This is a genomic window from Pseudomonas fragi, from assembly GCF_002269505.1.
GTDB classification, from domain to species: Bacteria; Pseudomonadota; Gammaproteobacteria; order Pseudomonadales; family Pseudomonadaceae; genus Aquipseudomonas; species Aquipseudomonas fragi_D.
The window spans coordinates 57,672-173,014 of sequence record NZ_NQKQ01000001.1 but is presented as its reverse complement, the minus strand read 5'-3'; the positions used below and the strand labels follow the sequence as shown (position 1 = coordinate 173,014).

Genomic DNA, 115,343 nt, shown 5'->3' with positions numbered 1-115,343 from the left:
CCACGGCTGGCGGCGTTGCTACCGGTTCGGGCGTTGGCCCGATGTTCCTGGACTACATCCTGGGCATCACCAAGGCTTACACCACTCGCGTGGGTTCGGGTCCTTTCCCGACTGAGCTGTTCGACGAAGTCGGCGCTCACCTGGCCAAGCAAGGTCACGAGTTCGGTGCTACTACCGGCCGTGCCCGTCGTTGCGGCTGGTTTGACGCCGTTATCCTGCGTCGCGCTATCGATGTGAACAGCATCTCGGGCATCTGCCTGACCAAGCTGGACGTACTCGACGGTCTGGAAACCATCAACATCTGCGTTGGCTACAAAGACGCAAACGGTGTTGACGTTGCTCCGACCGACGCTGACAGCTACGTAGGCCTGCAGCCTGTGTACGAAGAAGTACCGGGCTGGACTGAATCGACCGTGGGTGCCAAAACCCTGGAAGAGCTGCCAGCCAACGCTCGCGCTTACATCACGCGTGTAGAAGAGCTGATCGGCGCACCGATCGACATCATTTCGACTGGCCCGGACCGCAACGAGACCATCGTTCTGCGTCACCCGTTCGCTTAAGTCGCTGTTGATGTAAAGCAAAAGGCCCTTCGGGGCCTTTTGTTGTTTCTGCCTGTTGTGCGGCACGACCCTTGCTGTGAAAACCGTCAATAAGGGTGCTATCAAAATAATGGCACCCAAGTGGAGGGTTTTCTGTGTCTGCCGTTCTCTCACTGTTACAAAGCCGTCTGCTGCGGCCTGTATTCGTTACCCTCGGTATCGCTCTTTTGGTGCAGGTTCTGGTGGCTGTTGCACTGACGCGGAGCACGGTGACGGCGTTGGAGTCTGATCTGGATGCGCGTCTGGGGGCCGACAGCCAAAAGCTCACGGCGGAGCTTGAGCAGGCCGGGCGTGACGTTAAAAGCAGCCTTGAATCGTTGTCAGCCAGCACGCGCCAGCGTCTCACTGCGGGCCTGGAGCCGCGGTTGAAAGACGAGCAACTGCAGCTCAAGCAAGCGCTGGAGAAGAACCTGCAGGATTCGGCCAACGATATGGCGCAACTGCTGGCAGCTGTAGCGCCGCGTGCCATGTGGGATAACGATGTGCCCACGTTGTCCGATTTCGCCCGTCGCGCTCAGCGTAATCCCAATGTGTTGTTCGTAGTGTATGACGACGCCACGGGGCAGCATCTGACCCGCTATCTCAATCGTGACAACTCGATCAACCAGGCGCTTTTGGCCAAGGGCAATGGCGAGCGGGCGCTGGATAAAGTCCTCGATGCGGCCCGTCATGATCCGTCGGTGTACTACCTCGAAGCTTCTATCAACCCCAATGGGGTCGAGATCGGCAAAGTCTTGATGGGGGTTTCCACGGCATCGGTTGAACAGGATCTGGCGGCCCTCGACCAGCGTTTCTCGGCCTTGATAGCCAGCAGTGGTCAGTTGGTCGGCGAAAGCCTGCAAGGCGCTGCGAGCGACAGCTCGGCGGCATTGGGGGCGCGGCTGGAGTCGGCGCAGGCAGCGGCGGCGCAGATGCAGGCCAATACCGCGCATACCGTGCGTGAGGCGGCGGACACCCTGCGCTGGCGCATTGGCATGGGGCTGGCGATTGTCGGCCTGGGCGTGTTGCTGTTACTGGCCGTGGTACTGGGGCGGCGGGTGGTCAACAAGTTGCTGTTGCTGATTGCCGCGCTGGATGACCTGGCCGCAGGTGAAGGCGATTTGACCAAGCGCGTAGGCCTTAACAGCAAGGATGAAATCGGCGACATGGCTGCGGCGGTCAACCGCTTTGTCGACAAGTTGCAGCCCATCGTGCGTGAGGCCGGTGATGTGGCGCAGCGCACCGGGGTGGAGATCGGTGTGATGACCTTGCGCAATGCCGGGGCCGATGCTGCCGCGCAGTTGCAGCGTGATGAAGTTGCCCAGAGCCTGCATGCACTGTCGACCATGGCGGATGCGGCGCAGTCGGAAAGCCAGGCGATGCAGGCAGCGCTCAGGCAGGTGGTCGATATTCGTCAGGCCACCGATGAAAACACCCGCACCTCGGCCAAGGTCGGGGGGCTGATCGAGGCGCTGGCCGGGCAGGTGGGCGAGGGAGCCAAGGTGATTGAGCGCCTGGCGCAGCAAAGCGAACAGATCGAAGTGGTCCTGACGGTGATTCACGGCATCGCCGAGCAAACCAATCTGCTGGCACTGAACGCGGCCATTGAAGCCGCGCGAGCGGGGGAGACTGGTCGAGGTTTTGCCGTTGTGGCTGATGAGGTGCGGGCACTGGCCAGCAAAACCCAAAGCTCCACCGGCGATATTCAGGCGCATATTGTGGCGTTGCAGCAGGGGGCCAAGGAAGCCGTGGCGGCCATTGGTCTGGCAGGGCGTCAGGCCGATGAGGGGCTGGCAGTGCTGCGCGGCAGCGTACAGTTGCAGAAGACTGTGCAGGCATCGGTCGAGCAGGTGCATAGCGCGATTGGTGATGCGACCAAGGCCGCCGAGCATCAGGCGCAGGGTGCGTATGCCGTGCGTGGGCGGGTTGAAGTGATCCATGCCCAGGCCGAACGTGCGGCCGAAGCGGTGACCCAGACCACGGCCAGCGGCAAGGTGCTGGACGGGTTGGCGGCGCAGCTCAAGGCGAGCCTGGGGCAGTTCAGGGCGTAGAGAAGCGGGGCTGCCCCTGTGGGAGCGGGCTTGCTCGCGATGCGGGCAACGCGGTGTATCTGCATGACCGCGTCGATGCCATCGCGGGCAAGCCCGCTCCCACAAGGACGGGCCTGAGGGTCAACGGCTCAAATACATCCTGGTGGTGAGCAAGTACACGGGTAGCCCGGACACCAGAATCAACAACGCTGCATAAGGCGCCGCCGCCGCAAACTCGATATTCGAAGTGTGGGACCAAACCTGCGTCGCCAAGGTGTTCAGCCCGGTGGGGCTGAGCAGCAAGGTGGCGGTCAGTTCCTTCATCGCATCCAGAAACACCAGGGCAAATGCGGCCCCCAGCGCCGGAAAGATGATCGGCAGGGTCACCCGGCAAAAGGCCGAAAACGAGGTGGCGCCCAGGGTGCGTGCGGCTTCTTCCAGTTGTGGGGCCGCCTTGTTCAGGGCTGTGCGGATGGGGGCCTGCGCCAGTGGCAAAAACAGCAGCGCATAAGCAATCAGCAACAGCGCGGACGTTTGGTACAGCGCCGGCACGAAGTGCAGGGCGAAATACACCAGCGCCAGGGCAATCACCAGTCCCGGCAGGGCGTGCAGCAGGTACGGCAAGCGTTCCGCCCAGATGGCCAGCGGGCCTTTGTAGCGCACCACCAGCAATCCGACCGGTACAGCCAGCACCAGGCACAGCGCTGCACCGCCCAGCGCCAGAGACAGCGACGAGAACAGTGCCTCGCCAATCTCGGCCAGAGGGAATGCTGCCGAGCTGCCCTTGACCAGCCAGTACACCAGCATGCCCAGCGGAATGCCGCTGCCAATCACGGCCAGCGCCAGGCAATACAGTTGCCCCGGCACCGACCACTTGCCCAGGCTTACTTGTTCCGCGTGCCGTGCGGCACCCTGGCCAATACGAATATGCCGGCCTTTGCCGCGTACCTTGAGTTCCAGCCACAACAGGCTCAGGCACATCACCAGCAGCACCGCAGACAGCATCGCCGCATTGGCATTGCTGAACTCCAGCTCGAATTGCTGATAAATCGCGGTGGTGAAGGTTTGCAGGCCGATGATCGACAGCGCCCCGAACTCCACCAGCATATGCAGGGCGATCAGTAACGAACCGGCCAGCAGCGAAGGCCAGAGCAGTGGCAGGGTGATGTTGAAAAACACCCCCCAGCGATTCTGCCCCAGAGTGCGGGCCGACTCTTCCAGGGCCGGGTCGAGGTTGCGCAGGGTTGCCGCGACCGGCAGAAAGATCAGCGGGTACTTGGACAAGCTCATCACCAGAATGGCCCCGCCCAGACCCTCGAAACTGGCGCTGAGTGATACCCAGGTGAAGCTGCTGACAAACGCCGGCACGGCAAATGGCAGGCACAGGATCACGCCCCACAAGCGCCGCCCTGCCAGATTGCTGCGCTCCAGCAACCAGGCCAGGGACAGGCCGACCAGCGCACAGGTCAGCGTGACGCCGACCATCAGCAGCAAGGTGTTGCGCATCAGGCCGAAGACATAAGGCCGCCACAACAGGTGCAGGGCTTCAGACCACCCGGCTTGCCAGGCTTTGGTGCCGACATACAACAGCGGCAACAGGCTCAGGCCCACCAGTAGCAGCACGGGCAGCAACAGCCAGATCGAAGGCTTCTTGCGGGTGGGCGTAAAGCGTGCAGGTTGAGCGGCCGACAGCATCAGAGCAGGCCTACATCACGTTCAAGGTCCAGCGCCTCTTCGGCGTTGCCCAGGTCGGCCGGAGTCACTTTAGGTGGTTGCAGCTCTTCAAATGGCTTCAGGCCACGTTCCGACACCATGCCTTTGCGCATCGGGTATTCAGCAGTGGTGTTGGTGATAACCCGCTGACCTTCTTCACTGGCCATGTAAGCCAGCAGTTGCTGGGCTTCCTTGGGGTGCTTGCTGGCCTTGATCACACCGGCGCTGGACACGGTGATCAAACCGCCGGCATCGCCATCGGTGAAGTAATACAGCTTGGAATCCAGCTGGCCCTTTTCGCGCTGCAAGGCAAACCAGTAGTAGTTGTTGACCAGTACGGCAGCCACTTCACCGTTTTCTACCGCTTTGAGTGCGACCATGTTGTTGGTGTAAGTCTTGCCGAACGCACGCAGGCCGGTCAGCCATTCTTCGGCAGCTTCACGCCCGTGCAGCTTGATGATGGCCACGGCCTGTTCCTGGAATGCACCGCTGGTGGGTACAAAACCGATCTTGCCTTGCCATTGCGGGTCGGCGAAATCCAGCACCGACTTGGGCAATTGGTCTTCGCTGATCTTTTTCGGGTTGAACGCCACAACGCGGGTACGCGCCGTTACACCGATCCAGGTGCCATTGGCGGCCACATACTCTTTGGGCAGGGCTTGCAGCGTGCTGTCATCGGCTTTGGCCAGAAAGCCCTGTTCGCCCAGGCTGTTCAGGGGCGGGGACTCTTCGGCGTAGAACACGTCGGCCGGCGAACGGTCGCCTTCTTCCATGATCTGGCTGGCCAGCTGGTTGCTGCTGCCTTTGCGCACGTTGACGTGGATGCCGGTCTTGGCCTCAAAGGCCTTGGCGAGGTTGTCACCGACTTCCTTGTGCTGGCCGTTGTACAGGGTCAGCGTCACAGGATCGGCAGCGTAGGCGGCGGGAGTGATCAGGGTCAGGCCAAGAGTTGCGATGGACAAACTGCGCAGTAGAAATGTCGCAAGCTGGGTATTTCGGAGCATCATTCGCTGGTTTCCTCGCTTGGGTACTACAAAACTTGTAACAATAATAAACGATATCGTTTCTCAAGTGCGCTTGCCCCAGCGTCCAATTGCACCAGTGCGACGAAATGTGATGTCGGCGGCCTGTTCTGCTTTTGTGGTGTTCATAAAATCGGCGGCTGGCGTGGGGCAGTGTGGGAGCGGGCTTGCCCGCGATGGTATCGACGTAGTTATCCCGGTAAACCGCAGTGCCTGCATCGCAGGCAAGCTACACAAAGCAAGGCGCTGCCTACAGCGTGTCGAGAAAGCTGCGCAGGGCCCGCAGTTCGTCCTTGTCCATGTTCAGCGCCTTGAGCCGGTCGCTGGTGCGCGGGAACAACGGGTCGTTGACCTGTTGCGCGCTGGGGCGGGGGCGAGGCATGCCCATGTTGTAGAACGCCAGCGTGCCTTCCATGTTCACAAACAGGCCGTTGTGCATCCATGGTGCGGTTTTCATCACCAGGCGCAATGACGGCGTACGAAATGCCCCCACGTCTTCTGGTTTGCGCGTTACTTCGTAGCGGCCGAGGTCTTCATATTTACGCCCGTAGTAACTCAGGCCGACGTTATGAAACTGCTCGTCGCTCAGTGCCGGGCCGAAGTGGCAGTTCATGCAGCGTGCCTTGGTGCGAAACAGATGCAGACCGTAGAGCTGCTCATCGCTCATGCGTTGCGGGCGCCCGCGCAACAGTTGCTCGAAGGCGGTGTTGCGCGTGGCGCTGACCAGTGTGCGCTGAAAGGTGGCCAGGGCCTGGGCGGTTTGCTGTGTGGTGATCGGGCCTGGCCCGAAAACCTGGGCAAACTCCTCGCGGTAGGCGCTATCGGTATTGAGCCGTTGCAGCAGTTGCGGGATGTCGAAGGCCATTTCCACCGGGTCGACGATGGGGTGCATGGCCTGTTGTTCGAGGTTGCCGCCGCGACCGTCCCAGAACAGCGCCGGGCTGTAGCCGCTCATTACCAGGCTGGGGGCATTGCGCCGACCGCTTTGGCGATCATGGCCGAAAGAGACACGGCGGCCATCGGCAAATGCCATGTCGGCTTCATGGCACGAGGCGCAGGCGATTTGCCCGGAGCGTGAGAGCTTGGGGTCGTTGAATAGCTTTTTGCCCAGCCCGGCCTTGGCCTCGCTGAACGTGTTTTCCGGTGGTGCGGGGGCATGGGCGGGCAGGGCGGCCATTTCCTGCCATTGCACATCGGCATCTACTTGGGGTGCAGGCCATTGGGCGACGGGCTGGCGGTACTGTTGGGCGATACAGGTCGTGTAGTCGGCGGCCTGCTCATCACAGGCGTTGGCACTCAGGGCCAGGCCGCCCAGGGTCAGGCCAAGGAACAGGGTCTTCAAAATTTATACCCCACTTCCAGCATGAATTGGCGACCGACTTCATAGTTGAGCACGCCGTTAGTGTCGGTGGAGCTGACGATGGTTTTGTCCAGCAGGTTGCTCACGTCGAGGTTGACGAACACGGCCTGGTCCTTGGCGGTGGGCATTTCCCAGGCAACCCGGGTGTCCCAGGTCAGTGCCCCGGAAAACGGCGTTTCTTCCCAGACATAGACGTTGCTGCCTTCGTGCTCGACCTTCTTGTTGGTGGAGGCAATGCGTCGGTAACCGTCCCGGTAACGCAGGAAGTTGGTCCAGGTCAGGTGCAGGGGCTCGACTTCTGTCACTGTGGTCAGGCGCGCGGTCCAGGGGCGGTTGTAGTTACTGGCAGGCATGTCGGAGTACTTCATGAACTTGCCGTCGTACTGGATCGTCGGGTCTTCCACGTAGATGGCGCCGATGCTGGCGCTGTAGCTGGACAGCCCGGTGTTGTTGATCTTGCTCCAGTCCATCGCGAACTGTGCGGTGGTGCGGGTACTGCCCAGGTTAAAGGGTTGCAGGGGGGTGATGCTGAGGGTGTAGATGTCGGCGTCGCTTTTGCCGCCGTTGTAGTAGGTGTAGTAGTTGGCAGCCAGGGTCGAGGTGTCTTCGGAGGGCTCGCCGATTTGCGCGCCCCAGGCGCGGCTGACCTGATCGCGGCCCTTGCGGTTGACGTATTTGACGGCGAATTCGGTGTTCCATTGCACATGGCTCAGGCCCAGGGTCAGTTCGTCGTCGTAAGGCACCTTGAGCTGGTTGAACTTGCTGTCGTTAGGGGTGTGCTTGCTCAGTTCCCAGGCGGACGTCTGGGTCTTGCGGGTGTGTTCGGTGCTCATGGAGGCAATGCCGTCGCGCAGGCGATAGGCATAGAGGTTGCGTCCGTAGTAGCGGTTGGCACCGGCGGTAAGGCGGGTCTTGCCGTCGCCAAAAATGTCCAGCTCTGTGGCCAGGCGCGGGGCGAAGGTGATCTGGTTCATGTAGTTGTCGCCGTCCACCCGGATGCCGGGCCTGACGGTGAGGCGCTTGTAGTGCATCTCGTCTTGCAGGTACAGCGCCCAAGAGCGTGTGTCGAAAGCAATTTTGCCTTGGGTGACGGTCATCTTGTTGGCGTACTGGCCAGGCCAGCCATTGATGGTTGGCGCCATTGAACACAGCGGGTCATTGCCGGTGCAGGACGTGGTCTTGTCCACCGCATAGCTGCTGTAGGGCGTACCGCGCTCATAGCTGGCCGAGTTTTGCGACAGCTCCAGGCCAGTTTGCAGCGAATGATCCACGCCCAGCCATTTGAAGCTGTTCCAGTCGGCCTTGAGTTTGTAAGCCAGGGTTTTTTGGGTTTCTTCGATATCGCCAAAACCGCCTTCGGTGGCGAATGCCGAGGTGCTCCAGTCGCGACTGGCCGAAGTTCGCCAGAGGATCATGTAGTCGCGGTCGGAATAGCGTGAGGTGTTCAGCTCGCTCCAGCTCAGGTTCTGCTCTACCCGGGCCAAGGGTGCGTTCCATACCAGGCGCGTACTGATACTGTCGCCACCGGCATCCATGTCGCGCCCGGATACCAGTGAGTTGGGGCCGTAAGTGCGGGCGGTTTCCGGTGCGTGGGTCAGGGTGGTGTCGAGCTTCCAGTCGTCGTTGATCTGCCAGGTGGCCTTGAGGAAATAGTTGTCGATGCGCCGCGATTGTTCTTCGGTCGCCATTGCCGTTTCGGTCTGGTTGGACACGGAAAACAGGCGGGTCGGCATGGTGGACTCTTTACGCGAGAAGGTGCCGAGCAATCCGAAGTTATCGGTCAGATGGCCTTCGAGGGTGGCGCGGGTGATGACTTTTTCGAAGTCAGGCTGGTAGCTGTTGCCAAAGCCGGCCTTGAAGTTTTCCAGGTCCGGGTCGTCTTTGTTCAAGTGATAGCGCGTCCACTCGGAGCGGGTCATTTGTACCGACACCTTACCGTGCAGTTCCTTGCTGGGGTCGCGGGTATTGGCTTCGACTACACCGCCATTGAAGCCGCCAAATTCCACCGGTACGTTGCTGTCGTAGACCTTGATGTTTTCCAGCAGGTCGGTGTCGAGTGCCAGGCCCTGGCTGCGGCCCGGTATTTCATCGAAGTCGTCGTTGCTGTTGCCCGGGTCCAGGTCGTTGTTCATGCTCATGCCGTCAACGATAAACAGGTTCTGCCAGGGCCGTGCGCCGTTGATGCTGATATCGGCGGGGGCAATTTCCCCCGGGTTTTTGCTGCTCAGCTGGCTGTTGTCGAACTGCACATTGGGGTTGGTGCGCAGCAGGCTGGTGATGTCGCCGTTGCCCGATGGCAGGTTTTCGATCATTTGCCGGTCGATTACCTGTTCGCCCTGAAATATCGGCTCCATGGCGGTGATGGGTGTGCTTTTGATCAGCAGCACATCGTTTGCGGCAGGCGGCAGAATCGAGGCGCTGTCGGCGGAGGTGATTTCCCATTGCATGCCACTGTCGCGCAGCAGGCGTGCCAGGGCTTTCTCGGCGCTCATGGGGCCATCCACAGGCGAGCTGTTCAGGCCGTTGAGCAATGTGCTTTCCGCGCTGACCTGCCAGCCCGACTGTTGGGAAAACGCAATCAGGGCGCTGGCCAAAGGCTGGGCCGGGATCTGGAAGTGCAGTTGTTGATGGCTGATTTGCGTGTCGGCTACCGGGCTGGCAGCGATAGCCAGTGAGGGCAGGCCGAGCAGCAGGGCCAGGGACAACGATCGATAGCGAGCAACACTGACACAACGCAAACGCGAAGAAGGCATGGGGTGACCTACGAAATGAAACGCCATAGTCACTAATGCGAATCTTTATCAGTGACGTTCGTAGGTAAAGACTCCCGGGCCTTCAGGATTTCCAGAAATAAATGAAAATAGTTTCGTCAGCGCAAGCCCTGTGCTGTGGGAGCGGGCTTGCTCGCGATGCTGGCACCGCGGTTTCTCTCGGTGAGCGCGTTGATGCTATCGCGAGCAAGCCCGCTCCCACAGGGAGGCTCAGGGTTTGCTCGAGACGATCAGGGTGTAGGGCACATTGTCCTGCAGGCGCCCGCCCAGAGGGGCAATGGCGGTTTGCAGTGCGCGCTTGGGGTCGCGCAGGTTCAGAGCCGCGGTGATGCGACGTTGCCCCAGCGCCTTGTCGGTCAGCAGAATCAGGCCCGGCTGATAGCGGCGCAGCTGCGTGATCACGTCATCGATCGATTGATCGACCGCCACCAGCTGCCAGCGACGCCAGGGTGCGATTTGCTCCTGGGGCAATTGCACGATGCGCGTGCGCTGGCCGTTCGCAGTGAAGTGCAGTTGGTCGCCATGGCCCAGCAGGTGCGTGGCCGAAACCGATGCTTGCGGTGTTTGCACCGCAACCGTGCCGCTCTCGACGCTGACGTCGACACCGTTGTCGTCCAGATTGACCGCAAACGCGGTACCGGTCACCCGAACCCGTACGTCACCGGCGTTGACGTAGAAGGCGCGGTTGGCATCGTGGGTCACCGAGAAAAATGCCTGACCGCGCAATAGCGTGACTTCTCGCTGTTCAGGGTTGAACTGCACATCGGCAAGGGTATTGCTGTCTAGAAGCATCTGACTGCCATCGCTGAGCGCGACGGTGCGGTGTTCGGCGGTGGGGCTGCGGTAGTCGGCTTGCATCGCTTGCCAGTCGGGGCCCCACATCAGCAGGGCGCTGGCGGCTACGGCGGCACCGACCAGTGCGCGCTTGCGCCGGCTCAGGCGGGTGGGAGGGCGTAAAGCCGTCGGCATCGGTGCTGGCTCTGTAGCAACCGGCAGGCTCAAGGCTTCGCCGCTCAAGCTCCAGACTTTCAGGGCCTTGCGATAGGCCGCGTCATGCTCGGGGGCGCTGGCCCGCCAGTGGTTCAGGCGCGCATTGAGTTCGGGGTCGTCCGGGTTCTCCTGGATCAGCAGCAGCCAGTCCAGTGCGGTTTCCCATATCGGGTTCGGGGGCGGTCGATCAGTCATCACTCAGTTGTTCCGCGCAGTAGGTCAGGGCGTCGCGGACCAATTGGTGGGCCAGGCTCACGGATATTCCAAGTTGCGTGCCGATTTGTTGAAACGTCAGGCCTTGCAGGCGATGCAGTACAAATGCCTGGCGCGTGCGTTCCGGCAAGCGCGACAAAGCATGTTGCAATTTGCGCAGTTCGTCCAGATGCAGAGCCTGTTGTTCGGGCGATGGCGTGTTGGAGGTGTGCTCGTCCAGTGATTCGCCGTGGGTGGTGTGGCGGTTTTCCAGGCTTGCCCGGCGATTGAGGTCAAAGGCCAGGTTGCGCACGATGCGATACAGATAGCCGACTGGTTGGGTCAGCGGGATGAGACTGTCCGCGCCCTGGCTGAAACGTAGCCAGGCGTCTTGAACCACATCTTCAGCCTTGGCCCGGCAGCCCACGATAGGGGCGGCGTAGTCGACCAGGGCGATGCGATGTGTCAGGTAGAGCTGGAGCCTGTCATTGGTGTCGGGCACGGGTATCCAGGAGGATGAGCCAGGGATCTGAAGTTGACCGGATATTAATGCGGATGAGATAGATTATCAAATACGACCTTTGGGCCGCAGATAAAAGGTATCGGGGAGGGCAGGAAGGAATCCCGGAAACTAAAAAGCCCGCTTTCGCGGGCTTTTTGAGTGGTTTTACAGGGTGAACCTGTAAACCTGAATTGGTGCCCAGAAGAAGACTCGAACTTCCACGACCTTGCGGTCACCAGCACCTGAAGCTGGCGTGTCTACCAATTTCACCATCTGGGCAGTATCAGCAACGTTGCCGCTGTTGATGTGGCGCATAATACGGAGAGCTTTTCGATCTGTAAACCCCTGTTTTAATTTTATTAAATCAGGGGCTTAGCTGACCTGGAATGCAAAAACCCGCTTTCGCGGGTTTTTGTGTGAGGCTGAAGAGTGTACTACTCTGCAATCTCGAATTGGTGCCCAGAAGAAGACTCGAACTTCCACGACCTTGCGATCACCAGCACCTGAAGCTGGCGTGTCTACCAATTTCACCATCTGGGCAGCATCTTCAACGCTGTTGCCGTTGTTGATGGCGCGCATCTTACGGACGAACCTTTGACCTGTAAAGCGTTGTGTTTAAAAATAGTGAAAATATTTCGCGAACGGTTGGTCGACAGCGGCAAAGCGCGTCAGAAAGGACTATTAAGGCCCGGTGAGTGCCTGAAATTTCCCGTTTCAATACGCGTATGCCAAACTAACCCGCATATAGACAAGGTGAAAACTATCTAATGGCCGATTGGCAGACCCTCGATCCCGAGGCCGCACGTGAAGCGGAAAAATACGAAAACCCTATCCCTAGCCGCGAACTGATCCTTCAGCACCTGGCCGAGCGTGGCTCGCCTGCTGCTCGTGAACAGTTGGTGGAAGAGTTCGGTCTGACTACAGAAGACCAAATCGAGGCCTTGCGCCGTCGCCTGCGTGCGATGGAGCGTGATGCCCAGCTGATTTACACCCGCCGTGGCACTTACGCGCCGGTGGACAAGCTCGACCTGATTCTCGGTCGCATCAGTGGTCACCGCGATGGCTTCGGCTTTCTGATCCCGGATGACGGCAGCGACGACCTGTTCATGAGCCCGGCGCAAATGCGTCTGGTGTTTGATGGTGATCGCGCGCTGGCCCGTGTTTCGGGGCTGGACCGCCGTGGTCGTCGCGAAGGCGTGATCGTCGAAGTGGTCTCTCGTGCTCACGAAACCATCGTGGGTCGCTACTTTGAAGAAGGCGGCATTGGCTTCGTAGTGGCCGACAACCCGAAGATCCAGCAGGAAGTGCTGGTGACCCCGGGTCGCAACGCTGGCGCAAAAGTCGGACAGTTCGTCGAAGTGAAGATCACTCACTGGCCGACGCCACGTTTCCAGCCGCAAGGCGATGTACTGGAGGTTGTAGGCAACTACATGGCTCCAGGCATGGAAATCGATATTGCCCTGCGTACTTACGACATTCCCCATGTCTGGCCGGAAGCTGTCCTTAAGGAAGCAAGCCGTCTGAAGCCGGAAGTCGAAGAAAAAGACAAAGAGAAGCGCATCGACCTGCGTCATCTGCCGTTCGTTACCATTGACGGCGAAGATGCCCGCGACTTCGATGACGCCGTATTCTGCGAAGCCAAGCCTGGCAAGCTGCGTCTGTTCTCAGGCGGCTGGAAGTTGTACGTGGCGATTGCCGACGTTTCCAGCTACGTGAAAATCGGTTCGGCCCTGGATGCCGAAGCCCAGGTTCGCGGCAACTCGGTTTACTTCCCTGAGCGCGTGATCCCGATGCTGCCTGAGCAGCTGTCCAACGGTCTGTGCTCCCTGAACCCGAAAGTCGACCGTTTGGCCATGGTTTGTGAGATGACCATCTCCAAAACCGGCGAAATGACCGACTACCAGTTCTACGAGGCGGTGATCCACTCCCAGGCACGTCTGACCTACAACAAGGTCAGCACTATTCTGGAGCAGCCGAAAACCAGCGAAGCCAAGCAGCTGCGCAGCGAATATGCTGATGTAGTGCCGCACCTCAAGCAGCTTTACTCGCTGTACAAGGTGCTGCTGACCGCTCGTCATACCCGTGGCGCGATTGATTTTGAGACCCAGGAAACCCGGATCATCTTCGGTTCCGATCGCAAAATCGCCGACATTCGCCCAACCACCCGTAACGATGCGCACAAGCTGATCGAAGAGTGCATGCTGGCGGCCAACGTGGCCACCGCCGAGTTCCTCAAGAAGCACGAGATTCCTGCGCTGTATCGTGTTCACGATGGTCCGCCGCCGGAGCGTCTGGAAAAACTGCGTGCGTTCCTCGGTGAGCTGGGTCTGAGCCTGCACAAGGGCAAAGACGGTCCGTCGCCGAAGGATTACCAGGCATTGCTGGCCAGCATCAAGGATCGTCCGGACTTCCATCTGATCCAGACCGTAATGCTGCGTTCGCTGAGCCAGGCGGTGTACAGCTCTGATAACCAGGGCCACTTCGGCCTGAATTATGAAGCCTACACCCACTTCACCTCGCCGATTCGCCGCTACCCGGACCTGTTGACGCACCGTGCGATCCGTAGCGTGATCCATTCCAAAATGGATACCCCGCACGTTCGCCGTGCTGGCGCGATGACCATTCCGAAAGCGCGGATTTATCCGTACGACGAAGCGATCCTTGAGCAGCTCGGTGAGCAGTGCTCGATGAGTGAGCGCCGTGCCGACGAAGCCACCCGCGACGTGACCAACTGGCTCAAGTGCGAGTTCATGAAGGATCGTGTAGGCGAGTCGTTCCCGGGTGTTGTGACGGCAGTGACCGGTTTTGGCCTGTTTGTGGAGCTGACCGATATCTATGTTGAAGGTCTGGTTCACGTAACTGCCTTGCCGGGCGATTACTACCACTTTGATCCTGTGCATCACCGCCTGGCGGGCGAGCGCACCGGTCGCAGCTTCCGCTTGGGCGATACCGTTGAAGTGCGGGTCATGCGCGTCGATCTCGACGAGCGCAAGATCGACTTCGAAATGGCGGAAAAAACCCTCAGTGCGCCGATTGGTCGTAAAAATCGCACTGCTGATGCGCCGAAAGCCAAAAATGCTGGCAAGTCGGGCACCAAGCCTACTGAAAAGCCGGTTGAGCCTGCCCCGGCAGCGCGCCGCAGTGCGCCAGCCAAGGCGGTGAAAAAGTCGTCCGATGAGACTTACCGTCCTGGGGACGCGGCGGCCAATAACGCCGAGCTGCGCAAAAGCCGTGAATTGAAACAGGCGCTGTTGGCCGAATCGAAAAGCGGCGGTCGGACATCGGAGCCGGGAAAGTCGAGTAGGGGGGCGCCTGCAAAAGATGCGGGCAAGCCTTCCAAGCCGAGCAAACATCGTAAAGGCCCGCCAAAATCGGGCACCGCTCCAGCCGCCAAAAGCGGCGGGGCGCGCAAACCTAAGGCCAAGTCATGAGTCTGGAAAAAATCTACGGCGTGCATGCCGTAGAAGCATTGCTGCGTCACCATCCCAAGCGCGTCAAGCAGGTATGGCTGGCAGAAGGCCGCAGTGATCCGCGGGTACAAACGCTGATCGAACTGGCCAACGAAAACCGTGTGGCGGTTGGCCAGGCCGAGCGTCGTGAAATGGACGTCTGGGTAGAAGGCGTGCACCAGGGTGTGGTGGCGGACGTTAGTCCGAGCCAGGTCTGGGGCGAAGCCATGCTCGACGAGCTGCTCGATCGCACCGAAGGTGCACCGTTGCTGCTGGTGCTGGACGGCGTGACCGATCCTCACAACCTGGGTGCTTGCTTGCGTTCGGCGGATGCCGCCGGTGCGCTGGCTGTAATCGTGCCGAAGGACAAGTCTGCAACATTGACGCCGACTGTACGAAAAGTAGCCTGTGGCGCAGCGGAAGTTATTCCGTTGGTGGCTGTGACTAACCTGGCGCGCACCCTGGAAAAGCTCCAGCAGCGCGGCTTGTGGGTTGTCGGCACGGCCGGTGAAGCGGAAGTCAGCATTTATGATCAGGACCTGACCGGTCCAACCATCCTGATCATGGGTGCAGAAGGCAAGGGCATGCGTCGTCTGACCCGTGAGCATTGCGACTACCTGGTTAACCTGCCGATGGCTGGCAGTGTCAGCAGTCTGAACGTTTCGGTAGCGACAGGCGTTTGTCTGTTCGAAGCTCAGCGTCAGCGTAGCGTCAAGGCCAAGACGTCTTCGAAGAAGAAGTAAGCAACACCCCTGTGGGAGCCAGCCTGCTGGCGAAGGTATCGACACGGTCTGTCTGGCAGGTCGCGTTGCCTACTTCGCCAGCAGGCTGGCTCCCACAGTTGTATTTGTGTGTGAGTGGTCGGGATTGTTCAAATAATCACCAATTGCCTTGCGCGCCCGTTGTCCCTTCTCTACAATTGCGCCCCTTGCCGTCATGGCGGGCGCATATGTGCCTCTCTAGGCAAGACACACAAGTGTCATTCACTCCTTGTCTGACCGCTTTTTAGTTAGCGGCAGGCTACAACCCGTAAGGAGCATTCATGCGTCATTACGAAATCATCTTTTTGGTCCACCCGGATCAAAGCGAACAAGTCGGCGGCATGGTAGAGCGTTACACCAAGCTGATCGAAGAAGACGGCGGCAAAATCCACCGTCTGGAAGATTGGGGCCGTCGTCAACTGGCCTACGCAATCAACAATGTTCACAAGGCTCACTACGTGATGCTGAACGTTGAGTGCACTGGCAAAGCCCTGGCTGAGCTGGAAGACAACTTCCGTTACAACGATGCTGTGATCCGTAACCTGGTCATCCGTCGCGACGAAGCCGTAACTGGCCAGTCCGAGATGCTCAAGGCTGAAGAGAACCGCAGTGAGCGCCGTGAGCGTCGTGACCGTCCTGAGCATTCTGACAGCGCCGATGGCGATGACAGCGATAACAGCGACGCCAGCGATAACGCTGACGAGTAATCCACGGACCTTTTGAGGAGCCAATTACATGGCACGTTTCTTCCGTCGTCGTAAATTCTGCCGCTTCACCGCAGAAGAAGTGAAAGAGATCGATTACAAGGATCTCAACACTCTGAAAGCTTACGTATCCGAGACCGGCAAAATTGTTCCAAGCCGCATCACCGGTACTAAAGCTCGTTATCAGCGTCAGCTGGCCACCGCTATCAAGCGCGCCCGCTTCCTGGCCCTGCTGGCCTACACCGACAGCCACGGCCGCTGAGACCGGGCAGTCGACAAGTAGTAAAGGATTGAAAGCATGCGCGCCTTAGCTGAGTTCATCATGCGAGGCCGTGTGCAGGCCACGTTAATCGTGGCCGGATGTGCGGCATTGCCGTTCTTGTTCTGGTTGAGTGCTGCTGCAGGGTGCCTTGTGCTTCTGCGGCGCGGTCCGAGAGATGCGTTGAGCATCCTCTCATGGGCGTTACTGCCGGCCTTGGTCTGGTGGTTTATCGGGGAACCTCGCACCCTTATGGTGCTGCTGGGAACCCTGGGGCTGGCGTTGATGTTACGCGCCGGTCAGTCCTGGAATCGCGTGCTGCTGGTCAGCGTAGCGTTGGGTGTGGTGTATGGCGTGATCTTGGGTACGGTTTTCCGCGAACCCATTGGTGCGATGGCGCAGGAGTTGGAAAAACTTCTGCCGCAGGTCCTCAATGGTCTCTACGACAAGTTGTCCGACGTAGAGCGAGCGCGCCTTGGAGCACTGATTGCACCCGTCCTTACCGGTTTGATTGCAGCTTTGATGCAGGTCGTCAGCGTGCTTAGCCTGATGCTTGGGCGTTACTGGCAGGCGTTGTTGTATAATCCGGGTGGTTTTGCCAGCGAATTTCGCAGCATCCGCCTACCGCTGGGACCAGCGCTCGTATTGCTGGCGTGCATGCTTGTAGGGCCGAACTTCGGTCCCGAAATGGCCATGCTTACGCCGTTGTGCAGCGTAGCGTTGTTCTTCGCCGGGCTGGCCCTGATTCACGGGCTGGTGGCGCAAAAGCGACTGGCCAAGTTTTGGCTGGTGGGGTTGTACGTCACGCTGTTGCTGTTTATGCAGCTGATCTATCCGTTGCTCGTGGTTTTGGCCATTGTCGACAGCCTGATTGATTTTCGCGGACGTCTGGCGCCCAAAGGCACCGATAAAGACTCTGCGGACGGTGAAGGTTAAAAGTTAAGAGGATTTTCACATGCAACTGATCCTTCTGGAAAAAGTCGCGAACCTGGGCAACCTGGGCGACAAAGTAAATGTTAAGGCCGGTTACGGTCGTAACTACCTGCTGCCGTACGGCAAAGCTACCGCTGCAACCGCTGCCAACCTGGCTGCGTTTGAAGAGCGTCGTGCTGAGCTGGAACAAGCTGCTGCAGACAAAAAAGCTTCGGCTGAAACACGCGCTGCCCAACTGGCTGAGCTGGAAGTGACTATCACTGCCACCGCTGGCGACGAAGGCAAGCTGTTCGGCTCGATCGGCACTCACGACATCGCTGATGCACTGACCGCCTCGGGCGTTGAAGTTGCTAAAAGCGAAGTTCGTCTGCCGAACGGCACTATCCGCAACGTTGGCGAATTCGACGTGGCTGTGCACCTGCACGCCGAAGTTGAAGCAACCGTACGCGTTGTTGTGGTAGCTGCTTAAGCAGTCTTAACTGACTGGCACCTTGTGTGCTGGACGGTTAACATCGGGCACGATCCTGTTTACAGGTCGTGCCCTTTGTCTTTCTGCAGTTTCTGATTTTTCATACCTATTCCAAGTGGCCATGAACGATATCTCCGCTCCTGAGCAATACGATCTACAAACCGCAGCCCTGAAGGTGCCTCCGCACTCCATCGAGGCCGAACAGGCTGTGCTCGGTGGTTTGATGCTGGATAACAACGCCTGGGAACGCGTGCTGGATCAGGTCTCGGACGGTGATTTCTATCGACATGACCATCGCCTGATCTTCCGCGCCATTGCCAAATTGGCGGACCAGAACTCGCCGATCGACGTCGTGACCCTTGCCGAGCAATTGGACAAGGAAGGTCAGACGTCGCAAGTGGGTGGTCTGGGTTACCTCGGTGAGCTGGCAAAAAACACGCCGTCGGTCGCCAACATCAAGGCCTATGCGCAGATCGTTCGCGAGCGCGCGACCTTGCGCCAGTTGATCGGCATCAGCACCGAGATCGCCGACAGTGCCTTCAACCCTGAAGGCCGCAATGCTGCCGAAATTCTCGACGAGGCCGAGCGCCAGATCTTCGCGATTGCCGAGGCCCGGCCAAAAACCGGCGGCCCGGTGAGCGTCAACGATCTGTTGACCAAAGCCATCGACCGTATCGACACGCTGTTCAATACCGACAACGCCATCACCGGCCTGTCCACCGGCTACACCGACCTGGACGGCATGACCAGCGGCCTGCAGCCTGCCGACCTGATCATCGTGGCGGGTCGTCCATCGATGGGTAAAACCACCTTTGCGATGAACCTCGTTGAAAACGCAGTGTTGCGCAGCGAAAAAGCGGTACTGGTTTACTCCCTCGAGATGCCAGGTGAATCGCTGATCATGCGTATGCTGTCGTCGCTTGGGCGTATCGACCAGACCAAGGTCCGGGCCGGTCGCCTTGAAGACGACGATTGGCCGCGCCTGACGTCGGCGGTCAACCTGCTCAACGACCGCAAGCTGTTTATCGACGATACGGCTGGCATCAGCCCATCGGAAATGCGCGCCCGTACCCGACGACTGGTACGTGAGCACGGCGATATCGGCCTGATCATGATCGACTACCTGCAATTGATGCAGATCCCGGGTTCGGGCGGTGACAACCGGACCAATGAAATTTCCGAAATCTCCCGATCCCTCAAGGCGCTGGCCAAGGAATTCAACTGCCCGGTAGTGGCGTTGTCGCAGCTCAACCGCTCCCTTGAGCAGCGCCCCAACAAGCGCCCGATCAACTCCGACTTGCGTGAGTCCGGAGCCATCGAGCAGGATGCCGACGTCATCATGTTCGTGTATCGCGACGAGGTGTACCACCCCGAGACCGAGCACAAAGGTATTGCCGAGATCATCATCGGCAAGCAGCGTAACGGCCCTATCGGGACGACGCGCCTGGCGTTTATCGGTAAATACACGCGCTTTGAAAACCTGGCGCCGGGCAGCTACAACTTCGACGACGATTAACCTGTCCGGCTTCTGTGGGAGTTGGCCTGCCAGCGATAGAATTGACGCGGTCAATCAGATAGACCGCGCCGCCTGAATCGCGAGCAAGCTCGCTCCCACAGACAATATGCCTGTACCCATCAATTCCGACCATCGCCGTCGGAATTGGTCATTTTTTGTGCTATATTCCGCGCCCGCGAATTTCTTAGTAAATGCCGCGCCCCCTTTTTTGCACTCAACACCGGTCATCGACATGCAATCAGCCAAGCCTCTATTTGACTATCCGAAGTACTGGGCCGAATGTTTCGGCCCAGCACCATTCCTGCCAATGAGCAGGGAGGAGATGGATCAGCTTGGCTGGGATTCATGCGACATCATCATCGTGACCGGTGATGCCTATGTCGATCATCCTTCGTTCGGCATGGCCATCATTGGTCGTTTGCTGGAGTCCCAGGGTTTCCGTGTGGGCATCATTGCGCAGCCGAACTGGCAGTCCAAAGACGACTTCATGAAGCTGGGCGAGCCAAACCTGTTCTTCGGCGTTGCCGCCGGCAACATGGACTCGATGATCAACCGCTACACCGCCGACAAAAAGATCCGTTCCGATGACGCCTACACCCCTGGTGGCATGGCTGGAAAACGTCCGGATCGCGCCAGCCTGGTGTACAGCCAGCGTTGTAAAGAAGCCTACAAGAATGTGCCGATTGTCCTCGGCGGCATCGAAGCGTCCCTGCGCCGTATCGCGCATTACGATTACTGGCAGGACCGTGTCCGCAACTCGATCCTGATCGACGCCTGCGCCGACATCCTGCTGTACGGCAACGCCGAGCGCGCCATTGTTGAAGTGGCCCAGCGTCTGTCCTACGGCCACAAGATTGAAGACATTACCGATGTGCGCGGTACCGCGTTCATTCGCCGCGATACGCCTAAAGACTGGTATGAAGTCGATTCAACCCGTATTGACCGTCCGGGCAAGGTCGACAAGATCATCAACCCGTACGTCAACACCCAGGACACCCAGGCCTGCGCCATCGAGCAGGAAAAGGGCCCGGTTGAAGATCCGAACGAAGCCAAGGTCGTGCAAATCCTGGCCAGCCCGCGCATGACCCGCGACAAGACGGTTATCCGCTTGCCTTCCGTCGAGAAAGTGCGTGGGGATGCAGTGCTTTATGCCCACGCCAACCGCGTGTTGCACCTTGAAACCAACCCGGGCAACGCCCGTGCGCTGGTGCAAAAGCACGGCGAAGTGGATGTGTGGTTCAACCCGCCACCGATCCCTATGACCACTGAAGAAATGGACTACGTGTTTGGCATGCCTTACGCACGTATTCCCCATCCTGCGTACGGCAAGGAAAAAATCCCGGCCTACGACATGATCCGCTTCTCGGTGAACATCATGCGTGGCTGCTTTGGTGGTTGCACCTTCTGCTCGATTACCGAGCACGAAGGCCGCATCATCCAGAACCGCTCCGAAGAGTCGATCATTCGCGAAATCGAAGAGATCCGCGACAAGGTTCCGGGTTTCACCGGCGTTATTTCCGACCTCGGCGGCCCGACTGCGAACATGTATCGCATTGCCTGCAAAACGCCGGAAATCGAATCCGCGTGCCGCAAGCCGTCCTGCGTATTCCCGGGCATCTGCCCGAACCTGAACACTGACCACTCGTCGCTGATTCAGCTGTACCGCAGTGCGCGTGCCTTGCCGGGCGTGAAGAAAATCCTGATCGCTTCCGGTCTGCGCTACGACCTTGCCGTCGAGTCCCCGGAATACGTGAAGGAACTGGTAACCCACCACGTAGGTGGTTACCTGAAGATCGCCCCGGAACACACCGAGGAAGGTCCGCTCAACCAGATGATGAAGCCGGGCATTGGCAGCTATGACAAGTTCAAGCGCATGTTCGAGAAGTACACCAAGGAAGCAGGCAAAGAGCAGTACCTGATCCCGTACTTCATTGCGGCCCACCCGGGCACCAAAGATGAAGACATGATGAACCTGGCGATCTGGCTCAAGACCAACGGTTTCCGTGCCGACCAGGTGCAGGCGTTCTACCCGTCGCCGATGGCCACCGCCACCGCGATGTACCACTCGGGCAAGAACCCGCTGCGCAAGGTCACGTACAAGAGCGATTCGGTGACCATCGTCAAAAGCGAAGAGCAGCGCCGTCTACACAAGGCGTTCCTGCGCTACCACGACCCGAAAGGCTGGCCGATGCTGCGTGAGGCGCTGACCCGCATGGGCCGTGCCGACCTCATCGGTTCAGGCAAGGATCAACTGATCCCGTTGCATCAGCCTGCAACCGACAGCTACCAGAGTGCGCGTCGCAAAAACTCGACACCTGCCGGCAGCCACAAGGTGGCTGGTGAGAAGACCACCAAGATCCTTACCCAGCACACCGGCCTGCCGCCGCGTGCCAGTGATGGTGGTAACCCGTGGGACAAGCGTGAACAGGCCAAGGCTGCTGCGTTTGCCCGCAACAAGCAGGCCGCCAAGGAGCGCCAGGAAGCAGCCAAGGGCGGCAAGAGCCAGCGTCCGGCCCGCAAGCCGGTAGTGCCGCGCTAAATAAATCACGGCATTGTGGGAGCGGGCTTGCTCGCGATGGGATCACCGCGGTCAATCTGATACACCGCGCTGTTTGCATCGCGAGCAAGCCCGCTCCCACAAGATACCAACGCCAGCCTTCGGGCTGGCGTTGTGCTTTCTGCGCGCTGAGAAGCCTGCCACGGGTTTGTAGGCTGTTTGCTGTCGCGCGGTAAGGGAATGAGGTTTGGAGCGTCTGAGGGCGTTCAGGCTAACTGCGAGGATCAGCAGGCGGGCTGCTGATCCTGATCACAGATCCTGTGGGCCGGGTTGTGGATAACCGGGCCGAGGGGGTCAAGCGGTTGGTGCTTTGTCTTCCGGTGCGCCGGTATCTTCTGCGGCGCCTTCATTTTCGCTGTCGACTTCGTGTTCCAGTTCGGTGTCTACGATGCCACCTTCAGCAGCCGCTTTCTTGCGGGCAGCTTTTTCCTCTTTCTTCTGCTCTTTAGCCAAGTCTCTTTGACGCTTAGCGAAGTTATAGTTTGGTTTGGCCATGGGCGATCCTCTTGGGGTCGAAGGTGAGGTTGAGCGGCGCGTATTCTGCCCTGTATTAGTGCTTAGCCGTTAGCTGGGTTTTTGCAAGGTTGCACTTTGCGCTAAAAACACGACTCTACACCCACGCAAAAGCCGGTTGTGGATTAAATCTGGTTACTTATTCCCCCAAAATTCAAAACGATGACCTAAGGTTATAAGCCTGAAAGCCATTTTTCGGACGGATTGTTTCGATCGTGGCGATAGATCATGACGTAGATCATATGAATCGATACAATTTTCAGGCAATCTGTATACAGATTTTTGCTTTCCATACCCTGCCTTGGAGATAGACCATGTTTGCCAAAGTTGTTGCGGTATCCCTTTTGACCCTCGCCAGCGGCCATTTGCTGGCGGCTGAGTGTGCTGTGACTGTCGATTCGACTGACCAGATGTCTTACAACACCAAAGAGATCGTCATCGACAAATCCTGCAAGACCTTCACAGTTAACCTGACGCACTCCGGCAACCTGCCGAAAAACGTCATGGGCCATAACTGGGTGTTGAGCAAAAAGGCAGACATGCAGGCAGTTTCCACCGACGGTATCGCTGCCGGCCTGGATAAAAACTACCTCAAGGACGGTGACGAGCGCGTTATCGCCCACACCAAAGTGATCGGCGCCGGTGAGAAAGACTCGGTGACCTTCGACGTGGCCAAGCTGAAAGCGGGCGAAGAATATGAATTCTTCTGCACCTTCCCGGGCCACAACTCGATGATGAAAGGCGCTGTGGTTCTTAAATAAGACCGCGCAAGCTGACCAGCAGCCCTGACCTTGTGTCAGGGCTGTTTGCGTTCAGGGTCAGGCTTTTGAGTCGGTCATCTTGAAAATGCCCTGGGCGTTGCTGCTGTCGAAGTTCAGGTCGATGCGGCCGGTGTCGGGGTCGGCCTTGCGCTGGATAAACTCCACAAACGAACCCGGCACCGCGTGCTCGCGGTACACCCCCGCGCTATCGACCAGGCCGCGGCTGACTGTGCAGGCGCGATAGGCGGTCTGCATCACGCGGCCGGAAGCCGACACTTCGATGCTGTCTTTCATCGGGCGTTGCAGATCACGCTGTTGTGCGACGCATGCTTCGAGGTCGGCAACCCGGTCGGTCAGGTGGTTGAAACTGTTGCCCTCTGTGGCGATCCAGGCCATCTCGGCACTTTCAGCGAGCAGGCAGTGGTAGTCCGCTTCCTGTACCACGCCATGTTGCCGGCCGAATGCCCGGTACAGCGCTGGCAGCAGGGTCTGCGCCTGGCTCAGGCTGCAATGGCGGGTGAGGCTCAGAGTCTTGAGGATACTGTGGTGTTGGGCCGACAACGGGTCAAGGCTGGAACCGACCACGCGGCTGACGGCCTGTTGAAAGGCCTCGCTGAAGCGGCCGGGGTGCAGTTCCGAGACAAAGAACTGGGCGATGTCCTCAGGCAAGTCCATTTGCCGGTAGCCCCAGCCGGTCATGTTCAGCTTGGTCAGGGGGTAGGTTCGTACATCGGTAAAGCCCAGCGGCTCAAGCAAGCGGGAAAATGCCTGACGACCGCGTGGTAGTTCGCCGTTTACGGGCCAGTCGACCGTGCGGATGGCGCCGTGGTCAAACACCACCTTGCGCCCATTCTGTGCCTGTTCTTCGACATAGCGCCGACCTTCAGGTACGGCTTCCACCAGCTTGTGCAGCAGGCACAGGTTCAGGGCTTCGGCGAGCCACACCCTGTGCACCGCCTGCTCATGCCAGTTGAAGCGCAGCAGCCCTTCGGGCACTTCGACATGCTCGCGCAACCAGGCAGATGCCGGTTGGCCGAGCAATGAACCGACAAGGGAGAACAAACCATCGAAAGAAGACATGGGGCAGGGCTCTGGCGACGAAATAGACGTCTATCAAAGCCTTTGGCCGTTGTGGCCACAAGCGAAAAAAATTGCAGGGTTCATTCCGTTTTTTCCGGGTAGGAAAAAGCCCCTCACCACGCCTCTCCCGGAGGGAGAGGGGACGGATTGATGGTGTTCTTGAAACCGCGTGCGGTCTGCTCCCTCTCCCTCCGGGAGAGGGTTGGGGTGAGGGTCAAGGTATCCACAGGCTCAAGGGGCGAACGGCATCTCACGCTTGTGATGGGTTTTTTCGTACGTACTGCTGATGATCCTGAACGCTTCTTCGCTCACCGGCTCGCCATGCAAAAAGGCATCGATCTCGGCATAGGTCACGCCGTGAGACGCTTCGTCCGGCTTGCCCGGTTCCAGGTCTTCGAGGTCGGCAGTCGGGACTTTTTCCACCAGCGATTCCGGGGCTCCAAAATGCCGAGCAATGGCCCGTACCTGATTTTTCACCAGCCCGCTGAGCGGTGCCAGGTCGCAGGAGCCGTCGCCGAATTTGGTGAAGAAGCCCATCACCGCCTCGGCGGCATGGTCAGTGCCTATCACCAGGCCACCAGTCGCTCCGGCGATGGTGTATTGGGCCACCATACGCATCCGCGCCTTGGTGTTGCCCAGTACAAAGTCCACGGTGGCGGCAGGCCTACCTTCAAACGCAGTCACTTCAGCCGCAAGGGCCTTGACCGCCGGGCCGATGTTTACGGTTTGGCGCTCGTCCGGATTGATAAAGTCGACCGCAGCCGTGGCGTCGGCTTCGTCATGCTGCACGCCGTAAGGCAGGCGCACGGCAATAAAGCGATAGGCCTGGTCGCCGGTTTGCTCGCGCAATTGCTGCACGGCACGTTGTGCCATCAGGCCTGCGGTCAGTGAGTCGACCCCGCCGCTGATGCCCAGTACCAGGGTCTTGAGCCTGGCATTGTGCAGGCAGCACTGAATGAAGGTGATGCGCCGGGCGACCTCGGCCTCAAGGGCTGCGATGTCTTTGAATGGCGGCTGGACCTTGAGGTCTGCAGCAATCTGACGCTGTACGGCCTGCATGATTCACTCCTTGTGGGACTGTTCAGGAACTTGGAAAACGTGGCGCAAGTAGGCGGCGAAATTAGGGTCGGAGCAATGGGTCTTGCCCGGCTCATCGGAAATCTTGGCCACTGGCGAGCCATTACAGGCGGTCATTTTAAGCACGATGCTCATTGGCTCAACCCCCGGAATGTCGCAGGTCAGGTTAGTCCCGATACCGAAGCTGACGTTGATCCTGCCGCGCAGCGCCCGGAAAATCTCCAGGGCCCGGGGCAGGGTCAGGCTGTCGGAGAACACCAGGGTCTTGCTCATCGGGTCAATGCCCAGCTTGTGGTAATGGGCTATGCATTTTTCGGCCCATACCACCGGGTCGCCCGAGTCGTGGCGCAAGCCGTCGAAGAGCTTGGCAAAGTACAGGTCGAAATCTTTCAGGAAGGCATCGGTGGTGATGCAGTCCGTCAGGGCAATCCCCAGCAGGCCACGGTATTCGCGTACCCAGCAGTCAAGCGCAGCGCTCTGGCTGTCGATCAGTCGGGGGCCCAGTTGCTGGTGCGCCATGATCCATTCGTGGGCCATGGTGCCCAGCGGTTTCATGTCCAGTTCACGGGACAAGTTGACGTTGCTGGTGCCGACAAAACGCCCGGGGAAGTCATGCTTGAGCACACTGACGACTTCTTCCTGCACACGGTATGAAAAGCGTCGGCGGGTGCCGAAATCAGCGACTTGCAGCTCGGACAATTCGTCGGCACTGGCATTGGCCTGCAACCAGTCGAACTTGCGATACAGCTGCTCCCGGGCCTGGGACAGTACTGTGCCTGCATAGCGCGAACGGTTGCGCACTTCGCTGACAATCGCCAGCAATGGCACTTCAAACAAGATCACATGCAGCCACGGCCCGCGCAGGCGAATAACCAGCTCGCCATTTTCGATGCCGGTGTGTACGTAGCGCATATTGAAGCGAAACAGCCCCAAAAAGCGTATGAAATCGGGCTTCATAAACGTAATGCGTTCCAGAAAACCCAACTGGTCCTGAGTCATGCTCAGTTCGCACAGGCGTTCGATCTGGTGGCGAATTTCGTTCAGGTACGGGCGCAAATCCTCGCTGTTGCGGCAGCGGAATTCCCACTCGACTTCGACGTTGGGGTAGTTGTGCAGCACCGCCTGCATCATGGTCAATTTGTAGAAGTCGGTGTCGAGCAGGTTCTGCACGATGCGATCGGCAAACACACTCTCGCTCATAGCGGCAATCTCCATGCTGCCCGTGCCGGAAAGCCACGGCGTTCAGCTTTTTCAATGAATGGCGCTAGTGGCGCATATCCGCAGGCGGTTTTGCCAGCGGTTTTTGTGATTCGGCACTGTTTGTGCCTCGCGGGAGCGCATCCAGCTGCTCCATTATCCAGCTCACGAATGCCTTTACCTTGGGCACGCCAGCCGAATGTTCAGGGTACGCCAGGTAATAGGCATCGCGACTCGGCATCGGCTGCTGCCAGGCAATGACCAGCTTGCCGTCAGCCAGCTCTTCCTCCACCAGAAATTTCGGCAGCAAGGCGACACCGCAGCCCACCTGCGCCGCGCGGATGCACATGTAAAAGGTGTCAAAACGCGGCCCGTGATAGCTGTGGTCGGTGCGAAAGCCCTGGCACTCAAACCATTCGTGCCAGGCCTGTGGCCGCGAAGCGTTCTGCAGCAACACCAGGCCTGTGAGTTGGGTCGGGTCGGTCAGTGGTGCAACTGGCAGGCTCGACGGCGCGCACACGGCGACAAGCTCTTCGCCAAACAACTTCAGGCTTTCGGTGCCGGGCCGTGAGCCCTGACCGAAGTAAAACGCCAGGTCGCTGCGCCCTTGCAGCAGGTCGTCGCCTTGCTGCTCGTTGCACAGGTCCAGATGGATATGCGGATGGCGTATGCCCCAACCCTTGAGGCGCGGCACCAGCCAGCGGGCGCCAAACGTGGAAGGAGTGGAGACCCGCAGCACTTCCGTTTCGCCGCCATAGGAGCGCAGGGTGTGGGTCGACATCTCGACCTGGGTCAGGATTTTTCGGACTTCTACCAGATACAGATCGCCCGCTGGCGTCAGTTGCAAGCGACGCCGTACCCGGCGAAACAGCAAGTGCTGCAACAGCTCCTCAAGCTGCGCAACCTGTTTGCTGACGGCGCTCTGGGTCAGGTTCAGCTCTTCGGCGGCGCGGGTGAAGCTCAGGTGACGGGTCACGGCTTCAAAACACTGCAACGCCGTGATCGAAGGTAAATGGCGCTTGTTGAGCATAAAAGGCCCCGGATTCTTGTTGTAAGGCAACGTTACCAGCGCAGCATGAATTTTCGGAATGATATCTCGCTTAAAGGTCGTTTGTTGCCGCGATGCGGGCCAGCTACAACTAAAGACCTGTGAATCATTTTTCAGCTCAAGGAGTGCCTTCAATGGTTGCCGCATTACTGGATCGTCTTGGTGTGAACCCCGCGCTTTATCAGCAGGGCACGCAGCCGGTGTACACGCCGATTGATGGCAGCCAGATTGGCGCCGTGCACTGGGAAGGTGCCGCCGAGGCCGAGCAGCACGTGACCCGTGCCGAGCACGCCTTCGAGGCCTGGCGCAAAGTGCCTGCCCCGCGTCGTGGGGAACTGGTGCGCCAGTTCGGCGATTTGCTGCGTGAGTACAAGGCCGATCTGGGCGAGCTGGTGTCATGGGAGGCGGGCAAGATCACCCAGGAAGGGTTGGGCGAAGTGCAGGAAATGATCGATATTTGCGACTTTGCTGTCGGCCTGTCGCGTCAGCTCTATGGTTTGACCATTGCCTCGGAACGTCCGGGCCACCATATGCGGGAAACCTGGCACCCGCTGGGGGTGGTGGGCGTGATCAGCGCCTTCAATTTTCCGGTAGCGGTTTGGGCATGGAATACCACCCTGGCGCTGGTGTGTGGCAACGCGGTGATCTGGAAACCGTCCGAAAAAACCCCGCTGACTGCGCTGGCTTGCCAGGCTTTGTTTGACCGGGTCCTGCACTCATTTGCCGACGCGCCCAAGTATTTGGCCCAAGTGGTGATTGGTGGCCGTGAAGCCGGCGAGGCCCTGGTGGATGACCCGCGCGTAGCGCTGATCAGCGCCACCGGCAGCACACGCATGGGCCGCGAAGTGGCGCCCAAGATCGCCGCGCGCTTTGCCCGCAGCATTCTGGAGCTGGGCGGCAACAACGCGATGATCCTGGCGCCAAGCGCCGATCTGGACATGGCCGTACGCGCCATCCTGTTCAGTGCCGTGGGTACTGCGGGCCAGCGTTGCACCAGCCTGCGCCGCCTGATCGCCCATGAATCGGTCAAGGACGAAATCGTCACCCGGCTCAAGGCCGCCTATTCCAAAGTGCGTATTGGCCACCCGCTCGAAGGTAACCTGGTGGGGCCGCTGATCGACAAGAACAGCTTTGAAAACATGCGCGACGCCCTGGAGCAGGCCCTGAGCGAGGGCGGGCGTGTGTTCGGTGGCGAACGCCAATTGGCCGGCCAGTACCCCGGCGCTTACTACGTGGCCCCGGCCATTGTTGAGATGCCCGAGCAGAGCGACGTGGTGTGCAGCGAGACCTTCGCACCGATTTTGTATGTGGTCGGTTACAGCGACTTTGCCGAGGCCTTGCGCCTGAACAACGCCGTACCCCAGGGCCTGTCGTCGTGCATCTTCACCACCGACGTGCGCGAGGCAGAGCAATTTATGTCTGCCACGGGCAGTGACTGCGGCATCGCCAACGTCAATATCGGCCCCAGCGGTGCGGAAATCGGCGGCGCGTTTGGCGGTGAGAAAGAAACGGGCGGTGGTCGCGAGTCGGGGTCAGATGCATGGCGTGGGTATATGCGCCGCCAGACCAATACCGTGAATTACTCGCTGGAGCTGCCGCTGGCGCAGGGGATTACGTTCGATTGAGGTGATACAAGCCCTCACCCCAACCCTCTCACGGAGGGAGAGGGGGTTGATCTGCTTTTGCCTTTAGTCTCCTCTCCCTCAGGGAGAGGGCCAGGGTGGGGGGCTTTTGATTCTGGTTGGGTTTCATTTCTGGAGCTTGGCAATGCCTTTACAAGAACAATGTCTGTGGGAAACCCTCACCCCCCAACGCCCCCAAGCGCCAACCTTTAAAGGCGAATTGAGCGTCGACGTATGTGTGATCGGTGCTGGCATCACCGGTTTGTCTGCGGCTATCCATTTGCTCGAACAGGGCAAAAGCGTCTGCGTGCTCGAAGCCCACCGAACCGGGCATGGTGGCTCCGGGCGTAACGTAGGATTGGTCAATGCCGGTATGTGGATACCGCCCGATGACATCGAAGCCGGTTTCGGCGAGGCGGTCGGTAGCCAGTTGAACCGCATGCTTGGCGCCGCCCCCGCGCTGGTGTTCAGCTTGATCGACAAATACCGTATTGACTGCCAGTTGCGTCGCGAAGGCACGCTGCATATGGCCCACAACGCCCGTGGCGAAGCCGATCTGCGCAGCCGTGAAGCCCAATGGAAGCGTCGAGGAGCGCCTGTGGAGCTGCTCACTGGCGCTGCCTGCGAAGCCGCCACCGGCACCAGCAAAATTGCTGCAGCCTTGCTTGATCGCCGCGCCGGTACCCTCAACCCGATGGCCTATACCTCGGGGCTGGCCAAGGCGGCCAGTGGCCTGGGCGGACAGTTGTTTGATCACTCGCCGGTGACCGGGCTTGAACGTCAGGGCCCACGCTGGTCAGTGCAAACTGCCCACGGCGCGGTCAGTGCCGAGCAGGTGGTGCTGGCGTCCAATGCCTACACAGAAGGCGAATGGACTGACTTGCGACGTAACTTTTTCCCTGGCTACTACTACCAGGTCGCCTCCAGACCTCTGACTGACGCTACCGCAGAGCGCATCCTGCCCGGTGGCCAAGGGTCGTGGGATACCCGCCAGGTTTTGAGCAGCATCCGCCGCGATGCCGACGGCCGTTTACTGCTCGGCAGCCTGGGCAACGGCAATCAAAAGCCTGCGTGGTTTCTCAAGGCCTGGGCCGACCGCGTGCAGCAGCACTACTTTCCCTATCTCAAGGGGGTGGAGTGGGAATGTACCTGGACCGGCTGCATCGCGTTTACTCCCGATCACCTGATGCGATTATTTGAACCGGCGCCCGGTTTGGTGGCAGTCACCGGCTACAACGGGCGCGGCGTGACCACGGGCAGCGTAGTGGGCAAGGCCTTTGCCGATTATTTGTGCAGTGGAGATGCCAAGGCCCTGCCGATTCCTTTTGCACCGATGCGCCCGCTATCTGGCACGGGGTTGCGCAGTTGTTTATACGAAGCGGGCTTTTCGCTGTATCACGCTGGTCAATGTTTAAGAATTGTGATCTGACGCGGTTTTTTCTCGAGCGGCGCTGCGTTTGGCCACGCAGCGGCTAGCCTTTAGTGGTGCGGCCTGTAGCAGTCACGCACCGAGAGTGTGCAGTTCGGTGACGCAGCCGGTTACAGGATGGTTGCACGGTGCAGGGCAACCCGGTTGCAACGTTTGTTGCAGTCGGTGGCGCCTGTCATAAATAAACGGTTTTACCTTCCTCGGTTTAGACGGTTGCACGCCCAATAAAAATGGGTTCGAAACAGTCGACATAACAACAATAGAACGACTTTTTTAAGAATAAAAAGCCAATGGCACGCGGCTTGCTCAGCGCTTTAGGTGAAGTCGAAGTGCCATCTAATAAAACCTCAGGAGCACCACCTCATGTCGCAGACGTTCTACAAGAAAGGTTTTCTGGCCCTCGCCGTGGCAACTGCGTTGGGCGTTTCTACGTTTGTTCAGGCTGATCTGAAAATCGGTGTAGCGGGCCCGATGACGGGTGCCAACGCGGCATTTGGCGAGCAGTACATGAAGGGGGCGCAGGCGGCTGCGGATGCAATCAACAAGGCGGGCGGGATCAACGGCGAGAAGATCAAGCTGGTTGCCGGCGACGATGCCTGCGAACCCAAGCAGGCCGTAGCCGTGGCCAACCGCTTGGTCGATCAGGACAAAGTAATCGGTGTAGTCGGTCACTTCTGCTCCTCGAATACGATTCCTGCCTCCGAGGTGTATGCCGATGCAGGTGTGATCATGATTACGCCGGGCTCGACCAACCCGCAGGTCACTGAGCGCGGGCTGGATGCGGTGTTCCGTATGTGCGGACGAGATGACCAGCAAGGCATCGTTGCAGGCGACTACATTGTCGACGTGCTCAAGGGCAAGAAAGTAGCGGTCATCAACGACAAGGACACCTACGGTAAAGGTCTGGCCGATGCCACCAGTGCACAGCTGACCAAGCGCGGCGTGAAACCCATCCTGGAAGAAGGCCTGACCCGGGGTGAAAAAGACTTCAGCGCGCTGGTTACAAAAATCCGCGGTGCCGGTGCTGATGTCGTGTACTTCGGCGGTCTGCACCCAGAGGCCGGTCCTCTGGTCCGCCAACTGCGTGAAGCGGGTCTCAAGGATGTGAAATTCATGTCGGACGATGGCGTCGTGACCGACGAACTGGTGGCCACTGCCGGTGGCCCGCAGTATGTCGATGGCGTGTACATGACCTTTGGCGCCGACCCGCGCCTGCTACCGGACAGCAAGGCGGTAGTTGAAGAGTTCCGCAAAGCGGGCACCGAACCTGAAGGCTACACCCTGTATGCCTACGCTTCGATCCAGGCCCTGGCTGACGCCTTTAATGGCGCCAAATCCAACAAAGGCGAAGACGCCGCCAAGTGGCTCAAGGCCAATCCGGTTAAAACCGTGATGGGTGAAAAAAACTGGGACGGTAAAGGCGACCTGAAAGTCTCTGACTACGTGGTTTATCAGTGGGACAAAGACGGCAAATATCACCAGCTGGAAAAACAGAAGTGAGATGAATCACTCACCTGGTGTCAGCTTCGGCGGGCAACAGGTGGGAGTGTATTTGCATCACCTGTCTTCTTTTCCAGGAGCCGCACACACCCTGCCATCCAAGCTGTCCTCTGACGGCGTGGATGGCTTGCGTCTGCGCAAAGGCTCCAGTGCGTGAGATTGCGTTATGGATGGTATTTTCCTACAGCAACTGCTGAACGGCCTGACCCTTGGGTCTGTGTACGGCCTGATCGCCATCGGCTACACAATGGTCTACGGCATCATCGGCATGATCAACTTCGCCCACGGCGAGGTGTACATGATCTCTGCTTACCTCGCGGCGATCAGTCTGGCTCTGTTGGCATACTTCGGTATTGAATCCTTTCCGCTACTGATGTTGGGTACCTTGATTTTCACCGTTGTGGTGACTGGCGTGTATGGCTGGGTCATCGAGCGCGTGGCTTACAAACCTCTGCGAAACTCCACACGGCTGGCGCCGCTGATCAGCGCCATCGGTATTTCCCTGATCCTGCAAAACTACGTGCAAATTGCCCAGGGCTCACGCCAACAAGGGGTTCCAACCCTGCTGAGCGGTTCCTGGCGCGTGGATATTGGCACCGGTTTTGTGCAACTCACCTACACCAAGGTCTTCATTCTGATAGCGGCCTTTGTGGGGATGGGCCTGCTGACCTACATCATCAAGTACACCAAGCTGGGCCGCATGTGCCGCGCCACCCAGCAAGACCGCAAGATGGCCTCGATCCTGGGGATTAACACCGATCGGGTGATCTCCTACGTGTTTGTGATAGGTGCTGCCATGGCCGCGCTGGCCGGTGTGCTGATCACCATGAATTACGGCACGTTCGACTTTTATGCCGGCTTCATTATCGGCATCAAGGCGTTCACCGCTGCCGTGCTCGGCGGGATTGGATCATTGCCTGGCGCCATGCTCGGCGGGATCATCCTGGGTATTTCCGAGTCACTTTTTGCCGGGTTGGTTAACTCGGATTACAAGGACGTGTTCAGTTTCTCACTGCTGGTGCTGATTCTGATTTTCCGTCCCCAAGGCCTGCTGGGTCGTCCTCTCGTGGCGAAGGTGTAAGTATGTCTGCAGCCATTAATAAACCGATTGATATCAAAAAAAGCGTGGTCGATTCGATCCTGGCCGGGTTGATTTCATTGATTGTGTTCGGGCCGATCGTGGGGGTTGTGCTCGACGGCTATAGCTTTAACCTGCAGCCAGCGCGTGTTGGCTGGCTGGTGGCAATTGTGATGGTGGGGCGGTTTGTCTTGAGCCTGTTCCTGCAAACGTCCAAAGGTTTGAGGATCCTTCAGAGCTTTGAGTCCAGCGGTTCTGGTGTGCACGTGCTGCCACCCGATTACAAATCGCGGCTGCGCTGGATTGTGCCGCTGCTGATCGTGATTGCCATTGTGTTCCCGTTTTTTGCCAACAAATACATCCTGACCGTGGTCATCCTCGGCCTGATCTACGTGCTGCTCGGCCTTGGGCTGAACATCGTGGTCGGGTTGGCGGGCTTGCTTGATCTGGGGTACGTGGCCTTCTACGCCATTGGTGCTTATGGCCTGGCGCTGGGTTATCAGTACCTGGGGCTGGGCTTCTGGTCGGTGCTGCCGCTGGCGGCCATTGCGGCGGCGATGGCGGGGTGCATTCTCGGGTTTCCGGTATTGAGAATGCATGGGGATTACCTGGCCATCGTGACCCTGGGCTTTGGTGAAATCATTCGTCTGATCCTCAATAACTGGCTGTCGTTTACCGGTGGGCCCAACGGTATGCCGGTGCCTTCACCGACGTTTTTCGGGCTGGAATTTGGCCGCGTCGCCAAAGAGGGCGGGGTGCCGTTCCACCAGTTTTTCGGACTGGACTACAACCCCAATATCAAATTCCTGTTTATCTACATCGTGCTGTTTTTGGTGGTGCTGCTGGTGCTGTACATCAAACACCGCCTGACCCGCATGCCGATCGGCCGCGCCTGGGAAGCGCTGCGCGAGGACGAAATCGCCTGCCGCTCAATGGGGCTCAATCACGTTCTGGTCAAGCTCTCTGCGTTCACCATCGGTGCTTCCACTGCAGGCCTGGCCGGGGTGTTCTTTGCCAGCTACCAGGGTTTTGTAAACCCGTCCTCGTTTACCTTCTTCGAGTCGGCCTTGATCTTGGCCATTGTGGTGCTCGGCGGCATGGGCTCGACGGTGGGTGTGGTGATCGCTGCGTTCGTACTGACCGTGGCACCTGAACTGCTGCGCAGCTTTGCCGAATACCGGGTGCTGCTGTTTGGTGTATTGATGGTGTTGATGATGATCTGGCGACCGCGAGGCCTGATCCGCATCAGCCGTGTAGGGGTTACACCACGCAAGGGGGTTGCGCCATGAACGAACCCACTCTGAATGACGACGTTGTGCTCTCGGTCGATAAACTGATGATGCACTTTGGCGGGATCAAGGCCCTGAGCGATGTCAGCCTCAAGGTCAAACGCAACTCGATCTTTGCCCTGATCGGCCCCAACGGTGCCGGCAAAACCACAGTGTTCAACTGCCTGACCGGGTTCTACAAGGCCAGCGGCGGCAAGATCGAACTCAATGCCCGAGGCACACGCACCAACGTCATCAAGTTGTTGGGCGAGCCGTTCAGGTTGACTGACTTTGTATCGCCCAAGGCGTTCGCCAGTCGTCTGTACTACAAAATGTTCGGCGGTACACATCTGGTCAACCGCTCAGGTCTGGCTCGCACCTTTCAGAATATCCGCCTGTTCAAGGAAATGTCGGTACTGGAGAACCTGCTGGTGGCCCAGCATATGTGGGTCAATCGCAACATGCTCGCCGGCATTCTCAACACCAAGGGCTATCGCAAGGCTGAAAGCGATGCGCTGGACCACGCTTTCTACTGGCTGGAGGTGGTTGACCTGGTGGACTGTGCCAACCGCCTGGCCGGTGAGTTGTCCTACGGCCAGCAGCGACGCCTGGAGATTGCCCGGGCCATGTGTACGCGACCGCAAATCATCTGCCTCGACGAACCGGCGGCGGGCCTCAACCCGCAGGAAACCGAAGCGCTGAGCGGGATGATCCGCCTGCTGCGCGACGAACACGACCTGACTGTGGTGCTGATCGAGCACGACATGGGCATGGTCATGAGCATTTCCGATCACATCGTGGTGCTCGACCACGGCAACGTGATTGCCGAAGGCGGGCCTGAGGCCATCCGCAACGACCCCAAAGTGATCGCGGCCTACCTTGGCGCAGACGAAGAGGAGCTGATATGACGGGCACGATCCTCGAACTCAAGGAACTGGATGTTCACTACGGGCCGATTCAGGCCCTGAAAAAAGTCTCGATGCATATCGAAGAGGGTGAAACCGTCAGCCTGATCGGCTCCAACGGCGCGGGCAAGTCCACACTGTTGATGTCGATCTTCGGCCAGCCCCGGGCCAGCGGCGGGCAAATCATCTACCAGGGCGTGGACATTACCCACAAGTCCTCGCACTACATCGCCTCCAATGGCATAGCCCAGTCGCCTGAAGGTCGCCGCGTGTTTCCGGACATGTCGGTGGAAGAAAACCTGCTGATGGGCACCATCCCCATTGGCGACAAGCATGCCGGCGAAGACATGCAGCGCATGTTCGAGTTGTTCCCAAGGCTCAAGGAACGGCGCAATCAGCGGGCCATGACCATGTCGGGCGGTGAGCAGCAAATGCTCGCCATTGCCCGCGCATTGATGAGCCGCCCCAAGCTGCTGTTGCTGGATGAACCGAGTCTGGGGCTGGCGCCGATTGTGGTGAAGCAGATTTTTGCCACCCTGCGTGAACTGGCTGGCACGGGTATGACCATCTTTCTGGTGGAGCAAAACGCCAACCACGCCCTGCGCTTGTCAGATCGAGCCTACGTTATGGTCAATGGTGAAATCCGCCTGACCGGCACCGGTAAGGAACTGCTGAGTAACGAGGAGGTGCGTAACGCTTATTTGGGCGGGCATTAACAGGCATTTCACACTTCTCTGTGGGAGCGGGCTTGCCCGCGATGGTATCGCTGCGGTTTTTCTGAAGTACCGCGTCGATGCCATCGCGAGTAAGCCCGCTCCCGCATGTCTTTTGTCGGACAATTTCCTTCCCGCACAACCTCCGCCCCAGATTGTGGAAAACAATATTTCAGCACTGTGAAACCGCGACATAAAGCCGCTGTAATTCCCTGTTTTGTCATCATTTTGACTTGTCCCCGTTTGCTGTGGAGGTGGCTGTGGGTAACGTGGGAGTAGTTGGCTGTAGCCCTTTATTTACGGGCTGTCCAGCGTGTTGGTTATTTTTCGATCAGTGGTTTTAGCTTGCCTGACCCGAAGATTTGTCAACAGGTTTGTTCGGTTATTAAGAGCCGCTGGAAATAATGACTAACCTGTGGATAAGTCTGTGGTTAAACTCTGGAAAGAATGCCCCAGGCGGCGTAATTACTGGCTTCTGCCTATCTGCCAGGTTTCCCAAGGTTGCACCTTTTTGGGGCGCCTGCATGTGGGGTGTGCCGCGGTCAAGTTAAAAACACTGTGGTGTGGCTTCAACCCCTTGTAGCTCGTGGCTTTGAACACTTTCGACTTACACCCAAAGACTGTGGACGGGCCTGTGGATAAGGTGAGTGCATATGGCTCAAGCCCTTATGTGTCGTGGCTTGCAGGCGATTGGTTGTTTTTTGTACAGGTCTGTTGTTGAAAACACCGCAGGTTGCTGCTGAACGCGAGGCGGGGCATTCTGCTCAACGTCCAATTCAACGGCGGCCGATGCCCGCCAGCCAAGGAGAACACGATGACTTCCACCCTGTTTATTACGGGCGCGACTTCCGGATTTGGTGAAGCATGTGCGCGCAAGTTTGCACAGGCAGGCTGGAAACTGGTGCTGACGGGTCGACGCGAAGATCGTTTGAAAGCACTGTGCGAAGAGTTGTCCAAGCAGACTGAAGTACAGGGTCTGGTGGTGGACGTGCGCGATCGTGCGGCAATGGAAGCGGCGATTGCCGGTTTGCCGCCTTCGTTCAGCAAGCTGCGTGGCCTGATCAACAATGCTGGCCTGGCGCTTGGCACTGATCCAGCGCCCAAGTGCGACCTCGACGACTGGGAAACCATGGTCGATACCAATATCAAAGGCCTGCTCTATACCACCCGTCTGCTGTTGCCACGGCTGATTGCCTACGGCCGCGGTGCCGGGATCGTTAACCTGGGTTCCATCGCGGGTAGTTATCCATACCCGGGCAGCCATGTGTATGGCGGTACCAAGGCATTTGTAAAACAGTTCTCCCTGAACCTGCGCTGCGACTTGCAGGGCACCGGGGTGCGCGTCAGCAACGTTGAGCCGGGCCTGTGCGAGAGCGAGTTCTCGATGGTGCGCTTTGGTGGCGACAAGGCCCGTTACGATGCGACCTACCAGGGTGCTGAGCCGATTCAGCCCCAGGACATCGCCGAGACCATTTTCTGGGTGCTCAACACCCCGGCCCACATCAACATCAACCGCCTTGAGCTGATGCCTGTCACGCAGTCCTGGAGCGGTTTTGCCATCGAACGTCACGCCAAAGAATAAATCCGGGGCAGGGGCGCGCACTGGCGCCTATTCTGATAAGGCAGTCCTGATGATCCGGATCGGAAGGTCATGAGCAAAAAAGCGTCCACCGTGTTTGATGTGCAACCGATAGTCAGCGCGCTGGGCTGTGGCAATGCGGTGCTGGGTGAGCTTCTGGCGAGAAAGGCTCTCAAGAAGCACCCGCGCAACCCCGAGGTGCTGCATTTGTGCGGCGTGGCCTGTCTGATGAAGGGCAAGGCCGAGCAAGCGCAGCAATTGATCCTCAGCGCGTTGATGCTGCGCAGAACAGATGGCGCCTACTGGCTAAATCTCGCCTTGGCCCGGCAGCAACTGGGCAACGAGGATGATGCCGGGACGGCCTTTCGTCAGTGCCTGTTGTTGCAGCCTGATAACCCTCAGGCTGCCAATAACCTGGGCAATATTTTGAAGCTCCAGGCACGTTTCGCTGAAGCCGAAGCGCTTTATCGGCAGGCCATTGATAAAAACCCCGCTTACAGCCTCGCTTACCTGAGCTTGGGCAACTTGCTGTGTGATCTGCGTAGAAGCGAAGAGGCTATCCAGATTTTGCAGCAGGCGGTCGCCCGGTTCCCGAACTCCGCGCCCATCGGAGGGGCGCTGGGCCAGGCGCTGGAGAACCGCAAGCGCTTTGTCGAAGCTGCCCGGGAGTACAAACGGGCACACCAGTGGAATGGTCTACAGCGCATGCTGCGCACCCTCTGCGACTGGAGTGAACTTGCGACGGTGGATGAGGCCTTGTTGAAGCGTTTCAACCAGGACTCACAGTATCACCCCAGCCCCTGGGGGCTTATTTTGCTGCCTGGTCTGAGTCCACGCCTGCATCTTGAAGCCGGGCGCCGCTATGCCGAGCACTTCTGGGGCAAGTATCTGACGCGCACTCCCCTGGCGCAGGAGCCCGTACAAGAGGGGCGGCTGCGCATCGGTTACTTGTCCTGCGACTTTTACGATCACGCTACCCTGCATCTGCTGATGGGCGTGCTGGAGCGCCATGACCCTGCGCGGGTGGATGTACAGTTGTTCGATATCAGTCCCGTGCGGGATGACGTCTACACGTGTCGGCTGGCCGCCACGGGGCTGCCCCGACATGATCTGAGCGAGCTGAGCGACGAGGGCGCCGCACAGCTGATTGCCGGGCAGCGTCTGCATATACTGGTCGACCTCAAAGGCTTCACCACCGGTGCGCGACTGGGTATCAGTGCCCGTCGCCCCGCCCCGGTCATTGTCAGTTGGCTGGGCTACCCGGGCAGTCTGGGGCATCCAGGGTTGGCTGATTACCTGTTGGGAGACCCGGTAGTAACGCCGCCAGAGCATGCCGGCCATTACAGCGAGACTCTGGCGTTATTGCCCGACTGCTACCAACCCAATGATCGTCATCGTGCCCAAGGCAAACTGGATAGCCGCCGTGATGCGGGCTTGCCGGAAACCGGTCTGGTGTTTTGCAGCTTTAACCAGTTACTCAAACTAAACCCGCGGCAACTGGATCTCTGGTGCCGGCTTTTGAGGGAGGTGCCTGGCAGTTTGCTTTGGTTGCTCGATCCCGAAGATGACAGTGCCCGCACCAACGTCATTGCCGAAGTCCAGCGCCGAAGCATATCCGCTGAACGCCTGATCTTTGCTCCACGGCTCAGACAGGACCTGCATCTGGCGCGCCTTGGCTTGGCCGATATTGCGCTGGACAGCTTCCCCTGTACTTCCCACACCACGGCCAGCGATGTCCTTTGGGCCGGAGTACCATTGCTGACCCGGTCAGGTGAGACATTTGCCAGCCGGGTTGCCGCCAGTTTGTTGCACACCCATGGCTTTGATGACCTGGTGGCGGTCGATGACGAGGATTACGTTGCAAAAGTGCGGACACTGGCCAGTTCGCCTGAGCGCCGTGCAGAGTTGCGCCAGCGACTGGAACGGGCCCGGTTGAGTTCGCCACTGTTCGACACCGTAGCGTTCACCCGAAACCTGGAAGCTCTGTTTGACGCTATATGGCGCCATCACCAGCATGCCCCCGACAACCGTGAACCTGTCAAGGCAGCGGTTTTCCCCAGCGAACCCCCGGCCAAGGAGTAAACTCACCCCTGGCAGCCCACCTGCGACCTCCTGAGGGGGTCGCTTTCAATGGGGCTGAAAAGGAGTTTTTGTGAGTAACCGTGGTGAGCAGCAACTGCTCAAACAATCGACCGTTCTAATGTTCGCGGTAGCCATTGCCGGCATCGTGACGGGTTTTATTTCGGGTTCCGAATCCATCATGTTCGATGGTTTTTTCTCTTTGATCGCGACTTTCATCAAAGTGCTGATGCTGATCACGGCGCAGTTGATCGCCAAGGAAAGCAACCAGCGCTTCCAGTTCGGTTTCTGGCACCTTGAGCCGATGGTGCTGCTGATTGAAGGCAGCTTCCTGTTGTTGATTGCGATCTACGCCTTTCTCAATGGCGTGTTCGGCATCATCAATGGTGGGCGCGATATCGAATTGGGGCTGGTGATCGTCTACGCAGCGGTGTTTACCGTTGTTGAATTTGCCTACTACTTCTGGGTAAGGCGCAAGAACCGCAAGCTCAAATCAACCTTGATCCAGTTCGACAACGTCAGCTGGCTGGTGGACGCCATGTTGTCGGTGGGGCTGTTGATAAGTTTCATCACGGCGTTGCTGTTGAAGCAGCAGGGTTATGCACAGTGGGCGGCTTATGTTGACCCGGCGATCCTGATTTTGCTGGCCCTGAGCATGCTTGCTCCGGCATTCAAGATTCTCAAACCGGCCTTGCGTGATGTGCTCGGGATAGTCCCGGATGCGCTGGATGACAAGGTGCGTGATGTGCTGGAAGAAATGTCGGCGCGGCATGGTTTTGAAGGGTACAAAACCTATGTGCAAAAGCACGGGCGGGCACGTTTTATCGAGATTCATATCGTGTTGCCGGCGGGTTATCCACTGAGCAGCGTGAAGACCCTTGATGCGCTGCGCGAAGAGATCTCTGGGTTGCTGGGTGCAGCGGACAGTGCGCGTTGGTTGACCATCAGCTTTACCGGTGATCGTAAGTGGATTGCGTAACTCAAGGCCAGTGACTTTTTGTGGGAGCGGGCTTGCTCGCGATTCAGGCGCCGCGGTTCTACAGGCGAACCGCGCTGATACCATCGCGAGCAAGCCCGCTCCCACAGGAGGAGGTGTCAGTTATTGAAGTACTGCGCCAACCCGCTGTAGCACGTCGCCAGGTGATAAGGCGTGGTCGACGGCATATCTTCGCGGCTGACTTTGCCCGCACCATCACGGCATTCATACCAGCCACCGGCATGCAAAAAGCGCTGCTGCAACGCCAGCAATTGGCGTTGCACTTGCGCCTGGCTGTTCGGGCGCAAGGTCAGGGCACGCAAGTATTCAGCTTGGGCCCAGATGCGCTGGGTGCCATCGCGCAGGCTGCCATCGGCGGCCAGCATGCCGCACACCGCACCGCTTTGCGGGTCTACGCCCACCTGCTCGGCAAACCCGAACGCCCGCTCCAGTGAACCGTGCAACGGCGTCTGGCGCAGCAGTGGCGAAGACTCCAGCAAAAAGAACCATTCGAACTGATGCCCCGGTTCAAACCAGTTATCCACAGCTCCAAGCGGTTTTTCCAGCATGACGTTATGCACAGGCTCGATAAAGCGCTGCTGCATACCCTCGGCCAGGGCCAGCAAGGCCGCCTGCACCGGCGCATCGTCACGTACCGACAAAGTAGCCAGGAACGCCTCGGCCAAGTGCATCAACGGGTTTTGCAGCGGGCCGCTACCCAGGGACGACCAATTGCGCTCCAGGCTGGCTTCATACAAGCCGTTGCCATCACTGAAACGGTCAGCCACCACTTCCAGCGCGCCATTGAGCGCCGAGGCCACCAGTGGCTCGCGCACTTTGGCCCAGTAATGGGCGCAGGCAAAGATGATGAAGGCGTGGGTGTAGAGGTCTTTGCGTTGATCCAGCGGCGCGCCATCGGGGCCGATGCTGTAGAACCAGCCACCGTGTTCGGCGTCATGAAAGTGCTGGTGCAGCGAGCGGAACAGTTCAGCGGCGCGTTCGGCGGCGCCGGGGAACGCCGGGTCGTCGATCAGGCTGGCGAACAGGTAAAGCTGACGCGCGCAGGCCATTGCCCGGTAGCGCTGGGGTGGTAGTGGTTGATGCGCGGGGCTCAAGGCCTCATAGGGCAGCGCCAGTTCGGCATTCCAGCCGGGGCCTTGCCAGAGGGGCACGATGACCTGGCGAAAATGCTGCTGTACTGCCGCAAATTGGGCGGTCAGTTCAAGCGGGAAGTCGGAGCTGGCTACATCAGGCATCGGTGGGTGTCGTCACGGCTGGGGCGATTGCGCGACATGATACACCCACAGATGATTGATCGTTACTGGACCAGCAGCCCCTGCTTTTCAATAAACGCCACGATGGTGTCCAGGCCATGTCCGGTCTTCTGGTTGCTGAACACAAAGGATTTTTCACCGCGCATGCGTTTGGTGTCGCTGTCCATTAGTTCCAGCGATGCGCCCACCAGTGGCGCAAGGTCGATTTTGTTGATCACCAGCAGATCTGATTTGCAGATCCCCGGTCCGCCCTTGCGCGGTAACTTGTCCCCGGCGGACACGTCGATCACGTAGATCGTCAGGTCGGACAGCTCCGGGCTGAAAGTGGCCGACAAGTTATCCCCACCCGATTCCACCAGAATCAGGTCCAGCCCCGGAAAACGACGGTTCAACTGGTCCACCGCTTCCAGGTTGATCGAGGCATCTTCGCGAATCGCCGTGTGCGGGCAGCCGCCGGTTTCCACGCCAATGATCCGCTCCGGTGCCAGTGCTTCGTTGCGCACCAGAAAATCGGCATCTTCACGGGTGTAAATATCGTTGGTGACGACGGCCAGGTTGTACTTTTCCCGCAGCGCCAGGCACAGGGCCAGGGTGAGCGCAGTTTTGCCGGAGCCCACCGGGCCACCGATGCCAACACGCAAAGGCTGTGTGTTCATTGCTTACTCCTAGGAACGAAACAGGCGGCTGTACTGGCGCTCGTGGGCCATGCTCGCCAAAGACAGGCCGAAAGCGGCACTGCCAATGTGGGATAAGTTAAGGGTGCTGGCATGTTGCTGGGCCTGCTGCAAGGCGGGCGATAACTCGCTGGTCATGCGTTGGGCCGCTTGCTGGCCCAGGGGCAGGGTTTTCATCAGCACTGCCAATTGGTTTTCCAGCCAGCTCCAGAGCCAGGCGGCCAGTGCGTCCTGCGGGTCGATGCCCCAGGCGCGGGCGGCCAATGCCCAGCCCAGCGCCAGATGGGGCTCGAATTGTTGTGCGAGAAACAGGCGAGCGGGCTCGTCCAGTTCCGGTAAGCCGGTGAGCAACTGTTGCAGGGAGTAGCCCATTTGCCGGCTTTCCTGATGCAGCTCGCGGGTTTCACGGCTGGCGCGATGTTCGTCACACAACCGCTGCAAGGCGTTCCAGTCCTGATCCGCGGCGGCCTGACAGTGGGCGAGCAACAAGGGCGCTTCGAAACGAGCGAGGTTGAGCAGCAGTTGATCGCGAATCCAGCGCGCAGCCGTGGCCGGGTCAGCCACGCGACCATTGTCGACAGCCATCTCCAGCCCTTGTGAGTAGCTGTAGCCGCCAATGGGCAGCTGCGGGCTGGCCAGGCGCAACAGCGCCCAGGCCGGATTCACAAGCGCACACCAAATTGATGCAGCTTCGGGGCGTAGTTGAAGTCTTCCTCGCCTGCGCGCGAGTGATGATGGCCACCGCCATAGGCACCGTGCTCGGGCTGAAATGGCGCTTCGATGGCCTCGGTGAATGCGCCCAGTTGCTCCAGCATGGCCTTGAGCACGTAGTCATCGAGCAGGCGCAACCAGCCATCACCCACTTGCAGGGCCACGTGGCGGTTACCCAGGTGATAGGCCGCGCGGGTCAGCTCAAAGGCGTTGCAACAGGTGACATGCAGGAGCTTTTCGGGGCTGGCGCAGACCCGCACGATACGTCCGTCCTGGGCTTGCAGGCATTCGCCGTCATGCAAGGGGGGCTGGCCGCGTTCAAGGAACAGGCCGACGTCTTCGCCGCTGCTGCTGAAACAACGCAGGCGGCTTTTGCTCCGTGCTTCGAAGTTCAGGTGTAACTCGGCGCTCCACACGGGGTGGGACTGGACTCTGCGATGAATCACCAGCATCGGAAGGCTTCCTGCAATGGACATTACTCCAACCACAGCAAGGGGCTTGCCAACCTGATTGGAGGCCGCAAATTTAGGCCCAAAAAGGGTGCAAGAAGATGAAAACGTTCTAAATAAGTGCGCAATCAGCACTATGGTGCACCAACGAGGTGCGCCCTGGATTACTCGGTACTGCCCAGGCCTTTCCAGTGCTTGAGCCCGATAAAGATAAAGCGTAGTTGCTGACTGATCTTGGCCTGGGGCTGCAGATGATCGGGCAGCGAGTCTGCAGGCGGATCAATCACGTCGGGCAGGGCGGCAAACACGCTTTTGACCACCAGGTCGGCGATCACGGTCAGGCCGGCATGGTCCAGGTGCTGCAATTTTGGCTTGGAGCCAAGATCTGCCGCCAGATCCGAGGTGATGTCTTCGCGTAGCGCGCCAATAGCCTGTCGCACTGGTTGCGAGCCGCCGTATTGCTCGCGGGCCAGAAACAGGAACTGCGAGCGGTTGGCTTCTACCACGTCGAGAAAGATACGCACCGAAGCGTTGATCACACCGCCCATGAACAGTTCGTTATGCCGCACCAGGCGAATGGTTTCGCGAAAGGTCTGGCCGACTTCACTGACCAGGGCCAGGCCCAGCTGGTCCATGTCGCTGAAGTGGCGATAAAACCCGGTTGGCACGATGCCTGCGGTTTTTGCGACTTCGCGCAGGCTCAGGCTGCCAAAGCCGCGACCCGATTCCATCAAGTGGCGGGCAGCATCCATCAGCGCAAGGCGGGTTTGTTGTTTCTGTTCGGCGCGAGGCAGCATCGGGGCTGGTATTCCAGACAAGTACAGCGGCGCACTCTAGCAAATCGGCTTTGATGACGTCGAACGGTGTACTGCACAAATGTGGGGGCAGGCTTGCTCGCGATGCAGACGACGCGGTCTATCGGGCTATCGGCGGGGATCCTTTCGCGAGCAAGCCCGCTCCCACACAAGCCAATGGCTTAGCTCGCATGCTTGTTGCGCTCGGCCAGACGATCAGCGCCACCTTCGGCGACAAACTGGCTGCCCTGGGTGCGGTCGTAGCCATCTTCGGCATAGCTGTTTTGCTGGTCCAGGGTACGTTGCGCGCCGTCTTCGACAACCGGGTTGAGCGGCTGGCTCAAGGTGCTCGATGCGGGTTGCACCATCGGGGTCGGCTCTTCATCGGCAGGCATGGCGAAGGCGTTGAAAGCCATAAGGGAAAGGGAAAGACCAAACAGTACTGGGCGTTTCATGGTGTGTGCTCCGTAGCAATGCAACTAGGTAGGTGTGGTGGCAATGCTACGCTTGGCTGCCGGATATCAAAGTTCATACGGCCAATGGTGATAATCAACAGAATTGATTGTTCAGGCCGGGAGGCTCTAGGCTGAGGCTCTTGAAATTTTTTATACGAAAGCCGTACCGGGGTTAAACCTTCCGGCGTCTTTGCCAGTCGTACATTTATGGCGTCGTAACTGGGACGTTCTGTGGAATTCAAGGAGCCGTGACATGACGCGCACCCGTAAGACCCTTGCTTGGGCTGGCGGTATTTTCGTTCTGCTGGTGGCCGTGCTGGTGGTGATCCTCGCTACCTTCGACTGGAACCGCATCAAGCCGACCATCAACACGCAGGTGTCCGAGATTCTCCATCGCCCGTTTGCCATTAATGGTGATCTGGCCGTGCGCTGGCAGCGTGAAGAGGACGAGGGCGGCTGGCGGGCCTGGGTGCCGTGGCCCCATGTGATTGCTCATGACCTGACCCTGGGCAACCCGGAGTGGTCCAAGACGCCGCAAATGGCCAGCCTGAAAAAGGTCGAGCTGCGCCTGTCGCCGCTGGCCCTGCTGACCCGGACCGTGGACATTCCGCGCATCAACCTGACCGAACCCAGCGCCAGTCTTGAGCGACTGGCCGATGGCCGGGCGAACTGGACCTTTACTTTCGACCCCAAGGACCCGAACGCCGAGCCTTCGGCCTGGACGGTGGACATCGGTGCCATCGGTTTCGACAAGGGCCATGTGACCCTCAATGACCAGACCCTGAAAACCCAATTGGACGTGCTGATCGATTCGCTGGGCAAACCCATCCCGTTCAGCGAGATCGTCGGCGAAGTAGACGCGAAAAAGGCCCTGGAGAAAGGCAGCAAGCCTCAGGACTACGCCTTCGCCCTCAAGGTCAAAGGTCAGTACCACGGTCAGAAACTCAACGGCAGCGGCAAAATTGGCGGCCTGCTGGCATTGCAGGACGCCACCCGGCCTTTCCCGTTGCAAGCCAAGGTCAGCATTGCCGACAGCCATGTCGAGCTCGCCGGGACCTTGACCGATCCGCTCAATCTGGGCGCTCTGGACCTGCGCCTAAAGCTGTCCGGCACCAGCTTGAGCAACCTTTATCCGTTGACTGGCGTGACCTTGCCGGATTCGCCGCCGTACTCCACTGATGGCCATCTGACCGCCAAACTGCGTGAAGCCAGTGGCGCGACCTTCAGCTATGAAAACTTTAACGGCAAAATCGGCAGCAGTGACATTCACGGCGACCTCAAATACGTGGCCAGCCAGCCGCGGCCCAAATTGAGCGGCAAGCTTGTGTCCAACCAGTTGCTGATGGCTGACCTGGCGCCCTTGATCGGTGCTGATTCCAACACCCAGCAAAAGGCCCGAGGCGGCGAGAGCAAGCAGCCCGCGGGCAAAGTGCTGCCGGTGGAAGAGTTCCGTACCGAGCGCTGGCGCGACATGGACGCCGATGTCGAACTCACCGGCAAGCGTATCGTGCAGAGCGCCGAGCTGCCGTTCACCGACCTCTACACCCATGTGGTGCTCAATGATGGCGAACTGAGCCTGGAGCCGCTGCGCTTTGGCGTGGCAGGCGGCAAGCTGGATGCGCAGATTCGTCTCAACGGCCGGGCTGCACCCTTGAAAGGCAGCGCCAAACTGACGGCGCGCAACTTCAAGCTCAAGCAACTGTTCCCGACGTTTGAACCGATGAAAACCAGCTTTGGTGAACTCAACGGCGATGCCACGATTGCAGGCACTGGCAATTCGGTCGCCAAGTTGCTGGGTACCGCCAATGGTGATTTGAAGATGATCATCAATGACGGCGCTATCAGCCGCAGCTTGATGGAAATTGCCGGTTTGAACGTAGGCAACTACGTTGTGGGCAAAATTTTTGGCGATGAAGACGTCAAGATCAACTGTGCGGCGGCAGATCTGGGGATCAAGAACGGGCTGGCCAGCACCCGCTTGTTTGTATTCGATACCGAGAACGCGATTATCTACGTCGACGGAACGGTCAACCTGGCCACCGAACAGCTTGATCTGAAAATCACGCCTGAGTCCAAGGGCCTGCGCCTGTTTTCGCTGCGTTCGCCGCTGTACGTGCGCGGTACCTTTGCCAACCCGTCAGCGGGTGTTCAAGCCGTGCCGCTGTTGTTGCGCGGCGCCGGCATGGTGGCGCTGGGTGTGATTGCAGGGCCGGCGGCAGGGCTGCTGGCGTTGGTTGCGCCGAGCGGTGGCGAACCCAACCAGTGCGCACCGCTGCTGCAACAAATGCAGCAGGGCAAAGTGCCTAAGACGGTGAAGTAGATCAAAAGCCCCTCACCCTAGCCCTCTCCCTGCGAAGGCTTGAGCCGGACATCGAAAGTGGACAGGGAGAGGGCTGGGCTAAGGGCTAAATCACGCCGCCCGCAACGGCGTAGTCCAGCGCTCCGACAGAATCACCCCGCCCAGAGTCAGCGCCCCGCCAATCAGGTGGTAGGCATGTAACTGCTCTTTGAGCACCACAGCTGCGATCAGCGCAGTAATCAACGGCAGCAGGTTGAAAAACAGCGTGGTACGGCTCGGGCCCAGCGTGGCCACGGCTTTCATCCAGGCCAGCGGTGCGATCATCGACGCCAGCACACAGGCGTAAAGCACCAGCCCGATGTTATGCACCGTTGGCCCGACCTTTGGTGAAGCCAGATACAGCGGAAACAACACCACAATCGCCACCAGCACCTGCATGTACAGCATCTGCAGCGGTGGCAGGCGCAATTGCCACTTTTTCAGCAAGGTGCTGTAAATCGCATAAGCCAGGGTGGCGACCAACATCATGGCGTCACCCAGGTTCAGGCCGTGATCGAGCAAGGCCGTAAGGCTGCCGCTGGAGACCACCACCAGCACCCCGACAAACGACAGGATGGCGCCCACCAGGGCTCCTGCGGTCAGGCGTTGGCCCAGGCTGATAATCGACATGGTCAGTACCATCAGCGGCATCAATGACAGGATGATGCCCATGTTGGTCGCCGAGGTGCGCGCGGCTGCGTAGTAGGCCAGGCTTTGATAGACCGCCATGCCCAGCACGCCCAGGATGAAAATCTTGCCCAGGTTGGGGCGGATAACTGACCAGTTGGCCATCACCGGCTTGAGCATGAAGGGGGTAAACAGCAGGCCTGCCAGCAGCCAGCGATAAAAGCCGATCTCGGACGGGAAGATTGCTCCTACCGCCAATTTGTTGATTACGGTATTGCCGGCCCAGATAAAAATGGCCAGTAGCGGGTAAGCGTATTGCATCAGTGACAACCACAGGGTTAATGAGCCGCGATTATCCGCCTGTCTGTCTGCAAGCCTATACTTCGATCCAGCCAACCTCACTCCGAATCCAGACAGCATGCGCAAGAATCTGATCAGCGTTCCCGAATTTGATGGCTTGCCGGCGCCGGTTTACTTTCGCTATGCCGAGATCGAAGCCCACAGCCATGCCGTCCCCCATACACATGCCTGGGGGTCGCTGGACTACGTGGCTCACGGCGTGATGCGCTTTGAAGTCGGTGGGCAGCGTTTTATGTCCCCGCCACAGTACGCACTCTGGGTGCCGCCCAACACCGAGCACAGTGCCTACAACGCCCAGGCGATTGTTTACCGTTCGGTGTATCTGGATGCCGTGCACTGTCAGCATTTGCCGAGCACTCCGGTCACCCTGGCCATCAGCGATATTTTGAAGGCGATCCTCAGCGACTTTGCCCGCCGCGATATCAATATCCCGCGCAGCGAAGCGGATATCAGGCTGGCCCAGGTGCTGGTCGATCAGTTGCGCCAGGCACCGGTGCATCAGTGCTTCTTGCCTTATGCCAGCCATCCGGGCCTGCTGCTGGTGCTGGAAGCGCTGCAACAGGCCCCGGGTGATAACCGCCCGTTGGGGCAGTGGGCGCAACAGGTGCATGTCAGCGAACGTACATTGGCGCGGCTATTTGTGCGGGAGCTGGGCATGAGCTTTGGCGAGTGGCGCCAGCGCCTGCGGTTTCTGGCGGCGATCGAGGCGCTGGAGTCGGCGCGCAGCGTGCAGGAAGTGGGCTTCGACCTGGGTTACAGCACCTCTTCGGCGTTTATCGCAATGTTCCAGCGTCAGGCTGGATGTACCCCGGAGCAGTATCGCCGGCAGGCGCGGGTGCTGTAACAAAGTTTGTCTACACTTCAGGGAACCGCGCGCCCGTTGGTGCGCAAACAAGGAGAAAACTCCATGAAGATGCTGCGTGTTCCTCTGCTGATGATCGGTCTGCTCCTGTGTTCCCAGGGCTTTGCGGCCACGGCCCAACAGAACAAAATGACCACCTGCAACGCCGACGCCAGTGCCAAGACCCTCAAGGGCGATGAGCGCAAAGCTTTTATGAGTACCTGCCTCAAGGCTAAACCGGCTACCCAGCAGGACAAGATGAAAACCTGCAATGCCACCGCCGGCACCCAGGCCCTCAAGGGCGATGCGCGCAAAGCCTTTATGAGCGATTGCCTGAAGAAAAAATGATCTGTAGTCGCTGAGGAGCGAAGCGAGGCTGCGATCGGCGACGTAGTCGTCGTAAATACTGCCACCCGGTTCTTCAGTTATACCGAGCCCTGCGGGTTTACGAGGACGATGTCCTCGACCGCAGCCTCGCTTCGCTCCTCAGCGGCTACAAGTCGGGGTATTCCCCCCGCCAGTCACAAATTCTAGTGCTTGCAGCTGAAGGCTGGCAGACTGTTTGTCCTTTCACGCTGTCAGTTTTGAGGCTGTATGCCATCGTTTTCTCAGCGTCACATCGTATTGGCCAGCTACATCATTATTGCTGGCGGCCTGCTATTGGTTTTCCCGTTGCGTTTGTTGCCCAGCCTGCTGGCCGGGTTGTTGGTGTTCGAACTGGTCAATATGCTCACCCCGCAACTGCAACGCCTGATTGCCGGGCGCCGTGCGCGCTGGCTGGCGGTGGCCTTGCTGGGCACGGTGATTGTCAGCGTGTTGGCGCTGATCTTTGCCGGAGCCATCAGTTTTTTACTGCACGAGGCGGAAAACCCCGGCGCTTCGCTGAATAAATTCATGGTGGTGGTCGACCGGGCGCGCGGGCAGTTACCGCCGTTTCTGGACAGCTACCTGCCGGCCAGCGCCGCCGAGTTTCGGATCGCTATCGGCGAGTGGATGAACAAACACCTCAGCGACCTGCAACTGGTGGGCAAAGATGCCGCCCATATGTTCGTGACCCTGCTGATCGGCATGGTGCTGGGCGCGATCATTGCCTTGCAGCGCATCCCTGATATCAGCCGGCGCAAGCCGCTGTCGGCGGCACTGTTCGAGCGTCTGCACCTGCTGGTCCAGGCCTTTCGCAATATCGTCTTTGCGCAAATCAAGATCGCGCTGCTCAACACGGCGTTTACCGGGATCTTTCTGGCTGTGGTCCTGCCGCTGCTGGGCGTGCATCTGCCGCTGACCAAGACCCTGATCGTGCTGACCTTTTTACTGGGCTTGCTACCGGTAATCGGCAACCTGATTTCCAACACCCTGATTACTATCGTCGGCTTGTCGCTGTCGATCTGGGTGGCGATAGGGGCGCTGGGTTACCTGATTGTTATCCACAAGCTGGAATACTTCCTCAATGCCAAGATCGTCGGCGGGCAAATCAGTGCCAAATCGTGGGAGCTGCTTCTGGCGATGCTGGTATTTGAAGCAGCCTTCGGCCTGCCGGGCGTGGTGGCAGGGCCGATCTACTATGCGTATTTGAAGAGTGAACTGAAGCAGGTGGGGTTGGTGTAGGCGCTCCAACGCACGTTGTAGTCGCTGCCGCAGGCTGCGAAGGGTTGCTTGGCAACCCGTTTCTCGAAAACCTGGCGGACCTCTTTCGCAGCCTGCGGCAGCGACTACAGGGTTTGGTATCAGCCGTAACGCTTTTTAGCCTCAATCGCCAAACCGCTGCCGATGCTGCCGAAGATATTGCCTTCCACATGCTGCGCATTCGGCAACATGGCCGAGACGCTCTGGCGCAAGGCCGGAATCCCGCTTGAACCACCGGTGAAGAACACCGTATCCACCTGCTCGACACCCACGCCGGCATTGCCCAGCAATTGCGTCACGCTGTTGCGGATGCGCTCCAGCTGGTTGTCGATCGACTCTTCAAACATCGCCCGGCTCAGGTCCACGCTCAAACCCGCTTCAACGCGGTCCAGCAGCAAGTGACGGCTGTCGTTGTGGGTCAGCTCGATCTTGGTCTGTTCGATTTCCATCGCCAGCCAGTGACCGGCACGCTGCTCGATCAGTTTGAACAGGCGGTCGATACCGCCGGTGTCCTCAATGTCGTAGCGCATGCTGCCCAGCGACAGCTGGGATTTTTGCGAGTACACCGAGTTGATGGTGTGCCAGGTCGCCAGGTTCATGTGATGGCTGGTCGGCATATAGGCGCCGCTTTTCATGCGGCCGCCGTAGCCGAACAATGGCATTACGCCTTGCAGGCTTAGCTGTTTGTCGAAATCGGTACCGCCAACGTGCACGCCGCCGGTGGCCAGGATGTCGTCCTGACGGTTGTCCAGACCACGGCGCTCGGGTGACAGGCGCACCAGCGAGAAGTCGGATGTACCACCGCCGATATCGACAATCAGCACCAGCTCTTCGCGCTCGATGGTGGACTCGTAGTCGAATGCTGCCGCGATCGGCTCGTACTGGAAAGACACTTCCTTGAAGCCGATGGCGCGCGCCACGTCGGTCAGGGTGTTTTCGGCTTCCTGGTCGGCCAGGGGGTCGTCATCGACGAAAAACACCGGGCGGCCCAGTACCACTTCCTCAAATTCACGACCGGCGGTCGCCTCGGCGCGTTTTTTCAGCTGGGCGATAAACAGCCCCAGCAAGTCCTTGAACGGCATGGCCGTGCCCAGAACGCTGGTGTCGTGTTTGATCAGCTTGGAACCCAGCAGGCTCTTGAGCGAGCGCATCAGGCGGCCTTCGTAGCCTTCCAGGTACTCATGCAGCGCCAGACGGCCATACACCGGGCGGCGTTCTTCCATATTGAAGAACACCACTGAGGGCAGGGTGATCTTGTCGTCCTCCAGCGCAATGAGGGTTTCCACGCCTGGACGCAGCCAGCCGACGGTGGAGTTGGACGTGCCGAAGTCGATACCGCAGGCACGTGCTGGAGAGGCGCTTTTCATGTCTTTCGTGTTCCGGTTAAAAAACGGCCGCGCAGTGTATGCCAGACCGCCACAGAATCGAAGCACGACTAATCGTTAAATCGCAGGTTTTAATCCACTTGAAAGACTATCCTTCATCCCCAAACTTCCAGTCATTGGCTTGGTAGTTGGCAGGCGATTGTGTGAAGCCCGTAGGCTGCCGATAAACTTTTGCAGCGCTGTTCTTGAGATCGGTCAAACGACAGGCCGGCCAACCGGAGCATTCTGGTTGGTCGCAGCAGCGCCATATTGATAACGGATGGTGATCCTTACATGGACTTCAAAGACTATTACAAGATCCTGGGTGTCGAGCCCACGGCGGACGACAAGGCGATCAAGACCGCCTATCGCAAGCTGGCGCGCAAATATCACCCGGATGTAAGCAAGGAAAAGGACGCCGAGGCTAAGTTCAAGGACGTCAATGAAGCGTATGAAGCACTGAAAAGTGCCGATAAACGCGCTGAATACGATGAAATTCGTAAATACGGCCAGCATGGCCAGCCGTTCCAGGGCCCGCCGGGGTGGCAGGGTCATTCCAGTGGTGGCTTCGAGGATTCGGGCGATTTCTCGGACTTCTTCAGCTCGATCTTCGGTTCGCGCGGTGGTGGCTTTGGTGGGCAATCAGGCCGCAGTGCGGGTCGTCGTGGGCAGGATGTTGAAATGGAATTGCCGATTTTTCTTGAAGAAACCCTGTCGGGCGAGTCGAAGCCGATCAGCTTCCAGATTGGCGGCGTCAGCAAGACCCTGAACGTGAAGATCCCGGCCGGCGTGACCGATGGCGAGCGTATCCGCCTCAAAGGCCAGGGTGGCCCGGGCGTGGGTGGCGGGGCCAATGGTGATCTGTACCTGATTATCCGTTTTGCACCGCATCCGAAGTTTGACGTGGAAGGTCACGACCTGGTCATCACCGTGCCGCTGGCACCGTGGGAAGCTGCGTTGGGTACCAAGGTGGCGATCCCGACCCTGACCAGCAAGGTGATGATGACCATCCGCCCTGACAGCCAGAGCGGTCAGCGCATGCGTATCAAGGGCCACGGCCTGGTCGACAAGAAAGGCCAGCGTGGTGATTTGTATGCCCAATTGAAAGTGGTCATGCCGACCCATGGCGATGAAGCCACCAAAGCACTGTGGCAAGAACTCGCCGACAAAGCGGCATTTGATCCGAGAGCCCAATGGAGTAACTGATCATGAGCAGCACCCTGATCGTTCAGCTGGACATGGAAAGGTTCTGCGAAGAGGCCAATATCCCGGCCACTTACGTGATAGAGATTGTCGAACACGGAATTATCGAACCTCAGGGCCGCACGCCTGACGTGTGGCGTTTTGAAGACTACGAACTGGTTATCGCCAGGCGCGCGGCCAAGCTGCGTGATGATCTGCAGATGGAGTGGGAGGGCGTGGCGCTGGCGCTGGACCTGCTTGAAGAAGTGCAGCAGTTGCGGGCCGAAAACCAGCGCCTGAAGCAGAAGTTGGGGCGGTTTGTGACGCAATAAGGTCAGAACAGCCCTCACCCCGACCCTCTCCCGTAGGGAGAGGGAGCTGACTTGTGGCGTTACGCAAATCTGCTTTTGCCTTTAGTCCCCTCTCCCTCTGGGAGAGGGCTAGGGTGAGGGGCTGTTTCTGGGCAACACCACGGTAAACGTCGTGCCCTCGGCTTCGGTCGAGGTCACGTCAATGCTGCCTTCATGGGCGTCCACCACTTCCTTGATGATAAACAGGCCAAGCCCCAGGCTGGTCGAGGTGCCCGGCTGGCTGATGTCTTCGCTCGGGCTGCGTACCAGCGGGTCGAACAGGGTACCCAGGGCGTCTTCGGCAATGGGCATGCCCTGGTTGTGCACGCACAAGGTCACCCGGTCGGCGTCACCTGTCAGGTTAAGTGTCACCGTGCCCCGGCGGGCACCATGTTGCAGTGCATTGCCAATCAGATTTTGCAGCATCTGCCCCAGACGGCGCGGGTCCCAATGGCCCTGTACATCGCCTTCGATATGCAGCACAGGTACGCAATCCGGTTGTCCGGCGCAGGCTTCATCCAGCGCCGCCTGGCAGGCCTGGGCCATGTCCATCGGCTCGGGCTCGATTGGCAGGCTGGTGCCCAGGCGGCTGCGCACGAACTCCAGCAGGTCATTGACCATTGCGCCCATGTGCCGCGTGCCATTTTTGATGGCCAGCAGGTAAGGCCGCGCCACAGGGTCGAGGCTGGCTTTGCGTTCGAGCATTTCACTGGACATGCTCACCGCCTGCAACGGCGCCCGCAGGTCATGACCCAGGATGGCAAGGAAGATGTCGCGTGAGCGGTTGACCTGTTCGGCATAGGCCGCTGTGGACTCGGCCAGCGCCTGATCAATCGCTTCGTTGAAGCGGATCATGTCTTGCAGATGCTCGTGGGCAGGGGTCTGGATGCTGGCGACCCACAGGCGGATCACGCAGGCGCGCAAGTGACGGAACTCCGAGGTCATCTGCACCAGGTCGAAACCTACGGTATGGCGCAATTCGCCGTGGCTGGCAGCGGCTTCATCCAGTGCCGGGCTCGTCTCGGGGCCTTCACCTTCGGCCTTGGCCTGCTGCTCGCGGGCGGTCTGGGCGGTGTTCATGTCCCGCGATGCCGCCAACAGGATTTCCCGGGCATGATCGCGCAACGCCACGCTGTTCATGGATTCGGCCGCCGGAGTGATGGTTTCGGCAAACTGCTCCCATTCATCGACGATACGATCAACATTGAGCACGATGAATTCAGATAGGCCCATGGCCACGAACCTTGCTGCAAGAGCGGCTGTATTGAAAGTTGACGCATCTTAACGTCAATTACAGCTTTTCAATACAGCCGCCAATCTCTTGCAAACACGAGGCATCAGAACAAAAAGTAGCGCTGTGCCATCGGTAATACGTCAGCGGGCTCACACCACAGCAACACGCCATCGGCCTTGACCTGATAGGTCTGCGGGTCGACTTCGATCGCGGGCAGGTAGCCGTTGTGGATCAGGTCCTTTTTTTGTACATCCCGGCAGCCCTTGACCACCGCGATCTGCTTTTGCAAACCCAGCGCAGCGGGGACGCCCGCGTCAAAAGCGGCCTGGCTGATAAAGGTCAGGCAGGTGGCATGGCGCGAGCCGCCGTAGCTGGCAAACATGGGCCGGTAGTGAACCGGTTGCGGCGTCGGGATCGAGGCATTGGCATCGCCCATCAAGCTTGAGGCAATAGCCCCGCCCTTGATGATAAGGGTCGGTTTGACGCCGAAGAACGCCGGGCGCCACAGCACCAGGTCGGCCCATTTGCCGACTTCGATCGAGCCCACTTCATGGCTTACGCCGTGGGTGATCGCCGGGTTGATGGTGTATTTGGCGATATAGCGCTTGGCGCGGAAGTTGTCGTTGCCCGGTGCATCTTCAGGCAGCGGGCCGCGCTGTTTTTTCATCTTGTCGGCAGTTTGCCATGTGCGCGTGATCACTTCGCCAACCCGGCCCATGGCCTGGCTGTCGGAGCTGATCATGGAGAACGCGCCCAGGTCATGGAGGATGTCTTCGGCGGCGATGGTTTCGCGGCGGATGCGGCTTTCGGCGAAAGCCACGTCTTCGGCAATGCTCGGGTCAAGGTGATGGCAGACCATCAGCATGTCGAGGTGTTCGTCGATGGTGTTGCGGGTAAAGGGCCGCGTTGGGTTGGTGGAGCTGGGCAGCACGTTGGTCAGGCCGCAGGCCTTGATGATGTCCGGCGCATGCCCGCCACCGGCACCCTCGGTGTGATAGGTGTGGATGGTGCGGCCCTTGAAGGCGGCGAGGGTGGTCTCGACAAAGCCCGACTCATTCAGCGTGTCGCTGTGAATCGCCACTTGCACGTCATACAGGTCGGCCACGGTCAGGCAGTTGTCGATGGACGCCGGGGTGGTGCCCCAGTCTTCATGCAGCTTGAGGCCGATGGCCCCGGCTTCGACCTGTTCGATCAACGGTTGCGGCAGGCTGGCGTTGCCCTTGCCGGTAAAGCCCATGTTCATCGGGAATGAATCGGCGGCCTGGAGCATGCGTGCCATATGCCACGGCCCTGAAGTGCAGGTGGTGGCATTGGTACCGGTGGCCGGACCGGTGCCGCCGCCGATCATGGTGGTCACGCCGCTGTTGAGCGCTTCTTCGATCTGCTGCGGGCAGATGAAGTGGATATGGGTGTCGATGCCACCTGCGGTGAGGATCATGCCTTCGCCGGCGATCACTTCGGTGCTGGCGCCGATGGCGATGGTGACGTTGGGCTGGATATCCGGGTTACCGGCTTTGCCGATGGCGTGGATGCGACCGTTCTTGAGGCCCACATCGGCCTTGACGATGCCCCAGTGATCGATGATCAGTGCGTTGGTGATCAGGGTGTCGACCACCTCGCTGGCGAGCAGCTGACTTTGGCCCATACCGTCACGAATCACCTTGCCACCACCGAACTTCACTTCTTCGCCGTAGGTGGTGAAGTCGTGCTCAACTTCGATCCACAGCTCGGTGTCAGCCAAACGAACCTTGTCGCCTACGGTGGGGCCGAACATGTCGGCGTAAGCCTGACGGGAGATTTTCATGGTCGGTTCCTGTATGTGATTCACTTTGTAGTCGCTGCCGAAGGCTGCGAGCAGATGTGTAAGGGGTTCGGGAAAACGGGTTGCGGTGCAACCCTTCGCAGCCTGCGGCAGCGACTACAGGGTGGCGTTGTCCAGATCCCCCATCACCCGCCCCGCAAAGCCGAACACCCGGCGCAATCCGGCCAGTTCCACCAGCTCCACTTCCCGGGTCTGGCCCGGCTCGAAGCGCACCGCAGTGCCTGCCGGGATATTCAGGCGCATGCCGCGGCTGTCGCCCCGGTCAAACATCAGGGCGTCGTTGGTTTCAAAAAAGTGATAATGCGAGCCGACCTGGATCGGGCGGTCGCCACGATTGGCTACGCTCAGGCTCAGGGTGCGGCGGCCTACGTTCAATTCGATTTCGCCCGACTCAATGCGGTATTCGCCCGGGATCATTGTGGCTCACTCAGGGTTTTGAAGTAGATGGCCGTGGGGCTGTAGTGGCCGTCGGGGCTCTGGCAGTAGTTGGGCAGCTCGCCCACGCGGGTGTAGCCCAGGGCACTGTAGAAGTTCTCGGCGGGGGAGCCGGCTTCGGTGTCCAGATGCAGCAAGCCGCGCTTGAGTTCGCGAGCACCCTGTTCCAGCGCATGGATCAACACCTGGCCCAGGCCGCGGCGGCGTACCTCATTGAGTACCAGCAGCTTTTGCACTTCGGCACGGTTCAGGCCGTTGGCCTTCTGACACAGCGCCAGTTGCACGCTGGCCAGTACGCGCTGGTCTTCAACCAGCACCCACAGCAGCAGGTTGCCTTGTTCGAGCTGCGCGTGAACCTCGTTGAAGTAACGGCTGGCCTGAGGCTGGTCCAGATCGTTCATAAAGCCCACCGATGCGCCGTGCCCGACCGCATCGAGCAGCAACACAATCAAGTCATCGCGGTATTGGGCAAAGCTCTGCGCCGTAACGCGTATCACCTGTTCGGCGTTCATTGTGCGGGCTCCTTGGGCGGCAGGGCGCCGGGGTTGAGCATCAGTTGCATAAACGTCAGGTCTAGCCAGCGGCCGAACTTGATGCCCACTTGCGGCATGCGCCCGCTGGTGACGAAACCCAGTTGCTTGTGGATATGGATCGAGGCCGCATTGGCGCCTTCGATCGCGGCGACCATCACGTGCTTGTCGCAGGCGCGGGCGCGCTTGATCAGTTCGCTCAGCAATTGCGGGCCCAGGCGTTTGCCCCGTTGCTCGGGGTGCACGTACACCGAGTGCTCGACGGTATGGCGAAAACCCTCGAACGGGCGCCAGTCGCCAAACGAGGCATAGCCCAGGGCGATATTGGCTTCGTCGACGATCACCAGGATCGGATAGCCCTGGGCCTGGCGGGCGTCAAACCACTGCTGGCGGTTATCCAGATCAACGGTGTTTTCGTTCCAGATGGCCAGCGTATTGAGCACCGCATCGTTGTAGATATCGCGAATCGCCGGCAGATCCGCCGCGACTGCATCACGAATGACATAAGACATGCTCGGCCTCAGGCGATGGGTTGGTGGACGGTGACCAGCTTGGTGCCATCCGGGAAAGTGGCTTCGACCTGGATGTCCGGGATCATTTCCGGGATGCCCTCCATCACCTGGTCGCGGGTCAGCAGGGTGGTGCCGTAGTGCATCAGCTCGGCGACTGTGCGGCCATCGCGGGCGCCTTCCAGCAGCGCGGCAGAGATGTAGGCGATGGTTTCCGGGTAGTTGAGCGTCACGCCGCGGGCCAACCGACGCTCGGCCAGCAGGCCGGCGGTGAAGATCAGCATCTTGTCTTTTTCGCGTGGAGTCAGGTCCATGGTCGGGTCCGTGTTCGGCAGTTAAAAATGAGTCGGGCCTTGGCCCTCACCCTGACCCTCTCCCAGAGGGCGAGGGCGAGGGCGAGGGCGAGGGCCAGGGTGAGGGGCTCTTCAGGTACTCCAGATGCGTGGCGCCAACGCCTCGCGCCCCAGCAATGCCGGGCGCAGCAAGCGCCATAAATCAATCAGCCAGGCCCGTGCCTGCAAGGCTTCACCGGCCAGGCAACGGGCTACCAGTAAACCCGGTAATTGAGTCAAATCACCGCGCACCGGGTTGGCCAGCGATCGGCAGCGTTCAAGCAGTTCGGCACTGATCTCACCGGTCACCAGCAGCGTGGCGAACACCGGGTTGCCGTCCAGGCCGATCGGCGAATCCAGCAGCCCGTCGCCGCCTGCAATGCGCTGGCGTTCATGCCAGAGCAACCGGCCATCGCGGCGGATATCCAGGCGTGACTGAAAATGCCCGTGCTCAAAACGCTCGCCGCTGGCCAGCCGCCCCAGCGCCACCATGTCCCAGTAAAACAGCCGGGCATCGCCCTCAAGTTCAATTCGGGTAGTGAGTTCGGCTTGGGCCGCGCTGAATACGATGGTCTCTTGCGGCAGCCATTCCAGGGTCGCGCCTGCGCCGACCTTCAGCGTCACTGACTGATAGGCCGGGCCTGCCGCGCGATACCACTTGGCGGCACCGGGGCTGGTCAATTGCGCCCAGGCATCAGGCCCGACGCTGGCGCTGATGTTCAACTGGTCACCACCGGCAATCCCCCCCGGCGGGTGGACGATAATGTGCTGGCATACCTCGGGGCCTTCGGCATACAGGTGCTTTTGCACCCGTAGCGGGCCGACATGGCGGCGCAAGGTCGGGCGCGTGCTGTCGCCAAAACGGCCATAACCCAGCTCCAGCTCGGCGAGCCAGCTGGGCGTGAACAGTGCGGTATTGGCCGGCAGGTTCATATGTAGGACTTCTTTGTAAGAAAAAGCGCCAGGAGGAGGACAGATTAAATCGTCACCAGCCCGCGCACACCTTCTGATTGCATATTTTCGCCGCGGCCCTGCTGCACGATTTCGCCACGGGACATCACCAGATACTGGTCGGCCAGTTCTTCGGCAAAGTCATAAAACTGCTCCACCAGCAAAATCGCCATGTCACCACGGGCGGCGAGCATTTTGATCACCGCGCCGATCTCCTTGATCACCGAGGGCTGGATACCTTCGGTGGGCTCGTCGAGGATCAGCAGGCGCGGGCGACTGGCCAGGGCGCGGCCGATGGCCAGTTGTTGCTGCTGGCCACCGGACAAATCACCGCCACGCCGATGCTTCATTTGCAGCAGCACCGGGAACAGCTCGTAGATAAACGCCGGCACCTCTTTGGCCTCGGAGCCGGGGAAGCGCGACAGGCCCATCAGCAGGTTTTCTTCCACCGTCAGGCGCCCGAAAATCTCCCGGCCCTGGGGCACATAGGCGATCCCGGCGTGTACCCGCTGATGGGGCTTGAGTGTGGTGATGGGGTGGCCTTCCCACTGCACGCTGCCTTCCTTGACCGGCAACAAGCCCATCAGGCATTTGAGCAGCGTGGTCTTGCCCACGCCATTGCGGCCTAGCAGGCAGGTGACTTCGCCCACTTTGACCTCGAACGACAGGCCGCGCAGGATATGGCTGCCGCCGTAGTACTGATGCAGTTTTTCGACGTTAAGCATGTTCAGATTCTCCCCATGCCCCTGTGGGAGCGGGCTTGCTCGCGATGGCATCACCGCGGATTGACTGACAGATCGCATCGCCTGAATCGCGGGCAAGCCCGCTCCCACCCGAGGCAGGCTTTCAGCGACCCAGGTAGACCTCGATCACCCGCTCATCCGCCTGCACCTGCTCCAGCGAGCCCTCGGCCAACACGCTGCCCTGGTGCAGTACGGTGACGTGGTCGGCAATCGAGCCGACAAAGCCCATGTCATGCTCCACCACCATCAGCGAGTGTTTGCCCGCCAGGCTTTTGAACAGTTCGGCGGTGAACTCGGTTTCAGCATCGGTCATGCCTGCCACCGGCTCGTCGAGTAACAGCAGTTGCGGGTCTTGCATCAACAGCATGCCGATTTCCAGAAACTGCTTCTGACCGTGGGACAACAGCCCCGCAGGCCGGTGCGCCGAGCTGCTCAGGCGGATGGTGTGCAGCACTTCACCGATGCGGTCCTTTTGCTCGCCAGTCAGTTTCGCGCGCAGGCTGGCCCACACCGACTTGTCGGTCTTTTGCGCCAGTTCCAGGTTCTCGAACACGCTCAGGGCCTCGAACACCGTGGGTTTCTGGAACTTGCGGCCAATCCCGGCCTGGGCAATCTGCACTTCGCTCATCTGACGCAGGTCGAGGGTTTCGCCAAACCAGGCCTGGCCTTCACTGGGCCGGGTCTTGCCGGTGATCACGTCCATCATGGTGGTCTTGCCCGCACCATTGGGGCCGATGATGCAGCGCAGTTCACCGACGCCGATATACAGGTTGAGGTTGTTCAGGGCCTTGAAGCCATCGAAGCTGACGCTGATGTCTTCCAGGGTCAGGATGGTGCCGTGGCGGGTGTTCAGGCCCGGTTCAACGCGCTGGCCAAAGCTGATGGCGTCACGGCTGCTGCCCGCGTCTTTGTTGGGGTCGAGTATAGGTTCGAGCATGACATTCCTCATTGGTCGGCCTTTTTCTTTAACAGGCCGATCACGCCTTTGGGCAGGTACAGGGTCACGATGATGAACAGCGCGCCCAGGAAGAACAGCCAGTACTCGGGGAACGCCACGGTGAACCAGCTCTTCATGCCGTTGACCACGCCTGCGCCCAGCAGCGGGCCGATCAGGGTGCCGCGCCCGCCCAGGGCAACCCACACGGCGGCTTCAATGGAGTTGGTCGGTGACATTTCGCCGGGGTTGATGATGCCGACTTGCGGCACATACAAGGCACCGGCCAGGCCGCACAGCACAGCGCTCAGCACCCAGACGAACAGTTTGAAGCCGCGAGGGTCGTAGCCGCAGAACATCAGGCGGTTTTCCGCATCGCGCAGCGCGGTCAGTACTCGGCCGAACTTGCTGCGCGCCAGCCGCCAGCCAAGAAACAGGCTGGCCACCAGCAGCAACACGGTGGCAAAAAACAGCGCGGCGCGGGTGCCCGGTTCGGTAATGCCAAAGCCCAGGATGCTGCGAAAGTTGGTGAAGCCGTTATTGCCGCCAAAACCCGTTTCATTGCGGAAAAACAGCAGCATCCCGGCGAAGGTCAGGGCCTGGGTCATGATCGAAAAATACACGCCCTTGATCCGCGAGCGAAAGGCGAAAAAGCCGAACACCAGCGCCAGCAGACCTGGAGCCAGCACCACCAGGCACATGGCCCACCAGAAATGCTCGGTGCCGATCCAGTACCACGGCAATTCGGTCCACGACAAAAAGGTCATAAAGGCCGGCAGCTCGTCGCCCGAGGCCTGACGCATCAGGTACATGCCCATGGCATAACCGCCCAGGGCGAAGAACAGGCCGTGACCCAGGGACAACAGCCCGGCGTAGCCCCAGACCAGATCCAGGGCCAGGGCGACAATGGCGTAGCAGAGGATCTTGCCCACCAGCGTCAGGGTGTAGGCCGAGACCTGCAACGGGTTGTCAGCGGGCAGCAGCGACAGCAGTGGCAGGGCCAGCAATACCAGTAGCACCAGAGCGCCCGCCAGGGTAGTGAGCGTGGGCCCGGCCTTTTGTGCAGCAGTGACCATCAGAGGCTGATTCATCAGTCGATCACCCGTCCTTTAAGCGCGAAGAGCCCCTGGGGGCGCTTCTGGATAAACAGAATGATCAGTCCCAGAATCAGGATTTTGCCCAGTACGGCACCGATCTGCGGTTCAAGAATCTTGTTGGCGATGCCCAGGCCAAAGGCCGCGTAAACAGTGCCTGCCAGTTGCCCGACACCGCCCAGCACCACCACCAGAAACGAGTCGATGATGTAGCCCTGGCCCAGGTCCGGGCCGACGTTGCCGACCTGGCTCAGGGCCACGCCGCCGAGCCCGGCAATCCCCGAGCCGAGGCCGAAAGCGAGCATGTCCACGCGCCCGGTGGGCACGCCGCAGCAGGCGGCCATGTTGCGGTTCTGGGTGACGGCGCGCACGTTGAGGCCCAGGCGGGTCTTGTTCAGCAGCAGCCAGGTGAGCACCACCACGGCCAGGGCGAAAACGATGATCACCAGACGGTTGTACGGCAACACCAGGTTGGGCAGGACTTGCAGCCCGCCCGACAGCCATGCCGGGTTGGCCACTTCGACGTTTTGCGCACCGAACATGACGCGTACCAGCTGGATCAGGATCAGGCTGATGCCCCAGGTGGCCAACAGGGTTTCCAAGGGACGGCCGTAGAGGTGACGAATGATCGTGCGCTCCAGCACCATACCCACGCCTGCGGTGACGAAGAACGCCACGGGCAGGGCCAGCAGCGGGTAGAACTCGATGGCGCCGGGGGCGAAGCGCTGGAACAGCAACTGCACACAGTAAGTGCAATAGGCACCCAGCATCAGCATTTCGCCGTGGGCCATATTGATCACGCCCAGCAGGCCGAAGGTGATGGCCAGCCCAAGGGCTGCCAGCAGCAGGATCGAACCCAGGGACAAGCCGCTGAACGCCTGCCCCAGCAGGTCGCCGATCAGCAGTTTGCGTTTGACTTGCGTCAGGCTGGTTTCGGCGGCGGTGTGCACCGTGGCATCGGTTTCGACGCCCGGTTGCAGCAGGTTTTCGAGGCGGGTGCGGGCCAGCGGTTCGCCGGTTTCACCGAGCAGGCGCACGGCGGCCAGACGCACTGCCGGGTCGGGGTCGACCAATTGCAGATTGGCCAGCGCCAGGCTCAGGGCCGTGTGCACATCGCTGTCGGTTTCCGTGGCCAGTTGCTGGTCGAGAAATTTGAGTTGTGCCGGTTTGGCGTTTTTTTGCAGTTGTTGTGCGGCGTTTAAACGCAATTTTGGATCAGTCGCCAGTAATTGATGACTGGCTAGCGCTGTATCGATCAAACCGCGCAGGCGGTTGTTCAGACGCAGGGTTTTAACCTGGCCGTCTACGGTGACCTGGCCCTGCTGCAGGCTGTTGATCAGTTCAATACGGGCTGGCGCAGGTTGTGCGGCCCAGCTTTCCAGCAGTTGGGCTTGCTGTGAATTGTTGGCAGCGGCGAAATCGCTGGCGTCGTCGGCGTGGGCGGCCAGGGGCAGCAACAGCAGTAGCGCGAGGATAACGCGGTAAAGGGCAGTGGGCATGGTGGGTGTCCCTGTTTGGCAGGTGGTGAGGCTTCAGGGCGCTGGCCCTCACCCCAGCCCTCTCCCGGAGGGAGAGGGCGCTGATCGGTGGCGTTAAGCAGACCTGCTTTTGCTTTTAGTCCCCTCTCCCTCCGGGAGAGGGCTAGGGTGAGGGGCTTTTAACGGCCTCAGTTACTCTTCACCGCGTAATCCGGCTTCTTGTCGTTGCCCGGGATGTAAGGGCTCCACGGCTGGGCGCGGATCGGCCCTTCGGTCTGCCATACCACGCTGAACTGACCGTCGGGCTGGATCTCGCCGATCATCACCGGCTTGTGCAGGTGGTGGTTGGTCTTGTCCATGGTCAGGGTGTAGCCCGACGGCGCGGCAAAGGTCTGCCCGGCCAGCGCTTCGCGAACCTTGTCGACATCAGTGGACTTGGCTTTTTCCGCCGCCTGCGCCCACATATGAATGCCGACGTAGGTGGCTTCCATCGGGTCGTTGGTCACGGCCTTGTCGGCGCCCGGCAGGTTGTGGGCCTTGGCGTAGGCCTTCCAGTCGGCGACGAATTTGGTGTTGACCGGGTTCTCGACCGACTGGAAGTAGTTCCACGCCGCCAGGTTGCCCACCAGCGGTTTGGTATCGATGCCGCGCAGCTCTTCTTCACCGACCGAGAACGCGATCACCGGCACGTCGGTGGCTTTCAGGCCCTGGTTGGCCAGTTCTTTATAGAAGGGCACGTTGGAGTCGCCGTTGACCGTGGAAATCACCGCGGTCTTGCCGCCCGCCGAGAACTTTTTGATGTTGGCCACGATGGTCTGGTAATCGCTGTGGCCAAACGGGGTGTAGACCTCTTCGATGTCCTTGTCGGCCACACCCTTGGAATGCAGGAACGCACGCAGGATTTTGTTGGTGGTGCGCGGGTACACGTAGTCGGTGCCCAGCAGCACGAAGCGTTTGGCGCTGCCGCCGTCTTCGCTCATCAGGTATTCCACCGCCGGAATGGCCTGCTGATTAGGCGCGGCACCGGTGTAGAAGACGTTGGGCGACATCTCTTCACCCTCGTATTGCACCGGGTAGAACAGCAAGCCGTTGAGCTCTTCGAACACCGGCAACACCGATTTGCGTGACACCGAGGTCCAGCAACCGAACACCACGGCGACCTTGTCCTGGGTCAGCAACTGGCGGCCTTTTTCGGCAAACAGCGGCCAGTTGGAAGCCGGGTCCACCACCACCGCTTCAAGCATCTTGCCGTTGACGCCACCCTTGGCGTTGATCTCGTCAATGGTCATCAGCGCCATGTCTTTGAGCGAGGTTTCGGAGATCGCCATGGTCCCGGACAGCGAATGCAGAATACCCACCTTGATGGTTTCTGCCGCTTGTACCGTCCAGGTCATGCCCATGGCGGCAATGGAGGCAGAGAGGGTGAAAGCCTTGAGCAAGCTACGACGCTTCATGGTGCGATCTCCGGAAACTTGATTTTTATCAGTGGCAGATACGAACGATGAAGGGGCTTTTGCAAGGGCTGTGCCGAGAGTGCGCAAAGGCTCTGTGTCGTGGCTTTGCGCGAATAACTGGCATTTTGATGCCCCACTTTGGAGCCGAAATGAGGGCGCCGTGCATTGCGCGCTCCGTCGTGGTGCCTGTAGATGATGGGGAGGGTGGAGTGTGGCTGGCCCATCGGCGGATTAGCGACCACCGGGGCGTGCTATACGGCGGGGCAGTGCTGAAAAACAATCTGGAGCAGTTTTTTGCCCCGCGCCCGGTCACGGGGCATAGCACTCCATGGCGCCTGGAGTGGTTGCCAGTTTTGGCGGTAACTGGTTAACCGTCAGGATCAGCGTTTACGCATCAATCCGATAAAAAACAGCCCGCCAATCGCCGCCGTTGCCACGCCTATGGGCAGGTCTTCGGGGGCGATCAGGGTGCGGGCGGCCACGTCGACCCAGACCAGAAACACACTGCCCAGCAAGGCTGAGACCGGCAGCAGGCGCCGATGCTCCGCGCCCACCAGGCGGCGGGCGATGTGGGGAATCATCAGGCCGACAAAACCAATCGAACCGCTGATGGCCACCAGTACACCGGTCATCAGCGAAGCAATCAGAAACACCCGCAAGCGCACGTTGCGTGCATTCAAACCCAAGGTCACGGCTGTTTGTTCACCGGCCATCAACGCGTTCAACGGGCGGGCCATGCCCAGCAGCAACACCAGCCCCAACAGCACGCTGGCGCTGGGGATGGCCAGCAGTTCCCAGCGTGCCAGCCCCAGGCCGCCCAGCATCCAGAACAACACGGCAGAGCTGGCACGGTGGTCGCCCAGAAACAGCAGGGTATTGGCCACGGCCATCATCACAAATGACACGGCAACCCCGCATAGCAGCAGGCGGTCGCTGTCGAGCCGACCGTGGCGGCTGGCGATGGCCAGCACCAGTACCATGCTCAGTAGCGCGCCGATAAAGGCGGCAATGGGCAAGGTCAGCAGGCCGACGATTTCACCCACATGCAGCACCACAATCACTGCGCCCAAAGTGGCGCCGCTGGTCACGCCCAACAGGTGCGGATCTGCCAGCGGGTTGCGGGTCACGGCCTGCAGCACCGCGCCGATCAGGGCCAGCCCCGCGCCCACCAACGCCCCCAGCAGCATGCGCGGGACGCGGATCAGCCATACGATATGTTCCTGGCCCGCGCTCCAGTTCTTGTCACCGATACCAAATAGCTTGTTCAGCAAAATCTGCCACACCACGTCCACCGGCACCCGCGCCGGGCCAAAACCCAGCGACACCACGCACGACACCAGCAGCAGCGCGCCAAGGGCAATCAGCAACAGGGCATAGCGGCGAGCGATCATTGTGGGTGAAAGCCTTTGGCCAGGGTTTCGATGGCGAGCACGTTGTCGATGCCCGGGGTGGCTTGCACGTAAGGGATAACGATAAAGCGCTGGTTACGGATAGCGTCTACCGATTGCAGGGCCGGGCTGGTTTCCAGGAAGCGTTGTTTTTGCTCGGCGCTCACTTCGCTGTAGTCGACGATCACTATCACTTCGGGGTTGCGCTCGACCACGGTTTCCCAATTGATGCGGGTCCAGCTGGCGTCGATATCGCTGAGTATGTCGTTGCCGCCGGCGGCTTCGATCAGGGCGTGGGGGATGCCCAGCTTGCCCGAGGTCATGGCCCGGTCTTCACCGCTGTCATACAGAAATACCCGGGGTTTGGAGGCGGGCAGGGTCTTTTGTACGTTGGCAATTTTTGCCTGCATGTGTGCGATCAACGCATTGGCGCGATCCTGCACGTCGAAGATCTTTCCCAGGTTACGCAGGTCGTTGTAGGTGTCTTCCATGCTGGCGGGCGGGCGTTTCATAACAAACGCACAGGACTCGGTCAGCTCATACACATTGATGCCCAGCGGCGTCAGGGTTTGCGGCGTGAGATCACCGCCCACGCGCATGCCGTAATCCCAGCCAGCGAAGAAGAAGTCGACGTTGGCGTTGAGCAGGGTTTCCACTGACGGGTACTTGCTTGCCAGCTCCGGTAGGCCATCCAGGATGACCTTCATTTGCGGGGTGACGGCCTTCCAGCCGCTGATTCCGCTGTAGCCGGCCATGTGTGGTTTGAGGCCCAGGGCGAGCATCATCTGGGTCATGTTGATGTCATGGCTGACCGCGTGTTTTGGCGCTTCATTGAAGGTCACGGTGCGGTTGCAGCTCTGCACGGTCAGGGGGTATTTCGTGGCTTGGGCAAGGGCCAGGGGCGAGCCGAGCACAACGCTCAGGCACAGCGCGAAACGAATCAGATTCATGGTTGGGTTATCCAGGTAATGCGTGGGTAGCCGGACAGCGGATGGTCGTCGATCAGGGCTGCCACGCCAAATACATCGCGCAGCAATTCGACGGTCAGCACTTCGCGGGGCGTGCCGCTGGCGATGATCTTGCCGTGGTCGATCACATACAGGCGGTCGCAAAAGGCGGCGGCCAGATTGAGGTCGTGGATGCTGGCCAGGGTGCCGATGTTCAGGCGCTTGACCAGTTGCAGCAGTTCCAGCTGATAACGCGGGTCGAGGTGGTTGGTCGGCTCGTCGAGGATCAGCAGTTCGGGCTGCTGGGTCAGGGCGCGGGCCAGGATCACCCGTTGTTTTTCGCCGCCCGAGAGGGTGGCGAAAGCGTGGTCTTCAAAACCGTGCAGGCCGACGCTGGCCAGGGCGCTTTTGGCCAGCTGGCGATCGGCATCTGTGTCGCCGTCGAACAGACCCTTGTGCGGTGTGCGGCCCATGGCGACCACTTCGTCAACGGTCAGGCCAAAGGCATCGGGGAATTCCTGCAAGACCACGGCGATGCGTTGTGCGCACCAGCGGGGCGATTGCTGCCAGAGATTGTGCGGGCCCAGGTGAACCTGGCCGGCCTCGGGCTTGCTGAAACGGTAGGCACAACGCAGCAGGCTGGTCTTGCCGCTGCCGTTGGGCCCGATCAGCCCCACAAACTCACCCGCAGCGACGTGCAGGTTGGCATCACGCAGCTGAAACTGGTGATGGCAATGGCCGTGGCCCAGAGGGGTCCAGGCGAGTTGAGTAAGGGTGAGGCGGGTCATAAGGCTCCAAAAGCCCCTCACCCTAACCCTCTCCCGGGGGGAGAGGGAACTGACCGTGCGCGAATTCAAATATTGCGCAAATCAGCTCCCTCTCCCTCCGGGAGAGGGTTGGGGTGAGGGTATACGGGTCAGAATACGTAATCAGCGGTCACAAAGAACGAGCGCGGCTCGCCCATGATCCACTGTTGGCCGCCATTGTATTGGCTTACGGCGTACTGGCGGTCGAACAAATTGTTCAAACGCAAACCCAGGGTGGTTTTGGGCAACGCTTTCCAGCTCACGGTGGCGTCTACCACGGTGTAACTCGGCAGTTCGACAGTGTTGGCCATATCGGCATAACGCGAGTCGACATAGCGCACGCCGGCACCGGCACTTACATCATCGGTGATGGCCTTGCTCAACCACAGGTTGGCGGTGCGACGCGGTACGTCGGTGGGGCGGTTGCCTTTACGCGATACGCCTTCGTCATCTAACTTGTCGTACTGCGCGCGCACCACCGAGGCGTTAGCTTGCAACTGCCAGCGCTGCGGCAGCTGCAGGTCGAGGCTGGCTTCCAGGCCGCTGGAGGACTGCTCGCCCACTTGCAGCGAATTGCCCGGGATATTCGGGTCTGAGGTCAGCAGGTCTTTTTTGACGATGTGATACGCCGCCAGAGTCCATTCGCCGCGCTGGTCCCAGAACATGTGTTTGAAGCCGATTTCGGTCTGGCGCGCATGGGCCAGTTCGAAGTTTTGCTGCTTGTCGCTCAGGCTGATCAAGCCGCCCACACCATCAACGCTGGTGGCTTGCTGAGCATAGATCGACATGTCCGGGGTCAGCTCGTAGACCAGACCGACTTTCCAGCTATTGGCCGACAGGCTGCGGTCAGTTCGAGTGGCGTCGCCATTGACGGCGAAGTCATCGCGGTCCAGATGCACGATATCGCGACGCACGCCGGTGACCAGCGACAGTTGATCGCTCAGCTCGGTGCGGTTTTCTGCGAACAGCGAAACCTGTTGCGTGGTGGTGGTGTATTGGTCGCGGTACGGCGATTTGCTTTCGAATTCGCCACGATCCGGGTGGTACAGATCAATGGGTTGACCGTTTTCATTGACGTCTTTATACGGCGAGTTGCTGTGCAGGTTGAAGTGGATGCGGTTGTAATCCGCGCCCACCAGCGTTCTGCTTTTAAGGCCGAACAGGTTGTGGTTGAGGGTGAAGGTCTGACGGTCGCCGACCTGCTCCTGCTCGTGCTTGATGCTGTAGTAACCGCTGCGCAGCAAGGTCTGCTGGCTTTCATTCCACGCATGGTTTTCGGCGTTCTGCCAACGACGCTGGGCCTTGAGGTAATACAGCTCGTTGTTGGCACTGAGGTCGTCGTTGATCTGCCATTCAGTGTTCAGGCGCGTCCACTGATCGTTGTAATGCAGTTTTGCATCACGCACGTTGTAGTTCTTGTCGCGCAGGCTTTCGTGATACCGGCCATTGATCAGCGGCACGCCGAAGTCGTTTTGCGGTTCTTGATCGCCATAGTCGTGGCTGAGGGTGAACGCCAGGTCATCGCTGGCCTGCCAGCGCAGGGCAGCGCTGACAAAGGTGTTTTCGGAGTCGCCGTGGTCGATCCAGCCGTTGCTCTGGACGTGGTTGATATTCAACCGGTAACTCAGGGTGTCGGTCAGCGAGCCGCCGCTGTCCAATGCCTGTTGGCGGGTGTCGTAGGAGCCGTAGCCCACCCGCAGGTGGTTTTCGATTGCGCCGGTAAAGGGCTTTTTCGGGATCACGTTGATCACCGCGCCGGTGGCACCTTCGCCATACAGTACCGATGCCGGGCCGCGCAGCACATCTATGCGCTCCACCGACCAGTCGTCCACCGGGAAGGTCACAGTGCCCGCGCCGCTGTACATGCGCACGCCGTCATATAACTGCATGACCGAACCTTCGCCGACAAAACCCCGGGCCGAGTAGGCCGAGCCGCCGTTGCCCGGCGTGCCGGTGTTGCTGATGCCGGTGGTGCGGGTCACGGCGTCCTGCACGCTGCGATCACCACGGGCGCGGATTTGCGCGCCGGTCAGGCTTTCAACGCTGGCTGGAGTTTCGAGGCTGTTGAGGTTCAGGCGTGAGCCGGCGCTGGTGGCGGTCTTGAGGTCGATACTTTCGATGTCGACTTCAGGGGCGGTAATGCTCGCGGCTGGCAACATCAGGGAAGGTGCAGTGTCATCGGCCTGGGCGCTGTTGAGCGCCAGCAGGCAGAAGCTGGACAAAAGGTACTTGTTCATCGGGGCAGTGAGTCGCTTATTTCAAGAGGTGTCCCCGCTGCCTCCTGGCGGCGGGTGATGGAGCTTAACTTGTTTTGTTATACAGTAACATTAATTTCGGGCGTGTTACTGGCGTGCCATTATAGCCAAGGCTCTAGAATGCGCCTCTCGGATGCCTAATGCTGATCATGAGAGGTGCTCATGTGGCGCTGTTTTCGGATCAACAGCAGCAGGCGATCGAGCCCCCAGACAACGATCAACGAGGCGCCCACCAATGGGAATACGATGGCCAGGGCGAGCATGATCACTACCCCGGTCTTCCAGGTCGGCAAGTCGTGACGCAGCGCCGGTACGCCCAAACCGCCCTGCGGACGACGTTTCCACCAGATCACCAGGCCGCTCACGGAACTGAGCAGGATCATCAGGCACACCAGCAGAATCGCGATCTGGTTCAGAGAACCGAACAGCTTGCCCTCGTGCAGCATCACGCTCATTTCGGTGGCGCGGGCAACGTTGCCGTAGTGCTGCCAGCGCACGTCGGCCAGTACCGTGCCGGTGTATTGATCAACATGCAGGGTGGCGTCGTTGCGCGGGTCGTCAGCGAACACGGCAATGGTGAACACGCCGCTGGCGGTGGTTGGCAGGGTGATGCTGTAGCCGGGCTCGACCTGGCGGGCAGTGGCGGTGTCGACCACGTCCTGCAGGCGAATGCCGGGGGCGGCGGGGCCTGAAGCGTGCGCGGCGTGGGCCATATGTTCGGCGTGGGCGCCGGAGACCGGCATCGGCGTGTTTTCCATGGCCCAGGGCACGGTCTGGCGGGCGGCGTTGTTGAGGCTGCGGGCCTCGATATCGGACTTGGGCACGTCGTTCCACATGGCCACCGGGAAACGGTTCCACAGGTCGGCGTATTGCTTGCCCCAGAAGCCTGTCCAGGTCATGCCGCTGATCAGCATGAACAGCAGCAAGGCCGCGCCCCAGAACCCGGTAACGGCATGAAGGTCACGCCATAGCAGACGCCCGCGCCGGTTCAGGCGTGGCCACAGGATACCCGCTGCCGACTGCCCGCGAGGCCACCACAAGTACAGGCCGGACACCACCAGTACCACGCCCCAGCCGGCGGCAAGTTCCACCAGCCGGTCGCCGAGGGTGCCGATCATCAATTCGCCGTGCAGGGCGCGGGCTACGGCTTGCAGGTTGAGCTTGGCATCCTGCTCGCCCAGCACCTGGCCAGTGTAGGGGTTGATAAACACGTTGAGCTCGCGCCCGCCGTTGTTGATCACGAACTGGCCGCTGCGCTCGGGGTTGGCCGGGGGCAGGTACTGGCTGATATGGCCCTGTAGATAAGTGGCCTGCACACGGCTCAGTTGCTCGTCGGCGCTGAGGCTGTGATGGGCGGGGGTGACGTTGAGCAGATGGTCGTACAGCAGTGGATCAAGCTGGGGTTTGAACAGGTAAATGATTCCGGTCAGGGCCAGCAGGATCATGACCGGGGCGACAAACAGCCCGGCATAGAAGTGCCAGCGCCAGGCCAGGCTGTAGAAAGACGGTGTTGGTCGGCTCATGTGAGCGGCTCCGCAAATTTGAAATTGTTGTCGTCAGCAAAGACCCTCACCCTGGCCCTCTCCTTTCGGGAGAGGGTTGGGGTGAGGGCTGGCGGTCTGTCAGAAGCTCACATCTACCTTGGTCCACAGCGTGCGGCCCGGTTCATTGATGGCACGCGGATCGTTGGCCGGGTAGCCGTACCCGGCGTTGCCCGCCATGTTCAAGTGCTCGCTGTAGTTTTTATCCAGCAGGTTGTCGACCCCGGCGCTGACCTTGAGGTTTTTGTTGATGCGGTATGCACCGTTCAACGAGAACACGCCAAAGCCGGCGCTTTTGTCGAAGTCCTTGCCGACTACGTTGCCCGCATTGCGGTCGATACGGTCCTGGCGGGCGACGACGCGCCACAGGGCACCGGCGCTCCAGTCATCCTGGCTGTAGGTCAGGCCCAGGCGGGTGTCCAGCGGCGGCATTTGCGGCAGCGCTTTACCGTCGCTGGTGTTCTTGCCCCAGGCATAGGCCAGAGTGGCGTCGGCTTTCCAGTTGGAGGTCAATTGGTACGCAGCACCCAGTTCACCGCCCATGATCCGGGCATTGATGTTTTGCGCCTGAGAGTAGCCCTTGGCGTAGTTGAACAGGATGTAGTCCTGGACTATGCCCGCGTAGGCCGACGCCCAAGCTTCAAGGTTCTGGTTCTTGTACTGCAGGCCAGCATCCAGTTGGGTGGTTTTCTCCGGTTTGATGGCATCGAACGCATTCACCGAACCGGCCGGGCCAGAGCTAGGCGAAAACAGTTCCCAGTAATCGGGGAAACGCTGGGCATGGCCCAAACCTGCATAGACCGTGGTCGGGGTGTCGCTCAGGTCATGCTCGTAGCGCACGAAACCGCTGGGCAGGGTGTCAGCGCGGGTCTTGTCCAGGGTCGGGTTGGGCCTGCTCATCATCCCCGAGCCGAGTCGGGCGCGGTAATCCTTGGCGGATGCGCGGTCCAGGCGGGCGCCGGTAATCAGCCGGTCACGCTCGGCGGCGTACCAGATCAACTCGCCAAAGGCTCCGTAGTTGTGGAAATCGGCGTCCTTGCTCCAGTTTTGATCCTTATAGGTATCGATGCCCATGCCCGAGCGTTTGCGGTGCTCATTGGTCTGGGCATCAATGCCGCTGATCAACTGGTAGTCGGCCCAGCGCCAGGTGGCCTTGACCCGTGCGCCGAGGGTGCGGCGGTCGACGTTGGAAGCCATTGGGCCAGCCATCATGCCGGTGCCCGACGGGGTGCGCAGGGTGTAGTTGTCCATTACATGGTCGGCGTAGTTGTAATAGACCTGTGCTTCGATCTTGTCGAGAACGTCGCCGATATTGGATTTTTCAAAGCGCAGGCCCAGGCTTTCGCGCTTGTACTGGCTGCCGTCCATGCCGCGTCCGGCCGAGCGCGCTTCACCGTCGCCCTTGCCGGCGGTGAGTTCCAGCAGGGTATCGGCGTCCGGGGTCCAGCCCAGGGCTATATCGCCGTTCCATTTGTCGTAGCGCGAGGGCACGGTGTCACCGTTGCCGTCCTTGTAGTCATCAGCATGGGCAGTGTTGCCGATCACCCGCACGTAGCCCAGCGGGCCACCGGCGGCGGCGTCGATGGTCTTGTCGAAGCGCCCGTTGGAACCCGCCAGCAGGCTGGCGTTGACCCGTGTGCCCAGCTCGCCGAAGTGCTCGGGCTCGCGCTCGAACAGGATGGTGCCCGCCGAGGCGCCCGGGCCCCAGAGCACGGTTTGCGGGCCTTTGATGACCGTGAGCTTGTCGTAGGTTTCTGGCGAGATATACGAGGTGGGGGCATCCATGCGCCCGGGGCAGGCACCGAGCATCATGCCGCCGTTGGTGAGGATGTTCAGGCGCGAGCCGAACATGCCACGCAACACCGGGTCGCCATTGGTGCCGCCGTTGCGGATCAGGGCGAAGCCGGGAATGGTTTTGAGGTAGTCGCCGCCATCGCTGGCGGGTACAGGCTGGCGTGGGTCCTTGGGGTTGGTGACGATGGTCAGCGGTGAGCTGGGGGCGATGGCAGTGATTACCAGCGGGCTCAGCTCATTGCTGTGCCCGGCATGTTCGTCGGCCACGGCGGTGGTTGCCAGGATCGCACAGCACAGGGTGCTGAGGGTAAAGGGCAAACGGTAGGCAGCAGTAAAGCGGGACATATACATTCCAATAGTCAGACGAATACAACGCGGCCACGCACCTGCGGCTGTCTAAAGCAGCGCATGCAGGTCGGCCAGATGATGTGTTGTGGTGTCGGTAGCTAGAGGAATACCGGAGGCGCGCGCGAGCGGGCGCCGGGGAAGACCGGTTGCCGGGCATGGCCCAGGCGGGGGTTGGCGGCCAGATAGCTATTGGGCTCTGGCGAGTTGTAAAGGGTCAGGCCCGGGGTGCCGGGCAGGGCCGGGCAACTGAACAGCAGGGTGCAGTAGCCGCACTTTTCCCAGATGGCATGGTGGTCAGTGCCGGGCTGCTCATGATTGGCGTGCGCAGACATGTCCATGCCCATATCCATCGACATGGGCATTGGCATGGAGGCGTGATGGTCCATCGGCATCGCCTGGGAAATCAGCGGGCCGATAAAGATCATCAACATGGCAAACAGGCTCAGCCAACTGCCGCGAATGTGCGACATGGAGTGCCTGGCGCGAGGTTCGCGCACGGGGGTCAGCAACCTTGGCCGTTAGTGGGCGTGCATGTGTTCCATGCTGTCGGCCGGGGCCTGCTTCTGCACATTGACTTGCACCGGCACGGCACCGGCTTTTTCAAAATGCAGGGTCAGGGGGAAGTGCTTGCCGTCTTGCAGCAGGCTGCGATCCTTGAGGCCGAACATCATCACGTGGTACGCCATGGGCGCAAATGTGACGGTGCCACCAGGCGGGACTTCGACGCTGGCCACGGGCAGCATCTTCATCAGGTCGCCTTCCATGATGTGCTGGTGCAACTCGGCCTTATCGGCAATGGGCGTGTCGACACTGACCAGCCGATCGGCCGTGCTGCCGGTGTTGTGAATGACGAAATACGCCGCCACGGTCGGGGCGTTGGGCGGTAGCTCCTGGGACCACGGGTGGGCGATTTCGAGGTCGCCGCTTTTGTATTCGTGGGCGTTGGCAAAACAGGCAGGCAGCAACACAGCCGCCGCAATCACGACGTGCTTGAACAAGGAAAGGTTCAACATGGCAATTCTCCGGAACGATTCAAAACGCAAAGGGGTTGCGAGGATGAATCAGGCCAGGGGCGATGCGCGGGGGTTGAGGCTCGGCCATTGCTGGCGCGGGGTGGGGCGTTTGAGATGATCGGGGACCAGGCTGTGGCCGCGCTCGATGGCTGCAAAATAAAGCGTGGGAATATGCGCGGGCAGCGCCACCAGCGGCGCAGAGCCCGAGCAGCACCAGCAATGCTGCATGTTTGAGTGATCATCTTGCTGGCCGTCGGCGGGCTCGAACTTGCCCAGCGACACGGCGACCATCTTGGTGCCGGTGGAGGAGCAGAAGCTGCTCCACATGAATTGTTCGGTGGGGCCACGCTCAGCGGATTGTGTCGCCCCGGCCATCGACATGGCGAGCATGTTGAACAGCACTGCAAAGCAGGCGATCCAGGCAAATGCAAACCGTTGTCGGGACATGACGAATTCCGTGAGTGGAGCGATCAGGCGGCTATTTAGCCTGAATGCTCGGCGTAAGTAAAAATAGCGGGTGTGGCGAAGTGTCGCTGATCAATGGATTAATCGGCAGTTATGAACGCCTGGACTAATGCTTGAAGGGTGAAATGGGCCAATTCACGCTCTCCATTAGTGAATAGAGTAGCGGCCTCATCCAGTAGCGCTTGCACAAATTCGGGGTCATGGCCGGATCGTTCATAAAGTGTTTGTTTGAAACTTGTTGTCAGTGCGTTTTGGATCAGGCTGCCATCACCCGGGTCACTTTCTACGCATGCCTCAAGGCAAGCCGCTATGTCTTTGGGTGTTTTTAGATAATCAGCGATGTCGAAACGGACAAGTTGCTCAATCATGGGAAGTCCTCACAGATCAAGCGGCGAAGCTTATGCTTGAGCCAAATAGCATCGCCAGCGATTACACATTCACAAATAACTTCCCCGCGCCAACGCCTCCAGCACGTCCTTGGTCGTCAAAAACTCCCGGTCCACCTGCGCCAACTCCGGCCGCTTGAGGATCAACACGGGCACCCCGCGTTCACGGGCGACTTCAAGCTTGGGCTCGGTGGCGCTGCTGCCGCTGTTCTTGCTGATCAACACATCGATCCGGCGCTGCTTGAACAAGGCGCGCTCTTCGTCGATCAGGAAAGGGCCCCGTGCGCCGATCACTTCGCAACGCTCATTGCCCGGATAGACGTCGAGGGCGCGCAAGGTCCAGAACTGCTGTTCGGGGATCTCATGCACATGCTCCAGCGGCTCGCGGCCCAAGGTGAACAGCGGGCGCTTGAAAGGCTTGAGGGCTTGGACCAGTTCGCTCCAGTGCGCCACTTCGCGCCAGTCATCATCCGGTTGCGCAACCCACGCGGGGCGGCGCAAGGCCCAGCACGGGATATTGCTGGCGGCCGCGGCGAGGGCCGCGTTGTGGCTGATTTGCGCGGCGTAGGGGTGAGTGGCGTCCAGCAGCAAATCGATACCCTCGTCGCGGATGTACTGCGCCAAACCCTCAGCGCCGCCATAGCCGCCCACCCGCACTGAGCAGTTCAGATCGGTTGGCACGCGGCCAACCCCGGCCAGGCTGTAGACATGCTGCGGGCCCAATGTGCGGGCGATGGCCAGCGCTTCGGTCACGCCGCCCAATAACAAAATACGCTTCATGCAAAGGCTCCGGCGTGACCGACGATCCCGCCCTGGCGGTCGATGGCAAATACTTCAACCTGCACCTGGGCCGGCACCACGCTGCGGGCAAAATCCAGCGCGTGCTGGCATACCGCATCACCCAGCGCGATGCCGGCGGCGCTGGCCATCGCCAGGGCTTGCTGGCTGGTGTTGGCCTGGCGGATGGCCTCCTGGAGCTGATGGTCGGCCCCGATATCCGCTGCCCATTGGGCCAGTTGCGCCAGGTCGATGCTGGAGTGACGACTGTGCAGGTCCATATGGCCTGCGGCCAGTTTGCTGATCTTGCCGAAACCGCCGCAAATGCTCAGTTTATCCACAGGCACTTTGCGCAGATGCTTGAGCACTGCGCCGACAAAATCGCCCATTTCGATCAGGGCGATTTCCGGCAAGTTATAGACCCGGCGCATGGTGTCTTCGCTGGCATTGCCGGTGCAGGCGGCAATGTGCAGGTAACCGTTGGTCTTGGCTACGTCGATGCCCTGGTGGATCGAGGCGATATAAGCCGCGCAGGAGAACGGCCGCACGATGCCGCTGGTGCCCAGGATTGACAGCCCGCCGAGAATCCCCAGGCGCGGGTTCATGGTTTTCAGGGCCAGGGCTTCGCCGTCCTGTACGTTGACGGTCACTTCAAAGCCACCGCCGTAACCCAGTTCGGTTGCCAGTTGCTGCAGATGTTCGGTGATCATTTTGCGTGGCACCGGATTGATCGCCGGCTCGCCTACGTTCAATACCAGACCCGGGCGGGTTACGGTGCCGACACCTTGCCCGGCAACAAAGCCGATGCCCGGTTCCGGTCGCAGGCGCACCCGTGAATAGAGCAGTGCGCCGTGGGTCACGTCGGGATCGTCGCCGGCGTCCTTGAGGGTGCCCGCTTCGGCGCCGTCTTCCCACAGACGGCAGAACTCCAGGCGCATTTGCACCTGTTTGCCCTTGGGCAAAGTGATTTGCACGGCGTCGTTACACACGCCGCCCAGCAGCAGGCGGGCAGCGGCCAGGCTGGTGGCGGTGGCGCAGCTGCCGGTGGTCAGGCCGCTGCGCAGGGGGGCGGGTTGTTCGGCGGTTTCGTCACGCATCGAGGGGCTTGGTCATGTCCAGAAGAGTAATCGGCAACGCCTGGCGCCAGGTGTCGAATTCGCCCAAGGGTTGGGCCTGGGCGATATGAATGCGGGTCAGCTCGCCGCCGTAGCGCTCGCGCCAGCTCATCAGCAGCATTTCGCTTTGCAGGGTAACGGCATTGGCCACCAACCGCCCGCCAGGCTTGAGCTGCTGCCAGCAGGTATCAAGCACGCCTTCGCGGGTCACGCCGCCGCCGATAAAGATCGCGTCCGGGCGCTCCAGCCCGGCAAGGGCCTGGGGCGCCTTGCCGCGAATCAGTTGCAGGCCGGGCACACCCAGGGCATCGCGATTGCGTTCGATCAGTTGCTGGCGACCTTCATCGGCTTCAATCGCCACTGTGCGGCAACTCGGCCAGGTACGCATCCACTCGATGCCGATCGAGCCGCTGCCCGCGCCCACATCCCACAGCAACTGGCCGGGCAGGGGCGCGAGGCGGGCGAGGGTCACTGCACGTACATCGCGTTTGGTCAGTTGACCGTCATGTTCGAAGGCGCTGTCGGGCAAGCCCCCGACCCGTGACAACGGCCGGGCGCTGGCGTCGGCCAGGCAATCGATGGCGACCAGGTTCAGGGCTGCGACGGGAGGCTCGTTCCAGTCGCTGGCGCTAGTGTCGATGCGGCGCTCGGCCGGGCCGCCCAGATGCTCCAGTACCGTCATGCGGCTGGGAGCAAAACCGCGCTCACACAACAGGCGGGCGATGCTGGCCGGGCTGCTGGCGTCATTGCTCAGCACCAGCAGGCGCACGCCGTTGTGCAGGTGGGCATTGAGCGCCGCGACGGGGCGCGCCACCACCGACAGCGTGATGACGTCCTGCAGGGGCCAGCCCATTCGCGCCGCAGCCAGGGAAAAGGACGAAGGCGCTGGCAGCACGTTCATCTCATCTCGCGCTACCACCCGCGCCAGGCTGGCGCCGACGCCGAACAACATGGGGTCACCGCTGGCCAGTACACAGGTTGGCGTGTTGCGCAGGGCCAGCACTGGGGCCAGCGAAAACGGGCTGGGCCAGGTCTGGCGCTCGGCGCGGATGCAGGCGGGCAGCAGATCGAGCTGGCGCTGGCTGCCAATCACCCGGCTCGCGCCCAACAAGGCGCGACGCGCGTTTTTGCCCAGCCCGCCAAAGCCGTCCTCACCGATTCCCACAACTGTTAGCCAGGGCGACATGCCGTTCCTCTTGATAAACGCCGGATTGTTCCTCCGCTACCGGGCGAATGCCCTGCGGATACAGGCGCGCATGATAACGCGCCTTGACCTGCACCAGAGTTGATCTTTACGGGTGGTAGCGGGGTAGTGCCTTTGCATGGGATAGCCGGGGCAAAGTTGCCTCCTTTTTTATTCAAGGGCTGCAGCCAGTGACAATAGACCTGCTTGAACCGGGTGACTGGATCGCAGCCATGCAAGAGGGATATCTGGCCAACGTGGCGCGTCTCGATGCCGCCGGGCAACTGACGGCCGAAGAACTTGCCAACTTGCAACAGGTCGCGGCGTTGCAGCCCCTGTACGTGTATGCCCTTGAGCTCGGCGCCGACAACGGCCCGCTGGCAGATCTTGCCGGTCATTTCATGGTCACCCAGGCGGACAATAATCAACGTGACGCATTTTTGTATTCCCCCCTTACAGGGTTGGAGCGCATCGCCAATTCAACCATGCTGCGTACGACCCTCAAGCGGCGCCTGGCCGACCCATTGGCGCGTGACACCCTGTTGCGCTTTATGCCGATTGAGGTGCGCGAGAGCCTGAGAAGCGTGCGCTCTCTGAGGATGCGACGGGTCTTGATTGAAGGGCGTGTATTTGATCATCGCAGGCGCTCGGTGCTCGACTTGCGCCTGCACAATCTCGAATTATTGAAGGCACGGCTGCTCGGCCTGCCGTCCTTGCGCGATGTGCTCAATGCGCAGCTCGCAGTGGCGCTGGAGCAGCAATTCCAGGGGCTGGGGCTGTCGGCGCAAACGTTGAGGGTCAATAGCTACGCCATGACCGCGGCTGACGACCCGCCAGCGCTGTCGAGCACGAGCCTTGCCGATCTGGCCCTCAAGTATTTGGCCAAGGGTGAATGGCCGGGCAACCAGATGCGCGAGTACCTGAGCCCGACAGTGGCCTTCGATGCGCTGCAGGCGCGATCACCCACACTGGATGTGCAGATGTACCGGTTGGTGCGCGAGACTGCCGGGGGCATCAAGGACTTGCTGCTCCAGCAGCTGGAGGCCTGGTGGTATCTGGATATTCACGGGCTGAGCCTGCGGGTGCTGGCCGTTGAGATCATGGCTGACCGCTTTTTCAATGAGCTGCTGCAGGCCCGTCATGAAGGGCGGATCGGCCCGTCCCTGTTCGATGAGCTCATGGATGCAGGGCGTTTGCGCCGCGAAGATGACCGGCACCCCCGTGGCCAATGGCGGGCAACCCGGTTGTCATTGCGCGGGCAGGGGCCTGTCAGGGTCGATCTGGCAGGCCTGTTCTGCCTCTCTGCATCTGCTATCCGGCCAGAGCGGTTCTTGTTCAGTGCGCGCAGCGGGCTTGAGCATTTTGACAATGAAGAGGCCCTTGAACGGCAGGTACTGGCACGCCTCAAGGAACCCCGCAGCAACGTGTCCCTGCTGGCGCATGTAGCGCGGGACCAGCAGCCGGTGCTGGGGCTCATGATGGATACAGGGATCGGCGTCGAGATCATTGAGGGTGATCTGTTTGAAAACCGCGTGCGCTCCATCATCGACAAACAACGGCGTGACATCAGCTTCCTGCTCGGTGCCGTGCGGGGTACGGACTACGATGTAAACGCGGTAGTCGAGCATGGGCTAGACGTGCGTACGCTGCTCGATCCGCGTTTTGACAAGGTGAGCCAGCAAGGGCGCTGGAGCACCCGGCTGGTGCTGGATGGCCCGGCGTCAGCAGCTGGCGCAGCAGGTGGCAGCGCGACGCTGCGTTTGACCCAGAGCAAACTGCAAGCGTTGAACGGGCAAATGGCGCTGTTGCTGCTGGGCAGGCCCGGCCTTCGGGACTTTGCCCACAGGCGGCTCAAGCAGCAACTGGCGCTGCTTGGCTTGAGCCATCTGGCTCCCAGGGATCTGGTGCTGCGCATTTATGCCACTGCTACCTTGCGCAAGCAGTTGGAGCCGTTGCGCGTTGTCCCTCTGGTTGATGCCTTGCTGGAGCGGGTCACCGGCTGGAGCCCCCTGCCTGTCGACGGCGCAAGAATTCGTCTGGGCGTGCGAAAAAACAGCCCGGACATCAAGCCGGTTTATCCCCCCGATGGTGCGCTGGTATTGACCCTGCTCGACCGCGCCGCAGTGGGCATTGTGGCCGACTACAGGCATCAACTGCGTCAGTTTTACGACACTGGGCAGAACGCGTTGGCCGGATCGAACGTGATCAACCGGATGGCCCGGTTCCGGGGGGCGGCGCTGCGTTACGAAGCAGCCGTCAAGCAGCTCGACGGGCGCCTGGCCCCCACCGCGAGCGCCATTGTCAGTGCCGTGCTGGAGCACACGGCTTACCATGAACGGCGGGCGCTTGACGGTTTTATCCCTGATGTCTGCGAGCTCGCGCTTACCCTGCCCGACAGGCAACCTGGCATTACCCTGCGCGACTGCTATGTGATCACCGGGCGCGGCGGTACCGACAGCCAGAATTCAGGCAGCGCCCTGTTGTGGATGACGAGCAAGGGCCTTGAAAGCTTCGACTCGCTGGGCTTGTGTCTTGAGGCCTTGCAGACCCGGTGGTTGAACCGTGATGAGCAAGGGCATCTGCTGCGCTGCATCAGCCTGCGTGAGCGTGCCAGGGCGCTGGTTGCTGTCGATGTGCAATGGACTGCCAGCGTGATCGAAACACCCTGGCTTGAAGCCTGTCAGCGCCGGCAAGCGGACAAACACCTCAGTGATATCGGCTGGCTGCTGGAGCGTGGTGTGGCTCAGCAGGCATCGGCGGCGCAGCTGGTCAATCAGGTGGAGTGTTACTGGTCGGAGCAGGCGCCATTCAATGTAGATACAACGCTGGACGACGCCCGTCAGTGGATGTTCCGGGAGCAATTGCCTGACTGGCTCAAGCAAGCCGCCGTCATAGACCAGCAGGCCTACGCGCAAATGCTGCTGCGTTACCGTCAGGCTGGCGGTGAGCCTTACTCGCATGGCGTGCCCGAACTGCTGGACTATGCCCGCGAGCGTCTGGCCTGGCGACTGAATGCGGATTTTCCGGGTAGCGCTCCAGCCCCGGACCAGATTGAAATCACCGTGGTGCAGTACGCCGGCCCGGCGGGTGCAGAGATCGCCGGCGGCGCGGCGGTCTCAAGGCTAAGCCGGTCGCTGACGTACTTTGCCCTGAGCAACTTTTTTGCTGTGCCCACGGGTGTGCGCAGCTACCACTCACTGGGTGACAAGCCATTGCCGGCAGGGCTGGATGATCATTATGTGCGTGAGCTGGTGCGCTCGCTGGACCTTGCCCAGGGCTACCAGGCGCTGCTGGCTGAGCAGCTCACTCCGGGGCATGAAGGTGTTGCCCGACGCCAGGCGCTGTTCAGCCAGCAGTTACCGGCCCAGGTGCTCGAATACGCACTGCAGGCCAGGCTCAATGGGGCGTTGAGCCAGACGGCCCACGACTATGTGGAGCATGTTTTTAACAGCCCTGATGCAACAGCCCGCGAGCGTTTCAGGGGCATCGAACTGGTGATCCGGCCTTTGGCTTTTCGCGCTGTTGCCGGTCGACATCCAGACCAGGCTGCGGGCATCTACCTGATTGGCCCGGTTGCCCTCGATAGTGCGCCGCAAGTGCTGTACATGCTTTATGGCAAGGGCCCGATGCTTCGTGAGTACGCTGGCCAGGCCGATTTTCTGCACCAGCTGCATGGTTCTGAACCCTTGCAGGACGAGGTGCTGGCGCGTCTGGAGTCGAGGGTGCGCAAGATCTATGACTATGGCGGCTTTCACGAGCCGCATGTTGGTTATGTCGATCCGACCTTGAGTTCGCCGCTTGAGGCCAACCCTCCCGCAACGCTTGATACAGCGCAACTGCGCGGCAACTGTTTGGGCCAGCTGTACGTAGACACGCTCAATGTACGACTGGCTCTGGCGCGCACCCGGGCCCACAGCGCAGCGCAGGCAGACTGGGCGTCTCTGACGTATTTGCTGTCGCTGCTGGCGGACACGGCACTGCTGGTTTTGCCGGGCAGGTTGAGCGTGCCCCTGATGGTCTGGCAGGCCGAAGCCAGTACCCTGGCCGCCGTGCAAGCGGTAGCCGACGATCGCTGGGGGCAGGCATTGTTTGATTTCGCCAATGCCCTGTTGATGCTTACGAGCAGCCACGCAACTTGGGCCCGCCCCGCGCAGGAACCTCACGGCGTTGCGGCCTTCGAGACCCCGATGGGCACCTTGAACCGTGAGCAGCAAGCGAGTTTGCGTCCCTATGCCGCCAATCAGGTGTCGTTGAGCGATTTGCAGGAAGATACGGCTACCGGGCTATATACCGAAACGCCGTCAGGCCGGCGTTTTATTGCTCTGGACGGGCAGGTGTTTGAGGTGGTGGCCTGGCAGGAACGTTGGCGTATTCATATCGGTGAGGGTCACGACGGCCCTTTGGTCAAGCGCAACGACGAGCATCGCTGGACCCTTGATCTGAAGGAGCCCTTGCCGGGTGGCGGCCAGGCATTGGGTACGCGTTCGGGTACATCGGGGGCTCTTGCTTTTGGCCGGGGTCAAACGGTCACGGCACTGGGTATGCCTGCCATCGAGCGCCTGCACCCGCGCAAGGCCCTGGTGATACGCGAGGCGCATGAGCAGGCCGTGCGTTACCTGACCGACTGCAAGGAACATCTGCAATCGGTCAGTAGTGCCAGCCAGCTGAATGCCCGGACGCGACGGCTTCTTGCCCGGGTGTTCAGCGTGACGCAGATCGAAGACGCCTTGCTGGACAGGCTCAAGCGCATCGTCGACAAGCTGCTGACTGCCCTGCAGTCGGCCGAGTTCTCGCCCCTGAATTCTCGTCGCTACGGGCTGTATTCGCCGCCCAATCCGCGAGAAGTGGCCCGGGTTACGGCGCTGGGCAGTGTGGTCAAACGCAAGGTTGTGCTTTTTGCCCAGGGCTACTTTGCCAGTGCCGACGAGATCTTCAGCCTGTCTGTGAACGGGCTGGACGGCCGCGAGTTCGACCGGGTCAAGCACTCCACGGCCACCATTCTGATCCATGAATTCAGCCATCTGGTCATGGGCACCATCGATATCAATTACCTGGGGGTCAGCCATCCCTTCGAGGAGTTGCTGGTGCCCGAGGTTGCCTGGGATGGCCAGATACGCGCGCTGAAAAGGCAAATGCAGGACCACCGCTATCGCCAGCTGAGCACTGATATACGCAAGGAGGATCTGTTCAAGGAAAAGTACAGCAATAGGCGCAGCTATCTGCCCCTGACATTCAAGCTGGCGCACACCCTGATTCAGAAGACCGGCAGTAAAAACATCGAAGAGGTGCGTGAGCGGTTTTTCGGTGAGCCGGCTTTTCGCCAGAGGGTAATCCTGATGAATGCCGATTCGCAGACGTTGTTGATCACCTGGCTCGGGTACTTCAAACCGGCTACGAGCACTGCCGTTTGATCGTCCGGCAAGTGCCGGAGTATCTATGTAGTGCCACGACCGAACAGGCTCGGGATAGCGTGCTGTGCATTGTCCGCAAGCGCAGAGAGATCAACCATGAAGGCAATCACTTCTACATTTAATACCGGCTCAGCTTCGCCCGAGACCTTAAATGCCCGCTCGATGGCAACTGGCATCGGTGGGCAGGCCGATGAGTTGGTGATGCAGTTAATCAATATTGCGTCGCGGCTCGATGGGTTGTTGCAGCCCTGGCCTGCGCCATTTTTGTATGCGCAAACAAGGCTCGTGAAGGCGCTTACCCGAGCGGGACATGACGCGCTGGAGCTCGAGCGCATCCGCCTGCAGTTCGCAGGCATGCGTGAGCCGGTCACGCTCACGCAGGCACTGCTGCAACAGGTCACCGGGCTACAGCCGTTGCCGCGTGATCCCGAGCAGATAGAGGCGGGCCTGCTCAGGCTGGATACCCAGGATCTCAATCCGCCCAGGCCGCTTTCAGGCATTGAGCTAATCAATGTTCTTGATCAGGCCGCAACGGGGTTCTCACAGGGCTTTGTCATTCAACTCCGGGCCTTTTTCTATGCCCCGGCCCTGCCGTTAAGATCTGATGCGTTGATCGACCGGCTGTGCACCCTGAGGCTGGCAATGCTGCGGACCGAATTGCAGCTGATGCAACTGGGCAAGCAGCTTTCAGCGACTGACCTGGCGGTGCTGAGTACCGTGCTGAACCAGCCGGTGAGCAGCCAACGTTCAGCATTGGCAGGGTTTGTACCCGACGTGTCTGGAATTGCACTATCAATCAATGGCAATCAGGGCCGGCTGGATATCGTCAACTGCCTGCTGTTCACCGAGCGCGGTGGTCTGGAACCCGCAACTGCCGGGCGTGCCATCTTCTGGAGCTCCCTCTCGGGCTTCGAGGCCTTTGCGTCGGTGGAAGAGTGCAGGGCCCGGCTGCAAGCCCGTCTTGCTGACAAGGCGCGGCGCTGGGAGCTGCTGGCCCATGTCAGCATTGGTGCACAGCCACAGGTCATGGCCTGGCTGGACAGCATTGCAGAAAGCAAAAATGGCGGGCTGCAATTCGTACGCTATGAGCACGACTTTGTCCGCGAGGCCCAGCAGCAAGTGATTGCCAAGGTACTTGCAGATGCCGGCTTTGCCTGCCGTACGGCTCAAGCCATCCCCTTGTCGGCACAGGCCTTTGAAAACCTCGTGCAAAGTGAATTGGTGCAAGGCCGTGCAGGGCTTGTACTGGAACGTGTGATTGAAATGGCGCGCCTGCAAGCGTTTGAAGCTGCAATGCCGCAGTGGTTGAAAAGTGCCTCGCAAGCAGATCAGCAGGCTTACGCCGCATTGTTGCAGCGCTATCCAGACGCCGGGCAGGAACAGCAGAACTATCTGCATGACATCCCTCCGCTTGCCGAGTACGCCCGCGCGCTGCTGAAACTGCGCCTGGAACTCGACTTCGCGGGGCAGGGGCTGGACCCTGATGCGATCGAGGTGGTGATCGACACCTATGTGCCTTCACCGGTACCCGTGGGCAGCACGCCCGCTTTTTTGCCGGCCGCAACGACGCGTATTGTTCAGACCCTTACGCAATTTTCACTCAACGGCTTTTATCGGCTCACTGCAGGCGCTATCTCCTTGCGAACGCCTGACGGCAGTGAGTTGCCGTCGATCTTGAGTGCGACGTATGTAAAACAATGGGCCCGACAACTGGATATCGGCGCGCATTACCGTGGCCTGTTGCAGGACAAACTGGCGCCCGGAAAACAGGGCGTGGCCGTGCGCCAACAACAATTTGCCGAGCAACTTTCGCTGCAGGTGATGGAGCAGGCCCTGCGGGAAAAACTGATCGACCCGGGCCAGGAGGTGGCCTATCGGTACATGCAGCAGGTCATCAGCATGCCGGATGGTGTGGCGCGCCTGACGTTGAACAGAATGCCGATCATTGTCCGGCCATTTGAGCTGATAGCCGAGCCCGAGGCAGATCCTGATCGGGCCAGGGGGCTCTACATCATAGGGCCTGTGGAATACGGCGCCGGGCCACAGATGCTATGGGTCAACTACAGCGAGCGCTTTACTTTCAAAGCGTACACCAACGAAGCCTCCTTGCTCGATGACCTGCGTATCAACACCGACTTGCAGGCGCTGGTGCTTCAGCGGCTTGAGCCCGAGGCCCGTAAAACCTACAACTATGGCGGCTTTGTGGAGCCCCATGTCCCGCAGTATGTGGATGCGTCCCTCGGCAGTTTCATGCTCAGGCCGGCGCCCCCGACCCTGTCGCTATCGCCCATCGCGGGCAACCTGTTTGAACAGTTGTACGTCGACAATTACTACCTGTTGCTGGACATGGCCGCAGCGCAGTCGAAGACCACTGCCGAAGCCGACTGGGAGTCGTTCAAGTACCTGTTTTCGTTGATTGCTTCTACGGCGTTGATGTTTTTGCCTGCCAGGTTGAGCATTCCCATGGTGGTCTGGCAGTCGACGGGCTTTGTGCAGCAAGGTTTTGAGGCCGCGCAAAAAGGCGAATGGGGCGAAGCCGTGGCCGGTTTTGCTTCCTTGCTGGCGCAGATTGGCGGTGGTTATCGGGCACCGCGCCAACCGCAAGCGGGCACCCCGGTAGTTGTGCGTCAGCTGGAGCCCGAAGCGGCGGTGCGGCTGACGCCGGAGCAAGAGACCGGCTTGCAGCCCTTTCAAGCCAATGATGTGGCCTTGCTGGACCTCAAGCAGGACAGCCTTACCCGGTTGTACCATCATCCCGGCACAGGTCTTCACTATGTGCCGTTGGGGGGGCATGTTTTCCAGGTGCAGGCCTGGCGTGAGCGTTGGCGCATTTTTATCGGCGAAGGCCGCGAAGGGCCGCTGGTAAAGATCAACAAACGTGACCATTGGGAGTTGGATCTCAAGGAGCCGCTGCTGGGCGGCGGCCCTGTGCTATCAACTACGGCGTCGATATCCGACCGCCTGACCCATGAGGTGCAGGCCAGCGGCATGGCCAGCATTGCGCGACGTTTTCCAGAAAAGGCGTTGGCCATTCGTGAGGCCCATGAGCTGGCCGTAACCTACCTGCAGCGCAGCCAGAGTGCCCTGCAGACCGTGCTCGAACCCGGTGCGCAGAATGCCCGGAGCCGGGCGTTGATACAGGAATTCTTTGATGTGGAGCACGTGGATCAGCCGTTGCTTGAGCGCCTCAAGGAAACGGTCGAGCCTCTGCTTGCGCGGTTTTTGCACCCCGAGCTGTCGCCGTTGACCTCCAGTAAGTACGTGGTCTGCCGCGCTCGCTTCAGCGACAAGGCAGTTGCCTGGATACACCGTTGGGATACGCAGAACCGCTTGTACTTGAGTGAGCGTTTTTTCAGCACGCCATTTGATACACCCTACGCCTTGGGCCAGCCTTTTGTGAAAGCTACCCGGCCACCCTTCAGAACCAACGAGCACTATCGGGCAGCCTTTATGCTGCATGAGGTCAGCCATCAGGTGCTGGATACCGAAGATATCAACTACCTGAATCCGGGCTTTCCTTACGAGGACCTGCTGGATGACACAACGCCTCTGGGCAATCAGATCAAATCGTTTAACCAGGTCGTTCAGGATTGCCACTCGCCCTATATTTCGACTGAGCACCTGTTTCAGCAGTTTGATCCTGAACAACACACTTGGGCAGACATACCCGGTAATCCGGGCAAGGCCCGGGTCAAAGCTGTTACCGGCGTAAAAACCCTTGAGCAAGCACGGTCGGTCTTTAAAAATGATGCCCGCAAGCGCATTGATCTCATGCTGGCCAACGCCGATTCAGTGGTGCTGCTGATCACCCGCCTGGGCCGGGATCATCCGCAACTGCCGCAGACTAATACACTGGAGTAGTCATTCCGTCTGGCAGGCTTTTCATGCAATCGCCCAAAGCAGGCATAATGCGCCACCTGCAATAGCGTATTGCCTGCCCTGGATAGCCCCTTGACCTTGCCACCTGAACTTTCAGTCACGATGCCTGTGCGCCCTTCGGCTTGCCCGGGGTTGCTGCGTATCGTCCAGGCAATGGATGGTGGCATCTGTCGGGTCAAACTGGACGGTGGCTCGATCACCGCCCGACAAGCCCGCGCGGTGGCCGATGTGGCTCAGCGCTATGCCAGTGGCGTGATCGAAGCGACCAACCGTGGCAACTTGCAGATACGTGGTGTCGGGCCACAGCATCGGGCGTTGATTGAGCCTCTGCTGGCGGTCGGGCTTGGGCCCGCAACGGCGGCCAGTGATGATGTGCGCAACGTGATGCTCAGCCCGAGCGCCGGCATCGACCCACAGATGCATATCGATACCTGGCCGCTGGCCCGGCAGATACTGGCCAGCCTGCAAAACACACCGCGGTTCGCCGAGCTGTCGGCCAAGTTCGCCGTGCAACTGGACGGCGGTGAAACCCTGGCCATGCTGGAGCACCCGCACGACCTGTGGTTGTCAGCGTTCAGGCGCGATGGCCAGACGCTGCTGGCCTTTGGCTTGGCCGGGTGCCCCGCGCACGATCCGGCACTGGCTGCCGTGCCTGTTGAACACGGGCATGAACTGGTAATGGCCGTGCTGATGCAGTTTCTGGATCTGGCGCGGCCTGAGCAAATCCGCATGCGCCATCTGCTGGAAGAAGTCAGCGCTGAGTCGTTTGTCGGGCAACTGGCGCAGCGGCTCAGCGTGGCACTTTTGCCCGTTGCTGGCTGGCAGCGGGGTGCCGCTTCGGCGTCCATGCATCTCGGCATCTGGTCGCAGCATGCAAATGGCCAGGTTTATGTTGGCGGCGCCCCGCCACTGGGGCGGCTGGATGCAGCGATGCTGGCGGGGTTGGCCGAGCTGGCCGAGCGCTACGGCGATGGCACTCTGCGTTTCACTGCGTGGCAGAGCGTATTACTGCCCAACGTCGCGCAGGCTCAGGCCAGCGCGTTAATGGGCGAGTTGATGGTGCTTGGCTTGATCTGCGATGCAGGCAGCCCGCTGGCGCATCTGGTGGCCTGTACCGGTTCCAGTGCCTGTGCCAAAGGCCTGGCTGACACCAAGCAGGATGCCCGCCAGTTGGCCGCGTTGCTGCCAATGCCCATGAATATTCATCTGACCGGCTGCCGGCGCTCCTGCGCGGCAGCCCACATTGCGCCGGTCACCTTGCTGGCCGTGGCGCCCGGTCATTACGACCTCTATTTACGCACCCCGGAGCATGCCGGTTTCGGTGTTCTGCGCGAGCGCAATCTTACAATTGAAGCGGCGGGCGCCTGGCTTGAGGCCCGCCAATGGAGCAACACCGATGATTGATTACATCCGCGATGGTCAAGAGATCTATCGCAACTCGTTCGCCATTATTCGTGCCGAGGCCAACCTCGAGAGCATCCCGGCGGACCTGGAAAAACTCGCCGTGCGCGTGATTCACGCCTGCGGCATGGTCGATGCCATCGAAGACCTGCGCTTTTCGCCGGGCGCAGGTAAGGCCGGGCGTGACGCTCTGGCGGCAGGTGCTGCGATTTTGTGCGATGCGCGCATGGTTTCCGAAGGTGTTACCCGTACCCGTTTGCCGGCCAATAACCCGGTGATCTGTACCCTGCGTGAAGAAGGCGTGCCCGAGCTGGCGCTGGAGAAGGGCAACACCCGTTCGGCGGTGGCCCTTGAGCATTGGCGCCCATACCTGGAAGGCAGTGTGGTGGTGATTGGCAACGCGCCTACCGCGTTGTTCTATCTGCTGGAAATGATCGATGCTGGCGCGCCAAAACCGGCGTTGATCCTGGGCTTCCCGGTAGGCTTTGTCGGCGCTGCCGAATCCAAGGCCATGCTCGCTGCGGATAGCCGTGGCGTGCCGTTTGTGATCATGCAGGGCCGCCGTGGCGGTAGCGCGATGGCGGCTGCGGCCGTTAACGCCCTGGCCACGGAGATCGAATAATGGCGCAACCAGGACGTTTGATCGGTCTGGGCGTCGGCCCCGGTGACCCTGAGCTTATTACGGTTAAAGCCCTGCGCCTGCTGCGCGAATCGCCGGTGGTGGCGTATTTCGTGGCCAAGGGCAAGAAGGGCAATGCGTTCGGCATTATCGAAGCCCATCTGCAAGACGTGCAAACCCAGATGCCGCTGGTGTACCCGGTGACCACCGAGGTGTTGCCTGAGCCGTTGTCTTACGAGCAGGTGATCAGCGATTTCTACGATCAGGCCGCAGTCGAAGTGGCCGTGCATCTGGACGCCGGTCGCGATGTGGCGGTGATCTGCGAAGGTGATCCGTTCTTCTACGGCTCCTATATGTACCTGCACGACCGTCTGGCCCAGCGTTTTGAAGCGCAAGTGGTACCAGGTGTGTGCTCGATGCTGGGCGGTGCTTCGGTATTGGGCGTGCCGTTGGTGTATCGCAACCAGAGCCTGTCGGTGCTCTCGGGTGTGTTGCCCCACGAAGAACTCAAGTCGCGGCTGGCGGTTGCCGATGCGGCAGTGATCATGAAGCTGGGGCGCAACTTTCATAAAGTGCGCGAAGTGCTGGGCGAGCTGGGGCTGGCCGAGCGGGCGTTGTATGTCGAGCGCGCCACCATGAGCAATCAGAAGATCGTGCCGCTCAATGAAGTGGAGCCAATGTCTTCGCCGTATTTCTCGCTGATTATCGTCCCTGGCGAACGGTGGCAGGGTTGAGTCGCCCGGCACCGGCCATTGTCATTCTGGGCAATGGCAGCCTGGACACCGCACGCCGCATCCAGCAGTTGCTGCCCGGCGCCTCGGTCCTTGGGCTGACAGGGCGGGTTGAAGGCGCAGATCGCAGTTACAGCGATTTCGGCGACACCCTGCGTCAGCTTTATCAGCAGGACACGCCGATTATTGCGCTGTGCGCTGCAGGTATTGTGATCCGCACGCTGGCGCCATTGTTGCTGGAAAAAGGCGCCGAGCCGCCGGTGCTGGCGGTGGCCGAAGACGCCAGCGCGGTGGTGCCGTTGCTGGGTGGGCTGGGCGGGGTAAATGATCTGGCGCGGGTCATTGCGGCTGGCCTGGGGATTGCCCCGGCGATCACCACCAGCGGCGAACTGCGCTTTGGTACGTGTCTGCTGAACCCGCCAGCGGGCTATGCCCTGGGCGATCTGGAGCTGGGCAAGCGCTTTGTTTCGGATCTGCTGGCCGGCGAATCAGTGCGTATCGAAGGCGATGCACCGTGGCTGGCGCGGGCGCAGTTGCCCGAAAACGCTCAGGCGCGGCTGGCGATTCATGTGGGCAACGCCGAGCGTGCCCCTGCCGCCGACGAGTTGCTGATTTATCCGCGCAATGTACTGGTGCAGGTGTGTGCCGAAGTTTCGCCACAGACGATCCTCGAAGCATTGCAGCAGGCCGGACTGGCTCGCCAGTCCCTGGCTTGCATTGTCGCGCCCGATACCTTGATGGCCAGTGCGCCGTTGCGTGACACGGCCGTTGAACTGGCGGTGCCATTGCGGTTTGTCGACGGCGATGAAACGTTGTTGCCTGTAGCCTGGCGTGAGCCAAGCAAGGGTGTGGCGCTGGGGGTGGCACCTGCGCCAGTGCAACCGCAATTGATCGGTCGCCCTCGGGGTCGTCTGGCCGTGATCGGCCTGGGCCCCGGTGCTGCCGAGCTGATGGTGCCTGCAGTCAAGGCCGAGCTGGCGCGGGCCAATGATGTGCTGGGTTATGAAACCTATGTACGTATGGCCGGGCCGTTCCGCGACGATCAGGTGATGCATTGCACCGATAACCGCGAAGAGATGCAGCGCGCCCGCCACGCCTTCGAGCTGGCGGCGCAAGGTCGCTCGGTGGTAGTGGTGTCTTCAGGGGACCCTGGCGTTTTTGCCATGGCCGCCGCCGTACTCGAAGCGTTGCATGAATCTGTGGACCCGCAGTGGCACAGCGTCGACCTGGAGATCCTGCCGGGTGTGTCGGCCTCGCTGGCAACGGCCGCACAGGCCGGGGCGCCGCTGGGGCATGACTTCTGCGTGATGTCGCTGTCGGACAACCTCAAGCCGTGGAGCATCATTGAAAAGCGCCTGGACCTGGCTTGCGAGGCGGATCTGGCGCTGGCGTTCTATAACCCGATTTCCCGCTCAAGGCCGTGGCAACTGGGCGTTGCGCTGGATATCGTCAGGCGCCATCGCACGGCGCAAACACCGGTAGTACTGGGTCGTGACATTGGCCGCCCGGGCCAGACCTTGCGCACCCTGACCCTGGGTGAGTTGACCCCGGAGCAGGTGGATATGCGCACCATGGTACTGGTGGGCTCGTCGACGACGTGCACCTTTGCCCGTGCCGACGGCATGCAGTGGGTGTACACGCCGCGCTGGTATGGCGAAAAGCCCTGAGCGCCGTGGGAGCGAGCCTGCTCGCGAAAGGCTAGACAGCCGCTTCGCGAGCGGGCTCGTTCCCACAGTCCAGTGTATTTTCAGGGAACCATATACCCTTTGATCCCGGTAAAGATGATCTGCGCTGCAAGGGCGCAGACAAACAGGCCCATCAGGCGGCTGACGATCTGCAAACCCTGCTCGCCCAGAATCCGTTCGATGCGGTTGGACAGGTAAAGCACCACGCCCACCGTCAGGCTGGCCAGGGCAATACTGACAATCGCCATCAGCTTGTCATCCCAGTGGGGCTGGCTGACGCCCATGACCAGCAACGCACCGATGGTACCGGGGCCGACAGTGAGCGGGATGGTCAAGGGAACGATAGTCACGTCCTGCTGCACATTGTCGGTTTGCACCGCAGACTTGCCCTGGGCCATGCCCAGTGCCGAGATAAATAGCACGCTGCCGGCACCGATGCGGAATGCATCGACGGTGATGCCGAAGACGCTGAAGATCGTGCGCCCGAACAGGTACAGCAACACGCTGGAGATCAGCGTGGCCAGGGCCACTTTCCAGGCCAGCCGGCGGCGTTCCTTGTTCGAGTAACCCCGAGTCAGGCTGATAAAGCACGACAGCACGAAAAACGGGCTGTAGAGCACCAGCATCTTCAAGTACACACTGAACAGCACATGGAGCATGGTCTGAGCTCACATCGATGGGGGGCGCCGAAAGTCTATCAGGGGGACAGGCTGTCTGTTAGGACAGTTGCGTGCGGGATTGACGCAACTCACGTTGTTCGACCCAAAACTCTACCAGTTCACGCAATTGCGACAGTTCCACGGGTTTGGACATGTGCCCGTCCATACCGGCCTGCCGGGCGCGTTCTTTGTGTTCGGTAAGAATGTGGGCAGTCAGGGCGACAACCGGAGTGCGCACCCGCTGGTGGCTGACTTCCCAGGCACGCAATTGCTCGGTGGCGGAAAATCCGTCGAGTACCGGCATCTCACAGTCCATCAGCACCAGGTCATAGCGTTGGGCCTTCATCGCCTTGAGCGCTTCGGCACCATTGCACGCAGTGTCCGGGTGCAGGTTGAGCTTGCCCAGCATGCCGCGGATAACCTTGGTCGAAATGTTATTGTCTTCAGCCACCAGAATGCGGAAGTCGCCGGGCACTGAGACCGGCACGGCGGCGGGGCCATTAGCCGAGGTTTGTGCGGCGGCATGGCCTTTGTTGCGCTGGGTCAATTCGTCGGCCAGGGTGGTTTTGAGGGTGTAACCGGCCACTGGCTTGGCGAGGATCCGCTTGATCCCGCAGTTGCGCGCAATGATCTTGCTCGGTGCATTGCTGATGCCGGTGAGCATGATCAGCAGAATGTCATGGTTGAGGCTCGGGTCTTCCTTGATCTTGGCGGCCAGTTGCATGCCGGTCATGCCGGGCATGTTCTGGTCCAGCAGGACGATGTCAAAGTAGTCACGCAAGTGCGCCTTGGTGCGCAGCAAGGCCAGGGCTTCCTTGCCCGAGGCGGCGGCGCTGACATTCAACCCCCAGGCCGAGCACTGCTGCACCAGCACTTTGCGGCAGGTGTCGTTGTCGTCGACCACCAGTACCCGCGCGCCTTTGAGCGGGCTGTCCAGGTCCGAGGTGGGATGCTCCAGGTGCTGCGGGTCCAGGGGCAGGGTCAGCCACAGGTTGCTGCCGGTGGTCTGCCCGGGCTTTATGCCGAATTCGCCGCCCATCAGGATGATCAGCTGGCGGGCGATCACCAGCCCCAGGTGGCCACCAAGGCGGGTTGCGGCAAGGAAGTTCTTGCTGTGCAATTCGGCGTGCAACAGGGCGTCACGCTCCTGCTCATCCATCGGCTGGCCGGAGTCCTGGATGGCAATGCGCAAGCGTGGCGGGCCACTGCGCTCCTCAAGGGCAACGACGATCAGGATCTCCCCCTCATCGGTCTTTTTCAGGGAGCTTTCGAGCAGGCTCAGCAAGGTCTGACGCAGGCGGGTCGGGTCGCCGCTGATCACCCGGGGTACTTGCGGCTGGATAAAGCTGATGAGCTCGACGTTCTGCTGTTCGGCCTTGGTGCGGAAAATACTCAGGCAGTCTTCGATCAGGGCATTGAGATCGAACTGCACGTCATCAAGCTCGATCTGCCCCGATTCGAGCTTGGAAATGTCGAGAATTTCGTTGATCAGGGTCAGCAGTTCATTGCCGGCGCTGTGGATGGTCTGCACGTAGTCGCGCTGCTTGACCGACAGTGGTGTGCCCAGCAGCAGCTCGGTCATGCCCAGCACGCCGTTCATGGGGGTGCGGATTTCATGGCTGATCCTGGACAGGAACTCGGCCTTGGCATTGACCTCGGCAGTGCTGGCCGCCAATTCGCGGCTGATGCTGAACTGGGCCTGGGTGATGCTGCGGTTGCGCTCGCTCAGGGCGAAGCTCATCAGCAAGCCGCTGAAGCAAACCACGCACATCAGCGCCACCACCAGCTCCTGCGGTGCGATCAGGGTCAGGCCCAGCAGCGCCGGGAGAATCACCAGGGTGCCGATATTGAAAATCACCATCGCTATGGCAAACATGCGCGCCGGTTTGTAGCCCTTTTGCCAGTGGTAAACCGATACGGCCAGAATGCTGACACTTGCCAGCCCGACCAGGGCATAGGTAATGAGGTTCAGCGGCAGGTTGTCGATAAACAGCAGCAACAGGCCACCGAGGCCGATAATGAGAATATCCAGCAGCAGCAGTTTGAGCAGTCGATGGGCGCCGCGACTCGCGAAAAAGCTATAGGTGAACATCAGCCCGCACGGCGCGGTCAGTAACAGTGTCAGGTACGCCCCCGGGGTTTGCAGGCTGTGCCATTGCCCCAGCCAGGGGTCGAGCAGGTTCAGGAACAACACTGAACTGGCCATTAGCAGTGCTTCGCAGATCGCCAGCCACAGGCTGCTGGGCGAGCGGCTGAAGGCAAAGCGCACAAGGTTGTGCAGCAACAGCATCGTCATGCAGCCCAGCAACAGGCCATAAAGCAGGGGCTTGCTCTGGCTGGCGGCCAGCATCACGGCAGTGTCGAGGGTAATATGGGGGCGCAATTGGTGGTAAGAGACCATGCGCAGGTATACATCCAGCGGTTTGGCGCTTTGCGGCAGGGGCAGCAGGTAGTCACTGCTGGGTACCGGTTTGCTGTTGGTGGGTAATGCTGAACCGGTGTTCATCTCACTGATCAGTTTTTGATCATCGAACACATACATGTCCAGGCGCGCCAGGTCCGGGGCAAACAGCCGCAGGATCTGCTCGTGCTTGTCGGGTTGCAGGTGTACGCGCAGCCACAAGGCTTCGCCGGGTTCAGCGGCACCTATGCGGTCAAGGTCGACAGGGCTGAACTGGCTGGACAGGCGAGGGGAGCGGACATCGCTCAGTTGCAGGCTGGCCTGCGGGTCTGACAGGACAGACCAACTGGTCGCTGTAGCGGCTTGCGCAGGCATCATGCCAAGCACAGTGGCCAGTAGGGCGGCGGTAAAAGCTATGGCGATCCTGAGCCAGCGCACGGCGAAATCCCTTCGTAAAGTGAAGCCTGATGTTAACTATGCGCGGGCCTGGAATAGTTAGGCAAGGGCCGAAGGCCCCAGCCTATCCATGTGGATTACTTATTCCTGGCTGTCACCGCGTTCGCGTGCAATGGCGCGGTAGCCAATGTCGTTACGATAGAAGCAGCCGTCCCACTCGATGGCCTTGGCCAGTTCGTAAGCCTTTTGCTGTGCCGCTTCAACGGTGTCGCCCATAGCAGTGGCACACAGTACGCGGCCACCCGATGTTACGACTTCGCCGGCGGCGTTGAGTGCAGTACCGGCATGGAAAACTTTACCTTCCAGCTTGGCGGCAGCATCCAGACCGTGGATCACGGCGCCCTTGGCGTAATCGCCAGGGTAGCCACCGGCGGCCAGCACGATGCCCAGGCTTGGGCGCGGATCCCATTGCGCTTCAACCTTGTCCAGTGCTTGAGCCAGAGCAGCCTCAACCAGCAGCACCAGGCTCGATTGCAGACGCAGCATCACCGGTTGGGTTTCCGGGTCACCGAAGCGGCAGTTGAACTCGATCACTTTCGGGTTGCCGGCCTTGTCGATCATCAGCCCTGCGTACAGGAAGCCGGTGTAGACATTGCCTTCTTCAGCCATGCCGCGCACGGTTGGCCAGATCACCAGGTCCATCACGCGCTGGTGAACGTCAGCGGTGACCACCGGGGCAGGGGAGTAAGCGCCCATGCCGCCGGTGTTAGGGCCGCTATCGCCGTCGCCGACGCGTTTGTGGTCCTGGCTGGTGGCCATCGGCAGCACGTTCTTGCCGTCGACCATGACGATGAAGCTGGCTTCTTCGCCGTCGAGGAACTCTTCGATCACCACGCGCGAACCGGCTTCGCCAAAGGCGTTGCCTGCGAGCATGTCGCGTACGGCGTCTTCGGCTTCGGTCAGGGTCATGGCGACGATCACGCCTTTACCTGCGGCCAGGCCGTCGGCCTTGATCACGATCGGCGCGCCGACTTTCTGCAGGTAAGCCAGGGCCGGTTCGATTTCGGTGAAGTTCTGGTAGTCGGCGGTCGGGATCTTGTGACGCGCCAGGAAGTCCTTGGTGAACGCCTTGGAGCCTTCCAGCTGGGCAGCGCCAGCGGTAGGGCCGAAGCAGTCCAGGCCACGGGAGCGGAACAGGTCAACCACGCCGGCAACCAGGGGTACTTCCGGGCCCACGATGGTCAGGGAAACATTCTTCTCGGCAAAATCTGCCAGTTGCTCAAGGGCCAGCACGTCGATGGCGACGTTCTCGCATTTGGCTTCAATGGCGGTGCCGGCGTTGCCCGGGGCAACGAATACTTTGGCGACACGTGGGTCCTGAGCTACTTTCCAGGCCAGTGCGTGTTCGCGGCCACCGCTGCCAATGATCAAAACATTCATTTCAAAAACCTCGGATGACGCTGAATTCTGGTGAGCACCGCAATCTGAGCCTGTAGTCGCTGCCGAAGGCTGCGAAGGGTTGCGAAGCAACCCGTTATCTCAGGCTCCCTGCAAATCCCATCGCAGCCTTCGGCAGCGACTACAGGGTTGCGGTGCGCTCAAAAGTGATTAGTGACGGAAGTGGCGCATGCCGGTGAACACCATGGCAATGCCGGCTTCGTCAGCGGCAGCAATCACTTCGTTGTCGCGCATCGAGCCGCCCGGCTGGATCACGGCAGTGATACCGGCCTTGGCCGCGTTGTCGATGCCGTCACGGAACGGGAAGAATGCGTCCGATGCCATCACGGCGCCCTGTACTTGCAGACCTGCGTGCTCAGCCTTGATCGCGGCAATACGGGCCGAGTTTACGCGGCTCATCTGGCCTGCGCCGACACCGATGGTCTGACGGCCCTTGGCGTAGACAATGGCGTTGGACTTGACGTACTTGGCCACTTTCCAGGCAAAGATCAGGTCGTTGATCTCTTGCTCGGTCGGCGCGCGCTTGGTCACGACTTTCAGGTCTTCGCTGCCGATCATTTCGATGTCACGGCTTTGTACCAGCAAACCGCCGTTAACGCGTTTGAAGTCCCAGGCCGGGGCGCGATCTTCGCTCCACTGGCCGCAGGCCAGCAGGCGCACGTTGGCTTTGGCCGCGACGATGGCACGGGCTTCCTCGCTCACGGACGGGGCGATGATCACTTCAACGAACTGGCGCTCGACAATGGCCTTGGCCGTTTCGGCGTCCAGTTCACGGTTGAAGGCGATGATGCCGCCGAAAGCCGATTCGGTATCGGTGGCGTAAGCCAGCTCGTAGGCCTGGCGAATGCCGCCTTCGGCGTCCGGGCTTACAGCCACGCCGCACGGGTTGGCGTGCTTGACGATGACGCAGGCAGGCTTGACGAAGCTTTTCACACATTCCAGCGCAGCGTCAGTGTCGGCCACGTTGTTGAACGACAGTTCCTTGCCTTGCAGCTGGGTTGCCGTCGCGATGCTGACTTCGGTCGGCTTGGCTTCAACATAGAACGCCGCTTTCTGGTGCGGGTTCTCGCCGTAGCGCATTTCCTGGGCCTTGATGAACTGGCTGTTGAAGGTGCGCGGGAACAGGCCGCGGTCTTCGGTGCTCAGTGTTTCAGCGGCCTGGTTCACAGTGCCCAGGTAGTTGGCGATCATGCCGTCGTAGGCAGCAGTGTGCTCGAAAGCCTTGAGCATCAGGTCGAAACGCTGTGCGTAGGTCAGGCCACCGGCCTTGAGGTTTTCCAGGACATTGGCGTAATCGCTGGCATTGACCACGATGGCCACGTCTTTGTGGTTTTTCGCAGCCGAACGAACCATGGTCGGGCCGCCGATATCGATGTTCTCGATGGCGGTCGGCAGGTCGCAACCTGGCTTGGAGATGGTGGCTTCGAACGGGTAGAGGTTAACCGCGACCAGGTCGATCGGCTTGATGCCGTGCTCGCTCATGATGTCATCGTCAATGCCGCGACGGCCCAGGATGCCACCGTGGATTTTCGGGTGCAGGGTTTTCACCCGACCGTCCATCATTTCTGCAAAGCCGGTGTAGTCCGCGACTTCAACAGCGGCTACGCCGTTGTCTTGCAGCAGCTTGAACGTACCGCCAGTGGACAGGATCTCGACGCCGAGGGCTTCCAGTTCACGGGCGAAATCAAGGATTCCGGTTTTGTCGGAAACGCTGATTAGAGCGCGGCGGATCGGCAGGCGGGTAGTCTGATCGGTCATCTCGATTTCCATCAAAAGCAAAGGAGTCAGCAAAAAAGGCGGCCTGTTTTATCAGGACGCCTTTCAGGTTTGATTGAATGCTTACAGCAGATCGTACTGTTTGAGCTTTTTGCGCAAGGTGCCGCGATTGAGGCCCAGCAGCTCGGAGGCCTTGGTCTGGTTGCCCTTGACGTAGTTCATGACGCACTCGAGAAGGGGAGCCTCGACTTCGGAAAGTACCAGGTTGTAGACGTCCGTGACTTCAGCGCCCTCCAGGTGGGCGAAATAATTGTGCAGCGCCTTTTCGACACTCCCGCGAAGGGTCTGACCTTCTTCGCTCGGTGTATTGAGGTGCTGTTTCAAGTTGACGTTGTCGCTCACGGGCGTTGTTCCACTCACTAATGTCTCGGTCATCATCGTCATGCGGCCACCCATCCTTCGTCCCCTGTCACCAGGCTCTTGTGTCGTTCGGCGAAAAACGCCTGAACGTTGGCGCATTGTGCTTCCGTATCTTCTAAACGATTGAAGTGGGCGCGAAACTCCTTGGCGCCCGGCAAGGTTGCCAGATACCACCCGACATGCTTGCGGGCAATGCGTACGCCCAGTACCTCCCCATAGAAGGTATGCAATGCAGCCAGATGCTCTAGCAGAATACGTTCCACTTCGACCATCTCCGGTGCCGGCAACAGTTGCCCGGTACGCAGAAAGTGATCGACCTCGCGGAAAATCCAGGGCCGCCCCTGGGCCGCCCTGCCAATCAACAGCCCGTCGGCCCCGGTCGCGTTCAGCACGTGCAGGGCCTTGTGGGGTGAATCAATATCGCCGTTGGCAAACACCGGTATCGACACTGCCTGCTTGATCGCGGCAATGGTGTCGTACTCGGCTTCACCGGTGTACAGATCGGCACGGGTTCTGCCGTGCACCGCCAGAGCGGTAATCCCGGCTTGTTCGGCGATCTTTGCCACCGTGATGCCGTTCTTGTTGTCCCGGTCCCAGCCGGTGCGGATCTTCAGGGTAACCGGTACATCAACCGCAGCCACGACGGCCTGCAGGATCTCGTTTACCAGTGCTTCGTCTTTCAGCAATGCGGAGCCGGCGGCCTTGTTGCAGACCTTCTTTGCCGGGCACCCCATGTTGATATCAATAATCTGTGCGCCCAGTTCCACATTGGCCCTGGCGGCGTCTGCCAGCATTTGCGCATCGCCTCCGGCGATCTGTACCGAGCGTGGCTCGGGATCACCGTCGTGAATCATGCGCAGGCGCGATTTGCGGCTGTTCCAGAGACTCATGTCACTGGTGACCATTTCCGAGACAACCAGGCCTGCGCCCATCCGTCGACAAAGCTGACGAAAGGGCTGGTCGGTGACTCCCGCCATGGGGGCGAGAATCAAACCGTTGTTCAATGTATATGGGCCGATGCGTACCGCCGACATAGGACTTCCCTGTTGTGGGGCCGGATCTTGGGAGTTCGAAAAAGGGTTGGCATGATACCCGCTCTCGATGACTGGTTAAAGACGCAATTGGATGATTTTTGAACAATTGCGGCTTGCAGCCAGTTACAAGTGGCAAGCGACACGCTGCAAGACGCAGAAAATCTGGTTTTAGCTTCTAGCTTGCTACTTGTGGCTTAGAGCTAGAAGCGTAGCGCGGTTATTCGGGTGAGTGAAAACTGAGGCTGTAGTTCACGGCCTTCGGGCCCGGGTCGAGGATGTCCAGGGCAATGTGGATAGGGGTTTGCGGCGGCATTTCAGCTTTGGCCATATCGCCGCTGAGGTATTCGCCGGGTTTGAACCGACGACTGGCGATCATTTTGCCGTTGAGATCGGCAAAACGCAGTTCCAGCAGCGGGAAGGGCTGGGAGAACGGCGCGCGGTTGTAGAGGATGGCATCCACCACCAGCGCACCGGCAAATTCAGGGTGGCTGCGTACCACCAGGTTGCTGCTCTTGATCCGGTCGATATCGACCTTGGAGGGCACCGTACAGCCGATCTGCGGGCACAGTTGCTGGAAGATCGGGCGGTACTGGTCCTGGCGTGCCAGCTCGTCGAAGTGGTTGGCGATGTACTGCCCGGCCAGTGCCGCTGCGGCCAGAAGCACCAGCAAGATCCAGAGCAGGCGCTTGCCCCACGGCGTTCGGCGTTTTTGCCAGTCCAGGGTCAGCGGGTCGTCAACCAGATCCATCAGCGGGTCTTCGTGGACAGCCGGCTCGCTGCGCTTGCGTTTGCCCTTGGTCAGAGGCAATGGCTTTAGCGGTTCGTCGTCTTCGTCGTCGGTGGCTGACAAGTGTTCGGCCACCAGCGGCGGCTCCAGTTCGTCATCCATTGATAGCTGCAAGGGCGCAGTATCGTCCGGTTCGTCGATGTCCAGCGACAATGACGGCTCGGTACGCCCGGTTTCAGCCAGCTCGGCTTCGCTTTCGACTGCCTTGGCGTTTGCGGCGCGGTCCGCAGCAGATTCGCTGAACAGGCTATCAGACCATTCACCTTCTTCTGCTTCAGAGGTTTCGCGACGAGCGCTAAGCGACGTGCTTGCGGGCTTGTGCGGTTGGCCGAAGCTTTTGCTGGGCTGAATTTCACGCTCTTCGAGCTTGGCCAGTTCTTCGTCCAGATCCAGATGGTCGAGGTCGATCGTGTGTGCCTGCCACGCTGGCGGGCTGACCGGCACGGCCGGGGCAGTGGCTTCGACTTCGACAGGTACAGGCGCGATCGCTTCGGGCGCGGCGACGGCGGGCGTCTCCACGGCGGGCGGCTGCCCTGTTTCAGTGCTCTGGTTCAGCAGTTGCTGCGCGGCATTGAACACTTGCAGGCAGGCGCCACAGCGCACCACGCCGCGTGCCATGCCCAACTGAGCGTGGCTGACGCGAAAGTTGGTCTGGCAATGTGGGCACTGGGTAACGAAGCTATCGCTCATGCGGCCATCCGGATTGGGCATGGTTTCATTCTAGCGCCGACGGCCGCTGATGCGCACCCAGCCATCGCGATTGGCAATCGGGTCCAGATCGAAGTCCTGGGCGTAAGCTGCCGCCACTTCTTCGCCCTGTTCGGCGAGGATGCCCGACAGTGCCAGGCGGCCACCCGGCTTGACCAGGCTGGACAGTTGCGGGGCCAGGGAAACCAGCGGGCCGGCGAGGATGTTGGCAACGACGACGTCGGCCTGCACCTGTGGCATGTCTTCGGGCAAGTACAGCGGGAACAGCTGCGGATCGACGCCGTTGCGGTTGGCGTTGTCGCGGGAGGCTTCCAGCGCCTGGACGTCGATGTCGGTACCCACGGCGTGTTTGGCGCCAAGCAGCATGGCCGCGATGGCCAGAATGCCCGAGCCGCAGCCGAAGTCCAGCACGGTGCAGTCTTTCAGATCCTGGCCGTCCAGCCATTCCAGGCACAGTGCGGTGGTCGGGTGAGTGCCGGTGCCGAAGGCCAGGCCCGGGTCCAGCAGCAGGTTAACGGCATCCGGCTCGGGAGCTGCGTGCCAGCTTGGTACGATCCACAGGCGCTGGCCGAAACGCATCGGGTGGAAGTTATCCATCCAGCTGCGTTCCCAGTCCTGGTCTTCGATCACTTCGGCATGATGTTCAGGGAGTGGCGAACCGGTCAGCAGTTCCAGATGGGACAGTACGAGTTCAGCTTCGGTGCCGCCTTCGAACAGTGCCAGCAAATGGGTGTGCGACCACAGCGGGGTGGTGTTGAGCTCAGGTTCGAAGATCGGTTGGTCTTCGGCGTCCATGAACGTAACCGAAACGGCGCCGACTTCGAGGAACGCGTCTTCGTAGGTTTCGGCTTGTTCCGGGCTGATGGCGAGGCGTACTTGCAGCCAAGGCATGGCGGGCACCTTTGAAAGAATAGGAGTGTGCAGCCGGTCGGGCTGCGAGAAGCGCGCAAGTTTACGCGAGCGTAGGCATGGGGGGTAATCAAAAAACGATGAAAAGTCCTGGCCCCTCACCCACAAACAACAAAGCCGCTCGAAAGCGGCTTTGTTGACGGGATTACAAACTTACTGGTTAGCCAGTTTGTGTTCCAGGTAGTGAATGTTGACGCCGCCTTTGCAGAAGCCTTCGTCATTCACCAGATCACGGTGCAACGGGATGTTGGTTTTGATCCCGTCGACCACGATTTCGTCCAGGGCATTGCGCATGCGCGCCATGGCTTCGTCACGGGTCGAGCCCCAGGTGATCAGCTTGCCGATCAGGGAGTCGTAGTTGGACGGAACCTTGTAGCCGCTGTACAGGTGCGAATCGACGCGAACGCCGTTGCCGCCCGGAGCGTGGAAGTGCTTGACCATGCCAGGGCTCGGCATGAACGTCGCCGGGTCTTCAGCGTTGATCCGGCACTCCAGCGAGTGACCGTGAATGTTCACGTCCGCCTGGGTGAAGGACAGCTTGTTGCCAGCAGCGATGCTCAACATCTCTTTGAGAATGTCGATGCCAGTGACCATTTCGGACACCGGGTGCTCTACTTGCACACGAGTGTTCATCTCGATGAAGTAGAAGCGACCGTTCTCGTACAGGAACTCGAAAGTGCCCGCGCCACGGTAGTTGATGTCGACACAGGCTTTTACGCAGCGAGCCAGAACTTCAGCGCGTGCGGTTTCGTCGATACCCGGTGCCGGTGCTTCTTCCAGCACTTTCTGGTGACGACGTTGCAGCGAGCAGTCGCGGTCGCCCAGGTGGATGGCATTGCCCTGGCCGTCGGAAATCACCTGGACTTCCACGTGACGCGGGTTGGTCAGGTATTTTTCCAGGTAGACCATCGGGTTGCTGAACCAGGCACCGGCTTCTTCGCGGGTCTGCTTGGCTGCTTCGATCAGGTCTTCTTCACGGTGCACAACGCGCATGCCGCGACCGCCGCCGCCGCCAGCGGCCTTGATGATCACCGGGTAGCCGACTTCACGGCCAATGCGCAATGCGGTTTCAGGGTCTTCCGGCAGCGGGCCGTCAGAACCTGGAACGGTCGGAACACCGGCCGCGATCATGGCGTGCTTGGCCGATACCTTGTCGCCCATCAGGCGAATGGTGTCGGCTTTCGGGCCGATAAAGGCAAAACCGGATTTCTCGACCTGTTCGGCGAAGTCGGCGTTTTCAGCCAAAAAGCCGTAGCCCGGGTGAATCGCCGTGGCGCCGGTCACTTCCGCGGCCGCGATGATGGCCGGAATGTGCAGGTAAGACAGGTTGGCCGGTGCCGGACCGATGCAGACGGTTTCGTCTGCCAGGCCCAGGTGCATCAGCTCTTTGTCGGCAGTGGAGTACACCGCGACAGTCTTGATCCCCATTTCCTTGCACGCCCGCAGGATGCGCAAAGCAATCTCGCCACGGTTGGCGATCAGGACTTTTTCCAGCTTCTGAGGCTTCAACATCGTTGGCTCCCCGTGGTTCAAACGATGGTGAACAGCGGTTGGTCGAATTCAACCGGCTGACCGTTCTCTACCAGGATGGATTCGATAACGCCGGCTTTTTCGGCCGTGATGTGGTTCATCATTTTCATCGCTTCAACGATGCAAATGGTGTCGCCGACCTTGACGGTCTGGCCCACTTCAACGAAGGCAGGCGAAGTTGGCGCCGGGGTACGGTAGAACGTACCGACCATTGGCGACTTGACCACAAAACCGTTCAGTTTCGGAGCAGCAGGCGCTTCGGTCACGGTGGCAACCGGAGCAACAGCAACCGGCGCTGCAGCAGGCGCTTGCATTGGGGCTGGCGCGTAGTACTGCTGGGCAGGAGTCTTGCTGTGACGGCTGATGCGTACGGACTCTTCGCCTTCTTTGATTTCCAGCTCGTCGATGCCGGACTCTTCCAGCAGTTCGATCAGTTTCTTAACTTTACGGATATCCATGAATCGTCAACTCCCAATGGGTCTGTCAGGGGCGTTTAGCTTGTAGTTCAAGCTGTTCCAGGGCGGCCTCCAAGGCCAGTCGATAACCGCTGGCGCCAAGGCCGCAGATCACGCCTACCGCAACGTCGGAGAAGTAGGAGTGATGGCGGAAAGGTTCGCGTTTGTGCACGTTAGACAAATGCACTTCGATGAATGGGATGCTCACCGCCAGCAGCGCGTCACGTAATGCCACGCTGGTGTGGGTAAAAGCCGCCGGGTTGATCAGAATAAAATCCACCCCTTCGTTGCGGGCGGCGTGTACGCGGTCGATCAATTCATACTCGGCATTGCTTTGCAGGTAGAGCAAATGGTGGCCGGCATCCCGGGCTCGTTGCTCCAGGTCCTGATTGATTTGCGCCAGGGTGGTTGCGCCGTAGACGCCCGGCTCGCGGGTGCCGAGCAGGTTCAGGTTGGGGCCGTGTAGAACCAGGAAAGTCGCCATCTGCTGTTCCTTATTATCTGTGTGCAGTTGTCAGTGCCGGGCGACTATGCCGAAAAGCGGAATCGCTGTCCAGTTAACTGCAATAGCCAGCACGATGACCGATGTTCGCGAAAAGTTTGTGACTGGGGCTCTAGATCTGGTCATTCGCGATCGCGACACGTTCGGCGAAGTCCGCTGCATTGATCTCACCGATGACCCGTTGGTCACTTTTTTCGACGCCATCTTTGCCGAAGAACATCAAGGCTGGCGGGCCGAACAATTTGTACTGATCAAGCAGGGCGCGTTGCTCGGCATTGCTGGCCGTGATGTCGAAACGCACCAGCCGGTAACCCTTGAGCAGCTCCAGCACGCGGGGGTTGTTCAGGACTTCGTGCTCGATCACTTTGCAACTGATGCACCAGTCGGCGTACCAGTCCAGCAACAGTGGCTGGCCAGCAGCTCTGGCCTGGGCCAGTGCGCTGTCCAGTTCGGCCGGGGTGCTGACAGTGAGCCATTGACCTGTCGGTACTGCAGAGCCGTTCGCGGCACTGGCAACCGGTTGTGAGTGGCCGATGGGGTTGAGCGGATCGCTCTGGCCGCTCAGGGCGCCAAACCAGCAGGCCAGGGCGTAGACCAGCAGAAATACGCCCAAGAGTTGGGCCAGGCGCTGGCGCGGGGCTTTGTAGGTGAACTCCAGGGTGCCCAGGAACAGGCTTACGCCTGCGGCCAGCGCGCCGATCAACAGCAGGGTGACCGGGCCCGGCAGCACGCGGCTGAGCAGGCCGATCGCCAGCCCGAGCAGCAGCACGCCGATGGCATTTTTTACACTGACCAGCCACGGCCCGCTTTTTGGCAGCCAGGCCGCGCCACCGGTGGCCACCAGCAACAGTGGTGCACCCATGCCCAGGCCAAGGGCGAACAGTTTCAAGCCGCCACCCAGCGCATCGCCACTGGCGCTGATGTACAGCAGCGCCCCGGCCAGCGGCGCGGAAACGCACGGTGACACCAGCAAACTGGAAACCACGCCCAGCACTGCGGCGCCCCACAACGAGCCGCCCTGGGTGCGATTGGCGACACGATCCAGGCGATTGCTGATGGCTTGCGGCAGCTTGAGTTCAAACACACCGAACATAGCCAGGGCGAAAATCCCGAAAAACAGCGCGAAGGGCACCAACACCCACACGGATTGCAGGCGTGCCTGCAAATTGAGTTGCGCTCCGAACATGCCCATCAAGGCACCCAGCAGAGCAAAGCAGGCCGCCATCGGCAATACATAGGCCAGCGACAGGCTGAAACCGCGCAGCCCGCCCACCTGGCCGCGTAACACCACGCCCGACAGGATTGGCAGCATCGGCAAGACACAGGGGGTAAATGTCAGGCCCAGGCCTGCGATGAAAAACAGCGCCAGTTCGCGCCAGTTCCACGTTTTTTCCGGCGTGGCGCTGGCGGTGCTGGTGACTGTACTGCCATCAATGTTCAGCCGTTCGGTTTCAGGCGGGTAGCACAGGCCCTTGTCGGCGCAGCCCTGGTAGCTGACCACCAGGGTGAAAGGGCGTGAATCGTTGGCCGGGCGAGGGATGACTACGTCGAGAATGCCGTGATAAACCTCGACATCGCCGAAATATTCATCGTGTTTGGCTTCGCCGGGGGGCAGTTGCGCAGTACCCAGGGCGATATCGGCGGGTTCGGTCTTGAAGGCAAATCGGTGCCGATACAGGTAATAGCCTTCGGTGGGCACAAAGCGCAGCTTGATTGACTCGGGGGTGCTGCTGATCAGGTTGAGCTTGAAGGCTTCGCGTACCGGTAAAAAGTCGCTGCTGTTATTGATCGCGCCCAGGGTTGCACTGGGTCGGTTATCCAGCAGCCCGGCGCCCATGGCAGGCACGGCAAACAGCAAACACAAGAGCAGAAACAGGCGGCGCATAGGAATCTCGCAAAGCAAACGTGCGGGCATGATAACGCGGTGCATGGGTATGTGGGTGTGTGGGAGCGGGTTACACCCGAAACGCCTGCACCGCAGTGTTGAGCTGCGAACCCAGTTCCAGCAACTGCTGGCTCTGGTCACGGGCAATGCCGATGCGTTGCAGGTTTTCGTCGCCCAGTACATGAATGCGCTCGCTGTGGTCGCGAATCTCGCTCACCGCTCCGGTTTGCTGGGCGGTGACGTCGGCGATGCGTACGGCGGTAGTGGAGATGGTGGCAATCGCGTCGACAATTTCATCCAGCGCACCGTCGGCATCCTGTGCCTGCTGGGCGGTGGCCTGGGCGTGGCTGACTTGTGCGCGGATGCCTTCAACTGACTGGCGGGCGGCCAGTTGCAGCCCGCCAATCATGGTCTGGATCTCGTTGGTGGCCCCCGCAGTACGCTGGGCCAGCGAACGCACCTCTTCGGCCACCACGGCAAAGCCACGGCCCATTTCACCTGCGCGGGCGGCTTCGATGGCGGCGTTGAGCGCCAGCAGGTTGGTCTGGTCGGCAATCGAACGAATCACCGTCAGCACACCACCGATGGTGGCCGACTCTTCAGCCAGGCGTTCAATGGTCTGCGCGTTGCCCTGCACTTCACCGACCAGGGCATGCAGCCCGGTCAGGCTCTGGCCGATCACCCGTTGCCCCTGGGCAACCGCAAGGCCGGCGCTGCGGCTGGCATCGGCGGCCTGGCTGGCGTCGCCTGCCACCTGGGAAATAGTGGCCTCCAGTTCACCTAGGGCGTCGCGGATTTGTCCCGTATCAGCGGCCTGGCGTTCAGCGCCGCCGTGCAGCCCCGAACTCAGTTCGGCCAGGGTCTGACTGCTGCCAGCCACTTGCTCGGCATTCAGGCGCAGGGTGCCCACCAGGTTCACCAGATAACTGCGCAGACGGTTGAGCGATGCTTCGATATCTCGCAGTTCGCGGTTGGTCTTGCCCAGTTGAATATCGCGGCTGAAATCGCCTTCGGCCCAGGTCGACAGCAGCGGCGCAAGGTAGGTCAGCACCCGTGCCAGTTTGCGCTGCAGGGTGTCGATCAGCAGCGCGATCAACAGGATCAGGCCAATCATCAGGCCCTGGATCAGCCGTACTTCATTCTGGATCTGACCATGCTCGGCGCGCACCACGGGCTCCAGTTCGGCAATGGCCTGTTGTACGGCGCCAAGCCTGAGGTGGGTGGCGGTGCTGAGCTGGCTGCGTTGTTCGATCTGCTCCCGGGTGCGCTTGAGTTCAGCCGGGTATCGGCTTAACAGGCTGTTGAGTTCGCGCTTGAGGTCAATCCCGGCATCTTCAGCCTGGGTCGTCTCGGTGCTTTCAAGGCCCATCATCGCGGCAAAGTCGTCGGTGCCCGAGGCGCTTTTACTGCTCACGCCCAGTAGGGGCAGGGCATCGATTTGTCTGGCCAGGCCCTGAATACTCTCCAGTTCGCGTTCCACGTCACCGGCCAGTTCACTGCGTCCGCTACTGACCAGTTTGTCGCGGGCAAAGGACAGTCTGGCCAGGTGTTGCGAGGCTGTGAGCAGCAGCGGCAGGTAGGCGCGGGCCTCGACTCGGGATGCCTCGCCGGCATATTGGCTGAGTTGCTCCAGATTGGCCCCCAGCTCGCGTTCGGCCTGAAGCAGCAAGGCTTGGGGTTCACCGGCCAGTTTTCCGGCGGCCAACAATTCGGTATTGCTGTAGGTACTCAGGTTCTCAAGGCTGGGGCGCAGTGCATCGGCCAGCGCGGGCGGCAAAGGGGCGAGTTGGCTCTTGATAGTGTCGAGGGCGCTGTTGGCATCGCTCAGGCGCAGGGCGTCGCCACTGGCGAGGTAGTCCTCGATATTGCGCGCCACTTTGTCTTGGAACTGCTGCGAGAGGCTCAAGTAGCGTTCCATCAACAGAAACGGGCGCTCCAATGCCTGCTGCGACCACCACAAGGTAGCGCCCAAGGCGAGGCAAACGGCGACCAGCAACAGGGTGTTGAGGTTGGTTAGCAGCTTCAGGCGCATGTGGGATTTTGCCTACTACACAGTCAGAAGCGGCAAAAGTTATTGCACTTAAGTTACAGCGGTGTGACGGGAAGACAGGTCACGAACAAATAGTGGCAATTAGCCTTGATTGGTGAAAGCTGTGTACCTGATTGCGCCCGTTGTTCTTGGCGCGGTACAGCGCCTCATCGGCCTGGGATGCCATCAACAGGCTGTCGGCATCGCCGTGCATCTGCACGACACCCGCGCTGAAGGAGCACGACAGGTCAACGGGTTGTGCCGGGTAGTGAATTTCAGCAAAGCGCTGTCGAATCTGATTGAGCACCTTATAGGCCGACTCTTGATCGGTGTCCGGCATGACAATGGCAAATTCTTCACCGCCGTAACGGCCAATGAAGTCGGTTTTGCGCAGGCGCTGCTTGAGAAACAGCGCCAGGCTTTTGATCACCCGGTCGCCCATGGGGTGGCCGTAGCCATCGTTGACGTGCTTGAAATGATCGAGGTCGAGCATGGCAAAGCTCAAGGGACGGTTCTCGCGGCGGGCGCGGAAGGTGCAGTCTTCGAGCAGTTGCAGGATATGGGTGTGGTTGTACAGCCCGGTCAGGCTGTCGCGCACCATCCGCGCCTTAAGATGGCGGGCGCGCACGGCACGGTTGCGTACGGTGGTGATCAGATGGCGCGGCTGGATCGGCTTGGTCAGGAAGTCATCGCCGCCCTCGCTCATGGCATCAAGCTGCTTGTCCATATCGTCTTCGGCCGACAGGTAAATGATCGGCACGCTGACGTAGCGGTCGTTGTGGCGGATGACCTTGGCCAGCTCGGTGCCAGTGCAGGAGGGCATGTACATGTCGAGGATGATCAGGTCCGGCTGGAAGTCGGCCAGCTCGGCCATTGCCTGGATCGGATCGATCAAGGTGCGGGTAACAATGCCTGCGCTGTTGAGCAGGCGCTCGGTGTGCAGCGCCTGGGCCCGGGAGTCATCAATGATCAGCACTTTGTACGGCTCATACTGGGCAACACAGGTCAGCACTTCGATCTTTTCCATCAGGCTGGAGGCTTCGAGGGTGCCGGTCAAAAATGCTTGCCCGCCTGCGCGCACGGCGGCCAGGCGGGTCGGGGTGTCGGTTTCATGCAGGCTGAAAAACAGCAGCGGCAGTTTTTGTTCAAGACCGATCTGGGCTTGGGCGGCCAGCTCCAGGCCAAAGCCCGGGCTGGCAAAGTCGACGTCCATCACGATGGCGGCAGGGTGGCGCTCGGCCATGGCCTGACGAAACTCCGTCGGGCTGCTGAAGGCCAGGGTGCTGAGTTCGAAAAACTCCAGCTGCCTGGCCAGCCGGTCGGCCCGTTCCAGGTCTTGCAGCAGGATATACACTGGCTTGCGCAGCGGTGGCAGGCTGATATTGGCCATCAGGTCGCCCTGACGCAGGCCGGTGCGTGACAGACGCTGCATCAGGCGGTTGAGTTCGGTGATGATAGTGCTACTCAGGCGGCTCTGGTTGGCCGCCATGTCGCGCAACGCAAGGTCGATGGCCCGCGCCAGCTCGGTGTGCTCGGGCTGTTCGAAACGCTCGGCAAACCGCAGCAAGCGCAAATTGGCGTCGTCGAGCTCGGCCAGGCCGGCAGGCGACCATTCATTGGTCTGCAGGCGTTGCCAGATCTCCAGGATCTGGCGGGCCTGGTGGGTGACACGCTGGGCAAAGTGGTTTTTCAGACGCTCGCGACTGGGATCTTCTTGCTCGGTCATAACCTGGCTGCTGGGTAAGGAAGCATGCTGGATTCGGATGATGGCTCTATGCTAGCAGTTCATTGCAAATGTACGAGTTTCTCCTTGAAATTAACTGTCGGGTAGCCATATTGCCCATCACCTGTGCGCTTGTTCTATAGTGCCGGGCGTAGTGGCCCCCTGAGATAAAAAGCGTGCATGCAAGGCACGATGGGTTAGGGTTGTGGTCGAACCGTTGAATCAAGCATATGAAAGGATATAGCCATGCTGGACTGGAAAAAACGTGAGGGCACTGCCCGCGAGTCGGTCAAAGAGACCAAAACACAGTCGCGTGGTTATTTCAAAAGTATCCTGCTGAGCCGCTCGATTGCGGTGCTGGTGGCGATCTTCATAGTGGTGAATCTGGGCTTGGGCTGGTACTGGAGCCAGGAACCTGACTTGTTCCCGGTACAGCAAAACGCCCAACTGGCGGCCGAGAAAGAAGGCAAGCAGATGGTGCCGGGCTTCACCACCGTCGAAACCCTCAAGACCGTGGCCGGTACATTGCTTAGCAAGCCGGGCGGTTACCTGTCCAATGACCGTTTCCCGCCGGGCATCTTCCTGGACAACATTCCGAGCTGGGAATATGGCGTTCTGGTGCAGGTGCGCGACCTGACCCGCGCCCTGCGCAAAGACTTCGCCCGTTCGCAGTCGCAGTCGGCTGAAGATGCGGATCTGGCCAAGGCCGAGCCGCGTTTCAACTTCGACAACAAGAGCTGGATGCTGCCGTCCAGCGAATCCGAATACCAGGAAGGCATCAACTCCCTGAGCCGTTATCAGGCCCGCCTGGCTGACCCTACTCAGAAAAACGCCCTGTTCTATGCCCGTGCCGACAATCTGAACAACTGGTTGGGTGATGTCGGCACGCGTCTGGGCTCGTTGTCGCAACGCCTGTCGGCCAGCGTAGGCCGGGTCAAGCTCAACAGCGCGCTGAAAACCGAAAGCCTGCAACCGGGCCAGGTGCCGGTGGTTGACGAGGAAGTGGTCGAAACCCCGTGGATGCAAATCGACAACGTGTTCTACGAAGCTCGCGGTCAGGCCTGGGCCTTGTCGCACCTGCTGCGCGCCATCGAAGTGGATTTTGCCGATGTGCTGGCCAAGAAAAACGCCACGGTCAGCGTGCGTCAGATCATTCGCGAGCTGGAAGCGGCGCAGGAGCCGGTCTGGAGCCCGATGATCCTCAATGGCAGCGGCTATGGCGTACTGGCTAACCACTCGCTGGTCATGGCCAACTATATTTCCCGCGCCAACGCGGCGGTCATGGACCTGCGTCAATTGCTGTCGCAAGGCTAAGCAATGGCCATTTCAGCCCGGGAAGCCGCACACCGTGCGGCTTCCGATGTAGAGCAGGTTGCCTGGGTCGATCGTGATGATCGCCTTTTGGGTGGTTTGCCGCGCCGCGAACTGCGTGATCGCGGCCTGATTGGGCGCGGTACTTTCATCTTGCTGTTCAACTCTGCCGGGGAGCTGTGCGTACATCAGCGCACCCTGAGCAAGGCGCTGTACCCGGGTTTTTGGGATGTGGCGGCAGGTGGAATGGTCGGTGTGGACGAAACCTACGCCGAATCGGCGGCCCGTGAACTGGCCGAAGAGCTGGGTGTCAGTGGCGTGCCGTTGACGGCCCATGAACGCTTTTACTTCGAAGGCCCGCAGAACCACCTGTGGTGCGCGGTGTTTTCAGCTGTGTGGGACGGCCCGTTGCAGGTGCAGCCTGAAGAAGTCCAGCAAGCGTGCTTTATGCCGGTGGACGAGGCGTTGCGCCTGAGTGAACAGCACCCGTATTGCCCGGATTCGCTGTCTGCGCTCAAGCGCTACCTGGCGCAAATCAATACGTTGTAGGTCGCCCTGGTGGGAGCGAGCCTGCTCGCGAATGCTGTTCGCGAGCAGGCTCGCTCCCACGGTTGAAGTCCATGTGGCGCTTACGATGATTTTTGCGCCGATTGGCTATTGGGCAGCAGCGATTTTGTCGTTACACTGCGCGACCTTTTTCAGGCTCAGGCGGTTTTTCCCCCCTGAGTTGCGCTGCCCCTGCCAGAGTGGGGCTTCGCGGTCGGTACACCTTGGCGCAACAGCGTCAGGCACCGGCCAATTATTTGTCCTCCGAATGAGGATTGCCGGTGGCCAAAAAAGCCGCATCCTTCGCCGCCCTTGGTGGCCTGGTATTTTCCACCGACGCAGGTCGTCACTGTCCGGACTGTCGTCAGCCGGTGGACGCCTGTACCTGCAAACAAACCCTGATCCCCGAAGGTGATGGCATTGCCCGCGTACGTCGCGAGAGCAAGGGCCGCGGTGGCAAGACGGTGACTACCATCACCGGTGTGCCGCTGGCTGAAGACGCACTCAAGGAGCTGGCCACTACGTTGAAAAAACGCTGTGGCACCGGTGGCGCGTTGAAAGACGGCATCATCGAGATCCAGGGCGACCACGTCGAGCTGCTGCTGGCCGAGCTGGTCAAACACGGCTTCAAGGCCAAGAAGTCCGGCGGTTAGCAGCCTCTGTGAAAACCACCGCGCAGCCGCTCTGACGCCTCTTGAGGGCTGGTCAGAGCGTGCTCGCCATGGTTTTCACAGAGCCTGTTATCACCGGTTTCTAAACTCGGCGCTATTGTCAGGGTCTGACTAATCGTCACTTTCACACTTTAGACTGCGCCAGCCTGCTTTCAGGCTGGGCTATTTGACTTATTTATAGGGGACTTCGATGTCCGTACGACGCACACGCAAAGACGATGGCAGCCAATGGACAGTTGCGGACAGCCGCAGCGTTTATGGGATTCGCCATTGGGGGGCCGGGTATTTCGCGATCAATGAAGCCGGTCGCGTAGAAGTACGTCCGAACGGCCCGAACAGCTCGCCCATCGATTTGTACGAGCAGGTCGACGAGCTGCGCAAGACCAGCGGTTTGTCCTTGCCATTGCTGGTGCGTTTCCCGGATATCCTGCAAGACCGTGTACGCCAGCTGACTGGCGCGTTCGACTCCAACATCGCGCGCCTGGAGTACCAGAGCGAATACACCGCGCTGTACCCGATCAAGGTGAACCAGCAGGAAGCGGTGATCGAAAACATCATCGCCACCAAGAACGTTTCGATCGGTCTTGAAGCCGGTTCCAAGCCCGAGCTGCTGGCCGTACTGGCCCTGGCACCCAAGGGCGGCACGATCGTCTGCAACGGTTACAAAGACCGTGAGTTCATCCGCCTGGCGCTGATGGGCCAGAAGCTGGGTCACAACGTCTTTATCGTGATCGAGAAAGAGTCCGAAGTAGACCTGGTAATCGAAGAAGCGGCCTCCCTCAAGGTCAAGCCGCAGGTCGGCCTGCGCGTACGCCTGTCGTCCCTGGCTTCGAGCAAGTGGGCTGACACCGGCGGTGAAAAATCCAAGTTCGGTCTGTCGGCCGCGCAACTGCTGTCGGTGGTTGAGCGCTTCCGTGCAGCAGGCCTGGATCAGGGCATCCGCCTGCTGCACTTCCATATGGGCTCGCAGATCGCCAACCTGGCGGACTACCAGCACGGTTTCAAGGAAGCGATCCGCTACTACGGCGAACTGCGCAACCTCGGCCTGCCGGTTGACCACATCGACGTGGGCGGCGGTCTGGGCGTGGATTACGACGGTACCCACTCGCGCAACGCCAGCTCGATCAACTACGACATGGACGATTACGCCGGTGTGGTCGTGGGCATGCTCAAAGAGTTCTGCGATGCGCAGAGCCTGCCGCACCCGCACATCTTCTCCGAGAGCGGCCGTTCCCTGACCGCGCACCACGCCATGCTGGTGGTGCAAGTG

At 60.1% G+C, this 115,343-nt stretch carries 95 protein-coding genes, 2 tRNA genes and 2 pseudogenes (2 of these 99 cut by a window edge); 39 read left to right on the top strand and 60 right to left on the bottom strand.

Features of this window, described 5'->3' with window-relative positions:
* The 3 genes and pseudogenes from CJU81_RS00755 to CJU81_RS24395 all read left to right on the top strand — a co-directional run.
* Positions 1-560 carry the 3' end of an adenylosuccinate synthase gene (locus tag CJU81_RS00755; protein WP_095030446.1) on the top strand. The gene continues 730 nt to the left of window position 1, outside the view, so only the last 560 of its 1,290 coding nucleotides appear in the window; its start codon lies off the left edge, out of view; it ends in the stop codon at positions 558-560.
* Between the two features lie 470 nt (positions 561-1,030).
* Positions 1,031-1,723 (top strand): annotated as a pseudogene (locus CJU81_RS24400) (methyl-accepting chemotaxis protein); the annotation flags it as partial.
* Between the two features lie 21 nt (positions 1,724-1,744).
* Positions 1,745-2,629 (top strand): methyl-accepting chemotaxis protein, encoded by an 885-nt coding sequence (locus tag CJU81_RS24395; RefSeq protein ID WP_423814745.1) that lies wholly within the window; start codon positions 1,745-1,747, stop codon positions 2,627-2,629.
* Positions 2,630-2,749: 120 nt separating this feature from the next.
* Here CJU81_RS24395 and CJU81_RS00745 read toward each other — a convergent pair whose 3' ends face one another.
* The 8 genes from CJU81_RS00745 to CJU81_RS00710 form a co-directional block, all read right to left on the bottom strand.
* The gene (locus CJU81_RS00745; protein ID WP_095035118.1) at positions 2,750-4,303 is read right to left on the bottom strand and encodes an ABC transporter permease; all 1,554 of its coding nucleotides are present in this window, start codon (positions 4,301-4,303) and stop codon (positions 2,750-2,752) included.
* Positions 4,303-5,328 (bottom strand): iron ABC transporter substrate-binding protein, encoded by a 1,026-nt coding sequence (locus CJU81_RS00740; protein WP_095035117.1) that lies wholly within the window; start codon positions 5,326-5,328, stop codon positions 4,303-4,305. Before CJU81_RS00740 ends, CJU81_RS00745 begins: the two co-directional genes overlap by 1 nt.
* Positions 5,329-5,593: 265 nt before the next feature.
* Positions 5,594-6,685 carry a cytochrome-c peroxidase gene (locus CJU81_RS00735; protein ID WP_254924739.1) on the bottom strand — a complete coding sequence of 364 codons (1,092 nt, stop codon included), beginning with the start codon at positions 6,683-6,685 and terminating at the stop codon, positions 5,594-5,596.
* On the bottom strand, positions 6,682-9,456 hold the full coding sequence (locus CJU81_RS00730) for a TonB-dependent receptor (RefSeq protein WP_254924738.1): 2,775 nt from the start codon (positions 9,454-9,456) through the stop codon (positions 6,682-6,684). The genes CJU81_RS00735 and CJU81_RS00730 overlap by 4 nt, the downstream gene beginning before the upstream one ends.
* A 228-nt stretch (positions 9,457-9,684) precedes the next feature.
* Entirely contained in the window at positions 9,685-10,659 is a 975-nt protein-coding gene (locus CJU81_RS00725) for a FecR family protein (RefSeq protein WP_095035114.1), read from the bottom strand.
* Positions 10,652-11,158 carry a sigma-70 family RNA polymerase sigma factor gene (locus tag CJU81_RS00720; protein WP_095030453.1) on the bottom strand — a complete coding sequence of 169 codons (507 nt, stop codon included), beginning with the start codon at positions 11,156-11,158 and terminating at the stop codon, positions 10,652-10,654. Before CJU81_RS00720 ends, CJU81_RS00725 begins: the two co-directional genes overlap by 8 nt.
* 192 nt (positions 11,159-11,350) lie before the next feature.
* Positions 11,351-11,437: transfer RNA gene (locus tag CJU81_RS00715), tRNA-Leu, on the bottom strand.
* A gap of 174 nt (positions 11,438-11,611) precedes the next feature.
* Positions 11,612-11,698 (bottom strand) — tRNA-Leu (locus tag CJU81_RS00710).
* Positions 11,699-11,925: 227 nt separating this feature from the next.
* Between CJU81_RS00710 and rnr the strand changes: the two genes are divergently transcribed.
* The 8 genes from rnr to CJU81_RS00665 all read left to right on the top strand — a co-directional run bounded on the left by rnr (position 11,926) and on the right by CJU81_RS00665 (position 21,788).
* Positions 11,926-14,589, top strand: coding sequence for a ribonuclease R (rnr, locus tag CJU81_RS00705; RefSeq protein ID WP_095035113.1), 2,664 nt, complete (start codon positions 11,926-11,928; stop codon positions 14,587-14,589).
* Positions 14,586-15,350, top strand: a complete 765-nt coding sequence (gene rlmB / locus CJU81_RS00700) for a 23S rRNA (guanosine(2251)-2'-O)-methyltransferase RlmB (RefSeq protein WP_095035112.1) — start codon at positions 14,586-14,588, stop codon at positions 15,348-15,350. The genes rnr and rlmB overlap by 4 nt, the downstream gene beginning before the upstream one ends.
* 299 nt (positions 15,351-15,649) lie before the next feature.
* Positions 15,650-16,075, top strand: a complete 426-nt coding sequence (gene rpsF, locus CJU81_RS00695) for a 30S ribosomal protein S6 (protein ID WP_003439045.1) — start codon at positions 15,650-15,652, stop codon at positions 16,073-16,075.
* A gap of 28 nt (positions 16,076-16,103) precedes the next feature.
* On the top strand, positions 16,104-16,334 hold the full coding sequence (rpsR, locus tag CJU81_RS00690; RefSeq protein ID WP_003171373.1) for a 30S ribosomal protein S18: 231 nt from the start codon (positions 16,104-16,106) through the stop codon (positions 16,332-16,334).
* Between the two features lie 36 nt (positions 16,335-16,370).
* Positions 16,371-17,267, top strand: coding sequence for a hypothetical protein (locus CJU81_RS00685; RefSeq protein ID WP_095035111.1), 897 nt, complete (start codon positions 16,371-16,373; stop codon positions 17,265-17,267).
* Between the two features lie 19 nt (positions 17,268-17,286).
* Complete coding sequence (rplI, locus tag CJU81_RS00680; protein WP_003439047.1) at positions 17,287-17,733, top strand: 50S ribosomal protein L9; 447 nt, start codon at positions 17,287-17,289, stop codon at positions 17,731-17,733.
* 121 nt (positions 17,734-17,854) lie between these two features.
* The gene (gene dnaB / locus CJU81_RS00675; protein WP_095035110.1) at positions 17,855-19,249 is read left to right on the top strand and encodes a replicative DNA helicase; all 1,395 of its coding nucleotides are present in this window, start codon (positions 17,855-17,857) and stop codon (positions 19,247-19,249) included.
* Positions 19,250-19,481: 232 nt separating this feature from the next.
* Positions 19,482-21,788, top strand: a complete 2,307-nt coding sequence (locus CJU81_RS00665) for a YgiQ family radical SAM protein (RefSeq protein WP_095035108.1) — start codon at positions 19,482-19,484, stop codon at positions 21,786-21,788.
* A 312-nt stretch (positions 21,789-22,100) separates the two neighbouring features.
* Here the strand turns inward: CJU81_RS00665 and CJU81_RS00660 are convergent, their stop codons facing one another.
* On the bottom strand, positions 22,101-22,301 hold the full coding sequence (locus tag CJU81_RS00660) for a hypothetical protein (RefSeq protein WP_095035107.1): 201 nt from the start codon (positions 22,299-22,301) through the stop codon (positions 22,101-22,103).
* A gap of 332 nt (positions 22,302-22,633) precedes the next feature.
* On the opposite strand from CJU81_RS00660, the gene azu reads away from it, so the two are divergent.
* Positions 22,634-23,080: an azurin gene (gene azu / locus CJU81_RS00655; protein WP_016783322.1), complete on the top strand. Its 447-nt coding sequence runs from the start codon at positions 22,634-22,636 to the stop codon at positions 23,078-23,080.
* A gap of 57 nt (positions 23,081-23,137) precedes the next feature.
* Here the strand turns inward: azu and CJU81_RS00650 are convergent, their stop codons facing one another.
* From CJU81_RS00650 to CJU81_RS00635, 4 genes are all read right to left on the bottom strand, one after another.
* Positions 23,138-24,160, bottom strand: coding sequence for a DUF1338 domain-containing protein (locus CJU81_RS00650; RefSeq protein WP_095035106.1), 1,023 nt, complete (start codon positions 24,158-24,160; stop codon positions 23,138-23,140).
* Positions 24,161-24,391: 231 nt separating this feature from the next.
* Positions 24,392-25,219: an ammonia-dependent NAD(+) synthetase gene (gene nadE / locus CJU81_RS00645; RefSeq protein WP_095035105.1), complete on the bottom strand. Its 828-nt coding sequence runs from the start codon at positions 25,217-25,219 to the stop codon at positions 24,392-24,394.
* A gap of 3 nt (positions 25,220-25,222) precedes the next feature.
* The gene (pncB, locus tag CJU81_RS00640) at positions 25,223-26,437 is read right to left on the bottom strand and encodes a nicotinate phosphoribosyltransferase (RefSeq protein WP_095035104.1); all 1,215 of its coding nucleotides are present in this window, start codon (positions 26,435-26,437) and stop codon (positions 25,223-25,225) included.
* Positions 26,438-26,501: 64 nt separating this feature from the next.
* Positions 26,502-27,464 carry a LysR family transcriptional regulator gene (locus tag CJU81_RS00635; protein WP_254924737.1) on the bottom strand — a complete coding sequence of 321 codons (963 nt, stop codon included), beginning with the start codon at positions 27,462-27,464 and terminating at the stop codon, positions 26,502-26,504.
* A 152-nt stretch (positions 27,465-27,616) separates the two neighbouring features.
* Here CJU81_RS00635 and amaB point away from each other — a divergent pair, with 152 nt between their 5' ends.
* The 11 genes from amaB to CJU81_RS00585 all read left to right on the top strand — a co-directional run bounded on the left by amaB (position 27,617) and on the right by CJU81_RS00585 (position 40,634).
* Positions 27,617-29,107, top strand: coding sequence for an L-piperidine-6-carboxylate dehydrogenase (gene amaB / locus CJU81_RS00630; protein WP_095035103.1), 1,491 nt, complete (start codon positions 27,617-27,619; stop codon positions 29,105-29,107).
* Positions 29,108-29,249: 142 nt separating this feature from the next.
* Positions 29,250-30,533, top strand: a complete 1,284-nt coding sequence (gene amaA, locus CJU81_RS00625) for an L-pipecolate oxidase (protein WP_095030462.1) — start codon at positions 29,250-29,252, stop codon at positions 30,531-30,533.
* A 363-nt stretch (positions 30,534-30,896) separates the two neighbouring features.
* Positions 30,897-32,033: a branched-chain amino acid ABC transporter substrate-binding protein gene (locus tag CJU81_RS00620; RefSeq protein WP_095030463.1), complete on the top strand. Its 1,137-nt coding sequence runs from the start codon at positions 30,897-30,899 to the stop codon at positions 32,031-32,033.
* A 1-nt stretch (position 32,034) separates the two neighbouring features.
* Positions 32,035-32,190, top strand: coding sequence for a hypothetical protein (locus CJU81_RS23995; protein WP_176464775.1), 156 nt, complete (start codon positions 32,035-32,037; stop codon positions 32,188-32,190).
* Positions 32,191-32,199: 9 nt separating this feature from the next.
* Positions 32,200-33,114 carry an ABC transporter permease subunit gene (locus CJU81_RS00615; RefSeq protein ID WP_048360308.1) on the top strand — a complete coding sequence of 305 codons (915 nt, stop codon included), beginning with the start codon at positions 32,200-32,202 and terminating at the stop codon, positions 33,112-33,114.
* Positions 33,115-33,116: 2 nt separating this feature from the next.
* A complete protein-coding gene (gene livM, locus CJU81_RS00610) occupies positions 33,117-34,400 on the top strand; it encodes a high-affinity branched-chain amino acid ABC transporter permease LivM (RefSeq protein WP_016783331.1) in 1,284 nt (427 codons plus the stop codon).
* The gene (locus CJU81_RS00605) at positions 34,397-35,287 is read left to right on the top strand and encodes an ABC transporter ATP-binding protein (RefSeq protein WP_176464774.1); all 891 of its coding nucleotides are present in this window, start codon (positions 34,397-34,399) and stop codon (positions 35,285-35,287) included. The genes livM and CJU81_RS00605 overlap by 4 nt, the downstream gene beginning before the upstream one ends.
* Positions 35,284-36,000, top strand: a complete 717-nt coding sequence (locus tag CJU81_RS00600; RefSeq protein ID WP_095030466.1) for an ABC transporter ATP-binding protein — start codon at positions 35,284-35,286, stop codon at positions 35,998-36,000. The genes CJU81_RS00605 and CJU81_RS00600 overlap by 4 nt, the downstream gene beginning before the upstream one ends.
* 811 nt (positions 36,001-36,811) lie before the next feature.
* A complete protein-coding gene (locus CJU81_RS00595; protein ID WP_095035102.1) occupies positions 36,812-37,579 on the top strand; it encodes an SDR family oxidoreductase in 768 nt (255 codons plus the stop codon).
* Between the two features lie 69 nt (positions 37,580-37,648).
* Positions 37,649-39,658 (top strand): O-linked N-acetylglucosamine transferase, SPINDLY family protein, encoded by a 2,010-nt coding sequence (locus CJU81_RS00590; RefSeq protein ID WP_095035101.1) that lies wholly within the window; start codon positions 37,649-37,651, stop codon positions 39,656-39,658.
* 70 nt (positions 39,659-39,728) lie between these two features.
* The gene (locus CJU81_RS00585; protein WP_095035100.1) at positions 39,729-40,634 is read left to right on the top strand and encodes a cation diffusion facilitator family transporter; all 906 of its coding nucleotides are present in this window, start codon (positions 39,729-39,731) and stop codon (positions 40,632-40,634) included.
* Positions 40,635-40,750: 116 nt separating this feature from the next.
* On the opposite strand, the gene CJU81_RS00580 is transcribed toward CJU81_RS00585, so the two are convergent.
* The 6 genes from CJU81_RS00580 to CJU81_RS00555 all read right to left on the bottom strand — a co-directional run bounded on the left by CJU81_RS00580 (position 40,751) and on the right by CJU81_RS00555 (position 44,988).
* A complete protein-coding gene (locus CJU81_RS00580; RefSeq protein WP_095035099.1) occupies positions 40,751-41,887 on the bottom strand; it encodes an AGE family epimerase/isomerase in 1,137 nt (378 codons plus the stop codon).
* A gap of 62 nt (positions 41,888-41,949) precedes the next feature.
* A complete protein-coding gene (gene ureG, locus CJU81_RS00575; protein WP_095035098.1) occupies positions 41,950-42,561 on the bottom strand; it encodes an urease accessory protein UreG in 612 nt (203 codons plus the stop codon).
* 9 nt (positions 42,562-42,570) lie between these two features.
* Positions 42,571-43,245, bottom strand: a complete 675-nt coding sequence (locus tag CJU81_RS00570; RefSeq protein WP_095035097.1) for an urease accessory protein UreF — start codon at positions 43,243-43,245, stop codon at positions 42,571-42,573.
* Complete coding sequence (gene ureE / locus CJU81_RS00565; protein ID WP_095035096.1) at positions 43,242-43,742, bottom strand: urease accessory protein UreE; 501 nt, start codon at positions 43,740-43,742, stop codon at positions 43,242-43,244. The genes CJU81_RS00570 and ureE overlap by 4 nt, the downstream gene beginning before the upstream one ends.
* A 161-nt stretch (positions 43,743-43,903) precedes the next feature.
* Complete coding sequence (locus CJU81_RS00560) at positions 43,904-44,536, bottom strand: TetR family transcriptional regulator (protein ID WP_095035095.1); 633 nt, start codon at positions 44,534-44,536, stop codon at positions 43,904-43,906.
* A gap of 179 nt (positions 44,537-44,715) precedes the next feature.
* Positions 44,716-44,988: a hypothetical protein gene (locus tag CJU81_RS00555; protein WP_095035094.1), complete on the bottom strand. Its 273-nt coding sequence runs from the start codon at positions 44,986-44,988 to the stop codon at positions 44,716-44,718.
* 253 nt (positions 44,989-45,241) lie between these two features.
* On the opposite strand from CJU81_RS00555, the gene CJU81_RS00550 reads away from it, so the two are divergent.
* Entirely contained in the window at positions 45,242-47,308 is a 2,067-nt protein-coding gene (locus tag CJU81_RS00550) for an AsmA family protein (protein ID WP_095035093.1), read from the top strand.
* 90 nt (positions 47,309-47,398) lie between these two features.
* On the opposite strand, the gene CJU81_RS00545 is transcribed toward CJU81_RS00550, so the two are convergent.
* Positions 47,399-48,274, bottom strand: a complete 876-nt coding sequence (locus tag CJU81_RS00545; RefSeq protein ID WP_095035092.1) for a DMT family transporter — start codon at positions 48,272-48,274, stop codon at positions 47,399-47,401.
* A 97-nt stretch (positions 48,275-48,371) separates the two neighbouring features.
* Here CJU81_RS00545 and CJU81_RS00540 point away from each other — a divergent pair, with 97 nt between their 5' ends.
* The 3 genes from CJU81_RS00540 to CJU81_RS00530 all read left to right on the top strand — a co-directional run bounded on the left by CJU81_RS00540 (position 48,372) and on the right by CJU81_RS00530 (position 50,759).
* Positions 48,372-49,157 (top strand): AraC family transcriptional regulator, encoded by a 786-nt coding sequence (locus CJU81_RS00540; protein ID WP_095035091.1) that lies wholly within the window; start codon positions 48,372-48,374, stop codon positions 49,155-49,157.
* A gap of 63 nt (positions 49,158-49,220) precedes the next feature.
* Positions 49,221-49,502, top strand: a complete 282-nt coding sequence (locus tag CJU81_RS00535) for a PsiF family protein (RefSeq protein WP_016783345.1) — start codon at positions 49,221-49,223, stop codon at positions 49,500-49,502.
* 246 nt (positions 49,503-49,748) lie between these two features.
* Entirely contained in the window at positions 49,749-50,759 is a 1,011-nt protein-coding gene (locus CJU81_RS00530) for an AI-2E family transporter (protein ID WP_095030477.1), read from the top strand.
* Positions 50,760-50,878: 119 nt separating this feature from the next.
* On the opposite strand, the gene CJU81_RS00525 is transcribed toward CJU81_RS00530, so the two are convergent.
* Positions 50,879-52,144, bottom strand: coding sequence for an Hsp70 family protein (locus CJU81_RS00525; protein WP_095035090.1), 1,266 nt, complete (start codon positions 52,142-52,144; stop codon positions 50,879-50,881).
* Between the two features lie 291 nt (positions 52,145-52,435).
* On the opposite strand from CJU81_RS00525, the gene cbpA reads away from it, so the two are divergent.
* Positions 52,436-53,347, top strand: coding sequence for a curved DNA-binding protein (gene cbpA, locus CJU81_RS00520; protein ID WP_016783348.1), 912 nt, complete (start codon positions 52,436-52,438; stop codon positions 53,345-53,347).
* Positions 53,348-53,349: 2 nt separating this feature from the next.
* Positions 53,350-53,655, top strand: coding sequence for a chaperone modulator CbpM (locus CJU81_RS00515; RefSeq protein ID WP_095035089.1), 306 nt, complete (start codon positions 53,350-53,352; stop codon positions 53,653-53,655).
* A gap of 108 nt (positions 53,656-53,763) precedes the next feature.
* Here CJU81_RS00515 and CJU81_RS00510 read toward each other — a convergent pair whose 3' ends face one another.
* From CJU81_RS00510 to cbiE, 25 genes are all read right to left on the bottom strand, one after another.
* Entirely contained in the window at positions 53,764-54,906 is a 1,143-nt protein-coding gene (locus CJU81_RS00510) for a sensor histidine kinase (RefSeq protein WP_095035088.1), read from the bottom strand.
* Positions 54,907-55,010: 104 nt separating this feature from the next.
* Positions 55,011-56,711, bottom strand: a complete 1,701-nt coding sequence (gene ureC / locus CJU81_RS00505; protein WP_095035087.1) for an urease subunit alpha — start codon at positions 56,709-56,711, stop codon at positions 55,011-55,013.
* Positions 56,712-56,825: 114 nt separating this feature from the next.
* The gene (locus CJU81_RS00500) at positions 56,826-57,146 is read right to left on the bottom strand and encodes an urease subunit beta (protein WP_095035086.1); all 321 of its coding nucleotides are present in this window, start codon (positions 57,144-57,146) and stop codon (positions 56,826-56,828) included.
* On the bottom strand, positions 57,143-57,676 hold the full coding sequence (locus tag CJU81_RS00495) for a GNAT family N-acetyltransferase (protein ID WP_095035085.1): 534 nt from the start codon (positions 57,674-57,676) through the stop codon (positions 57,143-57,145). The genes CJU81_RS00500 and CJU81_RS00495 overlap by 4 nt, the downstream gene beginning before the upstream one ends.
* Complete coding sequence (locus CJU81_RS00490) at positions 57,673-58,206, bottom strand: GNAT family N-acetyltransferase (protein WP_095035084.1); 534 nt, start codon at positions 58,204-58,206, stop codon at positions 57,673-57,675. Before CJU81_RS00490 ends, CJU81_RS00495 begins: the two co-directional genes overlap by 4 nt.
* An 8-nt stretch (positions 58,207-58,214) precedes the next feature.
* A complete protein-coding gene (ureA, locus tag CJU81_RS00485) occupies positions 58,215-58,517 on the bottom strand; it encodes an urease subunit gamma (RefSeq protein ID WP_086799007.1) in 303 nt (100 codons plus the stop codon).
* 111 nt (positions 58,518-58,628) lie between these two features.
* Complete coding sequence (locus tag CJU81_RS00480) at positions 58,629-59,468, bottom strand: urease accessory protein UreD (protein WP_095035083.1); 840 nt, start codon at positions 59,466-59,468, stop codon at positions 58,629-58,631.
* A gap of 44 nt (positions 59,469-59,512) precedes the next feature.
* Positions 59,513-60,211 (bottom strand): urea ABC transporter ATP-binding subunit UrtE, encoded by a 699-nt coding sequence (gene urtE, locus CJU81_RS00475; RefSeq protein ID WP_095035082.1) that lies wholly within the window; start codon positions 60,209-60,211, stop codon positions 59,513-59,515.
* Between the two features lie 121 nt (positions 60,212-60,332).
* Positions 60,333-61,178, bottom strand: a complete 846-nt coding sequence (urtD, locus tag CJU81_RS00470) for an urea ABC transporter ATP-binding protein UrtD (RefSeq protein WP_095035081.1) — start codon at positions 61,176-61,178, stop codon at positions 60,333-60,335.
* Positions 61,175-62,254, bottom strand: a complete 1,080-nt coding sequence (gene urtC / locus CJU81_RS00465; protein WP_095035080.1) for an urea ABC transporter permease subunit UrtC — start codon at positions 62,252-62,254, stop codon at positions 61,175-61,177. Before urtC ends, urtD begins: the two co-directional genes overlap by 4 nt.
* On the bottom strand, positions 62,254-63,756 hold the full coding sequence (gene urtB / locus CJU81_RS00460; RefSeq protein WP_095035079.1) for an urea ABC transporter permease subunit UrtB: 1,503 nt from the start codon (positions 63,754-63,756) through the stop codon (positions 62,254-62,256). Before urtB ends, urtC begins: the two co-directional genes overlap by 1 nt.
* Positions 63,757-63,923: 167 nt before the next feature.
* Positions 63,924-65,189: an urea ABC transporter substrate-binding protein gene (gene urtA / locus CJU81_RS00455; protein WP_095035078.1), complete on the bottom strand. Its 1,266-nt coding sequence runs from the start codon at positions 65,187-65,189 to the stop codon at positions 63,924-63,926.
* A gap of 380 nt (positions 65,190-65,569) precedes the next feature.
* Positions 65,570-66,580 (bottom strand): FecCD family ABC transporter permease, encoded by a 1,011-nt coding sequence (locus tag CJU81_RS00445; RefSeq protein WP_095030491.1) that lies wholly within the window; start codon positions 66,578-66,580, stop codon positions 65,570-65,572.
* Entirely contained in the window at positions 66,577-67,527 is a 951-nt protein-coding gene (locus CJU81_RS00440; RefSeq protein WP_095035076.1) for an ABC transporter substrate-binding protein, read from the bottom strand. Before CJU81_RS00440 ends, CJU81_RS00445 begins: the two co-directional genes overlap by 4 nt.
* Positions 67,524-68,312 carry an ABC transporter ATP-binding protein gene (locus CJU81_RS00435; protein ID WP_095035075.1) on the bottom strand — a complete coding sequence of 263 codons (789 nt, stop codon included), beginning with the start codon at positions 68,310-68,312 and terminating at the stop codon, positions 67,524-67,526. The genes CJU81_RS00440 and CJU81_RS00435 overlap by 4 nt, the downstream gene beginning before the upstream one ends.
* A 128-nt stretch (positions 68,313-68,440) precedes the next feature.
* Positions 68,441-70,567 carry a TonB-dependent receptor gene (locus tag CJU81_RS00430; RefSeq protein ID WP_095035074.1) on the bottom strand — a complete coding sequence of 709 codons (2,127 nt, stop codon included), beginning with the start codon at positions 70,565-70,567 and terminating at the stop codon, positions 68,441-68,443.
* 155 nt (positions 70,568-70,722) lie between these two features.
* Positions 70,723-72,108 (bottom strand): PepSY-associated TM helix domain-containing protein, encoded by a 1,386-nt coding sequence (locus CJU81_RS00425; RefSeq protein WP_095035073.1) that lies wholly within the window; start codon positions 72,106-72,108, stop codon positions 70,723-70,725.
* Between the two features lie 99 nt (positions 72,109-72,207).
* On the bottom strand, positions 72,208-74,265 hold the full coding sequence (locus CJU81_RS00420) for a TonB-dependent copper receptor (protein WP_095035072.1): 2,058 nt from the start codon (positions 74,263-74,265) through the stop codon (positions 72,208-72,210).
* Positions 74,266-74,366: 101 nt separating this feature from the next.
* Positions 74,367-74,738: a DUF2946 domain-containing protein gene (locus CJU81_RS00415; RefSeq protein WP_095035071.1), complete on the bottom strand. Its 372-nt coding sequence runs from the start codon at positions 74,736-74,738 to the stop codon at positions 74,367-74,369.
* Between the two features lie 48 nt (positions 74,739-74,786).
* Entirely contained in the window at positions 74,787-75,281 is a 495-nt protein-coding gene (locus CJU81_RS00410; protein ID WP_095035070.1) for a copper chaperone PCu(A)C, read from the bottom strand.
* A gap of 48 nt (positions 75,282-75,329) precedes the next feature.
* A complete protein-coding gene (locus tag CJU81_RS00405; RefSeq protein WP_095035069.1) occupies positions 75,330-75,728 on the bottom strand; it encodes a DUF2946 domain-containing protein in 399 nt (132 codons plus the stop codon).
* 98 nt (positions 75,729-75,826) lie between these two features.
* Positions 75,827-76,114, bottom strand: coding sequence for a hypothetical protein (locus CJU81_RS23990; RefSeq protein WP_176464773.1), 288 nt, complete (start codon positions 76,112-76,114; stop codon positions 75,827-75,829).
* Positions 76,115-76,183: 69 nt separating this feature from the next.
* Positions 76,184-76,912, bottom strand: a complete 729-nt coding sequence (locus CJU81_RS00395) for a cobalt-precorrin-6A reductase (protein WP_095035068.1) — start codon at positions 76,910-76,912, stop codon at positions 76,184-76,186.
* A complete protein-coding gene (locus CJU81_RS00390; protein ID WP_095035067.1) occupies positions 76,909-78,006 on the bottom strand; it encodes a cobalt-precorrin-5B (C(1))-methyltransferase in 1,098 nt (365 codons plus the stop codon). The genes CJU81_RS00395 and CJU81_RS00390 overlap by 4 nt, the downstream gene beginning before the upstream one ends.
* Positions 77,999-79,210 (bottom strand): precorrin-6y C5,15-methyltransferase (decarboxylating) subunit CbiE, encoded by a 1,212-nt coding sequence (gene cbiE / locus CJU81_RS00385; RefSeq protein ID WP_095035066.1) that lies wholly within the window; start codon positions 79,208-79,210, stop codon positions 77,999-78,001. The genes CJU81_RS00390 and cbiE overlap by 8 nt, the downstream gene beginning before the upstream one ends.
* Positions 79,211-79,398: 188 nt before the next feature.
* On the opposite strand from cbiE, the gene CJU81_RS00380 reads away from it, so the two are divergent.
* From CJU81_RS00380 to cobJ, 6 genes are all read left to right on the top strand, one after another.
* Positions 79,399-84,618, top strand: a complete 5,220-nt coding sequence (locus tag CJU81_RS00380; RefSeq protein WP_141232553.1) for a dermonecrotic toxin domain-containing protein — start codon at positions 79,399-79,401, stop codon at positions 84,616-84,618.
* Positions 84,619-84,780: 162 nt separating this feature from the next.
* Entirely contained in the window at positions 84,781-88,479 is a 3,699-nt protein-coding gene (locus CJU81_RS00375; protein WP_095035064.1) for a dermonecrotic toxin domain-containing protein, read from the top strand.
* 120 nt (positions 88,480-88,599) lie between these two features.
* Positions 88,600-89,901: a precorrin-3B synthase gene (gene cobG / locus CJU81_RS00370; RefSeq protein WP_095035063.1), complete on the top strand. Its 1,302-nt coding sequence runs from the start codon at positions 88,600-88,602 to the stop codon at positions 89,899-89,901.
* Positions 89,894-90,520 (top strand): precorrin-8X methylmutase, encoded by a 627-nt coding sequence (locus tag CJU81_RS00365; protein WP_088378299.1) that lies wholly within the window; start codon positions 89,894-89,896, stop codon positions 90,518-90,520. Before cobG ends, CJU81_RS00365 begins: the two co-directional genes overlap by 8 nt.
* Positions 90,520-91,251 carry a precorrin-2 C(20)-methyltransferase gene (locus CJU81_RS00360; RefSeq protein ID WP_095035062.1) on the top strand — a complete coding sequence of 244 codons (732 nt, stop codon included), beginning with the start codon at positions 90,520-90,522 and terminating at the stop codon, positions 91,249-91,251. Before CJU81_RS00365 ends, CJU81_RS00360 begins: the two co-directional genes overlap by 1 nt.
* Positions 91,248-92,915 carry a precorrin-3B C(17)-methyltransferase gene (gene cobJ, locus CJU81_RS00355; protein WP_095035061.1) on the top strand — a complete coding sequence of 556 codons (1,668 nt, stop codon included), beginning with the start codon at positions 91,248-91,250 and terminating at the stop codon, positions 92,913-92,915. Before CJU81_RS00360 ends, cobJ begins: the two co-directional genes overlap by 4 nt.
* An 80-nt stretch (positions 92,916-92,995) precedes the next feature.
* Here cobJ and CJU81_RS00350 read toward each other — a convergent pair whose 3' ends face one another.
* From CJU81_RS00350 to CJU81_RS00285, 14 genes and pseudogenes are all read right to left on the bottom strand, one after another.
* The gene (locus CJU81_RS00350) at positions 92,996-93,592 is read right to left on the bottom strand and encodes a MarC family protein (RefSeq protein WP_095035060.1); all 597 of its coding nucleotides are present in this window, start codon (positions 93,590-93,592) and stop codon (positions 92,996-92,998) included.
* 58 nt (positions 93,593-93,650) lie between these two features.
* Positions 93,651-96,431 carry a hybrid sensor histidine kinase/response regulator gene (locus CJU81_RS00345; RefSeq protein ID WP_095035059.1) on the bottom strand — a complete coding sequence of 927 codons (2,781 nt, stop codon included), beginning with the start codon at positions 96,429-96,431 and terminating at the stop codon, positions 93,651-93,653.
* A 99-nt stretch (positions 96,432-96,530) separates the two neighbouring features.
* Positions 96,531-97,829, bottom strand: coding sequence for a phosphoribosylamine--glycine ligase (gene purD / locus CJU81_RS00340; RefSeq protein WP_095035058.1), 1,299 nt, complete (start codon positions 97,827-97,829; stop codon positions 96,531-96,533).
* Positions 97,830-97,997: 168 nt separating this feature from the next.
* Positions 97,998-99,605 carry a bifunctional phosphoribosylaminoimidazolecarboxamide formyltransferase/IMP cyclohydrolase gene (gene purH, locus CJU81_RS00335; protein ID WP_095030777.1) on the bottom strand — a complete coding sequence of 536 codons (1,608 nt, stop codon included), beginning with the start codon at positions 99,603-99,605 and terminating at the stop codon, positions 97,998-98,000.
* Between the two features lie 81 nt (positions 99,606-99,686).
* Positions 99,687-100,007 carry a DNA-binding transcriptional regulator Fis gene (gene fis, locus CJU81_RS00330; RefSeq protein WP_003439210.1) on the bottom strand — a complete coding sequence of 107 codons (321 nt, stop codon included), beginning with the start codon at positions 100,005-100,007 and terminating at the stop codon, positions 99,687-99,689.
* A complete protein-coding gene (gene dusB / locus CJU81_RS00325) occupies positions 100,004-101,017 on the bottom strand; it encodes a tRNA dihydrouridine synthase DusB (RefSeq protein ID WP_095030778.1) in 1,014 nt (337 codons plus the stop codon). Before dusB ends, fis begins: the two co-directional genes overlap by 4 nt.
* A gap of 217 nt (positions 101,018-101,234) precedes the next feature.
* Positions 101,235-102,494, bottom strand: a complete 1,260-nt coding sequence (locus tag CJU81_RS00320) for a DUF3426 domain-containing protein (protein WP_095035057.1) — start codon at positions 102,492-102,494, stop codon at positions 101,235-101,237.
* Positions 102,495-102,524: 30 nt separating this feature from the next.
* Positions 102,525-103,403, bottom strand: a complete 879-nt coding sequence (gene prmA / locus CJU81_RS00315; RefSeq protein WP_016783390.1) for a 50S ribosomal protein L11 methyltransferase — start codon at positions 103,401-103,403, stop codon at positions 102,525-102,527.
* A 171-nt stretch (positions 103,404-103,574) separates the two neighbouring features.
* Positions 103,575-104,933, bottom strand: coding sequence for an acetyl-CoA carboxylase biotin carboxylase subunit (gene accC / locus CJU81_RS00310; RefSeq protein ID WP_095035056.1), 1,359 nt, complete (start codon positions 104,931-104,933; stop codon positions 103,575-103,577).
* A gap of 17 nt (positions 104,934-104,950) precedes the next feature.
* Entirely contained in the window at positions 104,951-105,409 is a 459-nt protein-coding gene (accB, locus tag CJU81_RS00305) for an acetyl-CoA carboxylase biotin carboxyl carrier protein (protein WP_095001030.1), read from the bottom strand.
* A 25-nt stretch (positions 105,410-105,434) separates the two neighbouring features.
* Positions 105,435-105,890 (bottom strand): type II 3-dehydroquinate dehydratase, encoded by a 456-nt coding sequence (gene aroQ, locus CJU81_RS00300; protein ID WP_048360251.1) that lies wholly within the window; start codon positions 105,888-105,890, stop codon positions 105,435-105,437.
* Between the two features lie 130 nt (positions 105,891-106,020).
* A complete protein-coding gene (locus tag CJU81_RS00295) occupies positions 106,021-107,793 on the bottom strand; it encodes a protein-disulfide reductase DsbD (RefSeq protein ID WP_095035055.1) in 1,773 nt (590 codons plus the stop codon).
* A gap of 70 nt (positions 107,794-107,863) precedes the next feature.
* Positions 107,864-108,388, bottom strand: a pseudogene (locus CJU81_RS24390) (methyl-accepting chemotaxis protein); the annotation flags it as partial.
* A gap of 1,516 nt (positions 108,389-109,904) precedes the next feature.
* A complete protein-coding gene (locus tag CJU81_RS00285; RefSeq protein ID WP_095035053.1) occupies positions 109,905-111,548 on the bottom strand; it encodes a response regulator in 1,644 nt (547 codons plus the stop codon).
* A gap of 243 nt (positions 111,549-111,791) precedes the next feature.
* Here CJU81_RS00285 and CJU81_RS00280 point away from each other — a divergent pair, with 243 nt between their 5' ends.
* The 4 genes from CJU81_RS00280 to speA form a co-directional block, all read left to right on the top strand.
* On the top strand, positions 111,792-112,859 hold the full coding sequence (locus CJU81_RS00280) for a DUF2333 family protein (protein ID WP_095035052.1): 1,068 nt from the start codon (positions 111,792-111,794) through the stop codon (positions 112,857-112,859).
* Between the two features lie 3 nt (positions 112,860-112,862).
* Positions 112,863-113,405 carry an NUDIX hydrolase gene (locus CJU81_RS00275; protein ID WP_095035051.1) on the top strand — a complete coding sequence of 181 codons (543 nt, stop codon included), beginning with the start codon at positions 112,863-112,865 and terminating at the stop codon, positions 113,403-113,405.
* Between the two features lie 278 nt (positions 113,406-113,683).
* Positions 113,684-114,055, top strand: a complete 372-nt coding sequence (locus tag CJU81_RS00270; RefSeq protein WP_016783399.1) for a translation initiation factor Sui1 — start codon at positions 113,684-113,686, stop codon at positions 114,053-114,055.
* A 208-nt stretch (positions 114,056-114,263) separates the two neighbouring features.
* On the top strand, positions 114,264-115,343 hold the 5' portion of the coding sequence (gene speA / locus CJU81_RS00265) for an arginine decarboxylase (RefSeq protein WP_095035050.1). The gene runs 840 nt beyond the window's last position; the window shows 1,080 of its 1,920 coding nt (coding positions 1-1,080); the start codon lies at positions 114,264-114,266; the stop codon falls past the right edge of the window.

Bases quoted from the DNA above. Each gene is read 5' to 3' on its own strand.
- CJU81_RS24395 (WP_423814745.1), top strand. From the start codon at position 1,745: ATGGCTGCGGCGGTCAACCGCTTTGTCGACAAGTTGCAGCCCATCGTG.
- CJU81_RS00745 (WP_095035118.1), bottom strand. From the start codon at position 4,303: ATGCTGTCGGCCGCTCAACCTGCACGCTTTACGCCCACCCGCAAGAAG.
- CJU81_RS00740 (WP_095035117.1), bottom strand. From the start codon at position 5,328: ATGATGCTCCGAAATACCCAGCTTGCGACATTTCTACTGCGCAGTTTG.
- CJU81_RS00730 (WP_254924738.1), bottom strand. From the start codon at position 9,456: ATGCCTTCTTCGCGTTTGCGTTGTGTCAGTGTTGCTCGCTATCGATCG.
- CJU81_RS00725 (WP_095035114.1), bottom strand. From the start codon at position 10,659: ATGACTGATCGACCGCCCCCGAACCCGATATGGGAAACCGCACTGGAC.
- rnr (WP_095035113.1), top strand. From the start codon at position 11,926: ATGGCCGATTGGCAGACCCTCGATCCCGAGGCCGCACGTGAAGCGGAA.
- rlmB (WP_095035112.1), top strand. From the start codon at position 14,586: ATGAGTCTGGAAAAAATCTACGGCGTGCATGCCGTAGAAGCATTGCTG.
- rpsF (WP_003439045.1), top strand. From the start codon at position 15,650: ATGCGTCATTACGAAATCATCTTTTTGGTCCACCCGGATCAAAGCGAA.
- rpsR (WP_003171373.1), top strand. From the start codon at position 16,104: ATGGCACGTTTCTTCCGTCGTCGTAAATTCTGCCGCTTCACCGCAGAA.
- CJU81_RS00685 (WP_095035111.1), top strand. From the start codon at position 16,371: ATGCGCGCCTTAGCTGAGTTCATCATGCGAGGCCGTGTGCAGGCCACG.
- rplI (WP_003439047.1), top strand. From the start codon at position 17,287: ATGCAACTGATCCTTCTGGAAAAAGTCGCGAACCTGGGCAACCTGGGC.
- dnaB (WP_095035110.1), top strand. From the start codon at position 17,855: ATGAACGATATCTCCGCTCCTGAGCAATACGATCTACAAACCGCAGCC.
- CJU81_RS00665 (WP_095035108.1), top strand. From the start codon at position 19,482: ATGCAATCAGCCAAGCCTCTATTTGACTATCCGAAGTACTGGGCCGAA.
- CJU81_RS00660 (WP_095035107.1), bottom strand. From the start codon at position 22,301: ATGGCCAAACCAAACTATAACTTCGCTAAGCGTCAAAGAGACTTGGCT.
- azu (WP_016783322.1), top strand. From the start codon at position 22,634: ATGTTTGCCAAAGTTGTTGCGGTATCCCTTTTGACCCTCGCCAGCGGC.
- CJU81_RS00650 (WP_095035106.1), bottom strand. From the start codon at position 24,160: ATGTCTTCTTTCGATGGTTTGTTCTCCCTTGTCGGTTCATTGCTCGGC.
- nadE (WP_095035105.1), bottom strand. From the start codon at position 25,219: ATGCAGGCCGTACAGCGTCAGATTGCTGCAGACCTCAAGGTCCAGCCG.
- pncB (WP_095035104.1), bottom strand. From the start codon at position 26,437: ATGAGCGAGAGTGTGTTTGCCGATCGCATCGTGCAGAACCTGCTCGAC.
- CJU81_RS00635 (WP_254924737.1), bottom strand. From the start codon at position 27,464: ATGCTCAACAAGCGCCATTTACCTTCGATCACGGCGTTGCAGTGTTTT.
- amaB (WP_095035103.1), top strand. From the start codon at position 27,617: ATGGTTGCCGCATTACTGGATCGTCTTGGTGTGAACCCCGCGCTTTAT.
- amaA (WP_095030462.1), top strand. From the start codon at position 29,250: ATGCCTTTACAAGAACAATGTCTGTGGGAAACCCTCACCCCCCAACGC.
- CJU81_RS00620 (WP_095030463.1), top strand. From the start codon at position 30,897: ATGTCGCAGACGTTCTACAAGAAAGGTTTTCTGGCCCTCGCCGTGGCA.
- CJU81_RS23995 (WP_176464775.1), top strand. From the start codon at position 32,035: ATGAATCACTCACCTGGTGTCAGCTTCGGCGGGCAACAGGTGGGAGTG.
- CJU81_RS00615 (WP_048360308.1), top strand. From the start codon at position 32,200: ATGGATGGTATTTTCCTACAGCAACTGCTGAACGGCCTGACCCTTGGG.
- livM (WP_016783331.1), top strand. From the start codon at position 33,117: ATGTCTGCAGCCATTAATAAACCGATTGATATCAAAAAAAGCGTGGTC.
- CJU81_RS00605 (WP_176464774.1), top strand. From the start codon at position 34,397: ATGAACGAACCCACTCTGAATGACGACGTTGTGCTCTCGGTCGATAAA.
- CJU81_RS00600 (WP_095030466.1), top strand. From the start codon at position 35,284: ATGACGGGCACGATCCTCGAACTCAAGGAACTGGATGTTCACTACGGG.
- CJU81_RS00595 (WP_095035102.1), top strand. From the start codon at position 36,812: ATGACTTCCACCCTGTTTATTACGGGCGCGACTTCCGGATTTGGTGAA.
- CJU81_RS00590 (WP_095035101.1), top strand. From the start codon at position 37,649: ATGAGCAAAAAAGCGTCCACCGTGTTTGATGTGCAACCGATAGTCAGC.
- CJU81_RS00580 (WP_095035099.1), bottom strand. From the start codon at position 41,887: ATGCCTGATGTAGCCAGCTCCGACTTCCCGCTTGAACTGACCGCCCAA.
- ureG (WP_095035098.1), bottom strand. From the start codon at position 42,561: ATGAACACACAGCCTTTGCGTGTTGGCATCGGTGGCCCGGTGGGCTCC.
- ureE (WP_095035096.1), bottom strand. From the start codon at position 43,742: ATGCTGGTGATTCATCGCAGAGTCCAGTCCCACCCCGTGTGGAGCGCC.
- CJU81_RS00560 (WP_095035095.1), bottom strand. From the start codon at position 44,536: ATGCTGCCTCGCGCCGAACAGAAACAACAAACCCGCCTTGCGCTGATG.
- CJU81_RS00555 (WP_095035094.1), bottom strand. From the start codon at position 44,988: ATGAAACGCCCAGTACTGTTTGGTCTTTCCCTTTCCCTTATGGCTTTC.
- CJU81_RS00550 (WP_095035093.1), top strand. From the start codon at position 45,242: ATGACGCGCACCCGTAAGACCCTTGCTTGGGCTGGCGGTATTTTCGTT.
- CJU81_RS00545 (WP_095035092.1), bottom strand. From the start codon at position 48,274: ATGCAATACGCTTACCCGCTACTGGCCATTTTTATCTGGGCCGGCAAT.
- CJU81_RS00540 (WP_095035091.1), top strand. From the start codon at position 48,372: ATGCGCAAGAATCTGATCAGCGTTCCCGAATTTGATGGCTTGCCGGCG.
- CJU81_RS00535 (WP_016783345.1), top strand. From the start codon at position 49,221: ATGAAGATGCTGCGTGTTCCTCTGCTGATGATCGGTCTGCTCCTGTGT.
- CJU81_RS00530 (WP_095030477.1), top strand. From the start codon at position 49,749: ATGCCATCGTTTTCTCAGCGTCACATCGTATTGGCCAGCTACATCATT.
- CJU81_RS00525 (WP_095035090.1), bottom strand. From the start codon at position 52,144: ATGAAAAGCGCCTCTCCAGCACGTGCCTGCGGTATCGACTTCGGCACG.
- cbpA (WP_016783348.1), top strand. From the start codon at position 52,436: ATGGACTTCAAAGACTATTACAAGATCCTGGGTGTCGAGCCCACGGCG.
- CJU81_RS00515 (WP_095035089.1), top strand. From the start codon at position 53,350: ATGAGCAGCACCCTGATCGTTCAGCTGGACATGGAAAGGTTCTGCGAA.
- CJU81_RS00510 (WP_095035088.1), bottom strand. From the start codon at position 54,906: ATGGGCCTATCTGAATTCATCGTGCTCAATGTTGATCGTATCGTCGAT.
- ureC (WP_095035087.1), bottom strand. From the start codon at position 56,711: ATGAAAATCTCCCGTCAGGCTTACGCCGACATGTTCGGCCCCACCGTA.
- CJU81_RS00500 (WP_095035086.1), bottom strand. From the start codon at position 57,146: ATGATCCCGGGCGAATACCGCATTGAGTCGGGCGAAATCGAATTGAAC.
- CJU81_RS00495 (WP_095035085.1), bottom strand. From the start codon at position 57,676: ATGAACGCCGAACAGGTGATACGCGTTACGGCGCAGAGCTTTGCCCAA.
- CJU81_RS00490 (WP_095035084.1), bottom strand. From the start codon at position 58,206: ATGTCTTATGTCATTCGTGATGCAGTCGCGGCGGATCTGCCGGCGATT.
- ureA (WP_086799007.1), bottom strand. From the start codon at position 58,517: ATGGACCTGACTCCACGCGAAAAAGACAAGATGCTGATCTTCACCGCC.
- CJU81_RS00480 (WP_095035083.1), bottom strand. From the start codon at position 59,468: ATGAACCTGCCGGCCAATACCGCACTGTTCACGCCCAGCTGGCTCGCC.
- urtE (WP_095035082.1), bottom strand. From the start codon at position 60,211: ATGCTTAACGTCGAAAAACTGCATCAGTACTACGGCGGCAGCCATATC.
- urtD (WP_095035081.1), bottom strand. From the start codon at position 61,178: ATGAGGAATGTCATGCTCGAACCTATACTCGACCCCAACAAAGACGCG.
- urtC (WP_095035080.1), bottom strand. From the start codon at position 62,254: ATGAATCAGCCTCTGATGGTCACTGCTGCACAAAAGGCCGGGCCCACG.
- urtB (WP_095035079.1), bottom strand. From the start codon at position 63,756: ATGCCCACTGCCCTTTACCGCGTTATCCTCGCGCTACTGCTGTTGCTG.
- urtA (WP_095035078.1), bottom strand. From the start codon at position 65,189: ATGAAGCGTCGTAGCTTGCTCAAGGCTTTCACCCTCTCTGCCTCCATT.
- CJU81_RS00445 (WP_095030491.1), bottom strand. From the start codon at position 66,580: ATGATCGCTCGCCGCTATGCCCTGTTGCTGATTGCCCTTGGCGCGCTG.
- CJU81_RS00440 (WP_095035076.1), bottom strand. From the start codon at position 67,527: ATGAATCTGATTCGTTTCGCGCTGTGCCTGAGCGTTGTGCTCGGCTCG.
- CJU81_RS00435 (WP_095035075.1), bottom strand. From the start codon at position 68,312: ATGACCCGCCTCACCCTTACTCAACTCGCCTGGACCCCTCTGGGCCAC.
- CJU81_RS00430 (WP_095035074.1), bottom strand. From the start codon at position 70,567: ATGAACAAGTACCTTTTGTCCAGCTTCTGCCTGCTGGCGCTCAACAGC.
- CJU81_RS00425 (WP_095035073.1), bottom strand. From the start codon at position 72,108: ATGAGCCGACCAACACCGTCTTTCTACAGCCTGGCCTGGCGCTGGCAC.
- CJU81_RS00420 (WP_095035072.1), bottom strand. From the start codon at position 74,265: ATGTCCCGCTTTACTGCTGCCTACCGTTTGCCCTTTACCCTCAGCACC.
- CJU81_RS00415 (WP_095035071.1), bottom strand. From the start codon at position 74,738: ATGTCGCACATTCGCGGCAGTTGGCTGAGCCTGTTTGCCATGTTGATG.
- CJU81_RS00410 (WP_095035070.1), bottom strand. From the start codon at position 75,281: ATGTTGAACCTTTCCTTGTTCAAGCACGTCGTGATTGCGGCGGCTGTG.
- CJU81_RS00405 (WP_095035069.1), bottom strand. From the start codon at position 75,728: ATGTCCCGACAACGGTTTGCATTTGCCTGGATCGCCTGCTTTGCAGTG.
- CJU81_RS23990 (WP_176464773.1), bottom strand. From the start codon at position 76,114: ATGATTGAGCAACTTGTCCGTTTCGACATCGCTGATTATCTAAAAACA.
- CJU81_RS00395 (WP_095035068.1), bottom strand. From the start codon at position 76,912: ATGAAGCGTATTTTGTTATTGGGCGGCGTGACCGAAGCGCTGGCCATC.
- CJU81_RS00390 (WP_095035067.1), bottom strand. From the start codon at position 78,006: ATGCGTGACGAAACCGCCGAACAACCCGCCCCCCTGCGCAGCGGCCTG.
- cbiE (WP_095035066.1), bottom strand. From the start codon at position 79,210: ATGTCGCCCTGGCTAACAGTTGTGGGAATCGGTGAGGACGGCTTTGGC.
- CJU81_RS00375 (WP_095035064.1), top strand. From the start codon at position 84,781: ATGGCAACTGGCATCGGTGGGCAGGCCGATGAGTTGGTGATGCAGTTA.
- cobG (WP_095035063.1), top strand. From the start codon at position 88,600: ATGCCTGTGCGCCCTTCGGCTTGCCCGGGGTTGCTGCGTATCGTCCAG.
- CJU81_RS00365 (WP_088378299.1), top strand. From the start codon at position 89,894: ATGATTGATTACATCCGCGATGGTCAAGAGATCTATCGCAACTCGTTC.
- CJU81_RS00360 (WP_095035062.1), top strand. From the start codon at position 90,520: ATGGCGCAACCAGGACGTTTGATCGGTCTGGGCGTCGGCCCCGGTGAC.
- CJU81_RS00350 (WP_095035060.1), bottom strand. From the start codon at position 93,592: ATGCTCCATGTGCTGTTCAGTGTGTACTTGAAGATGCTGGTGCTCTAC.
- purD (WP_095035058.1), bottom strand. From the start codon at position 97,829: ATGAATGTTTTGATCATTGGCAGCGGTGGCCGCGAACACGCACTGGCC.
- purH (WP_095030777.1), bottom strand. From the start codon at position 99,605: ATGACCGATCAGACTACCCGCCTGCCGATCCGCCGCGCTCTAATCAGC.
- fis (WP_003439210.1), bottom strand. From the start codon at position 100,007: ATGACGATGATGACCGAGACATTAGTGAGTGGAACAACGCCCGTGAGC.
- dusB (WP_095030778.1), bottom strand. From the start codon at position 101,017: ATGTCGGCGGTACGCATCGGCCCATATACATTGAACAACGGTTTGATT.
- CJU81_RS00320 (WP_095035057.1), bottom strand. From the start codon at position 102,494: ATGAGCGATAGCTTCGTTACCCAGTGCCCACATTGCCAGACCAACTTT.
- prmA (WP_016783390.1), bottom strand. From the start codon at position 103,403: ATGCCTTGGCTGCAAGTACGCCTCGCCATCAGCCCGGAACAAGCCGAA.
- accC (WP_095035056.1), bottom strand. From the start codon at position 104,933: ATGTTGAAGCCTCAGAAGCTGGAAAAAGTCCTGATCGCCAACCGTGGC.
- accB (WP_095001030.1), bottom strand. From the start codon at position 105,409: ATGGATATCCGTAAAGTTAAGAAACTGATCGAACTGCTGGAAGAGTCC.
- aroQ (WP_048360251.1), bottom strand. From the start codon at position 105,890: ATGGCGACTTTCCTGGTTCTACACGGCCCCAACCTGAACCTGCTCGGC.
- CJU81_RS00295 (WP_095035055.1), bottom strand. From the start codon at position 107,793: ATGCGCCGCCTGTTTCTGCTCTTGTGTTTGCTGTTTGCCGTGCCTGCC.
- CJU81_RS00285 (WP_095035053.1), bottom strand. From the start codon at position 111,548: ATGACCGAGCAAGAAGATCCCAGTCGCGAGCGTCTGAAAAACCACTTT.
- CJU81_RS00280 (WP_095035052.1), top strand. From the start codon at position 111,792: ATGCTGGACTGGAAAAAACGTGAGGGCACTGCCCGCGAGTCGGTCAAA.
- CJU81_RS00275 (WP_095035051.1), top strand. From the start codon at position 112,863: ATGGCCATTTCAGCCCGGGAAGCCGCACACCGTGCGGCTTCCGATGTA.